95 protein-coding genes (2 of these 95 cut by a window edge) are annotated in these 115,343 nt (G+C 71.3%); 39 read left to right on the top strand and 56 right to left on the bottom strand.

The window, feature by feature from the left end; translation table 11 throughout:
• The 4 genes in view from PZB75_RS19450 to PZB75_RS19435 are tightly spaced (each overlapping or abutting the next) and all read right to left on the bottom strand, a layout consistent with a single transcriptional unit that may run on beyond the window.
• On the bottom strand, nucleotides 1-770 hold the 5' portion of the coding sequence (locus PZB75_RS19450; protein ID WP_275536585.1) for a complex I subunit 1 family protein. Its footprint begins 199 nt before the window's first position; 770 of the gene's 969 nt are visible here — the first part of the coding sequence; it begins with the start codon at nucleotides 768-770; the stop codon falls past the left edge of the window.
• Entirely contained in the window at nucleotides 767-2,233 is a 1,467-nt protein-coding gene (locus PZB75_RS19445; protein ID WP_275536584.1) for an NADH-quinone oxidoreductase subunit C, read from the bottom strand. The genes PZB75_RS19450 and PZB75_RS19445 overlap by 4 nt, the downstream gene beginning before the upstream one ends.
• Nucleotides 2,230-2,973 carry an NADH-quinone oxidoreductase subunit B gene (locus PZB75_RS19440; RefSeq protein WP_275536583.1) on the bottom strand — a complete coding sequence of 248 codons (744 nt, stop codon included), beginning with the start codon at nucleotides 2,971-2,973 and terminating at the stop codon, nucleotides 2,230-2,232. The genes PZB75_RS19445 and PZB75_RS19440 overlap by 4 nt, the downstream gene beginning before the upstream one ends.
• Complete coding sequence (locus tag PZB75_RS19435) at nucleotides 2,964-3,308, bottom strand: NADH-quinone oxidoreductase subunit A (protein ID WP_275538771.1); 345 nt, start codon at nucleotides 3,306-3,308, stop codon at nucleotides 2,964-2,966. Before PZB75_RS19435 ends, PZB75_RS19440 begins: the two co-directional genes overlap by 10 nt.
• A 537-nt stretch (nucleotides 3,309-3,845) precedes the next feature.
• Here PZB75_RS19435 and PZB75_RS19430 point away from each other — a divergent pair.
• The 7 genes from PZB75_RS19430 (at nucleotide 3,846) to PZB75_RS19400 (ending at nucleotide 13,767) form a co-directional block, all read left to right on the top strand.
• Nucleotides 3,846-5,033 carry a sensor histidine kinase gene (locus PZB75_RS19430; RefSeq protein ID WP_275536582.1) on the top strand — a complete coding sequence of 396 codons (1,188 nt, stop codon included), beginning with the start codon at nucleotides 3,846-3,848 and terminating at the stop codon, nucleotides 5,031-5,033.
• Between the two features lie 337 nt (nucleotides 5,034-5,370).
• Nucleotides 5,371-6,726, top strand: coding sequence for a sensor histidine kinase (locus tag PZB75_RS19425; protein ID WP_275536581.1), 1,356 nt, complete (start codon nucleotides 5,371-5,373; stop codon nucleotides 6,724-6,726).
• A 141-nt stretch (nucleotides 6,727-6,867) separates the two neighbouring features.
• The gene (locus PZB75_RS19420; RefSeq protein ID WP_343286281.1) at nucleotides 6,868-7,527 is read left to right on the top strand and encodes a response regulator transcription factor; all 660 of its coding nucleotides are present in this window, start codon (nucleotides 6,868-6,870) and stop codon (nucleotides 7,525-7,527) included.
• Nucleotides 7,528-7,773: 246 nt separating this feature from the next.
• Nucleotides 7,774-9,729 carry a 2-oxoacid:acceptor oxidoreductase subunit alpha gene (locus PZB75_RS19415; protein ID WP_275536579.1) on the top strand — a complete coding sequence of 652 codons (1,956 nt, stop codon included), beginning with the start codon at nucleotides 7,774-7,776 and terminating at the stop codon, nucleotides 9,727-9,729.
• Nucleotides 9,722-10,780: a 2-oxoacid:ferredoxin oxidoreductase subunit beta gene (locus PZB75_RS19410; RefSeq protein ID WP_275536578.1), complete on the top strand. Its 1,059-nt coding sequence runs from the start codon at nucleotides 9,722-9,724 to the stop codon at nucleotides 10,778-10,780. The genes PZB75_RS19415 and PZB75_RS19410 overlap by 8 nt, the downstream gene beginning before the upstream one ends.
• 290 nt (nucleotides 10,781-11,070) lie before the next feature.
• A complete protein-coding gene (gene rarD / locus PZB75_RS19405; RefSeq protein WP_275536577.1) occupies nucleotides 11,071-12,114 on the top strand; it encodes an EamA family transporter RarD in 1,044 nt (347 codons plus the stop codon).
• Between the two features lie 78 nt (nucleotides 12,115-12,192).
• On the top strand, nucleotides 12,193-13,767 hold the full coding sequence (locus PZB75_RS19400; protein ID WP_275536576.1) for an FAD-dependent monooxygenase: 1,575 nt from the start codon (nucleotides 12,193-12,195) through the stop codon (nucleotides 13,765-13,767).
• Nucleotides 13,768-14,046: 279 nt separating this feature from the next.
• On the opposite strand, the gene PZB75_RS19395 is transcribed toward PZB75_RS19400, so the two are convergent.
• The 6 genes from PZB75_RS19395 to PZB75_RS19370 all read right to left on the bottom strand — a co-directional run bounded on the left by PZB75_RS19395 (nucleotide 14,047) and on the right by PZB75_RS19370 (nucleotide 19,929).
• Nucleotides 14,047-14,280, bottom strand: a complete 234-nt coding sequence (locus PZB75_RS19395) for a hypothetical protein (RefSeq protein WP_275536575.1) — start codon at nucleotides 14,278-14,280, stop codon at nucleotides 14,047-14,049.
• 215 nt (nucleotides 14,281-14,495) lie between these two features.
• The gene (locus PZB75_RS19390) at nucleotides 14,496-15,083 is read right to left on the bottom strand and encodes a TetR/AcrR family transcriptional regulator (RefSeq protein ID WP_275536574.1); all 588 of its coding nucleotides are present in this window, start codon (nucleotides 15,081-15,083) and stop codon (nucleotides 14,496-14,498) included.
• Between the two features lie 187 nt (nucleotides 15,084-15,270).
• Entirely contained in the window at nucleotides 15,271-16,155 is an 885-nt protein-coding gene (locus tag PZB75_RS19385; RefSeq protein WP_275536573.1) for an ABC transporter permease, read from the bottom strand.
• On the bottom strand, nucleotides 16,142-17,212 hold the full coding sequence (locus PZB75_RS19380; protein WP_275536572.1) for an ABC transporter ATP-binding protein: 1,071 nt from the start codon (nucleotides 17,210-17,212) through the stop codon (nucleotides 16,142-16,144). The genes PZB75_RS19385 and PZB75_RS19380 overlap by 14 nt, the downstream gene beginning before the upstream one ends.
• Nucleotides 17,213-17,357: 145 nt before the next feature.
• Nucleotides 17,358-18,656, bottom strand: a complete 1,299-nt coding sequence (locus PZB75_RS19375) for a DUF2092 domain-containing protein (RefSeq protein WP_275536571.1) — start codon at nucleotides 18,654-18,656, stop codon at nucleotides 17,358-17,360.
• 262 nt (nucleotides 18,657-18,918) lie between these two features.
• Nucleotides 18,919-19,929 (bottom strand): polyprenyl synthetase family protein, encoded by a 1,011-nt coding sequence (locus PZB75_RS19370; protein ID WP_275536570.1) that lies wholly within the window; start codon nucleotides 19,927-19,929, stop codon nucleotides 18,919-18,921.
• A gap of 156 nt (nucleotides 19,930-20,085) precedes the next feature.
• On the opposite strand from PZB75_RS19370, the gene PZB75_RS19365 reads away from it, so the two are divergent.
• From PZB75_RS19365 to PZB75_RS19320, 10 genes are all read left to right on the top strand, one after another.
• Nucleotides 20,086-21,585 carry a peptide MFS transporter gene (locus PZB75_RS19365; protein WP_275536569.1) on the top strand — a complete coding sequence of 500 codons (1,500 nt, stop codon included), beginning with the start codon at nucleotides 20,086-20,088 and terminating at the stop codon, nucleotides 21,583-21,585.
• Nucleotides 21,586-21,594: 9 nt separating this feature from the next.
• Nucleotides 21,595-23,601, top strand: a complete 2,007-nt coding sequence (locus PZB75_RS19360; RefSeq protein WP_275536568.1) for a CocE/NonD family hydrolase — start codon at nucleotides 21,595-21,597, stop codon at nucleotides 23,599-23,601.
• Between the two features lie 161 nt (nucleotides 23,602-23,762).
• Entirely contained in the window at nucleotides 23,763-24,992 is a 1,230-nt protein-coding gene (gene fahA / locus PZB75_RS19355) for a fumarylacetoacetase (RefSeq protein WP_275536567.1), read from the top strand.
• Nucleotides 24,989-25,294: a hypothetical protein gene (locus PZB75_RS19350; protein WP_275536566.1), complete on the top strand. Its 306-nt coding sequence runs from the start codon at nucleotides 24,989-24,991 to the stop codon at nucleotides 25,292-25,294. The genes fahA and PZB75_RS19350 overlap by 4 nt, the downstream gene beginning before the upstream one ends.
• 195 nt (nucleotides 25,295-25,489) lie before the next feature.
• A complete protein-coding gene (locus PZB75_RS19345) occupies nucleotides 25,490-26,269 on the top strand; it encodes a GntR family transcriptional regulator (RefSeq protein WP_275536565.1) in 780 nt (259 codons plus the stop codon).
• A 110-nt stretch (nucleotides 26,270-26,379) separates the two neighbouring features.
• Nucleotides 26,380-26,607 (top strand): ferredoxin family protein, encoded by a 228-nt coding sequence (locus tag PZB75_RS19340; RefSeq protein WP_275536564.1) that lies wholly within the window; start codon nucleotides 26,380-26,382, stop codon nucleotides 26,605-26,607.
• A 15-nt stretch (nucleotides 26,608-26,622) separates the two neighbouring features.
• Nucleotides 26,623-27,996, top strand: coding sequence for an ABC transporter substrate-binding protein (locus tag PZB75_RS19335; RefSeq protein ID WP_275536563.1), 1,374 nt, complete (start codon nucleotides 26,623-26,625; stop codon nucleotides 27,994-27,996).
• Complete coding sequence (locus PZB75_RS19330) at nucleotides 27,993-28,949, top strand: ABC transporter permease (RefSeq protein ID WP_275536562.1); 957 nt, start codon at nucleotides 27,993-27,995, stop codon at nucleotides 28,947-28,949. The genes PZB75_RS19335 and PZB75_RS19330 overlap by 4 nt, the downstream gene beginning before the upstream one ends.
• A gap of 77 nt (nucleotides 28,950-29,026) precedes the next feature.
• Nucleotides 29,027-30,010, top strand: a complete 984-nt coding sequence (locus tag PZB75_RS19325) for an ABC transporter ATP-binding protein (RefSeq protein ID WP_275538770.1) — start codon at nucleotides 29,027-29,029, stop codon at nucleotides 30,008-30,010.
• Between the two features lie 11 nt (nucleotides 30,011-30,021).
• The gene (locus PZB75_RS19320; protein WP_275538769.1) at nucleotides 30,022-32,799 is read left to right on the top strand and encodes a fumarate reductase/succinate dehydrogenase flavoprotein subunit; all 2,778 of its coding nucleotides are present in this window, start codon (nucleotides 30,022-30,024) and stop codon (nucleotides 32,797-32,799) included.
• Nucleotides 32,800-32,966: 167 nt separating this feature from the next.
• Here PZB75_RS19320 and recQ read toward each other — a convergent pair whose 3' ends face one another.
• The 15 genes from recQ to PZB75_RS19245 all read right to left on the bottom strand — a co-directional run bounded on the left by recQ (nucleotide 32,967) and on the right by PZB75_RS19245 (nucleotide 51,505).
• Nucleotides 32,967-35,120 (bottom strand): DNA helicase RecQ, encoded by a 2,154-nt coding sequence (gene recQ / locus PZB75_RS19315; RefSeq protein ID WP_275536561.1) that lies wholly within the window; start codon nucleotides 35,118-35,120, stop codon nucleotides 32,967-32,969.
• Between the two features lie 268 nt (nucleotides 35,121-35,388).
• Nucleotides 35,389-37,053: an NADH-quinone oxidoreductase subunit NuoN gene (gene nuoN, locus PZB75_RS19310; protein WP_275536560.1), complete on the bottom strand. Its 1,665-nt coding sequence runs from the start codon at nucleotides 37,051-37,053 to the stop codon at nucleotides 35,389-35,391.
• Nucleotides 37,050-38,645 (bottom strand): NADH-quinone oxidoreductase subunit M, encoded by a 1,596-nt coding sequence (locus PZB75_RS19305; RefSeq protein ID WP_275536559.1) that lies wholly within the window; start codon nucleotides 38,643-38,645, stop codon nucleotides 37,050-37,052. Before PZB75_RS19305 ends, nuoN begins: the two co-directional genes overlap by 4 nt.
• A gap of 5 nt (nucleotides 38,646-38,650) precedes the next feature.
• Nucleotides 38,651-40,597, bottom strand: coding sequence for an NADH-quinone oxidoreductase subunit L (gene nuoL / locus PZB75_RS19300; protein ID WP_275536558.1), 1,947 nt, complete (start codon nucleotides 40,595-40,597; stop codon nucleotides 38,651-38,653).
• Between the two features lie 16 nt (nucleotides 40,598-40,613).
• A complete protein-coding gene (nuoK, locus tag PZB75_RS19295) occupies nucleotides 40,614-40,913 on the bottom strand; it encodes an NADH-quinone oxidoreductase subunit NuoK (RefSeq protein WP_275536557.1) in 300 nt (99 codons plus the stop codon).
• Nucleotides 40,910-41,734, bottom strand: a complete 825-nt coding sequence (locus PZB75_RS19290; RefSeq protein WP_275536556.1) for an NADH-quinone oxidoreductase subunit J — start codon at nucleotides 41,732-41,734, stop codon at nucleotides 40,910-40,912. Before PZB75_RS19290 ends, nuoK begins: the two co-directional genes overlap by 4 nt.
• Complete coding sequence (gene nuoI, locus PZB75_RS19285; RefSeq protein WP_275536555.1) at nucleotides 41,731-42,432, bottom strand: NADH-quinone oxidoreductase subunit NuoI; 702 nt, start codon at nucleotides 42,430-42,432, stop codon at nucleotides 41,731-41,733. Before nuoI ends, PZB75_RS19290 begins: the two co-directional genes overlap by 4 nt.
• Nucleotides 42,425-43,828: an NADH-quinone oxidoreductase subunit NuoH gene (gene nuoH / locus PZB75_RS19280; protein WP_275536554.1), complete on the bottom strand. Its 1,404-nt coding sequence runs from the start codon at nucleotides 43,826-43,828 to the stop codon at nucleotides 42,425-42,427. Before nuoH ends, nuoI begins: the two co-directional genes overlap by 8 nt.
• On the bottom strand, nucleotides 43,825-46,332 hold the full coding sequence (locus PZB75_RS19275) for an NADH-quinone oxidoreductase subunit G (RefSeq protein ID WP_275536553.1): 2,508 nt from the start codon (nucleotides 46,330-46,332) through the stop codon (nucleotides 43,825-43,827). The genes nuoH and PZB75_RS19275 overlap by 4 nt, the downstream gene beginning before the upstream one ends.
• Nucleotides 46,329-47,693 carry an NADH-quinone oxidoreductase subunit NuoF gene (gene nuoF, locus PZB75_RS19270; RefSeq protein WP_275536552.1) on the bottom strand — a complete coding sequence of 455 codons (1,365 nt, stop codon included), beginning with the start codon at nucleotides 47,691-47,693 and terminating at the stop codon, nucleotides 46,329-46,331. Before nuoF ends, PZB75_RS19275 begins: the two co-directional genes overlap by 4 nt.
• Entirely contained in the window at nucleotides 47,693-48,514 is an 822-nt protein-coding gene (gene nuoE / locus PZB75_RS19265; protein ID WP_275538768.1) for an NADH-quinone oxidoreductase subunit NuoE, read from the bottom strand. Before nuoE ends, nuoF begins: the two co-directional genes overlap by 1 nt.
• A gap of 29 nt (nucleotides 48,515-48,543) precedes the next feature.
• Nucleotides 48,544-49,866: an NADH-quinone oxidoreductase subunit D gene (locus PZB75_RS19260; RefSeq protein ID WP_275536551.1), complete on the bottom strand. Its 1,323-nt coding sequence runs from the start codon at nucleotides 49,864-49,866 to the stop codon at nucleotides 48,544-48,546.
• Nucleotides 49,866-50,576: an NADH-quinone oxidoreductase subunit C gene (locus PZB75_RS19255; protein WP_275536550.1), complete on the bottom strand. Its 711-nt coding sequence runs from the start codon at nucleotides 50,574-50,576 to the stop codon at nucleotides 49,866-49,868. The genes PZB75_RS19260 and PZB75_RS19255 overlap by 1 nt, the downstream gene beginning before the upstream one ends.
• The gene (locus PZB75_RS19250; protein ID WP_024491742.1) at nucleotides 50,573-51,127 is read right to left on the bottom strand and encodes an NADH-quinone oxidoreductase subunit B; all 555 of its coding nucleotides are present in this window, start codon (nucleotides 51,125-51,127) and stop codon (nucleotides 50,573-50,575) included. The genes PZB75_RS19255 and PZB75_RS19250 overlap by 4 nt, the downstream gene beginning before the upstream one ends.
• Before the next feature lie 18 nt (nucleotides 51,128-51,145).
• Nucleotides 51,146-51,505 carry an NADH-quinone oxidoreductase subunit A gene (locus PZB75_RS19245; RefSeq protein ID WP_275536549.1) on the bottom strand — a complete coding sequence of 120 codons (360 nt, stop codon included), beginning with the start codon at nucleotides 51,503-51,505 and terminating at the stop codon, nucleotides 51,146-51,148.
• A gap of 784 nt (nucleotides 51,506-52,289) precedes the next feature.
• Here PZB75_RS19245 and PZB75_RS19240 point away from each other — a divergent pair.
• The gene (locus tag PZB75_RS19240) at nucleotides 52,290-53,147 is read left to right on the top strand and encodes a C40 family peptidase (protein ID WP_275536548.1); all 858 of its coding nucleotides are present in this window, start codon (nucleotides 52,290-52,292) and stop codon (nucleotides 53,145-53,147) included.
• A gap of 271 nt (nucleotides 53,148-53,418) precedes the next feature.
• On the opposite strand, the gene PZB75_RS19235 is transcribed toward PZB75_RS19240, so the two are convergent.
• Both PZB75_RS19235 and PZB75_RS19230 read right to left on the bottom strand, forming a co-directional pair.
• Entirely contained in the window at nucleotides 53,419-54,612 is a 1,194-nt protein-coding gene (locus PZB75_RS19235; RefSeq protein WP_275536547.1) for an MFS transporter, read from the bottom strand.
• A gap of 182 nt (nucleotides 54,613-54,794) precedes the next feature.
• The gene (locus PZB75_RS19230; RefSeq protein ID WP_275536546.1) at nucleotides 54,795-55,265 is read right to left on the bottom strand and encodes an ATP-binding protein; all 471 of its coding nucleotides are present in this window, start codon (nucleotides 55,263-55,265) and stop codon (nucleotides 54,795-54,797) included.
• A gap of 247 nt (nucleotides 55,266-55,512) precedes the next feature.
• On the opposite strand from PZB75_RS19230, the gene PZB75_RS19225 reads away from it, so the two are divergent.
• From PZB75_RS19225 to PZB75_RS19195, 7 genes are all read left to right on the top strand, one after another.
• The gene (locus tag PZB75_RS19225) at nucleotides 55,513-56,361 is read left to right on the top strand and encodes a helix-turn-helix transcriptional regulator (protein ID WP_275536545.1); all 849 of its coding nucleotides are present in this window, start codon (nucleotides 55,513-55,515) and stop codon (nucleotides 56,359-56,361) included.
• A 9-nt stretch (nucleotides 56,362-56,370) separates the two neighbouring features.
• A complete protein-coding gene (locus PZB75_RS19220) occupies nucleotides 56,371-56,571 on the top strand; it encodes a DUF397 domain-containing protein (protein ID WP_275536544.1) in 201 nt (66 codons plus the stop codon).
• 369 nt (nucleotides 56,572-56,940) lie between these two features.
• A complete protein-coding gene (locus tag PZB75_RS19215) occupies nucleotides 56,941-57,318 on the top strand; it encodes a hypothetical protein (RefSeq protein WP_275536543.1) in 378 nt (125 codons plus the stop codon).
• 236 nt (nucleotides 57,319-57,554) lie between these two features.
• Nucleotides 57,555-57,998 (top strand): NUDIX domain-containing protein, encoded by a 444-nt coding sequence (locus PZB75_RS19210; RefSeq protein ID WP_275536542.1) that lies wholly within the window; start codon nucleotides 57,555-57,557, stop codon nucleotides 57,996-57,998.
• Between the two features lie 341 nt (nucleotides 57,999-58,339).
• Nucleotides 58,340-58,777, top strand: coding sequence for a hypothetical protein (locus tag PZB75_RS19205; protein ID WP_275536541.1), 438 nt, complete (start codon nucleotides 58,340-58,342; stop codon nucleotides 58,775-58,777).
• A 9-nt stretch (nucleotides 58,778-58,786) separates the two neighbouring features.
• Complete coding sequence (locus tag PZB75_RS19200; RefSeq protein WP_275536540.1) at nucleotides 58,787-60,604, top strand: alpha/beta hydrolase; 1,818 nt, start codon at nucleotides 58,787-58,789, stop codon at nucleotides 60,602-60,604.
• Nucleotides 60,605-60,695: 91 nt separating this feature from the next.
• Entirely contained in the window at nucleotides 60,696-61,172 is a 477-nt protein-coding gene (locus PZB75_RS19195; RefSeq protein WP_275536539.1) for a hypothetical protein, read from the top strand.
• Between the two features lie 68 nt (nucleotides 61,173-61,240).
• On the opposite strand, the gene PZB75_RS19190 is transcribed toward PZB75_RS19195, so the two are convergent.
• On the bottom strand, nucleotides 61,241-62,524 hold the full coding sequence (locus tag PZB75_RS19190) for a geranylgeranyl reductase family protein (RefSeq protein WP_275536538.1): 1,284 nt from the start codon (nucleotides 62,522-62,524) through the stop codon (nucleotides 61,241-61,243).
• 98 nt (nucleotides 62,525-62,622) lie between these two features.
• Here PZB75_RS19190 and PZB75_RS19185 point away from each other — a divergent pair, with 98 nt between their 5' ends.
• Nucleotides 62,623-63,147, top strand: coding sequence for a GNAT family N-acetyltransferase (locus tag PZB75_RS19185; protein WP_275536537.1), 525 nt, complete (start codon nucleotides 62,623-62,625; stop codon nucleotides 63,145-63,147).
• A 76-nt stretch (nucleotides 63,148-63,223) separates the two neighbouring features.
• On the opposite strand, the gene PZB75_RS19180 is transcribed toward PZB75_RS19185, so the two are convergent.
• The 6 genes from PZB75_RS19180 to PZB75_RS19155 all read right to left on the bottom strand — a co-directional run bounded on the left by PZB75_RS19180 (nucleotide 63,224) and on the right by PZB75_RS19155 (nucleotide 71,578).
• Nucleotides 63,224-65,320 carry a zinc ribbon domain-containing protein gene (locus PZB75_RS19180; RefSeq protein ID WP_275536536.1) on the bottom strand — a complete coding sequence of 699 codons (2,097 nt, stop codon included), beginning with the start codon at nucleotides 65,318-65,320 and terminating at the stop codon, nucleotides 63,224-63,226.
• Between the two features lie 155 nt (nucleotides 65,321-65,475).
• Complete coding sequence (locus PZB75_RS19175) at nucleotides 65,476-66,168, bottom strand: demethylmenaquinone methyltransferase (RefSeq protein ID WP_275536535.1); 693 nt, start codon at nucleotides 66,166-66,168, stop codon at nucleotides 65,476-65,478.
• Nucleotides 66,169-66,484: 316 nt separating this feature from the next.
• The gene (locus PZB75_RS19170) at nucleotides 66,485-67,132 is read right to left on the bottom strand and encodes a hypothetical protein (protein ID WP_275538767.1); all 648 of its coding nucleotides are present in this window, start codon (nucleotides 67,130-67,132) and stop codon (nucleotides 66,485-66,487) included.
• Nucleotides 67,133-67,142: 10 nt separating this feature from the next.
• The gene (mqnC, locus tag PZB75_RS19165) at nucleotides 67,143-68,342 is read right to left on the bottom strand and encodes a cyclic dehypoxanthinyl futalosine synthase (protein ID WP_275536534.1); all 1,200 of its coding nucleotides are present in this window, start codon (nucleotides 68,340-68,342) and stop codon (nucleotides 67,143-67,145) included.
• Between the two features lie 72 nt (nucleotides 68,343-68,414).
• Nucleotides 68,415-70,259: a serine/threonine-protein kinase gene (locus tag PZB75_RS19160; protein ID WP_275536533.1), complete on the bottom strand. Its 1,845-nt coding sequence runs from the start codon at nucleotides 70,257-70,259 to the stop codon at nucleotides 68,415-68,417.
• Nucleotides 70,260-70,690: 431 nt separating this feature from the next.
• On the bottom strand, nucleotides 70,691-71,578 hold the full coding sequence (locus tag PZB75_RS19155; RefSeq protein ID WP_275536532.1) for a menaquinone biosynthesis protein: 888 nt from the start codon (nucleotides 71,576-71,578) through the stop codon (nucleotides 70,691-70,693).
• A gap of 333 nt (nucleotides 71,579-71,911) precedes the next feature.
• On the opposite strand from PZB75_RS19155, the gene PZB75_RS19150 reads away from it, so the two are divergent.
• The 3 genes from PZB75_RS19150 (at nucleotide 71,912) to PZB75_RS19140 (ending at nucleotide 76,004) form a co-directional block, all read left to right on the top strand.
• Nucleotides 71,912-72,115 (top strand): cold-shock protein, encoded by a 204-nt coding sequence (locus tag PZB75_RS19150; RefSeq protein ID WP_003967102.1) that lies wholly within the window; start codon nucleotides 71,912-71,914, stop codon nucleotides 72,113-72,115.
• Nucleotides 72,116-72,454: 339 nt separating this feature from the next.
• Entirely contained in the window at nucleotides 72,455-75,433 is a 2,979-nt protein-coding gene (locus PZB75_RS19145) for a BTAD domain-containing putative transcriptional regulator (protein WP_275536531.1), read from the top strand.
• 340 nt (nucleotides 75,434-75,773) lie between these two features.
• Nucleotides 75,774-76,004 (top strand): hypothetical protein, encoded by a 231-nt coding sequence (locus PZB75_RS19140; RefSeq protein WP_275536530.1) that lies wholly within the window; start codon nucleotides 75,774-75,776, stop codon nucleotides 76,002-76,004.
• A gap of 201 nt (nucleotides 76,005-76,205) precedes the next feature.
• Here the strand turns inward: PZB75_RS19140 and PZB75_RS19135 are convergent, their stop codons facing one another.
• On the bottom strand, nucleotides 76,206-76,787 hold the full coding sequence (locus PZB75_RS19135) for a hypothetical protein (protein ID WP_275536529.1): 582 nt from the start codon (nucleotides 76,785-76,787) through the stop codon (nucleotides 76,206-76,208).
• A gap of 216 nt (nucleotides 76,788-77,003) precedes the next feature.
• Here PZB75_RS19135 and PZB75_RS19130 point away from each other — a divergent pair, with 216 nt between their 5' ends.
• The gene (locus PZB75_RS19130; protein ID WP_275536528.1) at nucleotides 77,004-77,717 is read left to right on the top strand and encodes a procyclic acidic repetitive family protein; all 714 of its coding nucleotides are present in this window, start codon (nucleotides 77,004-77,006) and stop codon (nucleotides 77,715-77,717) included.
• 83 nt (nucleotides 77,718-77,800) lie between these two features.
• Here PZB75_RS19130 and PZB75_RS19125 read toward each other — a convergent pair whose 3' ends face one another.
• Nucleotides 77,801-80,200 (bottom strand): PQQ-binding-like beta-propeller repeat protein, encoded by a 2,400-nt coding sequence (locus PZB75_RS19125; RefSeq protein WP_275536527.1) that lies wholly within the window; start codon nucleotides 80,198-80,200, stop codon nucleotides 77,801-77,803.
• 311 nt (nucleotides 80,201-80,511) lie between these two features.
• Complete coding sequence (locus PZB75_RS19120; protein WP_275536526.1) at nucleotides 80,512-81,315, bottom strand: VOC family protein; 804 nt, start codon at nucleotides 81,313-81,315, stop codon at nucleotides 80,512-80,514.
• Between the two features lie 473 nt (nucleotides 81,316-81,788).
• On the opposite strand from PZB75_RS19120, the gene PZB75_RS19115 reads away from it, so the two are divergent.
• The 5 genes from PZB75_RS19115 to PZB75_RS19095 all read left to right on the top strand — a co-directional run bounded on the left by PZB75_RS19115 (nucleotide 81,789) and on the right by PZB75_RS19095 (nucleotide 87,239).
• Nucleotides 81,789-82,436 carry a TetR family transcriptional regulator gene (locus PZB75_RS19115; protein ID WP_275536525.1) on the top strand — a complete coding sequence of 216 codons (648 nt, stop codon included), beginning with the start codon at nucleotides 81,789-81,791 and terminating at the stop codon, nucleotides 82,434-82,436.
• Nucleotides 82,437-82,818: 382 nt separating this feature from the next.
• Nucleotides 82,819-83,730 carry a zinc metalloprotease HtpX gene (gene htpX / locus PZB75_RS19110; protein ID WP_275536524.1) on the top strand — a complete coding sequence of 304 codons (912 nt, stop codon included), beginning with the start codon at nucleotides 82,819-82,821 and terminating at the stop codon, nucleotides 83,728-83,730.
• Between the two features lie 62 nt (nucleotides 83,731-83,792).
• Nucleotides 83,793-84,377, top strand: a complete 585-nt coding sequence (locus tag PZB75_RS19105; protein ID WP_275536523.1) for a hypothetical protein — start codon at nucleotides 83,793-83,795, stop codon at nucleotides 84,375-84,377.
• 773 nt (nucleotides 84,378-85,150) lie between these two features.
• On the top strand, nucleotides 85,151-86,323 hold the full coding sequence (locus tag PZB75_RS19100; protein ID WP_275536522.1) for an NAD(P)/FAD-dependent oxidoreductase: 1,173 nt from the start codon (nucleotides 85,151-85,153) through the stop codon (nucleotides 86,321-86,323).
• Between the two features lie 268 nt (nucleotides 86,324-86,591).
• Nucleotides 86,592-87,239: a fasciclin domain-containing protein gene (locus PZB75_RS19095; protein ID WP_275536521.1), complete on the top strand. Its 648-nt coding sequence runs from the start codon at nucleotides 86,592-86,594 to the stop codon at nucleotides 87,237-87,239.
• 72 nt (nucleotides 87,240-87,311) lie between these two features.
• Here the strand turns inward: PZB75_RS19095 and PZB75_RS19090 are convergent, their stop codons facing one another.
• The 3 genes from PZB75_RS19090 to PZB75_RS19080 all read right to left on the bottom strand — a co-directional run bounded on the left by PZB75_RS19090 (nucleotide 87,312) and on the right by PZB75_RS19080 (nucleotide 90,797).
• On the bottom strand, nucleotides 87,312-88,865 hold the full coding sequence (locus PZB75_RS19090; RefSeq protein ID WP_275536520.1) for an MFS transporter: 1,554 nt from the start codon (nucleotides 88,863-88,865) through the stop codon (nucleotides 87,312-87,314).
• Nucleotides 88,866-88,966: 101 nt separating this feature from the next.
• Nucleotides 88,967-89,368 (bottom strand): DUF2809 domain-containing protein, encoded by a 402-nt coding sequence (locus tag PZB75_RS19085; protein ID WP_275536519.1) that lies wholly within the window; start codon nucleotides 89,366-89,368, stop codon nucleotides 88,967-88,969.
• A gap of 211 nt (nucleotides 89,369-89,579) precedes the next feature.
• Nucleotides 89,580-90,797 carry an MFS transporter gene (locus PZB75_RS19080; RefSeq protein ID WP_275538766.1) on the bottom strand — a complete coding sequence of 406 codons (1,218 nt, stop codon included), beginning with the start codon at nucleotides 90,795-90,797 and terminating at the stop codon, nucleotides 89,580-89,582.
• A gap of 279 nt (nucleotides 90,798-91,076) precedes the next feature.
• Here PZB75_RS19080 and PZB75_RS19075 point away from each other — a divergent pair, with 279 nt between their 5' ends.
• Nucleotides 91,077-92,072, top strand: a complete 996-nt coding sequence (locus tag PZB75_RS19075) for a helix-turn-helix domain-containing protein (protein WP_275536518.1) — start codon at nucleotides 91,077-91,079, stop codon at nucleotides 92,070-92,072.
• A 203-nt stretch (nucleotides 92,073-92,275) separates the two neighbouring features.
• On the opposite strand, the gene PZB75_RS19070 is transcribed toward PZB75_RS19075, so the two are convergent.
• On the bottom strand, nucleotides 92,276-92,800 hold the full coding sequence (locus tag PZB75_RS19070; protein ID WP_275536517.1) for an ATP-binding protein: 525 nt from the start codon (nucleotides 92,798-92,800) through the stop codon (nucleotides 92,276-92,278).
• Nucleotides 92,801-93,302: 502 nt separating this feature from the next.
• The gene (locus tag PZB75_RS19065) at nucleotides 93,303-94,034 is read right to left on the bottom strand and encodes a GntR family transcriptional regulator (protein ID WP_275538765.1); all 732 of its coding nucleotides are present in this window, start codon (nucleotides 94,032-94,034) and stop codon (nucleotides 93,303-93,305) included.
• 168 nt (nucleotides 94,035-94,202) lie between these two features.
• Between PZB75_RS19065 and PZB75_RS19060 the strand changes: the two genes are divergently transcribed.
• Nucleotides 94,203-94,628, top strand: a complete 426-nt coding sequence (locus PZB75_RS19060; RefSeq protein ID WP_275536516.1) for an ATP-binding protein — start codon at nucleotides 94,203-94,205, stop codon at nucleotides 94,626-94,628.
• A gap of 282 nt (nucleotides 94,629-94,910) precedes the next feature.
• On the opposite strand, the gene PZB75_RS19055 is transcribed toward PZB75_RS19060, so the two are convergent.
• From PZB75_RS19055 to PZB75_RS18995, 13 genes are all read right to left on the bottom strand, one after another.
• On the bottom strand, nucleotides 94,911-95,432 hold the full coding sequence (locus PZB75_RS19055; protein WP_275536515.1) for an EF-hand domain-containing protein: 522 nt from the start codon (nucleotides 95,430-95,432) through the stop codon (nucleotides 94,911-94,913).
• 261 nt (nucleotides 95,433-95,693) lie between these two features.
• The gene (locus tag PZB75_RS19050) at nucleotides 95,694-96,068 is read right to left on the bottom strand and encodes an STAS domain-containing protein (RefSeq protein WP_275536514.1); all 375 of its coding nucleotides are present in this window, start codon (nucleotides 96,066-96,068) and stop codon (nucleotides 95,694-95,696) included.
• Between the two features lie 256 nt (nucleotides 96,069-96,324).
• A complete protein-coding gene (locus tag PZB75_RS19045; RefSeq protein ID WP_275536513.1) occupies nucleotides 96,325-97,731 on the bottom strand; it encodes an aspartate aminotransferase family protein in 1,407 nt (468 codons plus the stop codon).
• An 11-nt stretch (nucleotides 97,732-97,742) separates the two neighbouring features.
• On the bottom strand, nucleotides 97,743-99,143 hold the full coding sequence (locus PZB75_RS19040) for a methylaspartate mutase (protein WP_275536512.1): 1,401 nt from the start codon (nucleotides 99,141-99,143) through the stop codon (nucleotides 97,743-97,745).
• Nucleotides 99,136-99,579, bottom strand: coding sequence for a cobalamin-dependent protein (locus tag PZB75_RS19035; RefSeq protein WP_275536511.1), 444 nt, complete (start codon nucleotides 99,577-99,579; stop codon nucleotides 99,136-99,138). The genes PZB75_RS19040 and PZB75_RS19035 overlap by 8 nt, the downstream gene beginning before the upstream one ends.
• Before the next feature lie 75 nt (nucleotides 99,580-99,654).
• On the bottom strand, nucleotides 99,655-100,896 hold the full coding sequence (locus tag PZB75_RS19030; RefSeq protein WP_275536510.1) for a fatty acid desaturase: 1,242 nt from the start codon (nucleotides 100,894-100,896) through the stop codon (nucleotides 99,655-99,657).
• Nucleotides 100,897-100,969: 73 nt separating this feature from the next.
• The gene (locus PZB75_RS19025; RefSeq protein WP_275536509.1) at nucleotides 100,970-102,520 is read right to left on the bottom strand and encodes a pyridoxal-dependent decarboxylase; all 1,551 of its coding nucleotides are present in this window, start codon (nucleotides 102,518-102,520) and stop codon (nucleotides 100,970-100,972) included.
• Nucleotides 102,521-102,592: 72 nt separating this feature from the next.
• Nucleotides 102,593-103,900 (bottom strand): MFS transporter, encoded by a 1,308-nt coding sequence (locus tag PZB75_RS19020; protein WP_275536508.1) that lies wholly within the window; start codon nucleotides 103,898-103,900, stop codon nucleotides 102,593-102,595.
• 23 nt (nucleotides 103,901-103,923) lie between these two features.
• Entirely contained in the window at nucleotides 103,924-106,557 is a 2,634-nt protein-coding gene (locus PZB75_RS19015) for an ATP-grasp domain-containing protein (protein ID WP_275536507.1), read from the bottom strand.
• 7 nt (nucleotides 106,558-106,564) lie between these two features.
• Nucleotides 106,565-107,845: a biotin carboxylase gene (locus PZB75_RS19010; RefSeq protein WP_275536506.1), complete on the bottom strand. Its 1,281-nt coding sequence runs from the start codon at nucleotides 107,843-107,845 to the stop codon at nucleotides 106,565-106,567.
• Nucleotides 107,842-110,211, bottom strand: a complete 2,370-nt coding sequence (hypF, locus tag PZB75_RS19005; protein ID WP_275536505.1) for a carbamoyltransferase HypF — start codon at nucleotides 110,209-110,211, stop codon at nucleotides 107,842-107,844. The genes PZB75_RS19010 and hypF overlap by 4 nt, the downstream gene beginning before the upstream one ends.
• Before the next feature lie 13 nt (nucleotides 110,212-110,224).
• Complete coding sequence (hypE, locus tag PZB75_RS19000; RefSeq protein ID WP_275536504.1) at nucleotides 110,225-111,250, bottom strand: hydrogenase expression/formation protein HypE; 1,026 nt, start codon at nucleotides 111,248-111,250, stop codon at nucleotides 110,225-110,227.
• Between the two features lie 56 nt (nucleotides 111,251-111,306).
• Nucleotides 111,307-111,897, bottom strand: a complete 591-nt coding sequence (locus tag PZB75_RS18995; protein ID WP_275536503.1) for a cysteine hydrolase — start codon at nucleotides 111,895-111,897, stop codon at nucleotides 111,307-111,309.
• A gap of 782 nt (nucleotides 111,898-112,679) precedes the next feature.
• Here PZB75_RS18995 and PZB75_RS18990 point away from each other — a divergent pair.
• Both PZB75_RS18990 and PZB75_RS18985 read left to right on the top strand, forming a co-directional pair.
• On the top strand, nucleotides 112,680-113,273 hold the full coding sequence (locus PZB75_RS18990) for a sigma-70 family RNA polymerase sigma factor (RefSeq protein ID WP_275536502.1): 594 nt from the start codon (nucleotides 112,680-112,682) through the stop codon (nucleotides 113,271-113,273).
• Nucleotides 113,274-113,401: 128 nt separating this feature from the next.
• On the top strand, nucleotides 113,402-114,688 hold the full coding sequence (locus PZB75_RS18985) for a zf-HC2 domain-containing protein (protein WP_275538764.1): 1,287 nt from the start codon (nucleotides 113,402-113,404) through the stop codon (nucleotides 114,686-114,688).
• A 197-nt stretch (nucleotides 114,689-114,885) separates the two neighbouring features.
• On the opposite strand, the gene purU is transcribed toward PZB75_RS18985, so the two are convergent.
• Nucleotides 114,886-115,343, bottom strand: the 3' portion of a protein-coding gene (gene purU / locus PZB75_RS18980; RefSeq protein WP_275536501.1) for a formyltetrahydrofolate deformylase. The gene runs 451 nt beyond the window's last position; 458 of the gene's 909 nt are visible here — the last part of the coding sequence; its start codon lies beyond the right edge, outside the window; its stop codon occupies nucleotides 114,886-114,888.

Raw genomic sequence — 115,343 nt, 5'->3', positions numbered from 1 at the left:
CCGTGCCAGCCGCCGAGGAAGAGGACGGTGGTCAGACCGCACAGGACGACGATGCCCGCGTACTCGGCGAGCAGGAACAGGGCGAACCGCAGACCGGTGTACTCGGTGTACGCGCCGAAGATGATCTCGGAGTCGGCCACGGGCATGTCGAAGGGCGGGCGTTGCAACTCGGCGAGACCGGCGACGAAGAACACGAGGGCGCCGATGAGCTGCCACGGCAGCCACCACCACTCGAAGGAGTCGAGGATGCCGGGCAGCGAGACGGTGCCGGCGGCCATCGCCACCGAGGCGGCGGCGAGAAGCATCGGCAGCTCGTACGCGAGCAGTTGGGCAGCGGTACGCAGACCGCCGAGCAGCGAGAACTTATTGGCCGACGCCCAGCCCGCCATCAACGAGCCGAGCACCCCGATGCCCATCACGGCGAGCACGAAGAAGACGCCCGCGTCGATGACCTGCCCGACCGCGCCCTCCTGCGGACCGATCGGGATGACGAGGACGACCAGGAGGTACGGGAGGAGGGCCACGGCGGGCGCGAGCTGGAAGACCTTGCGGTCCGCGTCGGCCGGGACGATGTCCTCCTTCTGCGCGAACTTCACCCCGTCCGCGACGAGCTGGGCCCAGCCGTGGAAGCCGCCCGCGTACATGGGGCCGAGCCGGCCCTGCATGTGCGCCATCACCTTGTGCTCGGCCTGCCCGACGACGAGCGGGAGAACGAGGAACGCGGCGAAGACGATGATGAGCCGGATGGCGACGTCGAGTACGTCGTTCACGCGGGATCGCCTCCGTCAGGACGGTCTACGGACGCCTCGGGTCCGGGGGACGCGGTGGGACCGGACTCCTCGGAGGGCTTGGTGCGGTCGGGCTCGGTGCGGTCGGGCTCGGCGGAGCCGGAGCCGGAGCCGGAGGAATCGGGCTCGGGCTCGGCGGAGCCGGACCCGGTGGAGCCGGGCTCGGACCCGGTGGAGCCTGGCTCGGGCTCGGTGGACTTCGGCCGGGTGGGCCCGGACTCGGTGGACTCGGGCTCTGCGCTGGTGGGCTCGGGCTCGGAGGGCCCCGGCGCGGGAGCACCCGACGTCGCGGTCTCCGGGATCGCCGTCTCCGGTGCGGGAGCACCACCCGACGTCGCCGTCCCCGGTACCGCCGTCCCCGGTGCGGGAGTGTCCTCGAAGGCCGGGCGTGCGTGGTGCCAGGGGGCGTCCGCGCTCCGTGCCTCGGGCGCGGCGTCCTTCCCTGGCGCCGAAGTATCCGCCGCCGGTGTCGTCCCGTCCGCCGCCCGTGCGTCCTTCGGGGCCGCGTCGGACGATGCGCCCTCCGGTGCGGTGCCCGACCGGGGCGTCTCGTCGGCCGGACGGGGCGTCTCGCCGGCCGGACGGGAATCCGGGCGTTGGCTCGCCGAACCCTGGGACGCGCTGCGGGCGCGGCGCGGGGCGGAAGCAGGGGCAGGGGCAGGGGCAGTAGCAGGAGGGGGGTTCGGCACGGAAGCCGGGGTCGTACCTTCCGGAGCGGCCGTGCCGCCGGTTCCCGGCGTGGTGCCCGGGGACTCCGCCGTCGGCCGGCTCGCGTATCCCTCGCTCACGCTGCGGGTCCTGCGCGCCGGGCGGTCGCCCGCCGCGCGCGCGGCGCGGGCCGGACGGGCCGGGGCGGGCGGGAGCTGACCCTTGAGCGGGCCCCATTCGTTCGGGTCGGGGACCCCGGGCGGCAGCATCTGCCGGCGCTTGGGGCCGCCGTGCTCGGACTCGCCCGGCTCCTTGGCTCCCGGCCATGCCTTGGCGACCCGGGCCGCCAGGACGAAGTCCTTGCGCAGCGGGTGGCCCTCGAAGCCCTCGGGCAGCAGCAGCGGCACCAGATGCGGGTGGTCCGTGAAGTCCACGCCGAACATCTCGTGGGTCTCGCGCTCGTGCCAGGCGGCGCCCGCGTACACACCGATCGCGCTGGGCAGGGTCGGCGCCTCGTGCGGGACGGTCGTGCGGACCAGCAGCCGCCGGACCCCGCCTCCGTGCAGGGCCGCGAGATGGGCGCAGACCCTGAAGCCGGTGCCGGGTTCGTCGACGGCGCTCAGCCAGTCGAAGTAACCGCAGTCCAGGGTGGTGCGGGCGGTTTCGAGTGCGGTGATCCAGGCCGACGCGGGCACGTCGACGGTGAGCAGGTCGAAGGCGTGCTCGGCGGTGGCCTCCTCGCCGAAGATCTCGGTGACGGCGTCGGGCAGCCGGTCGTACGTCTCCGCGGCGGTCACTTCCGCTCCTCCCCCGGGGTCTGCGGGGTCTGCGGATTCTCCGGGGTCCGCGAAGTCTCCGCGTTCTCCGGGTTCTCCGGGTTCTCCGGGTTCTCCGGGTTCTCCGGGGCGGCGACCAGGCCGCTGCGGAGCGCGGCGGTGGACGGCCGACCGCCGCCGCCCGTCGCGTACCGCTCGCCCAGCGACTCGCGGGCGATCTTCTCCTGGAGCTTGAGGATGCCCTGGAGCAGGGCCTCCGGGCGGGGCGGGCAGCCCGGTACGTACACATCGACCGGGATGATCTGGTCGACGCCCTTCGTCACGGAGTAGGAGTCCCAGTACGGGCCGCCGCAGTTGGAGCAGGCGCCGAAGGAGATGACGTACTTCGGCTCGGGCATCTGCTCGTACAGCCGCTTCACGGCCGGGGCCATCTTGTCCGTCACCGTGCCGGAGACGATCATCAGGTCCGCCTGCCGGGGGCCCGGCGCGAACGGGATCACGCCGAGCCGGATGAAGTCGTGCCGGGCCATGGACGCGGCGATGAACTCGATGGCACAGCAGGCGAGCCCGAAGTTGAAGACCCAGAGGCTGTAGCGGCGGCCCCAGTTGAGGACCACCTTCATGGGCTCGGGCGCGAGGCGTGACAGCACGCCGAGGCGTTTGGGTTCGGGCAGCGGGACCGGTTCGGGCCGGGTACCGCCCGGGGCCTCGGTCCGCCGGCCGGGCCGTGGCTCGGGGGTCGGTCGACTCGTCACGCCCATTCGAGGACGCCCTTCTTCCATGCGTAGAGCAGTCCTACGGCCAGGAAACCGAGGAAGATGAACATTTCGACCAGTGTCGTCCCGCCGAATCCGGGCGCCGCGAACACGGTCGCCCAGGGGAACAGGAAGATCGAGTCGACGGCGAAGACCACGTACAGGAAGGCGTAGACGTAGTAGCGGACCTGGGTGTGTGCCCAGCCCTCGCCGACGGGGTCCACGCCGCACTCGTACGTCAGAAGCTTCTCCGGTGTGGGCACCACGGGCCGCAGCAGTCGCCCGGCCCCGAAGGCGACGGCGACGAACAGCACGCCGACGACGGCGAGCAGCCCCACCACGGAGTAGCTGTGGAAGTAGTCGGAGGACCCGGAAGCGCCCGCCGCGAGTCCCGGGGACCGGAACGCGCCCGTCGCGAACTCCGGGGCATGGGGTGCGCCTGTCGCGAGGTCCGTGATCCGGAACGCGCCCCCGAGATCGGTCGGCCCCGGCAGGTCCGTCACAGCTGCCATGTCCGCCCCTCGCTCCCTCGAACCCGCTTCGTTCCGGTCACCAGGGTCGATCCGGTGGCCACGGTCGACATGGTCAACATGTTCGACGATCTGTACGCACGGGAGTCTAGGCCCTGTTAAAGAGACGGTAACGACCTCCCCCGTGATGGGGAGTGGGTCAGCGAGCGGTGTCCTGCGGCTTTGATTGCAAGGCCCGGCTTTGATTGCGGGGCGGGAGGAGGGATTCGGCGCGGAGCGTCGTTGACCGACCGCGACGCCGCGGGCCGGGTCGCGGGACGTCGGGCTCTCAGGTGGGGTTATCCCCACTCCGCCCCCACCCACGGCCCCCATGGCGCGCCCCCGTCCCGCCGGGGCAGGCTTGGACCCATGACCATGAGCCCCCAGGTGCCGGACAACGACCGGCCGCCGCCCGCGCGTTTCGCCCTCGACCGGTGGACCTGGAAGGAGATCTCGCATCTCCTGATCGATCTCCCGATGGCGGTCGTCGGTTTTGTTTACACAGTGTTCATGATCGGCGTCGGCGTGGGACTCGCGGTCACGGTGATCGGTCTGCCACTGCTCGCCCTGGGGCTCCAGGGCGCCCGGTGGATCGGCGGGCTGGAGCGGCGGCGGGCGCGGCGTCTGCTGGGGGTGCGGGTCGACGAGCCGAGTCCGATGGCGCTGGGGCGGAAGGAGCCGGGGTTCCTGCCCTGGCTGTGGTCGAGCCTGAAGGACCCGGTGGGGTGGCGATCGGTGCTGTACTCGTTCGTCAGACTGCCCTGGGGCGTGTTGACGTTCGTCGTGACGATGGTGAACCTCTTCGTGCTGTGGCCGGTGCTGCCGTTCACCGCGCGGCTGCTGAGCAACGCCGACCGGGGCATGGTCCGGGGGCTGCTCTCGCCGTCGGACGAGCTGGAGCGGCGGATCGCCGAGCTGGAGTCGGACCGGGGGGTGGTCGTGGACACCGCCGCCGCCGACCTCCGCCGCATCGAACGCGATCTGCACGACGGCGCACAGGCCCGCCTCGTCGCCCTCGCCATGGGGCTCGGGCTGGCGAAGGAGAAGCTGACCGAGGACCCCGAGGCCGCCGCCCGCATGGTCGACGAGGCCCACGGCGAGATCAAGGTCGCCCTCCAGGAACTCCGCGATCTCGCCCGGGGCATCCACCCCGCCGTCCTCACCGACCGCGGACTCGACGCCGCGCTCTCCGCCATCGCCTCCCGCTGCACCGTCCCGGTGACGGTGGCGGTGGACCTGCCGGGGCGGCCCGCCGAGGCGATCGAGGGCATCGCGTACTTCACCGTCTCGGAACTGCTCCAGAACGTCAGCAAACACAGCCGGGCACGGGCGGCGGCCGTCGATGTGTGGCGCTCGGCCGACCGTCTGCTGATCCAGGTGACCGACGACGGAAAGGGCGGCGCGAGCCTGGACGGCGGTACGGGGATGTCGGGCCTCGCGGAGCGGCTGGGCGCCGTCGACGGGGTGTTCGTCGTCGACTCACCGGCCGGGGGGCCGACGACGGTCACCGCGGAGCTGCCCTGGCGCGACCGGCACGCCACCGCACCGGCACGGTGAGGCGCGGGGAGAGGCGACGCGGCGAGAGGTGAGACGGCGCGTCACGACCCTCACGGCGCGCCATGACGCCTCACTACGCGCCACGACGTGACAGCCGCGGAACGAACCCCTCGGGCACCACGGCCGCCCCCGGAGCAGGGCCCGGGGTGGTCCCGACGTGGTCCCGGAGCGGGCCGAACATGGTCCCGGCATGGTCCCGGGGTGGGGAAAACCCCCGGTCGAAGAGGGAGACCGTCCTCATGGTGCGGGTCTCCAGGAAACAGCACTCTTGATGTATCAGTTGCCATCCCGGTCGGGACGGCGGCTTCGGCCCGCTGAGATGAAACGGACGGAACCCATGGTCACGGCATACGGACCGGACACGCGGGATCACCAGGGATCGGGCCTCGGCTCCCGGGAAAACCCCCCGGCGAGGCACTTCCTCCCGCCGGCGCTGCGTGCGCCCTTCGAGGGCAGGACCTGGCGCGCGTTCCTCCATCTGCTGCTGAGCCTGCCGATCAGCATCGCGTCGTTCGGCTTCGCGGTCTCGATGACCTCGCTCGGCATCGGCATGGCGATCACCTTCCTGGGGGTTCCGATCCTCGCGGTGGGTCTGGCCATGTGCCGGGGGCTGGGGGCGCTGGAGCGGGCGCGGGCGCGGGCGCTGCTCGGTCTGGAGGTCGCGGACCCGGCGCCGGTACGGGGGAAGACCGGCGGACTGATGTCATGGGTCGGCGCGATGCTGAAGAGCGGGGTGTCCTGGCGGCACCTGCTCTACGCGCTGCTGCACCTGCCGTGGACGGTCTTCGCGTTCTGCGTCTCGGTGACTCTGTGGGCGTCGGGCTGGGCCGCCTTCACCTATCCGCTGTGGCGGTGGACCTTCCCCGCGTACGCCGGCACGGGCGGCATCCAGCTGTACGGCGACAGGACCCACCAGGTCTTCCTCGACTCGCCCCTGGAAGTGGCGGCGACCAGTGTGACCGGGCTGGTGCTCGTCTTCTTCGGGGCGGGGACGATCCGTGGTCTCGCGGCCGTGGAGGGGCTGATGGTGTACGGGCTGCTGGGCCCGTCCCGGCTGGCGGAGCGCGTCTCCGAGCTGGAGTCGGACCGGGGGGTGGTCGTGGACACCGCCGCCGCCGACCTCCGCCGCATCGAACGCGATCTGCACGACGGCGCACAGGCCCGCCTCGTCGCCCTCGCGATGGATCTGGGGCTGGCGAAGGAGAAGCTGACCGAGGACCCCGAGGCCGCCGCCCGCATGGTCGACGAGGCCCACGGCGAGGTCAAGGTCGCCCTCCAGGAACTCCGTGACCTGGCCCGGGGCATCCACCCCGCCGTCCTGACCGACCGCGGACTCGACGCCGCGCTCTCCGCCGTGGCCTCCCGCTGCACCGTCCCGGTGACCGTCGAGGTGGACCTGCCCGCCCGCCCCGCGCAGGCGATCGAGGGCATCGCGTACTTCACCGTCTCGGAACTGCTCCAGAACGTCAGCAAGCACGCGCACGCCACCCGGGCGACGGTCGACGTCTGGCGGGCCGCGGACCGGCTCATGCTCCAGATCACCGACAACGGCCGGGGTGGCGCGGACGTCTCGGCGGGCAGCGGGCTCGCCGGTCTGACGGAACGGCTCGACGCGGTCGACGGCATCCTCGTCGTCGACTCCCCGGTCGGCGGCCCGACCAGGATCACGGCCGAGCTGCCGTGGCGCGGCTGAGGGCGCACCCTCACATCCTGGGCATCTCTCCGCCTCCCCGGCCCCCTCCCCGCCCTGTGCCCGCCCCCTTGCTGGGATGCTTGTGGGGATCAGGGCGGGACATACATCAACAGTGGGGGGAACAGCGTCGTGGAGGACAGGGTGCGCGTCGTCATCGCCGAGGATTCGGTACTGCTCAGGGAGGGGCTCACCCGGCTGCTGACCGATCTCGGGCACGATGTCGTCGCGGGGGTCGGGGACGCCGAGGCGCTGCTCAGGACCATCGCCGACCTGGCGGCCGAGCGGCAGCTGCCCGATGTGGTGGTGGCCGATGTGCGGATGCCGCCCACGCACACCGACGAGGGGGTGCGGGCCGCCGTGCGACTGCGGCGGGACCACCCCGGGATCGGGGTGCTGGTCCTCTCCCAGTACGTCGAGGAGCAGTACGCGACCGAGCTGCTGGCCGGGAGCACCCGGGGCGTGGGGTATCTGCTGAAGGACCGGGTCGCCGAGGTCCGGGAGTTCGTGGACGCGGTGGTGCGGGTCGCACAGGGCGGCACCGCGCTGGACCCGGAGGTCGTGGCGCAGTTGCTGGGGCGCAGCCGTAAACAGGACGTGCTCGCCAATCTCACCCCCCGGGAGCGGGAGGTCCTGGGTCTGATGGCCGAGGGGCGGACGAACTCCGCGGTGGCCCGGCAGCTGGTGGTCAGCGACGGTGCGGTGGAGAAGCACGTCAGCAACATCTTCCTGAAGCTGGGGCTCTCGCCCAGTGACGGGGATCACCGGCGTGTTCTCGCTGTTCTCACCTATCTGAACTCCTGAACGGCCGACTCTCTGTCAGCATCCAGTGGGACGCGGGACCCAGGACCGGAGAATGAGCGGACGGAGCAGTCGAGAAGAGAACGGCAGGTGGACAAACCACGGCAAACCTGGGTGATCGTTCGTCTCAAAAACACGTCCACCATATGATCGGTCCGGGGAAGGTGACCCTTACCGACGTAGGGTGGGCCGGGGACCGCCGGTGGGCCGGCCGGCCCCGAGCCGCCGCCCCGAGGGAGGTCCAGTTCAGTGACCAGCCAGGTCAGTAGCCCGGCCGAACAGGCCGATGACGCCAGCGAGACTGTGGTCGGAGAGCAGCGTGCGCCCCGTCCGGCGCACACGGGCACGGGCGAGAAGGAGGTCCGTCGTCTGGACCGGGTCATCATCCGCTTCGCGGGTGACTCGGGTGACGGCATGCAGCTCACGGGCGACCGTTTCACGTCGGAGACGGCGTCGTTCGGGAACGACCTGTCGACGCTGCCGAACTTCCCCGCCGAGATCCGCGCCCCCGCCGGCACCCTGCCGGGTGTCTCCAGCTTCCAGCTGCACTTCGCCGACCACGACATCCTCACCCCGGGCGACGCCCCGAACGTCCTGGTGGCGATGAACCCGGCCGCGCTGAAGGCGAACATCGGTGATGTGCCGCGCGGTGCGGACATCATCGTGAACACCGACGAGTTCACCAAGCGTCCGATGGCGAAGGTCGGTTACGCGACCAGTCCGCTGGAGGACGGGTCGCTGGAGGCGTACAACGTCCATCCGGTGCCGCTGACGACCCTCACGATCGAGGCGCTGAAGGAGTTCGGGCTCCCCCGCAAGGAGGCCGAGCGCAGCAAGAACATGTTCGCGCTCGGGCTGCTGTCGTGGATGTACCACCGCCCGACGGAGGGCACCGAGGCGTTCCTGCGGACGAAGTTCGCCAAGAAGCCGCAGATCGCGGAGGCGAACGTCGCCGCTTTCCGGGCGGGCTGGAACTTCGGCGAGACCACCGAGGACTTCGCGGTCTCGTACGAGGTCGCCCCGGCGACGCAGGCGTTCCCCACGGGCACGTACCGCAACATCTCCGGGAACCTGGCGCTGTCCTACGGTCTGATCGCGGCGGGCCGGCTGGCCGATCTGCCGCTCTACCTGGGCTCGTACCCGATCACCCCGGCCTCCGACATCCTGCACGAGCTGTCGCGGCACAAGAACTTCGGTGTGCGGACGTTCCAGGCCGAGGACGAGATCGCCGGGATCGGGGCCGCGCTCGGCGCCGCGTTCGGCGGGTCGCTCGCGGTGACGACGACGTCCGGTCCCGGTGTGGCGCTGAAGTCGGAGACCATCGGTCTCGCGGTGTCGCTGGAGCTGCCGCTGCTGATCGTGGACATCCAGCGCGGCGGCCCCTCGACCGGTCTGCCGACCAAGACCGAGCAGGCGGATCTGCTCCAGGCGATGTACGGGCGCAACGGCGAGGCCCCGGTGCCGATCGTGGCGCCGAGGACCCCGGCGGACTGTTTCGACGCCGCGGTCGACGCGGCCCGGATCGCGCTGACCTACCGCACCCCGGTCTTCCTCCTGTCGGACGGGTACCTCGCCAACGGCTCCGAGCCGTGGCGCATCCCGGAGACCGACTCCCTGCCCGATCTGCGCGTCCGGTTCGCGAGCGGCCCCAACCACGAGCTGGCCGACGGCACCGAGGTCTTCTGGCCCTACAAGCGCGACCCGCGGACCCTCGCCCGCCCCTGGGCCGTGCCCGGCACCCCCGGTCTCGAACACCGCATCGGCGGCATCGAGAAGCAGGACGGCACCGGCAACATCTCGTACGACCCCGCCAACCACGACTTCATGGTCCGCACCCGCCAGGCCAAGATCGACGGCATCGAGGTCCCGGACCTGGAGGTCGACGACACGGGCGGCGCGAACACCCTGGTGCTGGGCTGGGGCTCGACGTACGGGCCGATCACCGCGGCGGTACGGCGGCTGCGGGCGGCCGGGCAGCCGATCGCCCAGGCCCATCTGCGCCACCTCAACCCGTTCCCCGCCAACCTCGGCGCGGTGCTGAAGCGCTACGACAAGGTCGTCGTGCCCGAGATGAACCTCGGCCAGCTCGCCACCCTGATCCGGGCGAGGTACCTGGTCGACGCCCGGAGTTACAACCAGGTCAACGGCATGCCGTTCAAGGCCGAGCAACTGGCCACGGCCCTTCAGGAGGTCATCGATGCCTGACACGAACGAGCTTCTGCAGCTGGTGCCCAAGGCCGAGGGCAAGCAGTCGATGAAGGACTTCAAGTCCGACCAGGAGGTCCGCTGGTGCCCCGGCTGCGGTGACTACGCCGTCCTCGCCGCCGTGCAGGGCTTCATGCCCGAACTGGGGCTCGCGAAGGAGAACATCGTCTTCGTCTCGGGCATCGGCTGCTCCTCCCGGTTCCCGTACTACATGAACACGTACGGGATGCACTCCATCCACGGCCGCGCCCCGGCCATCGCGACCGGGCTCGCCTCCTCCAGGCGGGACCTGTCCGTCTGGGTGGTCACCGGGGACGGCGACGCGCTGTCCATCGGCGGCAACCACCTCATCCACGCGCTGCGCCGCAATGTGAACCTGAAGATCCTGCTCTTCAACAACCGGATCTACGGGCTCACCAAGGGCCAGTACTCCCCGACCTCCGAGGTCGGCAAGATCACCAAGTCGACCCCGATGGGCTCGCTCGACGCCCCCTTCAACCCGGTGTCGCTGGCCATCGGCGCGGAGGCGTCCTTCGTCGCCCGCACGGTCGACTCCGACCGCAAGCACCTCACCGGCGTGCTCCGGCAGGCGGCCGACCACCCCGGCACGGCCCTCGTCGAGATCTACCAGAACTGCAACATCTTCAACGACGGCGCCTTCGAGGTGCTGAAGGACAAGGAGCAGGCGGAGGAGGCGGTGATCCGGCTGGAGCACGGGCAGCCGATCCGCTTCGGCGCCGAGGGCTCCAAGGGCGTCGTACGGAACCCGGCGACCGGGGACCTGGAGGTCGTGGCCGTCACCCCGGAGAACGAGTCCCGGATCGTGGTGCACGACGCGCACGCCACCTCGCCCACCACCGCGTTCGCGCTGTCCCGGCTCGCCGACCCGGACACCCTGCACCACACCCCCATCGGGGTGCTCCGCGATGTCGTCCGGCCGGTCTACGACACGCTGATGTCCGACCAGCTCGACGCCGCCGTCGACCGTGGCGGCAAGGGCGACCTCGCCACGCTCCTCGCGGGCAACGACACCTGGACGGTCGTCGGCTGACGGTCCCCCGACCCGCCCCGACCCGGGCGCCGCACCGCGCACGGCAGCGGGGCGGCGCCCGGTCCGCGCTCGGGGTGCTCGCCTCCGACCGCGTCAGCTCGTCGGCGTACGGCTCGGAGGAGCTGCCTGGGTCCTCGTCCCCGTCGTCGGCCACGCGGCGCTGGAACTCACCACCCCACGTCATGACCGTCCACCGGATACGGCTATGACTGGACGCCCTCCCGGCGTTACCTTTCGTGCAGTCGGCCGCGCGAACCGAGCGGTCGGCGCACGCATGCCGGGAGGGGCCCGTGACAGGGATCAAGGAACAGCGGGCCGGACTGCTGTCCGGTGTCGGGGCGTACGGACTGTGGGGCGTCGTCCCGCTCTTCTGGCCGCTGCTGAAACCGTCGGGCGCGATCGAGATCCTGGCCCACCGGATGGCGTGGTCACTCGCGGTCGTCGGGGTCGCGCTGCTGGCGCTGCGCCGCTGGGCGTGGGTCGGTGAGCTGATACGCAGGCCCCGGAAACTGGGGCTGATCACGGTCGCCGCGCTCACCATCTCGGTCAACTGGGGTCTGTACATCTGGTCGGTCAACAACGGCCATGTGGTCGAGGCGTCGCTCGGCTACTTCATCAATCCGCTGGTCACCATCGCCATGGGTGTTCTGCTGCTCGGCGAGCGGCTGCGCCCCACGCAGTGGGTGGCGGTCGGCGTCGGGGTCGCGGCGGTGCTGGTGCTGGCGATCGGGTACGGGCAGCCGCCCTGGATCTCGCTGACGCTGGCGTTCTCCTTCGCGACGTACGGGCTGGTGAAGAAGAAGGTCGACATGGGCGGCCTGGAGTCACTGACCGCCGAGAGCGCGGTGCTGTTCCTGCCCGCGCTCGGTTATCTGGTGTGGATCGGCGTGCGCGGCGACTCGACGTTCGTGTCCGCGGGCGCGGGGCACGCCGCGCTCCTCGCGGCGACGGGGGTCGTCACCGCCGTACCGCTGGTCCTGTTCGGCGCGGCGGCGATCAGGGTGCCGCTGTCGACTCTGGGGCTGCTCCAGTATCTGGCGCCGGTCTTCCAGTTCCTGCTGGGCATCGTGTACTTCCACGAGGCGATGCCGCTGGAGCGGTGGGCCGGGTTCTCCTTGGTGTGGCTGGCGCTCACGCTGCTGACGTGGGACGCGTTCCGAACGGCGCGGCGGACGAGGGCGGCGGCGGTGGCGGCGCGGCGGGCTCTGGATGTCCCGGCAGCCTCGAACGCGCCGGTCGGTCCGCAGCCGCGGCCTTCTCCCCCGCCTTCTCCTTCCGCCCGGCCGGGTGCGGGTGCCGGTGCGGCGGTCGGTCCGACGACGGACGACACCTAACGATCGTTACTCAGTTGTCTTTTTAACTCGGTTACGTTTCTCTGGTCGACGACGGAACACATCGACCGAGGAGCACACATGACCAGTGTCCTGATCGTGGGCGCGGGACCGACCGGACTGATCCTGGCGCTCGACCTCGCCCGCCGGGACGTCGGCGTACGGATCATCGACAGGTCCGCCGGCTTCCCGCGCGCCTCCCGCGCCAAGGGACCCAACCCGCGCTCGATGGAGGTCCTGGCGGACCTGGGCGTCATCGACGAGGTGCTGGCGGCGGGTTCGGCGCCGCTGCCGATGCGCAAGTACCGGAACCGGACACCGGTCACCGACACCGACCCGTACGAGGGCTCGGCGCCGACCCCGGACGCCCCGTACGACCGGTCGTGGCTCATCGCGCAGTGGCGGCTGGAGGAGATCCTGCGCGACCGTCTCGCGCGGTACGGCGTACGGGTCGAACTGGACGCCGAACTGGTGGCCATCGCGGACCACGGGAACTCGGTGACGGCCGAGCTGGCCGACGGCACGACCATCGGGGCGGGCCACCTCGTCGGCTGCGACGGCGCTCGCAGCTCCGTACGCAAACTGCTCGGCCTCTCCTTCGAGGGGAAGACGTCCGAGGACCAGCTGATGGTCTGCGGGGACGTCGAGCTGACCGGCCCGGACCGGGACCACTGGCACCAGTGGTTCGACGAGGACGGCGCCGTGCTGCTGTGCCCGATCCCCGGCACCGGGTCGGGCTGGTGGTTCCAGTCCGTACCGGAGTACGCGGCGGACGGCGCCCCGCTGCCTGCCTCCCTGGACGGCTTCCGGCGCCTGCTGACCCGGTACACCGGCCTCCCCGGCACGTGCCTGACCGACGCCACGCTGCTCTCGACCGACCGGGGCAACGAACGCATGGTGGACCGCTACCGGGTGGGCCGCGTCCTCCTCGCGGGCGACGCCGCGCACGTGCACTCGATCGCGGGCGGACTGGGCATGAACACCGGAATCCAGGACGCGTTCAACCTGGGCTGGAAACTGGCCCGCGTGGCGACCGGCCGGTCCGGGGCCGCCCTGCTCGACACGTACGAGGAGGAGCGGCTGCCCGTCGCCGCGTGGACGCTGGACCTCGCATCGGACCGACTGCGCGCCACGCTGGACGCGATCAAGGAGCCGGGCGGCGGGCTGGACGCGGCGGTCTCCCGGGAGACGAGCGGGCTGGACCGGGGCTACCGCTGGAGCTCCCTGTCCCCCGGCGGCCCCGGTACGCCGGCCGGAACCAGCGCACTCCGCCCCGGCGACCGCGCCCCCGACGCGCCCTGCCGCGACGCCGCCACGGGCGAACCGACCCGCCTCTTCGAGGCGTTCGCCGGTCCGCACTTCACGCTGCTCGGATTCGGGGCGGAGTCGGCGCGGGCGCTGCGGCACGCGGAGACGGAACACGGCGAGGCGGTGCGGACCTACCTGATCCCCTCCCCGCCCCACCCCGCCGACCGGGTCCCGCCCCACCCGCGCACACTGCTGGACGAGGCGGGCCACGCCCACGCCGCCTACGGTGCGACCGGCGGCCACGTCCCCGCACTGGTCCTGGTCCGCCCGGACAACCATGTGGCCCTGCTCGCCACGGCCACGGACAGCGAGGCGGTACGGACCTACTTCGACGCCCTGGCGCGCTGACTCCCGATCCCGATCCCGGCTCCGGGCTCCGGGCTCCGGGCTCCGGGTCAGCCTTGCGTCATGCCACACCTACGGCAACGCTGCTTACCACTCCACCGCATCCACTCGTGGTCGCACTCGCTGAGCATGTGCCACATGTCGTCTTCCCCTCTACGCTGCGGGTACCTGGCCCGTACAGCGATAGACCGTCCCCCGGTCGGACCGGTTCCGAATCCACCCCAGTTCCAACCGAACCGCCGACAACGGCCGCACCGTGCTGACGGATTCCCGTCCGGTGGGTCACTCCTGGGCGAAGAGCTCCTCGGTGGTGGTGGCGGTGATGGCGCGTTCGAGCCAGTGGTGGAGGGTGTCGGGATCGGTGCAGGTGCGGATGCGGTGGACCGCTTCGTCGGTGAGGGGGAGGCCGCGGCGGTCCAGAATCAGGAGGACGGCTTCGGCCTGGCCTTCCACCCTGCCTTCGGAGCGTAGGCGTTGGGAGGTTTCGGAGCGGAAGAACGAGAGGTCGACAGCCATGAGGTCCCTCCAGACCTGAGCGGCCGGGGTGTTTCCCAGGCCGAGTTCGGTGAGCTCACTGAAGATCGTCGCGGTCTCCTCGTCGACACTCTTCAGCGCGGTGGCCAGTGCGTGAAGTATCGCAGGAGCATTCGGCTTCCTACCATGCGTAATCGCCGAGAACGCCGCCAGCGGAACATCCGTCGACGCGAGACCCGGCGTCCGGGGCGGGGCACTCAGGCGGTGGCGTCCAGGGCGCGCAGCACGTGGTCCACCAGCTTCGCGATCTCCGGCTCGTCCTGTATCGGTTTGCTCAGGACATGGCGGTAGTAGAGCGGGCCGTAGAGCATCTCCACCGCGAGGGGGAGGTCCGCGCCCGGGGGGACCTGGCCCTGTTCCTGGGCGGTGAGCAGGCGGGCGATGGCCGCGTCGACCCGGGGGTCGACCAGCTGTTCGCGCAGCGCTTCGGCGAGTGTCCGGTCGTGCGCGGCCTCGGAGAGGATTCCGGCGTACGCGGGACCGAAGGGCGGCAGCGAGATCAGATTCACCGCGCTCGCCAGATGGGTACGCAGATCGGCCGCGATGTCCCCGGTGTCGACGAACGGGGTGGCCCCGACCAGCGCCTCGGTGAACGCCTCCAGGATCACCGCCCCTTTTGACGGCCACCAGCGGTAGATCGTCTTCTTGCTCACGCCCGCCCTGGCCGCGATGGCCTCGACGGTGAGGCGTCCGTACCCCTTCTCCGCGCACAGTTCGAGGGCGGCGTCGAGGGTCGCCCGCCGTGACCGTTCGCTGCGGCGCAGGGAACTCGGCGATGTGATCATTCGGCGAGCATAGGGCGCCCCGAATCGATCCTTGTTGACAGCGCGTCGCCAATAGTCGAACAATGCTCCTGTGGAGACGGAACGTTGCGTGTCGCTTCGTTCTCGTCCGTACCGTTCGTGCCGTTCGTGCCGCGACGAGCCGATCGGGGGACGGCTCGCCCGGCCGGCGGCGCGAGGGCCGTCCGGATCAGGCCGTGATGTCCTTCGTGGTGAAGCGCGCCCAGGCCGCCGAACCGAACACCGCCGCGTATACCGCTTGCAGGCCGAGGTTCTTCGTCAGCTCGTCCCAGTAGACCGGCTCCCGCAGCAGGTCCGAGAAGGACAGCCAGTAGTGCGGGAAGAGATACGGGTGGACCCCGCCCAGCTGCGGGATCGTGTCCAGGATCTGCACCGTGATCAGCACCCCGACCGTCGCCGCCATCGCCGCGATTCCGCTGTTGGTGAGCGTCGACACGAACAGCCCGAGCGCCGCGAAGCCGCTGAGTGACGCGGCCACCACCACCGCGATCAGCCCCGCCCGCAGCAGCCCGTCCCCGAAACCGATCCGGGTCCCGGAGATCGTCGTGACGTCACCGACCGGGAAGAGCAGCGCGCCCACGACGAGGGCCGACACCGCCACCACCAGGGTCGCGACCAGGCAGAAGGCCAGCGTGGCGGCGTACTTGGTCAGCAGCAGTCTGGTCCGGCCCGCCGGGGCGACCAGCAGATAGCGCAGGGTGCCCGCGCCCGCCTCGCCCGCGATCGTGTCGCCCGCGACGACGCCGACCGCCATCGGCAGGAAGACCGGGAGCGTCGCGGCGAGTGCGGCGAAGACCAGGAAGAGGCCGTTGTTGGTGATCTGGCCGAAGAAGGCCGGGCCGGCGCCACCCGCCCCGGCCGACCCGCCGCCACCGGTCTCGATCCGCACGGCGACGCCGATCAGTACGGGTACGGCCGCGAGCACTCCGAGCAGGGCGAGGGTGCGCCCGCGCCGGAGCGTCGTGCCGAGTTCGGAACGGAGGATGCCGAACGTCCACAGCGGATTGCGCGGCCCGTGCGGGAGGTCCTTGTGTACGAGGTCAGCCCGCGACATCGAATCCCTCTCCGGTGAGCGCGACGAAGGCGTCCTCCAGGGAGGCCCGCTCGACGCCGAAGGAGCGTACGCGGACCCCGTCGCGGACCAGCGCGGCGTTCAGGTCGGCCAGTTCGACGTCGCCTCGCGGGGCCTCACCGGTCACCCGGTCGCCGTCGGCCACGACGTCCGTGACGCCGAGTTCCTTGAGGAGGCGCACGGCGTCCGCCGGATCGGGTGTGGTGACGGCGAGCCGGCTCCGGCCGCCCGCCGCGAGGGCGTCGACCGGTCCCTGGGTGATCAGCCTGCCTCGCGCCATCACCGCCACGTGGGTGCAGAGCTGCTCGATCTCGTCGAGGAGGTGGGAGGAGAGGAAGACGGTGGTGCCGTCCGCCGCGAGTTCCCGGACGAGGGCGCGGATCTCACGCATGCCCTGCGGGTCGAGCCCGTTGGTCGGTTCGTCGAGGACGAGGAGGCGCCGGGGCCGGAGCAGCGCGGCGGCGAGGCCGAGGCGCTGTTTCATGCCGAGCGAGTACGCCCTGGCCCTCTTCCCGGCCGCGGCGCCGAGCCCGACCCGGTCCAGTGCGGTCGCGACGCGCGCGCGTCGGGTGCGGGGGTCGGCGGTGGGATCGGCGGAGTCGTACCGTACGAGGTTGTCGTGGCCGGTGAGGTGCCCGTACAGCGCGGGTCCCTCGATCAGCGCGCCGACCTGCGGCAGTACGGTACGGGCCGCGCCGGGCATGGGCAGGCCCAGCACGTGCGCGGTGCCGGAGGTCGGCTCGATCAGGCCCATCAGCATCCGGATGGTGGTGGTCTTCCCGGAGCCGTTGGGGCCCAGGAACCCGAAGACGCTGCCCGCCGGGACGTCGAGATCGAGACCGTCGACGGCGAGCCGGTCGGCGTCGTAGCGCTTGGTGAGGCCACGGGTACGGATCACGGCCGCCACGGGTGCGGCGGGTCCCCCAGGACCGGACGTTCCGGACGGCTCCCCGGGGCTGGATGTTCGGGAGAGTTCCCCGGGCCCGGACGTTCCGGCGGGTTCGGCGGGTTCGGCGGGTTCGGCGGGTTCGGCGGTCATGCGGTCCCCCATGGATCGGATCGGTCGACGCCCCGCCCCGCCGCGCGGTGCGCACGGCGGGGCGGGGCGGTCACGCGGAACGGGAACGGCGGAGGGGCGGAACGGTCCTGGGCCCGCCCGCGCCCGCCGGGGACGACCGGCGGCCTCAGCGCGCCTCGTCGGCCGCCCTCACCAGCGCGTCCTTGGTCACCGCACCGACGTACACCTTGCCGCCGTCCGTCACCAGCGCGTTCACCAGACGGGTCTTGAAGACCGTGCCGGAGCCGAACGTGCCGTTGACGTGGTCGCCGAGCGCGTCGAGGAACTGGCCCGCCTCGGCCGGTACGTCGTCGGAGGTGGCCCCGGCCAGTCCCTCGACGCCCGGCGCCGTGATCTCGGCGACCGAGGTCCAGCCCTCGCCGACGACCTTCAGCCCCTGGCCGTTCGTCAGGTCGCCGCCGCCCAGCCCGGTCAGGTCCTTGAGCGCCTTGCCGACCGCCTTCTCGTCCGCCTTGTCGTCCTGCCGGCCGGTCTTCGGACCGTCGGCCTCGGTCACCTTGGCGCCCTTGGGCGGGGTGAACGTGAACTGGGAGGCGTCCGGCTTCCCGAAGTCGACCTTGGTGAAGCCGACGTCGACCGCCGCCTTGCCGCCGTCGCTCGCGCTGAGCGTGAACTTCAGCGGGGTACCGGTCTTCGCGTCCACCGCGACCCTGATCGCGCCGATCGTCGAACCGGAGCCCTTGGGCTTGATCACCAGCCGGTACGCGTCCCGCCCGGCGACCCGCGCCGTGCCGTCGACGGTGACCGACGTGGTGTCGTCCGCCGCCTTCAGCGCCTGCTCGGCGAACGCCTTCGGGGTGGTCGGCACGCCGTCCGGAACGGCGTGCTTCCCGCCGTGTCCTGCGCCGCCCGCCCGGTCGGCGGTGGGGGCGGTGGCGTGGTACGCCTCGTTGCTCCCGCTGTCGTACGCCCAGACCTGGCCCGCGTTGTGGATGAGGCTGTACTCGCCGGTCTTCTCCAGGATCGACACCCGCTGCCTGTCGGGTCCGTCGGCGGCGATCCGCAGGGTGTGCGTGCCCGAGGCCAGCTCCGTGAGCTTGGCGTCCGGCGCGGCGCTCGAACCGTCGCCCCCGCTCCCGGCCCCGCCCTGGAGGAGCCCGCCCGCGAGCCCGTCCAGCGACGGGATGCCGAGGTCGGTGCTGACCTTCACCATGCCGGAGAGCCGCTGGGTGTCCGACGCGGCGATCTTCTCGACGAGTTCCTGCGCGCTGATCGTGGGCAGCTCCGGGTCACCGGAATCCGCGAGCGCCGGGACCAGCCCGATCGTCGCCGCCGCCACTCCCGCCACCGCGACCGGCACGACGTACCGCACGGCCTTGCGCCGCGTCCTGACCGGGCCGGTGACCGTGTCGGCGGCCCGGTCCGTGGCCGTACCGGTGGTCTCCACGCTGTCGTTCGGTGCCATTGTGTGCTCTACCTCCGTGGTCGGCGGCTTCCGTCCCCGTTGCACTGGTCCACCCCGCGCCGCCATTCTCACCCGATATGGTCCGGAGTGGTTGTTCTCCATCCGACCAAATCGAGCGGGGAAAAGCGTCAGCCCCCGGGATCAACTCACGTACTGCTCGGGTATGACACCGGACGCCGATCCGTTCCCCGTCCAGTAGGGGACGCCCGCGGTCACACACCGGCGGCGGACCTCGGCGGTCGCGCGTCCTCGCATCGGGCCGTCAGCCCGCGCGGTGCACCACGGCGTCGCACAGCTCTTCGAGCGCGGCCTTGGCATAGCCCTCGGGCAGCGGCGCCAGCGTCGCCCGCGCCTCCTCGGCGTACCGCACGGTGTCCCGCCTGGCCTGCTCCAGCGCCGGATGCGCGCGCAGTCCGCGCAGCGCGTCGGCGTGCCTGGCGTCATCGGTGAGGTCGCCGTCGAGCAGGGCCACCAGCGCCAGGTCGTCGGGCCCGCCGCCCACCGCCGCGTGCGCCCGCAGATGCAGCACGGGCAGGGTGGGGATGCCTTCGCGCAGGTCGGTGCCGGGGGTCTTGCCGGACTCGTGGGAGTCGGACGCGATGTCGAGCACGTCGTCGGCGAGCTGGAAGGCGACGCCCAGCCGCTCCCCGTACTGGGTGAGGATGTCGATCGCCGACTCGTCGGCGCCCGACATCATCGCGCCGAACCGTCCGGCCACCGCGATCAGCGAACCGGTCTTGCCGCTGATCACATCGAGGTAGTGCTCGACCGGGTCGATCCCGTCGCGCGGACCCGCGGTCTCCAGGATCTGGCCCGTCACCAGCCGTTCGAACGCCTCTGCCTGGACCCGGACGGCCTCCGGACCGAGGTCGGCCAGTATGTGTGAGGCGCGCGCGAAGAGGAAGTCGCCGGTCAGCACGGCGACCGAGTTGCCCCAGCGGGCGTTGGCGCTGTCGACGCCGCGGCGGACCTCGGCCTCGTCCATCACGTCGTCGTGGTAGAGCGTCGCCAGGTGCGTCAGTTCGACGACGACGGCCGCGGGCACGACACCCGGTGCGTCGGGGTCGCCGAAGTGGGACGCGAGCATCGCCAGCAGCGGCCGGAACCGTTTCCCGCCCGCGCGGACCAGGTGCTGCGCGGCCTCCGTGATGAACGGGACGTCGCTCTTGGTGGCAGCCAGCAGTCCCGCCTCGACAGCAGCCAAACCGGCCTGGACATCGGCCTCAAGTGCCTGGTCCCGCACGCTCAGCCCGAACGGCCCGACGACGGTCACGAGGGGATCTCCTGTCTGCTGACGATCACACGGAATGTCGATGTGTCGCTGTCATCACTCAAGTCAGCGTATCCGGTCCCCTCTGGATCACCGTGGGCGCCTTCCCGCCACCGCCGGTATGTTCGAGATCAGCTCATACGATCAGGAGTTGCGCTTTTGTCCCCCACCACAGACGACATCGGGACCGCCGGGCCACCGCCCGGCGACGACCACGCTTTCCTCGGCCAGCCACGGGGTCTGCTGACCCTGTCGGGCCTGGAGGTCTGGGAGCGGTTCTCGTTCCTCGGGATGCAGGCGATCCTGGTCCTCTACTTCGCCGACACCGTCGCGCACGGCGGCATGGGCTTCGACCCCGGGACGGCGGCCTCCGTGTCGGCCGCGTACGGCACGCTGGTCTATCTGGTCTCGGTGGCGGGCGGCTGGCTCGCCGACCGCATCCTGGGTTCGTACCGCGCCGTCCTCTGGGGCGGCATCCTCATCGCCTGCGGCCACTACGCGATGGCCGTGCCCACCCCCACCATGACCTGGGTCGGCCTCGGTCTGATCAGCGCCGGGACCGGGCTGCTCAAACCGAACGTCGCCTCCATGGTGGGCAAGCTCTACCGCACGGAGGACGAGCGCCGGGACGCCGGCTTCGCCCTCTACTACATGGGCATCAACATCGGCGCGTTCCTCGGCCCGCTGATCACCGGCTGGCTCGGTGACCACCAGGGCTGGCACTGGGGCTTCTCGGCCGCCGCCGTCGGCATGACGCTGGGCCTGATCCAGTACGTGCTGGGCCGCCGTCACCTGGCCGGACGCAAGCGCGACGCCGAGTACGCCCTCGCCCCCGCCCCGATGCGCCGCGCCGTGCGGCTGATCGTCGTCGGGGCCGTCGTGGTCGCCGCCCTCGCCACCGCGCTCGCGCTGGCCGGATGGCTGACCATGGACCGTTTCGTCGACGCGCTCACCCTCATCTCGGTGATCGCGCCGATCGTGTACTTCGTGGTGATGTTCCGGAGCCCCCGGGTGACCTCGGAGGAGCGCGGCAGGCTGCGGCCGTACGTCGTGCTCTTCCTGGCCTCGGTCGTCTTCAACTTCATCCTCTTCCAGGCGTACTCGACGATGATGCTGCTGGCGTCGACGAACGCCCGTACGGAGATCTTCGGCTTCCACTTCCCGGCCAGCTGGTACGCCTCCGCGCTGGGCGCCTTCGAGGTCGCGCTGGCTCCCGTGGTGGCCGCGGTCTGGGCCCGGATGGGCACCCGCCAGCCGCACGCCTCCAACAAGATCGCGTTCGGGGTGGTGCTCGGCGGGCTCTCGTTCCTGCTGATGGTCCTGCCGACGTCCGGGCACGCCGACGGCACGTACCGGATGGCCGCGTGGTGGATCGTCGGCTCCTACCTGCTGCTGGGGCTCGGCGACATCCTGCTGGAGACCTCGGGCATGTCCGCCACCACCAAGCTCGCCCCCAAGGCGTTCGCCAGCCAGACGATGGCCCTCTGGTTCCTCTCGCTGGCCCTCGCCAACGGCATTCAGGCACAGATCGTGAAGCTGTACGGCGAGGTGTCCAACCCCGCCTACTTCGGTGTCAATGGCGCCGTCGCGGTGGTGGCCGGTGTGGCCGTCATCGCCGCCGCACCCTGGCTCAGGCGCACCATGCACCCCGTCCACTGAGGTACCCCCATGCTCATCCGCACGACGTTCCCGTACGAGACGGTCCGCGAGGACATCCGCATCCCGCTGCCGGACGGAACCCGGCTGTACGCCCGGATCTGGCGTCCGGTCACCGAGGAGCCCGTACCGGCGCTCCTCGAATACCTGCCGTACCGGCTGAGCGACTGGACGGCCCCGCGCGACGCGCAACGCCATCCCTGGTACGCGGGCCACGGCTACGCCTCGGTGCGGGTCGACGTCCGGGGCCACGGCAACAGCGAGGGGCTGCCCGGCGACGAGTACGACTCCACCGAGCTGGCCGACGGGGTGGCCGTCATCCACTGGCTCGCCCGGCAGGAGTGGTGCTCGGGCCGGGTCGGCATGTTCGGCATCTCCTGGGGCGGCTTCAACTCGCTCCAGCTCGCCGCGCTCGCCCCGGAACCGCTGAAGGCGATCGTCACCGTCTGCTCCACCGACGACCGCTACGACAACGACGTCCACTACATGGGCGGCTCGGTCCTCGCCGTCGACATGCACGCCTGGGCCGCCACCATGCTGGCCTTCGTCTGCCGCCCGCCGGACCCGGCGCACGTCGGCGAGGGCTGGCGGGACATGTGGCTGGAGCGGCTGGAGTCCGTCGACCCGTTCATCCACACCTGGCTCGCGCACCAGACCCGTGACGCCTACTGGCGGCACGGCAGCGTCTGCGAGGACTACGGCGCGATCGAGGCGCACGTCCTCGCGGTGGGCGGCTGGCACGACCCGTACCGCGACACCGTGCTGCGGCTCGTCGAACACCTCGACCCGGGGAAGGTGCGCGGGCTGATCGGGCCGTGGTCGCACCAGTACCCGGACCGGGGGCTGCCGCCGGGGCCCGCGATCGGCTTCCTCCAGGAGACCCTGCGCTGGTGGGACCAGCACCTCAAGGGCGAGGAGACCGGGGTGATGGACGAACCGCTGCTGCGCTCCTGGATCAGCGAGTCGCACCGGCCCGCCACGGTGTACGACACGCTCCCCGGCCGGTGGGTGGGCGACACGTCCTGGCCGTCGGAGAACGTCTCGCCGGTCGTGTACGCCCTCCAGGGCGCCCCGCTGACCGTCCGTTCGCCGCAGCACACCGGGGTGGACGCCGGGCGCTTCTTCCCCTTCGGCAACCAGGCCGATCTGCCGCCCGACCAGCGCGAGGAGGACGCCAGGTCGGTGTCGTTCGAGTTCCCCGTCGAGGACCTGCCGATCGAGATCCTGGGCCGGCCGAGGGTCGGGCTCCGCGTCCGGATGGACGTGCCGCGCGGCCAGGCCGTCGCCCGGCTCTGCGACGTGGCGCCGGACGGCTCGTCGACGCTGGTCACCCGGGGCGCGCTGAACCTCTCCGCGCGGCACGGCCGCGACCGGTCCGAGGACTGGCCCGCCGGGGACATCACCGAGGACGTCACCTTCGAGCTGAACGGCATCGGGCACACCTTCCCGCCCGGCCACCGCATCCGGGTCGCGGTCTCCTCCTCGTACTGGCCGTGGATCTGGCCGCAGCCGGGGTCGGCGGGCTTCACCCTCGTACCGGAGGGCAGCTTCGTCGAACTCCCGGTGCGCCGCCCCGACCACGACCACCCGGCGGGCACCCTCTCGTTCGACGAGCCGGAGCAGTCGGAGCCGCTGGGCGTCTCCTACCCGGCCACGCTCGACGAGGAGCGCCCCGAGCGGCTGGTGGTCCGCGATGTCGCCAGGGGCGAGTGGCGACTGGAGGTCGACCCCCGGTACGGCGGCACCCGCGTCTACCCGGACGGTCTCGAATTCACCGAGGACGCGCTGGAGACGTACACGATCCAGGAGGACGACCCGCTGTCGGCCCGCACCCGCTCCGACTGGACGGTCCGGCTGCACCGGCCGGACCTGGCGTGGGACACGGAGGTCCTGACGCGCTCCGAGATCAGCGCGGACGCGGACGATTTCGTCACCACCGATGAGGTGGTGTGCAAGGACGGCGGCGAGATCGTCTTCCACCGCACCTGGGAACGCCGGATTCCGCGTACGGCGGGCTGAGAACGGGGAGAGGGACGGAGGCGGCGGTCGGGGCGCGTGTGACGCCCCCGCCGAGGGGCGCGGAACGCTCCCGGCGCCGACCGCAGTTGGGGCGCCGTCCGCCCGTGGACGCGCCGACGTAACGTGTCCCCCAAGCGACCTGGAAAGCGAGGCAGCAACACATGTCCGAGCAGAGCAGCCCGCTCGATCTGGCCGAGGGCGATCCCTTCGGTCCGCACAACCTTCCGTACGGTGTGTTCTCCACCCCCGACCACCCCGACGACCGCCGGGTCGGCGTCCGCGTCGGCAACCACGTGCTGGACGCCGGGGCCGCCGCCCGCGCACTGGGCTCGCCCTACGCCGGACTGCTCGCGCGGCCCAGCCTGACACCGCTGCTCGCCGCGGGCCGCACCGCCTGGCGTGACGTGCGACGGGCGCTGACCGCCTGGGTGACGGTGCCCGCGCACCGTGCGGACATCGAGCCGCTGCTGTACCCGGTGGAGTCGGTGACGATGCATCTGCCGTACGAGGTCGCGGACTACGTCGACTTCTACGCGAGCGAGCACCACGCCACCAACGTCGGCCGGATCTTCCGCCCGGACGGCGAGCCGCTGACGCCGAACTGGAAGCACCTGCCGATCGGTTACCACGGCCGGGCCGGGACGGTCGTCGTCTCCGGCACGGACGTGGTGCGCCCGTCCGGGCAGCGCAAGTCCCCGGCCGACCCGGCCCCGGTCTTCGGACCGTCCGTCAAGCTGGACATCGAGGCGGAGGTCGGCTTCGTCGTCGGAGTGCCGTCCGAGCGGGGCGCACCGGTCCCGCTGGGCGACTTCGAGGAGCACGTCTTCGGGCTGTCGCTGCTCAACGACTGGTCGGCGCGCGACCTCCAGGCGTGGGAGTACGTCCCGCTGGGCCCCTTCCTCAGCAAGTCGTTCGCCACCTCGGTGTCGGCGTGGGTGACCCCGCTGGAGGCACTGGAGACCGCGAGGGTCGCCCCGCCCGCCAGGGACCTCCCGCTCTTCCCGTACCTGGACGACACGGACGCCGACAAGCCCGGCGGTTTCGACCTGCGCATCTCGGTCGCGATCAACGGACAGGTCGTCACGGAACCGCCGTTCGCCTCCGTGTACTGGACGGCCGCCCAGCAGCTCGCGCACATGACGGTGAACGGCGCCTCGCTGCGCACCGGCGACCTCTACGGCTCCGGCACGGTCAGCGGACCCGAGGCCGGTCAGCGCGGCTCGCTCCTGGAACTCACCTGGAACGGCCGCGACCCGCTGGAACTCCCCGACGGCAAGCGGGCGTTCCTGGAGGACGGCGACACCGTGACCATGACCGCGTGGGCGCCCGGCCCGGACGGCACGAGGGTCGGTCTCGGTGAGGTGACCGGTCGCGTCGTCCCGTCGTCATGACACGCCGCTCGGTACGGAACACCGTGCTCGCCGCGCTGGGAGCCACCGCGCTGACCTTGGTGGTCGGCGCGGTGCTGGCCCAGTACGCGGGTCCTGACGGCTTCCGTACGTACGCCGACGGCTACCGCTACGGCTCCGGTACCCCGCGCATCCACCTCTCGGGCGGCGACGCGGTGAGCCGGGCCGCCGCCGAGGCGGAGTGCGGCGAGCACGCGGAGACGGACGGCGCCCCGCTCGACGAGCTGTCCGACGCCTGGTGGGACGGCTGCACCGACGGCGCGCGGGGACTGCCGAAACGCTGAACCGGCCGGGAGGCGGCCTCTGTGCGGTGGCGGACCTGATGGCTGACCCGGTGGCGGACGCGGTGGCGGACCTGGTGGCGGATCTGCCTCCTCGGCCGGGCACAACCGCAGGTCAGCGCGGTGCTGCGCGGGTCCGTCAGTGGCGCAACACTGTGGCAACACCACCGTCGGGACAGCGTCGGTATGGTCCACCCCATGCCACCCGAACGCATCCGCGAGCACACCGTGCCCGTCGCCGCCGCCCGCCGCCGGCGGCTGCGCGCGGACGGTGCCCGGCTCCTCGCCGACCTGCTGCGCCACCAGGTGCGCACGGGCGGCTTCCCGGGTGGCGTCCTGCCGTACGAGGACATCATCGGCGCCGACTACCGGGTCTCCCGCAACACCGTCCGTCAGGCGCTCGACCTGCTGCGCGCCGAAGGGCTCGTCGACCGGCAGCCGGGGGTCGGCACGGTCGTCGTCTGCGAGAAGTACCCGCACGGCCTGGACCGGCTCCAGGGCCTGGCGGAGACCCTGCGTGAGCACGGCAGGGTCACCAACGAGGTCCGTACGGTCGGGCCGGTACCCGCGCCCGCACCCGTCGCCCGCCGGCTCGGGATCGCCGAGCACACCGACGTGCTCTACATCGAGCGGCGCAGGCTGCTGAACGGCCTGCCGCTCTCGCTCGACCTCACCTACATCCCGATGGACATCGGCGCGGGACTGCTCGGCAGCGACCTGGAGAACACCGATGTGTTCCGGCTGCTGGAATCGCTCACCGGCCGGACCCTCGGCGCCGCCGAGATCACCCTGGAGGCCGTCAACGCCGACGCGCACTCCGCGACCGTCCTGGAGACCCCGCGCGGTTCCGCCGTGCTGATGCTGGAACGCCTCACCCATCTCTCCGACGGACGCCCCGTCGACCTGGAGTTCATCCGCTTCCGGGGTGACCGCATCAGCATGAGCGCCCTCCTCCACCGCGCGGCGGCCCCCGCCTGACGCCACGCGGGAGACCGGACCCCGCCTCCCGTGTCCCGTATCCCGGACCGCTGGGCCCCGCCGCCCCGCCGCTTCCCGAACCCTCCCCGACCCCTTCCCTGGAGACCGCCATGCCTCTGGCACCCCAGCGGGCCGACGTGCCCGTGACCATCGACGAGTCGAAGTGCATCGACGGCTGCACGCTCTGCGTCGACATGTGCCCGCTCGACTCCCTCGCCATCGACCCGGACAGCGGCAAGGCGTACATGCACGTCGACGAGTGCTGGTACTGCGGCCCGTGCGCGGCCCGGTGCCCCACCGACGCGGTCACGGTCAACATGCCCTACCTCCTCAGGTGAAAGGCCCCCACCCCCATGCGACGCACGGCATCCCGCACCGGCGCCCTGCTCACCGCCGCCCTGCTGGTCCCCCTCGCGACGGGCTGCGGCGGCGAGGCGGGCGCGGACGGCGGACACACGGTCACGGTGACCGTCGGCTACCAGTCCAGGACCATCAACACCGTCACGGCCGGCACCCTGCTGCGCTCCCTCGGCTACTTCGAGGAGGAGCTGCGCGCCCGGGGCGCGCGTGACGGACACACGTACCGGGTGAAATGGCAGGACTACGCGACCGGCGCCCCGATCACCGCGCAGATGACCGCCGGGAAGATCGACATCGGTTCGATGGGCGACTTCCCGCTGCTGATCAACGCGGCCCGGGGCGCACAGCTGCACCGCCCCACCAAGCTCGTCTCGGTGACCGGCTACAACCTGCGCGGCGGCCTCAACACCGTGGTCACCGCACCGGATTCGAAGCTCGCCTCGCTGACGGACCTGCGTGGCGCGAAGGTGTCCACCAGCATCGGATCGGCCGCCGACGGCACGCTCGTACGCGCCCTCCGACAGGCCGGGCTCGACCCGGACAAGGACATCCGCAAGCTCAACCAGCAGCCCGCCGTGGGCGCTTCGGCGCTCCAGGCGGGCAGCGCCGACGCACTGTCGCAGTTCGTGGCCTGGCCGGGGCTGCTGGCCTTCCAGGGCCGGGCGAAGGCGCTGTACGACGGCGCGGAGCTGGACCTGCCGACCTTCCACGGGGTCACCGTCCGTGAGGACTTCGCGAAGAGGCGGCCCGCCGTGCTGGAGGACTTCCTGCGGGCGCAGCGCCGCGCGACGGACGAACTGCGCCGGCACCCGGTGGCGTCGGCCGAGTCGGTGGCTAAGGAGACCGGGCTGCCCGCCGAGGTCGTCCACCTCTACAACGGGTCACAGGGCATCGCCACGTTCGACCCGACGCTGAAACCGTCCCTGGTGGCGGCGTTGAAGGCGGACGTACCGGTGCTGCGTTCGGCGGAGCTGGTCGACGAGGTGGACGTGGACGCGTTCGTCGACGACCGGTACGTGAAGAAGGTGTACGGCTCCGCCTACGCCACGGCGCTCGCCGCGGGACCGCCCGCCGCGCGCGGCGAGGTCTGGCTCAAGGGCGCGGACACCACGCGGTCGTTCGCCACACCGGCCGAACTGCTGCGGTACGTCGCCGCGCACCGGGACGAGGTGCGGGCGGCGTACGTCCACGACGCGACGACGGGCACGCTCTGGTTCGCCGACCGGGCGGTCTGGGTCGCGGACGGCTCCGAACTTCGGCCGTACGTCACCGAGTCGGCGGCGCGGGCGTACCTGGCGGGGCGGCCCGGCTCCCGTGTCGTCCCCTACGCCACCGCACTGGCCGTCGCCGGGGCTCCCGCCTCATGAGCGCGCGCAGGCCGCTGGCGGGGCGGCCGTTCGCGGGGCGGCTGTTGGCCAGGCGCTCGTTCGCAGGGCGGTCGTTCGTACGATGGTCGTTCGTACGGCGGGTCCTGTCCGTACTGGCCGCGCTGGGGCTGTGGCAGCTGCTCACCGCCCTGGACGTCAGTCTGTGGTTGCGGTTCGAGCAGTTCCCGACCGTCGTCGACATCGCCCGCGCCTTCGGCGACCGGCTGGGCGACGACACGTACTGGCAGGACGTCACCGACAGTCTGAGCAGGATCGTCACCGGTTTCGCGCTCGCCTCCGTCCTGGGGATCGTGGTCGGCACGGCCATCGCCAGGTCCGCCCTGGCGGCCGATCTGCTCGACCCGGTCCTGGAAGTGGTGCGCCCGGTGCCCGCCATCGCGCTGGTGCCGGTGGCGATCCTGCTCTTCCCCAGCAACGAGCAGGGCATCGTCTTCATCACCTGCGCGGCGGCGTTCTTCCCGGTCATGGTCTCGACGCGGCACGCGGTGCGCGCGCTGACCCCGGTGTGGGAGGAGGCGGTCCTGACGATGGGTGGCGGCCGGTGGCGGGTGCTCGCCTCGGTGGTGCTGCCGGGCGCGCTCCCCGGCATCCTGGGCGGGCTCTCGGTCGGCATCGGGGTGTCCTGGATCTGTGTGATCTCGGCGGAGATGATCTCCGGCGAGTACGGGGTGGGGTACCGCACCTGGCAGGACTACACGGTCGTCGACTATCCGGGGGTCTTCGTCGGCATGGTCACGATCGGTGTGCTGGGCCGGCTGACCTCGACGGCGGTGGAACTGCTGGGCCGCCGGCTGACGCGGTGGCTGCCGCGTACGGAGAGCCGCCCGGCCGCCCCCGTACGGCGCCGGGCCGTACCCCCGGTCCCGGTGCCGGCCCCGGCGGCCGAGGGCCGGCTCCCGGTACGTACCGCACAGGAGCGGGTGCGCCCATGACCAGGACCACCACGAAGAACACGAAGAACACGACAGAGAGCACGACGGGAAGCACGACGGGGAGCATGGCGGACACGATGAACAGCGCGGCGCGTCCGACGGCGGGTTCCCACGCCGAAGCCGGGACCGGGCCCGGAGCCGTATCCGGAAGCAGGTCCGGGCCCGGCACCCCGGACACGGTGAAGGGCACCGGCACCGGCCCCCGCGGCGTCCGCCTCACCCTGCGCGGGGCCGCCGTCGGCCGGGGTTCCGTGCCGGTGCTCGACCGGATCGGCCTCGATGTCGAGCCGGGCGAGATCCTCACCGTCGTCGGCCCGTCCGGCTGCGGGAAGTCGACTTTGCTGCGGACCCTCGCCGGGCTGCTGCCCGCGCTCGACGGCGAGGTCCACCAGGACGGCGAGCCGATCACCGGACCGCACGCCGACCGGGCGCTCGTCTTCCAGGACGACGCGCTGCTGCCATGGCGCACGGTCCGGGCGAACGTCGAACTCCCCCTCGCCATCCGGGGCGTGGCCCGCGCTGAGCGCCGGGAGCGCGCCGAACACTGGCTGACCCGGGTCGGCCTGGACGGTCACGGCGCGAAGCCGCCGCACCGGCTCTCCGGCGGGCAGCGTCAGCGCGTCCAGCTCGCCCGCGCCCTGGTGGCCGAACCCCGGGCCGTGCTGATGGACGAGCCGTTCGGCGCGCTCGACGCGCAGACCAGGGCCGCCACGCAGCAGTTGCTGGTCGACGTGTGGCGGGGCACGGGCGCCACCGTCGTGTTCGTCACGCACGACGTGGACGAGGCGGTGTTCCTGGGCGACCGGGTCGCGCTGCTCTCCACGGGCCGGGTGCTCGACGTACCGCGTCCGCGTGAACGTGCCGCGCACGGCCACCCGGCGACCGTCGCCCTGCGCCGCGAAGTCCTCGCGTCGCTGACCTCGGCGCTCCCCGGAGCCCCGGCGACCGCGGCCTCCGGAACCGCACCTTCCACGGCTCCGGAAGCCCCACCCCCCGTCCCGACCTCGCCGGCGTCTCCTCCCCTTCCCCCTCCGCCGCCCCCGTCCCGGGAGCCCCAGTGAAAGGCCCGACCGTGCGCATCCCCGCCCTCACCGACGCCGAGGAACTGAGCTGTGACGTCCTGGTCATCGGGGGCGGCACGGCCGGCACCATGGCGGCGCTCACCGCCGCCGAGAACGGCTCCTCCGTCCTCCTCCTGGAGAAGGCCCACGTACGCCACTCCGGGGCCCTCGCCATGGGCATGGACGGGGTCAACAACGCCGTGATCCCCGGCCGGGCCGAACCCGACGACTACGTCGCCGAGATCACCCGCGCCAACGACGGCATCGTCGACCAGTCCACCGTCCGGCAGACCGCGACGCGCGGCTTCGACATGGTGCGCCGGCTGGAGTCGTACGGCGTGAAGTTCGAGAAGGACGAACACGGCGAGTACGCCGTGCGCCAGGTGCACCGCTCCGGTTCGTACGTGCTGCCGATGCCGGAGGGCAAGGACGTCAAGAAGGTCCTGTACCGGCAGTTGCGCCGCCGCGAGATGCGCGAACGCATCCGGATCGAGAACCGCGTGATGCCGGTCCGCGTCCTCACCGGCGACGACGGCCGGGCCGTCGGAGCGGCCGGCTTCAACACCCGTACCGGCCGCTTCGTCACCGTGCGCGCCGGAGCCGTCATCCTCGCCACCGGCGCCTGCGGACGCCTCGGGCTGCCCGCCTCGGGATATCTCTACGGTACGTACGAGAACCCCACCAACGCGGGCGACGGCTACGCCATGGCCTATCACGCGGGCGCCGAACTGACCGGCATCGAGTGCTTCCAGATCAACCCGCTGATCAAGGACTACAACGGTCCGGCGTGCGCCTACGTGGCCAACCCGTTCGGTGGTTACCAGGTCAACCGGCACGGCGAACGCTTCGTCGACTCCGACTACTGGTCGGGGCAGATGATGGCCGAGTTCGCCGAGGAACTGGCCTCCGACCGGGGCCCGGTCTATCTGAAGCTGAGCCATCTCCCCGAGGAGTCGGTCGCCGCTCTCGAAACGATCCTGCACACCACCGAACGCCCCACCCGTGCCACCTTCCACGCCAACCGGGGCCACGACTACCGCACCCACGACATCGAGATGCACATCTCGGAGATCGGCCTCTGCGGCGGCCATTCCGCGTCCGGGGTACGGGTCGACGACCACGCCCGCACCACCGTGCCGCGCCTGTACGCGGCCGGTGACCTCGCCTGCGTACCGCACAACTACATGATCGGCGCGTTCGTCTTCGGCGATCTGGCGGGTGCGGACGCCGCGCGGTTCACGGTGTACGAGGGCGAGTTGCCGCCCGACCAGCTGCGGGCGGCCCACGAACTCGTCTACCGTCCGCTGCGCAACCCCGAGGGCCCGCCGCAACCGCAGGTCGAGTACAAGCTGCGCCGCTTCGTGAACGACTACGTCGCCCCGCCGAAGTCCGGCGCCAGGCTCTCCATCGCCGTCGAGTCGTTCGAGCGGATGCGCGGCGAGATCGCGGAGATGGGGGCCACGACCCCGCACGAGCTGATGCGGTGCGCGGAGGTCACCTTCATCCGGGACTGCGCGGAGATGGCGGCCCGTTCCTCGCTCGCCCGCACGGAGTCCCGCTGGGGGCTCTACCACGAACGCACCGACCATCCGGGGCGGGACGACGAGGGCTGGCTCCACCATCTGGACCTGCGCAAGTCACCGGTCGGGACGATGGAGTTCACGGCGCGGCCGGTGGAGCCGTACCTCGTACCGGTGGACGAGTTCAGCCCCGTCGGCGGCGAACCCCGCCACCTGGGCGAGATCGTCCCGGACCGCACGGCGACGGCGGGCACCCGCGACCGCACGGCGTCGGCGGACCTCGGGGACCGCCCGGCCACGGGCGACACCCACGGCACACCGCCTCCGGCGCCCCCGGAAGACCGGCGCGGGCCCGGGACCACCGACCAGGACCTCGACGCCGCCCCCTCCCCGCGCATCCTCGAACTGCTGGCCCTGGCCGAGGAACAGCCGGATCTCGCCGCCCTCGCCCCGTATCTCGCCGACCCCGATCCCTCGGTCCGCCGGGCCGCCGTCGCCGCGCTCACCGAGGCGAACCCGACGGGCACCGGTCCCGCGCTGGCGGCCACGCTCTCGGACCGGTCGCCGTCCGTGCGGGCAGCGGCGGCGGCCTCACTCCGGGAACTGGTCGAGGTACTGCCGGCCGAACCCGCCCTGCGCGCACCGCTGGTCACCGCGCTCACCTCGGACGATCCCGTCGTACGGGCAGCGGCGCTCGACGCGCTGCGGGCGCTGCGCCTGGGCCACGCGGCCCTGTTCGCCCGTACGCTCACCGACCCCGACGCCGAGGTCCGGACGCACACCGTGCGCGCCCTCGTCTCCGTCGACGCCACCGCCGAACTGGCGGGGGCCGCCGCCGACCCGTCCCGCGAGGTGCGGGTGGCGGTCGCGAAGGGTCTGGCGGCGGTCCGCTCCCCCGGCCCCGGCCCGCTCGCGCCGCTCCTGGACGACCACGACCCGCTGGTCCGGGCCGCCGCGCTCGCCGCGCTGGCCGCGACGGGGTGCCCGGCGCCGTACGCCACCGCCGCCGTCACCGCCCTGACCGACCGGGCGTGGCAGGTCCGCGCGGGCGCCGCCACCGCGCTCGCCGCCGCCGACCCGGCGGTGGCCGTACCCGCGCTGGCCGCCGCTCTCGACGACCCGAACGCCGATGTGCGCAAGGCCGCGGTCCTCGCCCTGCTCCGCCACCCGGCCCACGCACCGGCCAGGTCGGCCCTCGCCTCGGCGACCGCCGACCCGGACGCGGACGTACGCGCCTACGCGGCGAGAGGAGCCACCGCGACCGCATGACCGGCCGGGACCGGGGCCGGCCGGCTCCGGGATCATTACGGCATGCGCGGGGCGGCGGGCCCGGAAAGAGTCGGCGTGATCCGCCCCCGGCCATCCCCGCACAGGCGGGGCGTCCGAGCGCCCAGGGCCCCGGTTTCGGCTCGGGCGCCCGGACCGGCCCGGACGACTCACTCGTACTCGGGAGGTTCCTCGTCCCAGCCCAGGTGGTCCGCCCCGTCGTACGCGTCGGCCCCACGACCGGCGGCCCTCCCGACCCGCGCCGGCTTCGCAGCCGGGTCTCCGCCCGCCCGCGCCGGAACCACCACCGGGTCGGCGGCTGCCGGGGCAGCCGCGGCGGGGGCGGGGTCGGCGGCCGGGACGCTCCGCGGAACCGGTCCCCCGGCGGCATCCATCGAGTCCGCGCCCACGCCCGCGTCCGCATCCCCACCCGGCGCCCCGTCGAACGACGCCAGCACCGCGAGCACCCCTTCCCCGTACGTCGCCAGCTTCTTCTCACCGATGCCGCTGATCCCGCCCAGCTCCGCCACCGAGGCGGGCCGCAGGGCGACGATCTCGCGCAGTGTGGCGTCGTGGAAGATCACATACGCCGGGACGCCCTGTTCCTTCGCCTGGGCGCCGCGCCAGGTCCGCAGCGCCTCGAAGACCGGGACGGCCTCCGGGGGCAGGTCGGCGACGACCGCCGCCGACCTGGCCTTGCGCTCGCTCTTCGGGGCCCGGGTCGTGAGCGTCCTGGGCTCCTTGCGCAGCCGCACCTCCCGCTCCCGGCCGAGCACGGACGCGCTGTCGCCGGTCAGCACCAGCGTGCCGTACTCGCCCTCGACCTCCAGCAGGCCCTGGGCGAGCAACTGCCGCACCACGCCCCGCCATTCAGCCTCGGTCAGCTCCTCGCCGATGCCGAAGACGGAGAGCTGGTCGTGGTCGAACTGGATGACCTTGGCGGTCTTGCGCCCCATCAGGATGTCGATGATCTGTCCCGCGCCGAACTTCTGCCCGCGCTCGCGCTTCAGCCGCACGATGGTGGAGAGCACCTTCTGCGCGGCGACCGTGCCGTCCCAGGTCTCGGGCGGGGTGAGGCAGGTGTCGCAGTTGCCGCAGGCCGTGGTCCGCGGCTCCTGCCCGAAGTAGGTGAGGAGCTGGGCGCGGCGGCACTGCGCGGTCTCGCAGAGCGCCAGCATCGAGTCGAGGTGGGCGGCGGCCCTGCGGCGGAACGCCTCGTCGCCCTCCCCTCCCTGAATGATCTTGCGCTGCTGGACCACGTCCTGGAGTCCGTACGCCATCCAGGCCGTGGACGGCAGTCCGTCACGGCCCGCGCGGCCGGTCTCCTGGTAGTAGCCCTCGACCGACTTCGGCAGGTCGAGGTGGGCGACGAACCGGACGTCCGGCTTGTCGATGCCCATGCCGAACGCGATCGTCGCGACGACGACGAGACCGTCCTCACGGAGGAACCGCGCCTGGTGACGCCTGCGGGTCCCGGCGTCCAGACCCGCGTGGTACGGGATGGCCTCGATGCCGTTGCGGCAGAGGTACTCGGCGGTCTTCTCCGTGGAGTTCCGCGAGAGGCAGTAGACGATGCCGACGTCCCCGGCGTGCTCCTCCTTGAGGAAGGTGAGCAGCTGCTTCTTCGGGTCGGCCTTCGGTACGACGCGGTACTGGATGTTGGGCCGGTCGAAGCTCGCCACGAAGTGCTTCGCGTCGGGCATGCCCAGCCGCTGGGTGATCTCCTGGTGCGTGGCGTGCGTGGCGGTCGCGGTGAGCGCGATCCGGGGTACGTCGGGCCACCGCTCGCCGAGCACGGACAGGGCCAGGTAGTCCGGCCGGAAGTCGTGGCCCCACTGGGCGACGCAGTGCGCCTCGTCGATCGCGAAGACGGAGATCTCGCCCCGGGCGAGCAGCCCCAGCGTGGCGTCCAGCCGCAGCCGCTCCGGGGCCAGGTACAGCAGGTCCAGCTCGCCCGCGAGGAACTGCGCCTCCATCGACCTGCGCTCGTCGAAGTCCTGCGAGGAGTTGATGAACCCGGCCCGCACACCGAGCGCGCGCAAGGCGTCCACCTGGTCCTGCATCAGGGCGATCAGCGGCGAGATCACGATCCCGGTGCCGCTTCTGACCAGCGACGGGATCTGGTAGCACAGCGACTTCCCGGCACCGGTCGGCATGAGCACGACCGCGTCGCCGCCGGCCACCACATGGTCGACGACCGCTTCCTGCTCGCCCCGGAACGTCTCGTAACCGAACACCCGGTGCAGCGTCCGCACCGCGTCGCTCTCGGCCACCTCGCCCCCGGCCACCGCGCTTCCGGCCAGCTCGCTCATCGTCCCGTCCATCGTCCTGTCCCTGGAGATCCGTACCGCCTCGGCCCTGCCTGTCCGCCGCCCACGATAGGCGCCGCCTGTGACAACACCTCGCCACCCTTGACATTCCGGCCGCCGCCACCCTGCCCCGGACCTGCCCCGATCCCCTCTTCCCCGGTCCGGAGAACGGTGATCGCCGGGCCGCCCGTTCCAGGGCCGCCCGGCGATCACCGATCCCGTGTCCCGGTACCGCGTACCGGCCGGCGCTCACCGCCGACCGCGTACCGCTACCGCTTACCGCTTACCGCACGAACACCCCGGCCTGGCTCGCCAGGTCCAGGAAGTACTGCGGGGCCACACCCAGCACCACCGTGACCGCCACGCCGACCGCGATCGTCGTCATCGTCAGCGGGGACGGGACGGCGACCGTCGGGCCGTCCGCCTTCGGCTCGCTGAAGAACATCAGCACGATGACCCGGAGGTAGAAGAACGCGGAGATGGCCGACGCGATCACACCGACCACGACGAGACCGCTCGCCCCGCCCTCCGCCGCCGCCTTGAAGACGGCGAACTTTCCGGCGAAGCCCGAGGTCAGCGGGATACCGGCGAAGGCCAGCAGATACACCGCGAAGACCGCGGCGACCAGCGGGGAGCGCCGCCCGAGCCCCGCCCACTTCGACAGGTGCGTGGCCTCGCCGCCCGCGTCGCGCACCAGGGTGACGACGGCGAACGCGCCGACCGTCACGAAGGAGTACGTGGCGAGGTAGAAGAGGACCGACGAGATGCCCGCCGGGGTGGCCGCGATCACGCCCGCGAGGATGAACCCGGCGTGCGCGACGGAGGAGTACGCGAGGAGCCGCTTGATGTCGGTCTGGGTGATGGCGACGACCGCACCGCCCAGCATCGTGGCGATCGCGACGCCCCACATCACCGGACGCCAGTCCCAGGTGAGGCCCGGCAGCACCACGTACAGCAGGCGCAGCAGCGCGCCGAAGGCGGCGACCTTCGTGGCGGCGGCCATGAAACCGCTGACCGGAGTCGGAGCGCCCTGGTAGACGTCCGGGGTCCACATGTGGAACGGCACCGCGCCGACCTTGAACAGCAGTCCGGTCAGGATCATCGCGCCGCCGATGAGCAGCAGCACGTCGTTGCCCATGGTGTCGGCGAGCGCCGGGTCGATGTTCTGCACCGAGCCCTCCACGACGTCGGCGATCGTGGCGTACGAGACGGAGCCCGCGTACCCGTACAGCAGGGCGATCCCGAACAGCAGGAACGCCGAGGAGAAGGCGCCGAGCAGGAAGTACTTGACCGCCGCCTCCTGCGACATCAGCCGCTTGCGGCGGGCGACGGCGCAGAGCAGGTAGAGCGGGAGCGAGAAGACCTCCAGCGCGACGAAGAGCGTCAGCAGGTCGTTGGCCGCCGGGAAGACCAGCATTCCCGCCACGGAGAAGAGGACCAGCGGGAAGACCTCGGTGGTGGTGAACCCGGCCCGGACGGCGGCCTTCTCGCTGTCGCTGCCGGGGATCGACGCGGCCTGCGCGGCGAACGAGTCGACGCGGTTGCCGTGCGACTCCGGGTCGAGCCGGCGTTCGGCGAAGGTGAAGACCGCGACCAGCGAGGTCAGCAGGATGACGCCCTGGAGGAACAGCGCCGGTCCGTCGACGGCCACCGCGCCCATCGCGGCGATGTGCGCCTTCGTCGTGCCGTACCCCCCGACGGCGAGCCCGACCACCGCGGCGAACGCGGCGGCGAGCGCGACGACGGTGAGGAAGACCTGCGTGTGGTAGCGGGCCCTGCGTGGTACGAACGCCTCGACCAGCACCCCGAGAACGGCGACGCCGATCACGATCAGTACCGGTGTCAGCTGGGCGTACTCGATGGTCGGCGCCGTGAACTTCTCGTCCGGGGCGGCCGATGTCACCCCGCCCGCCGTCGTCCACAGACTGTGGACAGCTGTTGCGCTCACTTGGCGGCCTCCACCTCGGGCTGGGGGTCCTTCTTCTGTACGTCCGACATGGTGTGCTTCACCGCTGGGTTGACGATCTCCGTCAGCGGCTTCGGGTAGACGCCCAGGAAGATCAGCAGAGCGATCAGCGGGACGACCACCACCAGCTCACGGACCTTGAGGTCCGCCATGCCGTCGACCCGGGCGGTGACCGGGCCCGTCATCGTCCGCTGGTAGAGGACGAGGACGTAGAGCGCGGCGAGCACGATCCCCACGGTGGCGATGATGCCGACCACCGGGTAGGCCCTGAACGCGCCGACCAGGACCAGGAACTCGCTGACGAACGGGGCGAGTCCGGGCAGTGACAGAGTGGCCAGACCGCCGATGAGGAAGGTGCCCGCGAGCACCGGGGCGACCTTCTGCACTCCGCCGTAGTCACCGATGAGCCGCGAACCGCGCCGGGTGATCAGGAATCCGGCGACCAGCATCAGGGCGGCCGTCGAGATGCCGTGGTTGACCATGTACAGCGTGGCGCCGGACTGGCCCTGACTGGTCATCGCGAAGATGCCCAGGATGATGAAGCCGAAGTGCGAGATCGAGGCGTAGGCGATGAGCCGCTTGATGTCCCGCTGGCCGACGGCGAGCAGCGCCCCGTAGACGATGCTGACCAGGGCCAGCGCCAGCACCACCGGTGTCGCCCACTTGCTGGCCTCCGGGAACAGCTGGAGGCAGTAGCGGAGCATCGCGAAGGTGCCGACCTTGTCGACGACCGCGGTGAGCAGCACGGCGACCGGGGTGGTCGCCTCGCCCATGGCGTTGGGCAGCCAGGTGTGCAGCGGCCAGAGGGGCGCCTTCACCGCGAAGGCGAAGAAGAAGCCGAGGAACAGCCAGCGTTCGGTGCTCGTCGCCATGGACAGCGAGCCGTTGGCCCGTGCCTCGGCGATCTCGGAGAGCGAGAAGCTGCCCGCGACGACGTACAGCCCGATGACCGCGGCGAGCATGAGGAGCCCGCCGGCCAGGTTGTAGAGGAGGAACTTCACCGCGGCGTACGAGCGTTGCGCCGCCGCGTGCTCGTCGGTGCCCGCGTGCGCCCGGTCCCCGAAGCCGCCGATGAGGAAGTACATCGGGATGAGCATGGCTTCGAAGAGGATGTAGAAGAGGAAGACGTCGGTGGCCTCGAAGGAGAGGATCACCATCGCCTCGGTCATCAGGATCAGCGCGAAGAAACCCTGGGTGGGCCGCCAGCGTGACGCCTTGACCGGGGCGGAGCCCGCCGTGGGCTCGGTCCGCGGGTCGGCGTCGTGCCAGCCCGCCAGGATCACGAACGGGATCAGCAGCGCGGTGAGCGCGAGGAGCGCCACCCCGATGCCGTCCACCCCCAGCTCGTACCGCACCCCGAAGTCCTTGATCCAGGCGTGCGATTCGGTGAGCTGGTAGCGGCTGCCGCCGGGTTCGAAGCGGACGAGCACGACGGCCGCCAGGACGAGGGTGGCCAGCGAGAAGAGCAGTGCCAGCCATTTGGCGGCGGTGCGCTGTGCGGCCGGGACGGCGGCGGTGACGACCGCACCGATCGCGGGGAGCGCCGCCGTCGCTGTCAGGAGAGGAAAGGACATGGTGATCAGACCGTCCTCATCAGCAGGGTCGCGGCGATGACGACCGCCGTACCGCCGAACATCGAGACCGCGTAGGAGCGGACGTAGCCGTTCTGCAGTTTGCGCAGCCGGCCGGAGAGTCCGCCGAACGAGGCGGCCGTGCCGTTGACGACACCGTCGACCAGGGTGTGGTCGACGTAGACCAGGGAGCGGGTGAGGTGTTCGCCGCCGCGTACCAGGACCACGTGGTTGAAGTCGTCCTGGAGGAGGTCGCGGCGGGCGGCCCGGGTGAGCAGCGAGCCGCGCGGGGCGACGGCGGGCACCGGGCGCCTGCCGTACATCGCCCAGGCGATGCCGACGCCGATGACCAGCACCACCATGGTGGCGGTGGTGACGGTCGCGGCGCTGACCGGGGCGTCTCCGTGGTCGTGCCCGGTGACGGGTTCCAGCCAGTTCAGGAACCGGTCGCCGATGGAGAAGAACCCTCCGGCGAACACCGATCCGAAGGCGAGGACGATCATGGGGATGGTCATCGACCTCGGGGACTCGTGCGGGTGCGGTTCGGTGTGCTCGCCGCGGGTCTCGGCGGCGGGCTCGACGTCCGGTTCGGCGGGTGAGGGGGTCGCCGCGCGACGCCACCGCTCCTCGCCGAAGAAGGTCAGCAGCATCACGCGCGTCATGTAGAACGCGGTGATCGCGGCGCCCAGCAGGGCGACCCCGCCGAGAATCCAGCCCTCGGTGCCGCCCTTCGCGAAGGCCGCCTCGATGATCTTGTCCTTGGAGAAGAATCCGGACAGACCGGGGAAGCCGATGATCGCCAGGTAGCCGAGGCCGAAGGTGACGAAGGTGACCGGCATGTACTTCCGCAGGCCGCCGTACCTCCGCATGTCGACCTCGTCGTTCATGCCGTGCATGACCGAACCGGCGCCGAGGAAGAGTCCGGCCTTGAAGAAGCCGTGGGTGACCAGGTGCATGATCGCGAAGACGTAGCCGATCGGGCCGAGCCCGGCGGCCATGATCATGTAGCCGATCTGCGACATCGTCGAACCGGCGAGGGCCTTCTTGATGTCGTCCTTCGCGCAACCGACGATCGCCCCGAAGATCAGCGTGACCGCGCCGACGACCACGACGGCCAGTTGGGCGTCGGGGGCGCCGTTGAAGATCGCGCCGGAGCGGGTGATGAGGTAGACGCCCGCGGTCACCATGGTGGCGGCGTGGATGAGGGCCGAGACCGGGGTCGGGCCCTCCATCGCGTCACCGAGCCAGGACTGGAGCGGGACCTGGGCCGACTTGCCGCAGGCGGCGAGCAGCAGCATCAGGCCGATGGCCGTCAGCTTGCCCTCGCTCGCGTCGCCGGTGGCGGCGAACACCGGCCCGAAGGCGAAGGTGCCGAAGGTGGTGAACATCAGCATGATCCCGATCGACAGGCCCATGTCGCCGACCCGGTTGACCAGGAACGCCTTCTTCGCGGCGGTGGCCGCGCTCGGCTTGTGCTGCCAGAAGCCGATGAGCAGGTACGACGCCAGGCCGACGCCCTCCCACCCGGCGTACAGCAGCAGGTAGTTGTCGGCGATGACCAGCAGGAGCATCGCCGCGAGGAACAGGTTCAGGTAGCCGAAGAAGCGACGGCGTCGCTCGTCGTGCTCCATGTAGCCGATCGAGTAGATGTGGATCAGGGTGCCCACACCGGTGATCAGCAGCACGAACGTCATCGACAGCTGGTCGAGTTGGAAGGCCACGTCGGCCTGGAACCCCTCGACCGGTACCCAGCTGAACAGGTGCTGGCGCAGGGTGCGGGCCGTGGCCTCGTCCCCCAGCATCCCGGCGAAGAGCACCACGCCGATGACGAACGAGGCGGCGGCGAACAGGGTGCCGAGCCAGTGTCCTACGCGGTCGAGCCGTCGACCGCCGCAGAGCAGCACGGCCGCTCCGAGCAGAGGCGCCGCGACGAGCAGCGCGATCAGGTTCTCCATGGTGTCCAGCGGCCCCTTACAGCTTCATCAGGCTGGCATCGTCGACCGAGGCCGAGTGGCGGGAACGGAACAGCGACACGATGATCGCGAGCCCGACCACGACCTCGGCTGCGGCGACGACCATCGTGAAGAACGCGATGATCTGCCCGTCGAGGTTGCCGTGCATCCGGGAGAAGGTGACGAACGCGAGGTTGCAGGCGTTGAGCATCAGCTCCACGCACATGAACACCACGAGCGCGTTCCGCCTGATCAGCACCCCGGCCGCGCCGATGGTGAACAGCAGGGCCGCGAGATAGAGGTAGTTGACCGGGTTCACTTGGTGACCTCCTCTTCCTGGTCACGGCCGAGCCGCTCCTCGGAGCGCTGTTCCAGCGCCTTCAGGTCGGCGAGTGCTTCGTGCGACACGTCCCGGATCTGGCCGCGCTCGCGCAGCGTGCTCATGACGGTCAGCTCGGACGGGGTGCCGTCCGGCAGCAGGCCCGCGATGTCCACCGCGTTGTGCCGGGCGTAGACACCGGGGGCGGGCAGCGGCGGGAGGTGCTTGCCGCGGACGCGCTCCTGCGACATCTCCCGCTGCGTCTTGGCCCGTTCGGTGCGTTCCCGGTGCGTGAGCACCATCGCGCCGACGGTCGCCGTGATGAGCAGGGCGCCGGTGATCTCGAAGGCGAAGACGTACCTGGTGAAGATGAGGCTGGCCAGTCCCTCGACGTTCCCGCCGTGCGCGGCGTTGGCGCCGCCGAGGCCGTTGAAACTGTTCAGCGAGGCGTTGCCGATGCCCGCGATCAGCAGCACGCCGAAGCCGATGCCGCATCCGGCGGCCAGCCACCGCTGGCCCTTGATGGTCTCCTTCAGCGAGTCCGCCGCCGTGACGCCGACGAGCATGACCACGAAGAGGAACAGCATCATGATCGCGCCGGTGTAGACGATGATCTGCACGATACCTAGGAAATAGGCGCCGTTGGCGAGGTAGAACACCGCCAGGACGATCATCGTCCCCGCGAGCGAGAGCGCGCTGTGGACGGCCCTCCTCATCAGCACGGTGAACAGGGCGCCGATCAGGGCGACCGTGCCGAGCACCCAGAACTGGACCGCCTCGCCGGTCGAGGTGGTGGAGGCGGCCGCGGCCAGGCCGGTCATGCGCCCACCCCCCCGGTACGGACCGTCTTCTCGTCCTCGGCGCGAACGCCCGGGACCGCGTCCCGCGGCTCGTCGGGCTTCTCGCCCTTGGTCACCGCCGTCTGGCGTTCCGTGCCGTGTGCCGCCTCGGTGACCACGCCCCGGTAGTAGTCCTGCTCGTCCATCCCGGGGAAGATCGCGTGCGGGCTGTCGACCATGCCTTCCTCCAGGCCGGCGAGCAGCTCGTCCTTGGTGTAGATCAGGCTCTCGCGGCTGGTGTTGGCCAGTTCGAACTCGTTGGTCATCGTGAGCGCCCGGGTGGGGCACGCCTCGATGCACAGCCCGCAGAGGATGCAGCGGGCGTAGTTGATCTGGTAGACGCGGCCGTACCGCTCGCCCGGGGAGTAGCGCTCCTCCTCGGTGTTGTCCGCGCCCTCGACGTAGATCGCGTCCGCCGGACACGCCCAGGCGCACAACTCGCAGCCGATGCACTTCTCCAGGCCGTCCGGATGACGGTTGAGCTGGTGCCGGCCGTGGAAGCGCGGCGCCGTGACCTTCTGCTGTTCCGGGTACTGCTCGGTCAGCCGCTTCTTGAACATGGCCTTGAAGGTCACGCCGAAACCGGCCACGGGGTTCAGGAACCTGTCCCCCGAGGACCCCGAGGACCCTGAGGACCCGGTGGGCTCCGGCAATCCGGATGACGCAGCTGACTCAGGCATCGCCGGCCTCCTTTCCGTCACTCGCTTCTCCGTCACTGTGAGTATCCGCCCCACCACTGACAACGAGCTCCCGCTCGCGACGTGGCCTGCGGCGCGGTACCGGCGGAAGGGTCTGTCCGGGCAGTGGCGGCACCGGGAACCCGCCCGCCATCGGGTCGAACGCGGGCTCCGGTTCCTCCTCCGCCGCGGTCGCCTTCGCCCGGCGGTCGCGGAAGACGTCGACGACGGCGGAGATCAGCAGGATCGCGATCACGACACCGGCGACGTACAGCACGATCCGGGTGAAGTCGTATCCCTCGTTCCGCAGCGCCCGCATGGTCGCGACGAGCATCAGCCAGACGACGGAGACCGGGATGAGGACCTTCCAGCCGAGCTTCATCAGCTGGTCGTAACGGACGCGGGGCAGGGTGCCGCGCAGCCAGATGAAGAAGAACAGCAGCAGCTGGACCTTGACGACGAACCAGAGCATCGGCCACCAGCCGTGGTTCGCGCCCTCCCAGAAGGTGCTGATCGGGTACGGGGCCCGCCAGCCGCCCAGGAAGAGCGTCGCGGAGACCGCGGACACGGTGACCATGTTGACGTACTCGGCGAGCATGAACATCGCGAACTTGATCGACGAGTACTCGGTGTTGAAGCCGCCGACCAGGTCGCCCTCGGACTCCGGCATGTCGAACGGGGCGCGATTGGTCTCGCCGACCATCGTGACGATGTAGATGATGAACGAGACGGGCAGCAGCAGGATGTACCAGCGGTCCGCCTGCGCCTCCACGATCTTCGAGGTCGACATCGACCCGGAGTAGAGGAAGACGGAGGCGAACGCGGCGCCCATCGCGATCTCGTACGAGATCATCTGCGCGCACGAGCGGAGCCCGCCGAGCAGCGGATACGTCGATCCGGACGACCAGCCGGCGAGGACGATGCCGTAGATGCCGACCGAGGCGACCGCGAGGACGTAGAGCATCGCGATCGGCAGGTCCGTCAGCTGCATCGCCGTGCGGTGGCCGAAGATCGACACCTCGTTGCCCGAGGGACCGAACGGGATCACCGCGATCGCCATGAACGCGGGCACGGCCGCGACGATCGGCGCCAGGACGTAGACGAACTTGTCCGCCCGCTTGACGACAAGGTCTTCCTTCAGCATCAGCTTGATGCCGTCGGCGAGGGACTGGAGCATGCCCCAGGGCCCGTGCCGGTTGGGCCCGATGCGCAGCTGCATCCAGGCGACGACCTTGCGCTCCCAGACGATGGCGACCAGCACGGTCACCATCAGGAAGGCGAAGCAGAACACCGCCTTGACGACGACGAGCCACCAGGGGTCGGTGCCGAACATCGACAGGTCCTCGGCAGCGAGTACGGCGCTGTCGGGTGCCGTCGCGAGTAGAGCGAGGCCAGTCACCCTCGTACCTCCGATGTGACGACGTGGGTGTCCGGCGCGGCGGGGCCGATCCGGACCAGGCCGCCGGGTCGGGCGCCGGTGTCGGCCGGTACGCCCCGCCCGGCGGAGTTCAGCGGCACCCAGACCACCCGGTCCGGCATGTCGGTGACCCTCAGCGGGAGTTCGACGCCGCCCGTCGGGCCGGTGACGGCCAGCAGGTCGCCGTCCTTCACCCCGGCCTCGGCGGCCGTGGTCGCGGAGAGCCGCGCGACGGCCGCGTGCCGGGTCCCGGCCAGCGCTTCGTCGCCCTCCTGCAACCGGCCCCGGTCGAGCAGCATCCGGTGGCCCGCGAGGACCGCCTCGCCGTCGCCGGGCCTGGGCAGCGGCCTGGCGGACTCGGACGGCCCCTCGGCGTGGGCGCCCGCCCAGCCGCCGAGCCGGTCCAGCTCCCGCCGGGCGGACCGCAGGTCCGGCAGCGCGAGCCGCACGTCGAGCGCCTCGGCCAGCATGTGCAGCACCCGGGCGTCGCTCGGCGCGAGCCTGCGGGTCATCTGTTCCGGCTTCAGCGCGGCCTCGAACATCCGGGCCCTGCCCTCCCAGTTGAGGAAGGTGCCGGGCTTCTCGACGACGGCCGCGACGGGGAACACCACGTCGGCCCGTTCGGTGACCTCGCTGGGCCGCAGCTCCAGCGAGACCAGGAAACCGACCCGGTCCAGCGCCTCCAGGGCGCGTGCCGGGTCCGGCAGGTCCGTGGTCTCGACCCCGGCGACGAGCAGCGCGCCCAGTTCGCCGGTGGCCGCCGCCTCCACGATCTGGCCGGTGTCGCGGCCGAACCGGGCCGGGAGTTCGGCGACCCCCCACACGGAGGCCACCTCGGCCCTGGCCCCCGGGTCGGTCACCGGACGGCCGCCGGGCAGCAGCGAAGGCAGCGCGCCCGCCTCCACCGCGCCCCGCTCCCCGGCCCGGCGCGGAATCCACACCAGCGTGGCGCCGGTCGCGGTCGCCGTCCGTACGGCGGCGGTCAGCGCGCCCGGCACCCCGGCCAGCCGCTCACCCACCACGATCACGGCGCCCCCGGCGCGCAGCGCCTCGCCTGCCTCGGCCCCCTTGCCCTCCAGGCCGACGCCGCCCGCGAGCGCGTCCAGCCACTCGGTCTCGGTGCCGGGGGCGGCGGGGAGCAGGGTGCCGCCCGCCTTCTCCAGACCGCGCGTGGCGTGCGAGGCGAGGGCGAACGTCCGCTGTCCGCGCTTGCGGTGCGCCTTGCGCAGCCGCAGGAAGACGCCCGGGGCCTCCTCCTCGGACTCGAAGCCGACCAGCAGCACCGCCGGGGCCTTCTCCAGCGAGGTGTGGGTGACTCCGGTGCCGTCGAGGTCCCGGCCGCGCCCGGCGACGCTCGCGGCGAGGAAGTCGGCCTCCTCGGCGCTGTGCGTCCGGGCCCGGAAGTCGACGTCGTTCGTGCCGAGGGCGACCCGGGCGAACTTGCTGTACGCGTACGCGTCCTCGACGGTCAGCCGGCCGCCGGTCAGCACACCGGTCCTGCCGTGCGCCGCCGCCAGCCCCCGCGCGGCGGCGGCCAGGGCCTCCGGCCAGCTCGCCGGTTCCAGGACGCCGTCGCCGTTGCGTACGAGCGGGGTGGTCAGCCGGTCCGGCTTCTGCGCGTAACGGAACCCGAAGCGGCCCTTGTCGCAGAGCCATTCCTCGTTGACCTCGGGATCGTCGGCCGCCATCCGCCGCATGACCTTGCCGCGCCGGTGGTCGGTGCGGGTCGCGCAGCCGCCCGCGCAGTGCTCGCACACCGACGGCGACGACACGAGGTCGAACGGGCGGGAGCGGAAGCGGTACGCCGCCGAGGTCAGCGCGCCGACCGGGCAGATCTGAATGGTGTTGCCGGAGAAGTACGACTCGAACGGGTCGCCCTCGCCCGTGCCGACCTGCTGGAGCGCGCCGCGCTCGATCAGTTCGATCATCGGGTCGCCCGCCACCTGGTTGGAGAACCGGGTGCAGCGGGCGCAGAGAACGCAGCGTTCGCGGTCGAGGAGCACCTGGGTGGAGATCGGCACGGGCTTCTCGAAGGTGCGCTTCCTGCCGTCGAACCGGGAGTCGGCGCCGCCGTGCGACATCGCCTGGTTCTGGAGCGGGCACTCGCCGCCCTTGTCGCAGACGGGGCAGTCCAGCGGGTGGTTGATGAGCAGCAGCTCCATCACCCCGCGCTGGGCCTTCTCCGCGACCGGGGAGGTGATCTGCGACTTGACGACCATGCCGTCGGTGCAGGTGATGGTGCAGGACGCCATCGGCTTGCGCTGGCCCTCGACCTCGACGATGCACTGGCGGCAGGCGCCGGCCGGGTCGAGGAGCGGGTGGTCGCAGAAGCGCGGGATCTCGATGCCGAGGAGTTCGGCGGCCCTGATGACCAGGGTGCCCTTGGGCACGCTGATCTCGATGCCGTCGATCGTCAGCGTGACGAGGTCTTCCGGCGGGACGGCCGCCTCGCCGCCCCCGGAGGGCGCACTCGTGGTGACTGTCATGCGTTCACCCCCTGGTGAGCGGTCTTGTCGTCGGCCCAGACGGTCGACTTGGCGGGATCGAAGGGGCAGCCCTTGCCCGTGATGTGCTGCTCGTACTCCTCGCGGAAGTACTTCAGCGAGGAGAAGATCGGCGAGGCCGCGCCGTCGCCGAGGGCGCAGAAGGACTTGCCGTTGATGTTGTCGGCGATGTCGTTGAGCTTGTCGAGGTCGTCCGGCCTGCCCTTGCCCGCCTCGATGTCGCGGAGCAACTGGACGAGCCAGTACGTCCCCTCGCGGCACGGGGTGCACTTGCCGCAGGACTCGTGGGCGTAGAACTCGGTCCACCGGGTCACGGCCCGTACGACGCAGGTCGTCTCGTCGAAGCACTGGAGGGCCTTGGTGCCGAGCATGGAGCCGGCGGCGCCGACGCCCTCGTAGTCGAGCGGGACGTCGAGGTGTTCGTCGGTGAACATCGGGGTGGACGAGCCGCCGGGGGTCCAGAACTTCAGCCGGTGCCCGGCCCGGATGCCGCCGCTCATGTCGAGCAGCTGGCGCAGGGTGATGCCGAGCGGGGCCTCGTACTGGCCGGGGCTGGTGACGTGCCCGCTGAGCGAGTACAGCGTGAATCCGGGGGACTTCTCGCTGCCCATCGACCTGAACCAGTCCTTGCCGCGGTTCAGGATCGCGGGAACCGAGGCGATGGACTCGACGTTGTTCACCACGGTGGGGCAGGCGTACAGACCGGCGACCGCGGGGAAGGGGGGCCGCAGCCGGGGCTGGCCGCGCCGCCCTTCGAGCGAGTCGAGGAGTGCGGTCTCCTCACCGCAGATGTACGCGCCCGCGCCCGCGTGGACGGTGAGTTCGAGGTCGAGCCCTGAGCCGAGGATGTCGGTCCCGAGGTAGCCCGCCTCCCGGGCCTCGCGCACGGCCTCGTGCAGCCGCCGCAGTACGGGCACGACCTCGCCGCGGAGGTAGATGAAGGCGTGGGAGGAGCGGATCGCGTAGCAGGCGATGACGATTCCCTCGATGAGGGAGTGCGGGTTGGCGAAGAGGAGCGGGATGTCCTTGCAGGTCCCGGGCTCCGATTCGTCGGCGTTGACGACCAGGTAGTGCGGTTTGCCGTCGCCCTGCGGGATGAACTGCCACTTCATCCCGGTGGGGAAGCCGGCGCCGCCCCGGCCGCGCAGTCCGGCGTCCTTGACGTACGCGATGAGGTCGTCGGGGGTCATGGCGAGGGCCTTGCGCAGTCCCTGGTACCCCTCGTGGCGCCGGTAGGTGTCCAGGGTCCAGGACTCCGGCTGGTCCCAGAAGGCGGAGAGGACCGGGGACAGGAGCTTTTCGGGGCTGGTCCCGTTCTCGTTGATTTCGGCGGTCAACGTCATCACTCCCCCTCCTCGGCGGTGGGTCCGGCCGGGTTGTCCGGGTCGGACGCCGAGGTCTGCTGCGGTGCGTCGTGCGAGCTGAGGTGTTCGGACGGCGACGGGTCGTGCGGCTGGACCCCGTGGGGGGCGGCGCCGCGCGGGGAGACCACGTGCGGCCTCGCCTCCTCGCCCTTGGCGAGCCGCAGTCCGACGAGCGAGGCGGGTCCGGCGCCGCCGGTCGCCTCGACGGCGCCGGGGCGCTCGTCGGGGAAACCGGCCAGGATGCGGGCGGTCTCCTTGTACGTGCAGAGGGGGGCGCCGCGGGTGGGTTCGACGGTCCGGCCGGCGATCAGGTCGTCGACGAGCCGCTGGGCGCTCTCCGGTGTCTGGTTGTCGAAGAACTCCCAGTTGACCATCACGACGGGCGCGTAGTCGCAGGCGGCGTTGCACTCGATGTGTTCGAGGGAGACCTTGCCGTCCTCGGTCGTCTCGTCGTTGCCGACGCCGAGGTGGTCCTTCAGCCGGTCGAAGATGGCGTCGCCGCCCATCACCGCGCAGAGCGTGTTGGTGCAGACGCCGACCTGGTAGTCGCCGCCGGGCCTGCGGCGGTACATCGTGTAGAAGGTCGCGACGGCGGTGACCTCGGCGGTGGTGAGGCCGAGGAGTTCGGCGCAGAGCGCCATGCCGGTGCGGGAGACGTACCCCTCCTCGGACTGCACGAGGTGCAGCAGCGGCAGCAGCGCGGAGCGGCTGTCGGGGTAGCGGGCGATCACCTCCCGCGCGTCCGCTTCGAGCCTGGCGCGCACCTCGGCCGGGTAGGCGGGGGCGGGGAGCTGCGGCATCCCCAGGCTGACTTCACTGTTCGCTGCGGTCACCGGTCGACGCCTCCCATCACGGGGTCGATGGACGCGACGGCGACGATGACGTCGGCGACCTGGCCGCCCTCGCACATCGCCGCCATGGCCTGGAGGTTGGTGAAGGACGGGTCGCGGAAGTGGACCCGGTAGGGCCGGGTGCCGCCGTCCGAGACGACGTGCACGCCGAGTTCGCCCTTGGGGGACTCGACGCCCGTGTACACCTGTCCGGCCGGGACCCGGAAGCCCTCGGTCACCAGCTTGAAGTGGTGGATCAGGGCCTCCATGGAGGTGCCCATGATCTTCTTGATGTGGTCGAGGGAGTTGCCGAGTCCGTCCGGGCCGAGCGCGAGCTGCGCGGGCCAGGCGATCTTCTTGTCGGCGACCATGACCGGGCCGGGTGCCAGGCGGTCCAGGCACTGCTCGACGATCCGCAGCGACTGGCGCATCTCCTCCAGCCGGATCAGGAAGCGGCCGTAGGCGTCGCAGGTGTCGGCGGTGGGGACGTCGAAGTCGTACGTCTCGTATCCGCAGTACGGGTCGGTCTTGCGCAGGTCGTGCGGGAGCCCGGCGGAGCGCAGGACCGGCCCGGTGGCGCCGAGCGCCATGCAGCCGGTGAGGTCGAGGTAGCCGACGTCCCGCATCCGGGCCTTGAAGATGGGGTTGCCGGTGGCGAGCGCGTCGTACTCCGGCAGGTTCTTCTTCATGGTCCGCACGAACTCGCGCACCTGGTCGACGGCGCCCGGCGGAAGGTCCTGGGCGAGGCCGCCGGGGCGGATGAACGCGTGGTTCATGCGCAGCCCGGTGATCAGCTCGAAGAGGTCGAGCACGAGTTCCCGGTCGCGGAACCCGTAGATCATGATCGTCGTGGCGCCCAGCTCCATGCCCCCGGTGGCGATGCACACCAGGTGCGAGGAGAGCCGGTTGAGTTCCATCAGCAGGACGCGGATGACGGTGGCCCGGTCGGGGATCTGGTCCTCGATGCCGAGCAGCTTCTCGACGCCGAGGCAGTACGCCGCCTCGTTGAAGAAGGGCGTCAGGTAGTCCATGCGCGTGACGAACGTGGTGCCCTGGGTCCAGTTCCGGAATTCGAGGTTCTTCTCGATGCCGGTGTGGAGGTAGCCGATGCCGCAGCGGGCCTCGGTGACGGTCTCGCCGTCGATCTCCAGGATGAGCCGCAGCACGCCGTGCGTGGAGGGGTGCTGCGGGCCCATGTTGACGACGATGCGCTCGTCGTCGGCCTTGGCGGCGGACTGGACGACCTCGTCCCAGTCGCCGCCGGTGACTGTATATACAGTCCCCTCGGTCGTAGCGCGGGGCGTTGCGTGGGGAGTGGTCATCAGGAGTACGACCTCCGCTGGTCCGGAGCCGGAATCTGGGCGCCCTTGTACTCGACGGCGATGCCGCCGAGCGGGTAGTCCTTGCGCTGCGGGAAGCCCTGCCAGTCGTCCGGCATCATGATCCGCGTGAGGGCGGGGTGCCCGTCGAAGACGAGCCCGAAGAAGTCGTAGGTCTCGCGCTCGTGCCAGTCGTTGGTCGGGTAGACCGCGACGAGCGACGGGATGTGCGGGTCGCTGTCGGGGGCGGACACCTCCAGCCGGATCAGCCGGCCGTGGGTGAGGGACCGCAGGTGGTAGACCGCGTGCAGTTCGCGGCCCTTGTCACCGAGGAAGTGGACGCCGCTGACCCCCGTACAGAGTTCGAAGCGCAGCGCCGGGTCGTCGCGGCAGGTCCTGGCGACCTGGACGAGGTGTTCGCGGGCGATGTGGAAGGTGAGCTCGCCACGGTCGACGACGGTCCGCTCGATGGCGTGGGCGGGCAGCAGGTCCTGTTCCTCCAGGGCCCCTTCGAGCTCGTCGGCCACTTCGTCGAACCAGCCGCCGTACGGGCGGGGCGTGGCGCCCGGCAGGGTGACGGTACGGACGAGGCCGCCGTAGCCGGAGGTGTCGCCGCCGTTGTTGGCGCCGAACATGCCCTTGCGTACGCGGATGACCTCACCGGACGCGTCGCGCGGCGCGGGTACGGCGTTGCCGCTCTGTTCGTCGGTCACCGCAGCAGCCCCTTCATCTCGATCAGGGGGAGCGCGTTGAGCGCCGCTTCCTCCGCCTCGCGGGCGGCCTCCTCCGCGTTGACCCCGAGCTTGGAGCCCTGGATCTTCTGGTGGAGCTTGAGGATCGCGTCGATCAGCATCTCGGGACGCGGCGGGCAGCCCGGCAGATAGATGTCCACCGGGACGATGTGGTCGACACCCTGAACAATGGCGTAATTGTTGAACATCCCGCCCGATGACGCGCAAACCCCCATGGAGATGACCCACTTGGGGTTCGGCATCTGGTCGTAGACCTGCCGCAGGACGGGCGCCATCTTCTGGCTGACCCGCCCCGCCACGATCATCAGGTCCGCCTGCCGCGGTGATCCGCGGAAGACCTCCATCCCGAAACGGGCCAGGTCGTAGCGCCCGGCTCCGGTCGTCATCATCTCGATGGCGCAGCAGGCGAGGCCGAAGGTGGCCGGGAAGACGGAGGATTTCCGTACCCAGCCGGCCGCCTGCTCGACAGTGGTCAGCACGAAGCCGCTGGGCAGCTTCTCTTCGAGTCCCATGGTGTGCCCCTCAGCCCCTCAGTCCCATTCCAGGCCGCCGCGACGCCATACGTACGCGTAGGCGACGAAGACGGTGAGCACGAAGAGCAGCATCTCGACGAGCCCGAACATCCCCAGGGAGTCGAAGGTGACGGCCCAGGGATAGAGGAAGACGATCTCGATGTCGAAGACGATGAAGAGCATCGCCGTCAGGTAGTACTTGATCGGAAAGCGGCCGCCTCCGGCCGGGGTGGGTGTGGGTTCGATACCGCACTCGTACGCTTCGAGCTTTGCTCGGTTGTACCGCTTCGGGCCGATAAGCGTGGCCATGACCACGGAGAAGATCGCAAACCCTGCCCCGAGGGCGCCGAGCACGAGGATGGGCGCGTAGGCATTCACGCTCCTCGCTCCTTCCAGTCGTCCTTGACCGTTGGACCGCATCGGGCGACCGGCTCGCCACCTCACCAAGATCGTGTACATGTGAGGCAGTTCACAAGCCCGACTGCCCCGCATCCTATGCCCGCCGTCCTGTGATCTGCGACACGGGGTGCGACAACGTCTTTGTGATCTCCACCACCTGACGAACGATCATGAAGTCGGATGAGCGGTGATCTTCGTACGCGAAGCGGTCGAGTGATCACCAGACGTGACATCCGACCTCGTAGGCGCTGGTCAAAGGGGTGTTGCAGTATCAAGAGATGGTGGCTGCACGCAAATTGGAGCTGGACGCGCTCGGGTGATATTGAACGGCGCCGCAGCCGGGGGCGGTTCACGGGAGAGTCCCGGCGGACCGAACGGGACATGTGCCCGCATTCACGATCCACCGGACATACGGTTCCGTCACCGGTCGGCTCGGGGCCCGCTCCGGCGGCACCCCGGGAGAGCGACGCGATCCGGCCACCCGCTCCCCTCGCGAGCCGCCGATCACCCTGTGACCTGCGTCACTCCATTGAGGCTTCAACAAAAGCGGGCTTGGCCATCGATGTGAACGGATGGTAGGCGGCGGGCAATTCGGACGTATTACCGAAAGACCGTGATCACGGCAGTGATCACCCGCGCCCGATTTGCCCGTTACGGCGTCAATAAGGCCCGTCAGGAAGCGGATTCACCAATTCCGAACGTGACTGTGTCGCAACACACGTTTCTTGAAGGAACCCCGAAAGCCCTGATAGCGGTTGTACCCATGTCCCACACCGCTCTCATACCCAGCCACCGGAAGCCGCGCCGAAACGCCTCGAAGACGGCGCTGCGTGCCGGAGTTGCCGGTGGCGTCCTCAGCACCATCGCAGTGGCCGGCGCCGCGGGCCCGGCCCAGGCCGAGCCGGTGACCCAGACCATCGAGATGCCCACCATCACCTCGGGCCTCTCCACCGTCGTCGCGGAGTCCGCGCAGGCGACCCAGCAGGTCGCGTTCGACCTGGAAGCCCGTGCCCAGGAGGACGCCGCGGCCGACCAGGCCGCGAAGACCGCCAAGAAGGCCAAGGCCGAGGCCGTCCGCAAGGCGGAGGCCAAGGCGAAGGCCGAGGCGGCCGCCAAGGCCAAGGAGAAGGCCGCCCAGCAGCGCGCCTCCCGCTCCACGGCGCGTACGACGCTCAGCGTCTCCTCGCCGTCCACGTCGCGCGGTTCCTCCGCCACGCACGCCACGACGGCCTCGTCGCCCTCCTCGTCGAAGTCGTCCAACGCCACCGGCTCCGCCGCCTCCATCGTCTCCTTCGTCAAGGCGCAGGTCGGCGACGCGTACGTGCCCGGCGGCACCGGCCCCAACTCGTGGGACTGCTCGGGCCTGGTCCAGGCCGCGTTCCGCACGGTCGGCATCGACCTGCCGCGCGTCTCGCAGAACCAGTCGGTGGCGGGCACCCAGGTCTCCCTGAGCAACCTTCAGCCGGGCGACATCCTGTACTGGGGCAGCGCGGGCAACGCGTACCACGTCGCCGTCTACGTGGGCGGCGGCCAGTTCGTCGGCGCGCAGAACTCCTCGACCGGTGTGGTGCTGCGCTCCCTGGACTACGACCGTCCGTCGGGCGCGGTCCGCGTTCTCTGATTCATCCGCGTTCTCTGATTCACAAGCACACACCCGCGTCCCCGCGACCGGCCCCACCCAGGCATGTCCGGTGGTCACGCGGCAGACGAAGGGCCGCCGCTCCCCCGCTCGGGAACGGCGGCCCTTCGCCGTGTCCGCGCCCGTACGGGACACCACGGGCGACGATCGTGAACGGACGCGCGGAGGTCCGGGAGCGACCACGACCGCCGTACTCCCGCACGCCTCACCCGCCGTGTCGTCCTCGGCGCCGTGCTCCGTCCTCGCCCGCGCGTCACTCCTCACCCGGGTGGGCCTTTCCCGCAACATCCCCGGGCAGCAGCCGCTCCCCCAGCAGGACCGCGCAGGCCCCGACGGTCAGCAGACCGCCCATGAGGCAGGTGCCCCGCACGCCGGTGAGCGACAGGACCAGTCCCCCGAGCCCGGCGCCAGCCGCGATACCGGCGTTGTAGGCACCGGAGTTGGCCGCGAGTGCCATGTCCGTACGGCCTGGTGCGCAACGCAGCATCTCGTTCTGGGTGGCCATGAAAACCGGACCGAGTGCGCCGCCCATCAGTACCAGGAACACCACCGCTGCCACCGGACGCCCGCCGGCCGCGTACAGGCCGAGCATCCCCACCGCCTGCGTGGCCACCGCGGCGGTCAGTACGGAGTCCGGGAAGCGGTCCAGCAGCGCCCCGGTGATGCTCACCCCGGCCAGACACGCGACACCGAAAGCCACGAACAGGACACCGACCGCGTTTTGGGAGAAGCCGCCCACCGCGCCCAGAAACTTCACGATGTACGTGTATCCGGCGAACGCCCCGGTGGCGGACAGGGCCCCGGCCGCCAGCACGGTCCCGAACCGGCGGGGGTCGGGGTCGGCTCCGTAGGCCGCGCGCCCTTCTTCCGGACGCGAGGTCGGCAGCAGGACGGCGATCGTCACGAGGGAGATGAGCCCCAGCCCCGCCAGTACCGCGAGAGGCACCGGCCAGCCGCTCCATCGTCCCAGCCAGGTCCCGGCGGGGACGCCGACCACGAGGGCGAGCGAACCGGCGACGGACAGCGCCCCCACCACTCGTCCACGGACCTCGGGAGGGAAGAGGCCCACCGCGACCGGCCCCATCACGGCCCAGAACAGCGCCTGGGCGAGCGCGGTCAGCAACCGCGCCACGAGCAGCAGCCAGTAGGCCGTGGCCAGCGCCGCGACCAGACTGGACACGACGAGCGCGAGAAGCAGTCCCGTGAGTACGTGCCGTCGGGGCACGGCCCGCGTGATGTGGGCCAGCGGCAAGGACGTCACGGCGACCGTCACGCCGTAACCGGTGACCAGGTAGCCGACCGCCGACAGGGATACCCGTAGGTCATCGGAGATGAGTTCCAGGAGACCGATCGGCAGGTTCTCCGCCGTGTTGAAGGTGAGGGCGGCCAGCATCAGGGCGGCCAGTACCGCCGACCTGTGCCACGGAGCAGACCGCCTCATGACCATACGACCATTCCCCCTCGCCCACCACGCCTGCGTCGACCACCCCACGATCCCCGAGGTGCTTGAAGTCGCGCCGCCGCAACAGCCTTATAGGTGCACCAGGTTCACCCCCACCGCACCGCGCACGTCCGGACAGAGGCCGGTCGACGTTCCGAACGGCAGCGGGCGGACCCGGGACCTTCCTCTCAGGCGGGTACGCCCGGGTGTGGTTCGGCCAGCGTGAACCAGACCGTCTTCACCGCGAGTGCGTCCCCGCTGTGGGACGAGACGCCCCACCGGGCGGCGAGGCCGCTCAGGAGGAAGAGTCCCCGGCCGCCCTCGTCCTCCACGGCCCCCACCGCCTCACCCCCGCGCCGCGCCGGAAGCGCACCCGGCTCGTCGTCCGTGACGTACACCGTCACCTGTCGTCGGGTGACCGCGACCCCGACCCGGATCAGCGGCGAACGCGTGTGGCGGTGCGCGTTGGTGACGACCTCGCTCACACAGAGACGAGCGTCGTCCGCCAGCGTCGGGTGTCCGGTGGAACGCAACAGCAAGCCGAGGAAGTCGCGCACGATCCGGGGCGCGACGGAGGTGTTCGGCACGACGAGGCGGTATCGCGCGCCACGCTGCGGAAGGGGCGGAGTCGAACGGGGCTGGGCGGATACGGAGGTCATGTCGTGGTCTCCCTACGCGGATCGGTCTCACGCGCCGCTGCCATCCGTGGCATGGACCGCCCTATACGCACCCAACTGGCGTACGGGCGAGCGCACTTCGGGTATCCCCGACATGCTGTGCAGCGCATTCCGAAGCTAGGGCACAACAGTGGGACGGCGCAACAGTGTGACGACCGTCCCACCCGTACGAGTGGACCAGCGGCCCGGCAACGCGGCACACTCATACCCGCACGAAGGAGAGGTGTCGATGCCACCGAGGAGCTACCCGACCGCCCGCCAGAAGCGCTTGGGCGCGGAGCTTCGCAAGCTGCGGGAACGCGCCGGCCTGTCCGGAAGCGCAGCCGCCGCGTATCTGGGTGGCGAGCGGGCCCAGATCAGCCATATCGAGTCGGGCCGCTACGGCGTCAGCGATCAGCGTGTCCGCAGACTTGCCGCGCATTACTCGGCGAACGACAAGCATCTGGTCGATGCGCTCGCGAGTATGGCCGAGGAGCGCAGCAAGGGATGGTGGGACGAGTATCGCGGCATACTCTCGCCCGGTTTCCTGGATCTGGCCGAGCTGGAGCACCATGCGACTCATATCCGCACCATTCAGATGCTCCACGTGCCAGGGATCTTCCAGACCGAGCGATACGCACGTGACCTCATCCGCAGCGGCGTATCCGACCTCCCAGTCACCGAACTGAACGCTCGCGTCGAACATCGCACGAGGCGCCGCGATATCTTCGATCGCCCCGCGCCGACGCCGTTCGAAGCATTCATTCATGAGGCCGCACTTCGGATGCGGTACTGCGACAGCACGACCATGAGGGAACAGCTCGACTTCCTGCACGAGGTCGCGAGCTGGCCTTCAGTGACGATTCGCATCATTCCCTTCTCGACACAGATCACCAGCTCGGTGCACTCGATGATGTATGCGGGAGCCGTCATTCCGGCGCTCGACACAGTCCAGATCGACAGCGCCTTCAGCGCGGGGTTCCTGGACGCGGAGGCTCAACTCATCAGGTACCGAGAGCTACTTGACTCCGTCGGGTCGATCTCCCTCGACACGGAGGAGTCGGACCGTTTCATCCAACGCATCGCACAGGAAATGTGAGCCAACGCCATGACCGATGCAATCAAATGGCAGAAATCCTCGTTTTCAGGACCGGACGACAATCAGAGCTGCATCGAGCTGGCGCCTGTTGGCGGCGTGATCAAGTTGCGCGAAAGTGACGATCCTGACGTGATCGTCACGACAAGCGCTGCCAAGCTGCGCGCGTTCGTGCTCGGCGTGAAGGCCGGAGAGTTCGACCACCTGGTCTGACCGCTCCCGCGAATGCTCCTTATTCGCCGTCCTCAACCATCGCGCACATCACAGAACTCGGCTGTCCGTTCGTTCAGAGCGGGCAGCCGTTGCCGTTTCGCGCCCCCCGGCACCAATCTCAGGTTGGATCACCCCCGCAGCACGGCGCAACTTTGGGACGGCCCACTGTTGCGACGACATGGGCTGTGACGCTACGGTCACCGTATGTCGTCAGGTCTGCCCGACCACCAACGGACAACAGACTGTACGGCTCAACTTCCGCTGCCTACAGGCACGTTGATGTGCAAATCTCAGCTGCGACCTCCCTGCCGCTCGTCCCGCACGCCAGGGAGCAAGCAGGTACCCGCCGCTGCGATCGGACGGTCGACCATGCTTACACCCCCTCCTCCCCAAGGGCGCTCCTTCTCCCCCACGGAGTCGAACGGCCAGAAGGGCTACCTTCTGGAGGCCCTGCGGATCAGGCCCGCGACCGACGACGACCCGGACCCGGTCGCCCGCCACGTCACGGCCACACCGCACGAAGCCATTCGCACCATCCGCACCCAACTCCACACGGGCGAACCCCTCGGCCTCTCGTCCCACGACCTGGCCCACGCCCGTCGCCAGGCGGAATCAGAGGTCTGGGTACACGCGCTCGCCGCACTGCATCGCGACGAACCCTGCGGATTTCTCCTCGGGTTACGGGACGGAGGCCAGATCGAGTGGCACGTGCGGCCGTTGACGTACGTCACGCTCGGCGGCGCCTGACCTGTTCCGTCGTCCCACGAGCCGCAGCCCACTGCCACGCCTCGCTGTCAGGGGACGAACTCGATCTCGGGCGCGGCGCGGACCCTCACAACCCTGGGCGTACAACAGGTGCTCGTGACCGACTCCGCCGCGGTCACCCCGAAGGACGTAGCGCGCCGAATCGCCGACGCGCTGCCCGGGGACAGGGATAGCGTCCGAAGCGGCCCCGACAGTTCCGACGACCACACGGTGAACCCATGAGCCCCGCGCCCGCAGCCCCCGTCATCGACACTCACGTGATCCTCCGCGACGGCGACATGGTCCTCCTGTCACAACGCGGCGGGCCGTACGGCCACGGACGGTGGCACGCCCCCTCCGGCAAGCTCGACCAGGGCGAGCCACTGACGGTCGGCGCCGCCCGCGAACTGCGCGAGGAGACCGGCGTCGAGGTCGACCCCGAGCACCTGCGGCTCGTCCACACCGTCCACCACAGGCAGAGCGAGGCGGTCCAGCGGATCGGCCTGTTCTTCCTCGCGACCGAGTGGAACGGCGAGCCGGTCAATCGCGAGCCCGAGAAGTGCCTCGCGCTGACGTGGTTCCCGGTCGACGCCCTCCCCGAGGACATCATCGAGTACCCCGCGGCGGGCCTTTACGGCTACCTCAAGGGCGCCGATGAACTCACCGAGCACGGATGGTCGTGACATTCCCACCCGTGCCCCCCTTTCCGCCCGTCCGCGCTCCATGGCCGACGGGCGGAGTCGTGTCCACGGCATCGCTCGCCGGGTGTTCTCCGGCCGGCGGACAGCGGGTGGCCCGACCGAGCAGCACATGAGTACCCGTACTCAGCACTCATGACGGATCACGCGGACGAGACGCGGAACATCACCCACTACCGTGCTCGTCATCGACGACAGCACGGGCCACCGCCGAACCGCCGAACCCCGAAAACCGGTCCACGTCTTCAGGAGAAGTTGCTTCGTGTGCGGTGGACGGCGTCGGTCTCGTCGCGTGCCATGTGATGCGAAACGGGAGGGTCCGAAGGATGACGTTCGCGGAGGAGTGGGCTCAGCTCAAACAGGGTGCCGCCGCTCGCATGAGCCTGGACAGCGCCAATGGCACCGATGGGCAGGGGGGTTCCGCCGATCTGAAGTCCAGCAGGCCGGCATGGACCGCGGCGGGGAACGGGGTCGGCTCGCTTCGGGGAGCCACCGGCAAGGCGCTGGTGAAACTGGAGGAAGGCCAGGCAGGGTTGGGCGAGAGCCTCAGTTGCTCAAGTGCGGCAGCTCAGCGAAGTGTTCACGATTCCTGGCAGCGCTACGTCAGGAGCGTGGACAGAAGGTGCGCCGATCTTCAAGTCGTACTGATGAGAACAGGTAATGATCAGCTGGAGACGGATGCATCGATCGAGGCCGAGATCGGCAAGCTGAAGAGTTCGTACGAGGAAACGCCCGCCCTCGGCGGCCAGGCCAGGGGGCGTTGATACACAGCCATGGACTACCCGACGCTCAAAGCTCTCGTGCCGTCCGCCTTCGAGGACTCCGCCGACGGGTACCGCGCGACGAGTGACATGGCCAGCGCGGCCAAGGATCGCATCGACAACGAGATCGCCGCCGCCATGCGAGAGGCGGTCAGCGGTGAGGCGGCCGGAGCCGCCCTCGTACAGCTTGGGCAGTTGTCCGAGAACTTCCACTACGTCCAGGTGGAGTGCGGCCTCATCAGCGCGGCGCTCAACGGATTCGCCTACGACATGGCGGCGGCGAAGAAGAAGCTCGAATCGGCGGTGGCGGAGGCCCACGCCGCCGACTTCTCCGTGAACTCCGACGGGTCGGTCGGCTATCCGGCGGGAGACACGAAGGTCGACGGTACGTTCCCCGCCGCCGGCAACGCACACGGCGCGACGGACCCGGCCTCCGCCGCGATCTACCGTCAGGCGGCGGGCTTCGACCCGAACCCGTACTACGCCAGGGCGCAGGGGTACGCGGACCGGATCTCGGCCGCGATCAAGGAGGCCGCCGAGGTCGACAGCGCGTGGGCGCCGAAGCTGCGTGCGCTGACGGCCGACGACGACCTGACCGTGTCCGACCGGGACTGGGTGGACGTGCGGAAGGACACCGAAGGCGTCCTCAAGGGTGCCGAGCACTACCTCGGCACCATCGGCACGCCCCCTGAAGGCAATTCACCGGAAGAGAACGCCAAGTGGTGGAATGACCTTTCTGACGAACAACGGGCCGACTACATTTCCACGCATCCCGCTTCCGTGGGAGCCCTGAACGGACTTCCGGCAGAAGTCCGGGACGAAGCCAACCGCATGGTGCTCGCGGAAACCGGAGCCCAGTATCAGTTGGCACTGGACGCCATCCCGCCGGAGCCGACGAAATACACCCGCAACGTCAACGGAAGTTACCCGGCCATTGTCGAGACTGTCGCCTGGGCACGGTGGAACGACAAGTACGGGGAGCAGAAGGCGAGCTTGGAGCAACGCATGAAAGGGATGCGAGCCCTCCAGGAGCGATTCGATCGCACAGGCGAGGAAGGGCTTCCCGAGGCGTACCTCCTGGGATTCGATACCGAAGGGAAGGGGGACGGCACGATCATCCTTGCGAACGGCAATCCCGATACGGCCGATCACACGGCCGCGTACGTGCCCGGCACCCACGCCGGAATCGACACCATCGGCAAGGGCGACGGTCACGGGGATCTCGGGCGAGCCGAGAAGCTGTGGGCGGAGAGCCACAGGATGGCTCCCAGCAAGGAAATCGCCACCATCACCTGGCTGGACTACAACGCGCCGGACAGTGTTCTGCCGGAAGCCACCCGCGGCCAGTACGCGGAGGAAGGCGGCCCGGTGCTGCGTCAATTCCTCGATGGAAGTCGAGTGGCTCATCAACAGGCCACCGGTCAGGCGGCCCACACCACGATCATCGGACACAGCTACGGCAGCACCGTGGTGGGAGTCGCCGCGCAGTCCGGGAGCTGGAAGGACGGCCCCATCGCCGACGACGTCCTCGTCATCGGCAGCCCAGGGGTACAGGCCGACCGTGCCGCAGACCTGGGCGTCGGAGCCAAGCACGTGTGGGCCATGGGCGGCCCCGGGGACGATCAGATCGTCCGGCAAGGGGGGCGGCTCGTGGGGCTCGGTGACAACGGAGTCATTCCGACTGATGAACGGTTCGGTGGGAACGTCATGAAGAACGACTCGGACGGGCACGGCGGCTTCTGGAGTTTCGAAGGCCAAAAAGCGTCCCTCAGCTTGAAGAACCAAGCCCGGGTCGTCACAGGAAGGTACAAGGATGTCATTCTGGATTAGAATCCTGCCACCCGTCCCGAGAGGAGCGACAAAAGTAGGAAAAGTCGCTCTGTCCGCAATTATTTTTATGCTCTGCATGGGATGTTCATCGATGAACGAGGGTAAGAAGTCGCTGGGTTACGAGCCCGACTCACGCAGAACACAGGACGTGAAGGGCGAGATCGCCTCGCTGTCGAGCAAGGTGTTGGACATGATGGGCACCAACGGAAAAGTGACGGAGCCGGGGCCCAACGTCAGTCCATGTGATGACTCAGATTCCGCTGATTACTACAGGGTCCGGCACCCCTGGTCGATGTACGGCGTGAGTAACACCGTTCTGGAGAAAGGCATGGCCAATCTCAGTCGTGAGCTTCCCCGTCAGGGGTGGAAGATCGAGAAGGAAGGAAAAGACAGCAGCGCGAACAGGAACCTGGAGATCCTGGCCGTTCATCCGACGACGCGCAGTCAACTCGAAGTGACCTGGCTCAAAGGGCTGGACGGGCACGAAGCACTGATTGAGGTCAGCCTGTACTCCAGGTGCTTCCGGTCATCCGACAGCCCCAGCAACGTCCCTACCGCAGGCGGATGACCCGTCCGCCCGCCCCGTCACATGCCGGACAGGGGCGGGCTCACCGGCCGGGGCTCTCCCGTCGTCCGTCAGGAGTTCGGGGCCACCTTCGTCAGGCCGTTGATGATGCGGTCCATCGCGTCGCCGCCTGTCGGGTCCGTCAGGTTGGCGAGCATCTTGAGGGTGAACTTCATCAGGATCGGGTGCGTCAGGCCGCGCTGCGTCGCGAGCTTCATCACCTTCGGGTTCCCGATCAGCTTCACGAACGCGCGGCCCAGGGTGTAGTAGCCGCCGTACGTGTCCTTCAGGATCTTCGGGTAGTTGTGGAGGGCCAGTTCGCGCTGGGCCGGGGTGGCTCGGGCGTGGGCCTGGACGATGACGTCCGCCGCGATCTGGCCCGACTCCATGGCGTACGCGATGCCCTCGCCGTTGAACGGGTTGACCAGGCCGCCCGCGTCACCCACGAGCAGCAGGCCCTTGGTGTAGTGCGGCTGGCGGTTGAAGGCCATCGGGAGCGCGGCTCCCCGGATCGGCATCGTCATGTTGTCCGGGGTGTAGCCCCAGTCCTCCGGCATGGACGCGCACCACGCCTTCAGGACCTCGCGCCAGTCCAGCTCCTTGAAGGCGGACGAGGAGTTGAGGATGCCCAGGCCGACGTTGGACGTGCCGTCGCCCATGCCGAAGATCCAGCCGTAGCCGGGGAGCAGCCGGTCCTCGGCGCCTCGGCGGTCCCACAGTTCCAGCCAGGACTCCAGGTAGTCGTCGTCGTGGCGCGGTGACGTGAAGTACGTACGGACCGCGACGCCCATCGGGCGGTCCTCGCGGCGGTGCAGGCCCATCGCCAGGGACAGCCGGGTGGAGTTGCCGTCGGCGGCGACGACGAGCGGGGCGTGGAAGGTGACCGGGGTCTTCTCCTCGCCCATCTTGGCGTTGACACCCGTGATGCGGCCGGTGCGCTCGTCGACGATCGGTGCGCCGACGTTGCACCGCTCGTACAGCCGCGCCCCCGCCTTCTGCGCCTGGCGGGCCAGTTGCTCGTCGAAGTCGTCACGCTTGCGGACCAGCCCGTAGTCCGGGTAGGAGGCCAGATCCGGCCAGTCCAGCTGAAGTCGGACACCGCCCGCGATGATGCGCAGTCCCTTGTTGCGCAGCCAGCCGGCCTCTTCGGAGATGTCGATGCCCATGGAGACGAGCTGCTTGGTGGCGCGCGGGGTGAGTCCGTCGCCGCAGACCTTCTCCCGGGGGAAGGCCGTCTTCTCCAGGAGGAGGACGTCCAGTCCTGCCTTCGCGAGGTAGTACGCCGTCGTGGAGCCGGCTGGGCCCGCTCCGACGACGATCACATCCGCGCTGTGTTCGGAGAGGGGCTCGGTCACGGTCGGATCTCCCGAAGACTCGAATTCGCGTGCCGCGCGGCACATGTCCCGTGCAGTCTATGGGGGTGTGCCGACCAACCATCCGAAGGGCTGCCCCGATGACGATCGCGCCTCCTGCCGTCCCCTCCGTACAACTGCGTGTTCCGACCGACGAGGACGCGCTCGTCTGGCACCGGATCTTCGACGACCCGGAAGTCATGGAGTTCTTCGGCGGCCGGTCGTCGGAGTTCTCCGTGTACGAGGAGCTGACCGCCCGGCAGCGGCGGCACGACGCCGAACGCGGCTACTGCCTGTGGACCGTCCTCGACGACGGCGGAGACGTGCTCGGTTTCACGGGCGCTCAGCCGTGGCCGCACACCTCGTTCGGGCCGGTGGGCGAGATCGAGATCGGCTGGCGGCTGGGCCGGGCGGCCTGGGGCCGGGGGTACGCGACCGCCGCCGCGCGCGCCACGCTGGAGCGGGTACGCGCGGCCGGGGTGCCCGAGGTCGTCGCGATGATCGACTCGAACAACGCGCGGTCGATCGCGGTGGCCCTGCGGCTGGGGATGCGACTGGCCGAGACCTTCACCACCCCGAAGGCGGGGCAGCGGGCGCACTGCTACCGGCTCGCGCTCACCGGGTGAGTTCCGATCCGGGGGCCTTCCGATCCGAGGTGGGGGACTTCCCATCCGGGTGAGGTGAGCGCGAGCCGGGGGGCCTTCAGCCGGTGCCGGCCGAGCTGAAGGCCGCCGCCTCGGCGGTGACGCTCCGCGGTACGACCGGGGCGGCGGCCGGGGCCCGGACCTCGTCCACGCCCGTGTCGTCGCCGACATCCGTGTCCGGGTCGTCGTACGGCGCGTCGTCGTCCTCGTACGCGTCGCCGTCGTCCGGGTCTTCGTACGGGTCGCCCGGGGTGTCGGTGGCGCTGGTGCCGGGCCTGTTGTCCTGCGGCGCTCCGTCGGAACCGTCGTCCTTCAGCAGCATCACCCCGGCCGCCACCCCACCCCCGATGACGAACGCCACCACGAGCGTGACGGTCCAGACCAGGACCGGACGGTTACGGGCTCCGGTGGGCGTGGAGGGCGTCGCGGACGGTGGGTAGAGGCGTACGGGCTGCGTGGGCGGGGCCGGGAACGACGAGGCGTACGCGACCGGCGTGGAAGCGGACGGGTCGGGAGCGGGCGGGCCGGCCGGGGCCGCGGGGAAGGGCGGCGCCGGGTGTCCCGTGGCGGGCGCCGGGTAACCCGTCGGCGGGGCCTGCCTCGTACCGCCCGACAGCACGCGTTGGACGTACGGGCCCACGAGCACCGCGCCGCCCACCCACAGCAGGCCGAACAGCAGCGACTCCGGCACACCGACCCCGACCGAGACCTCGGCCACGGTCCCGCTCGACCGGCCCGTGGCCGAGATCCCGGTGAGCTTCATGGTGGCCCCGCCGATCCCGCACAGCAGCAGAAAGGCCGCGAGGAACAGCCCCCCGGCGAGGGCCTGTTCACGCCGGTCGGCACACCGCCGCGCCGCCGTCGTACCGACGATGAGCGCGCATACCACTCCCGTGGCCACCGCTCCCGTCACCGCCCAGCCGTTCACCGTGTCGCCCAGCTCGGAGAGGCCGAAGGACTCACCGTCCGAACCGAGGCCGATCCAGGCGCCCCACCCGTGCACGGCGTACTCGATCGACGCGCCCCAGCTCACCCCGAGCACCAGCAGCCCGATGTTGGGCAGCACCGCCAGCGCGAACAGCAGTTCCTTGCCCGACACACCGTCGGCGCAGGCGTACGAGACGAACCCGATCAGGGAGCACAGCAGGAGCACCGCCCCGAGTGCCCGGAGCGCGGCGCCCGCGGCACGTGCCAGGAACCGGGCGCCCGGCCGGCGCGCGAACCACCCGGCGAGGTCGTCGCGTTGGAGTACGGCACCGGTGACCACCAGTGAGGTGACGAGCGCGCCGAACATCGCGAGCAGCGGCGACGACGAGACGGACACGTTCTTGATGTCGGGCTGTGCGAACAGGGCAAGGAGCAGCACGGCCAGGGCCGTCAGAAGGCTGATGCGGACCGCCGCCTCCAGCCCGCCACGCTGTCTGCGGGCCGACCTGGCGGCGATCACCAGCGCGGCGAACCACAGCACGGTGACGGTGAGCGGGACCAGTGAGAGCGCGAGACCCGGCTGTGCGGTGCCGTCGAAGGGGCTCGAACCGCCGTAGCCGGAACCGAAGTCCGAGCCGAAGTCCGAGCCGAAGTCGGAACCGGACCCGGAGTCGGAGCCGTACCGTCGGGGCGGTTGCGTGGCCTTCATCGAGAAGCTGCCGCCGACCGCCTGGAGAAGCACCGCCAGCGCCATCCGCATCCGGTCGCTCCAGCCGACGACGTGGTCGTCCTGCCCGTACGACGGGAAGGCGAGCACCACCGCGAGCGCGACGAGAAGTCCGGTCGGCCAGGCCGCCGCCTTCAGCGAGCCCGCCCAGTCACCGCGGAACGCCCGGCCGAGGAACAGCCCGAACGCAGAGGGCTGCGGCGGTCCGGCCGGCGGGGGCGGGGCCTGCGGGGGCGGAGGTATGTGACCGGAGGGCGGGGACGGCGGCGGGGACGGGGACGGCGTATGACTCCCGGCCTGCGCGTCCGAAGGCGGGGCCGACGGAGAGAGCGGCGGAGACGGTGGGAGGGCCGGGGACGCGAGCGCGGGGGGAGCGGGGAGGGCGGGCGGTACGGGCGCCTGCCGCGGCTCGGCCGGTCGCGGGTGTTCGCGTCCGCACTTCATGCAGAAGCGCGCCTCGTCCGGCGCCGAGGTTCCGCAGTAGGGGCAGTACGAGGGCATGAGAACTCCGCGACAGGGCGTGGGCCGGGGCGGTACGGAAGGGGGACGGTACCGGCGGCGCGGGCGAACGGGGAAGACGTGTGTCGTAGCGACGGACACATCATCCCCGTTCGGCGGTTCCCGTCAACGGAGTTCGGCGCGGAAGGGCGCTCCCGTCAGGGTCGTACGCCCCGGTGCAGCGCCACCACGCCGCCCGTGAGGTTGCGCCACGCGACCTTCGACCAGCCCGCCCTCTGGAGGCGGGCCGCCAGTCCGGCCTGGTCGGGCCAGGCCCGGATGGACTCGGCGAGGTACACGTACGCGTCCGGGTTCGACGACACCGACCGGGCGACCGGCGGCAGCGCGCGCATCAGGTACTCGGTGTACACCGTACGGAACGGCGCCCAGGTCGGCTGCGAGAACTCGCAGATCAGCACCCGGCCGCCGGGCTTCGTCACCCGGTACAGCTCGGTCAGCGCCGCGTCCGTGTCCTGGACGTTGCGCAGGCCGAAGGAGATCGTCACCGCGTCGAAGGTCTCGTCGCGGAACGGGAGCTTCGTGGCGTCGCCCGCCGTGAAGGGCAGCCAGGAGTTCCGCTTCTTGCCCTCCCGGAGCATGCCGAGGGAGAAGTCGCACGGTACGACGTACGCGCCGGTCGCGGCGAACGGCAGCGACGAGGTCGCCGTGCCCGAGGCCAGATCGAGGATCTTCTCGGCCGGGCGGGCGTTCACCGCCTTGGCGACCTCCTTGCGCCACACGCGGTCCTGGCCCAGTGAGAGCACGTCGTTGGTGAGGTCGTAGTTCGCCGCCACGTCGTCGAACATCGAGGCGACTTCGTGCGGCTGCTTGTCCAGGGATGCTCGGGTCACCCGTCCATTCAAGCAGCCCGTCCGGTGCCGGCCCGCGGCGGTCGAAGGACCGACTTCGGCCTTTCCGGTCCGGCGGCACTCGGTGACGGTCCGGAGGGGTGCGTGGCCGACGCCTGGCCGTACACCTCCGGCGGTTCGTACCGGAGCGGCCCAGCGGTCCCGTGACCCGGCGCCGGTGCCGGGCCGCCGGTGCCTTCGGCCCGAGCCCGGCCCGGTACTCAACCGCTCCGGCCGGTGTTCCCGGGATCGGCCCGCCGGACCCGTACCCACCCGTCCCGGCCGGTGCTTCGTGTCCGGCCCCCGGCACCCGCCCCGGTCAGGAGCTCCGGTACACCAGCCGCCCGCCGAGCACGGTCGCCACGCATCTGCTGCCCTCACCCGCATCCGCCCCGCCCCGTACCGCGAAGACCGCGAGATCCGCGGCCCCGCCCACGGTCAGCGGCCCGGCGAACGCGTCCCGCCACTCCCGTACGGCGGCGAACGGGTCGAGGTCGGACGCGACGGGCGCCGCGGCGGCCCCGTGCGGAGGCGTACGGGGAGCGTGGACGCGCAGGCCCGCTCGGGCGACCGCCGTCCGCACGGCGGGTCTGGTGAAGGTGGCGGCGACGGCGGTCGTGCCGTGGCTCAGCATCCGCTGCACCCCGCGCCGCGCGCCGGCGCCCCAGCGGGTGTCGTCCATGGTGAGCGCGGCGAGCGCGTCACCGGTCAGCGGGGCGGTGCCGAGGATGTCCGCCTCGCGCGGGTCCGGGTGGTAGGCGGCCTCCAGCAGAGCCCCGGCCCGGACGTTCAGCAGCCCCGGCGTGATCAGGCCGGGCCAGCGCCGCACCCGGGCCGACGGGTGGGCGGCGGCCAGTTCCGCGTACGGGCCGACGGCGACGACCGCGCCGCCGCTCACGGCCACCGCGTCCGAGCCCTCGGGGGCATCAGGAGCGCCGAGCACCGCGTCGGCGGCGTGGATCAGCAACAAGGCGGCCTCAGTTGGCGTTCAGCAGCTTCAGCTCGGGGTGCGCGGTGCCGCCCTCGATCGCCGTGGACGAGATGTGCGAGACGACGCGCTCGTCGACCGGGTCGTTCGCCGGGTCGTCGTGGACGACGATGTGCTCGTACGTCGTGGCGCGCTGCGCGGGGACGCGGCCCGCCTTGCGGATCAGGTCGATGATCTCCAGCCGGTTGGAGCGGTGCTTGGCACCGGCCGAAGAGACGACGTTCTCCTCCAGCATGATCGAGCCGAGGTCGTCCGCGCCGTAGTGCAGCGACAGCTGGCCGACCTCCTTGCCGGTGGTGAGCCAGGAACCCTGGATGTGCGCGACGTTGTCGAGGAACAGCCGGGCGATGGCGATCATCCGCAGGTACTCGAAGAGCGTGGCCTGCGTCTGGCCCTTCAGCTTGTTGTTCTCCGGCTGGTACGTGTACGGGATGAACGCGCGGAAGCCGCCCGTGCGGTCCTGTGTGTCACGGATCATCCGCAGGTGCTCGATGCGTTCGGCGTTGGTCTCGCCGGTGCCCATGAGCATGGTGGAGGTGGATTCGACACCGAGCCGGTGCGCGGTCTCCATGATCTCCAGCCAGCGCTCGCCGGACTCCTTGAGCGGGGCGATCGCCTTGCGCGGCCGGGCGGGCAGCAGTTCGGCGCCCGCGCCCGCGAAGGAGTCGAGGCCCGCCGCGTGGATGCGCTCGATGGCCTCCTCGGCGGAGACACCGGAGATCCGGGCCATGTGCTCGATCTCGGAGGCGCCCAGGGAGTGGATGACCAGCTGCGGGAACGCCTTCTTGATCGCGGAGAAGTGCTCCTCGTAGTACTCCACCCCGAAGTCCGGGTGGTGCCCGCCCTGGAACATGATCTGGGTGCCGCCCAGTTCGACGGTCTCCGCGCAGCGGCGCAGGATGTCGTCGAGGTCGCGGGTCCAGCCCTTGCCGGTGTCCTTGGGGGCGGCGTAGAACGCGCAGAACTTGCAGGCGGTGACGCAGACGTTGGTGTAGTTGATGTTCCGCTCGATGATGTACGTCGCGATGTGCTCCGTACCGGCGTAGCGCAGACGGCGCGCCGCGTCGGCGGCGGCGCCCAGGGCGTGCAGCGGCGCCGAGCGGTAGAGGTCGAGTGCCTCTTCCGGGGTGATCCGTCCACCCCCGGCGGCGCGGTCGAGGATGGGCTGAAGGTCGGCCTTCTCGGTCACCGGGCTGTCACCTTTCGGCGGTTTTTCAACGGATCTGCGGTCCGAGCCAGCGTACGCCAGCTCCGGTCGGGGTCAGTGGGCGGACCGGGTGAGCGTGCCGCGCGGCAGGCCCGCGCCCTCCTCCTCGGACTGGTAGTGGAGGGAGCCCTCGTCGGTGAGGGCGAAGGTGAGGTCGGCGTCGTCGGCGGTGCAGAGGTCCGTGGAGCCCGCGCGGTCCGGGTCGACGCGCTCGCGCACCTTCAGCTTCGTGCGGGTGGCGGAGCTGAGCCTGCCGATGCTGTGGCAGGTGACCTCGGTGCCGAGGGCGGAGACGGACTGGGTCAGCCGGACGACGTCGGTGCCCTTCCTGCCCTCGGTGAAGACCACGGTGAGCATGCCGTGCGGGGCGCCGGTCCGCTCGGTGGTCGGCCCCTTCCAGGTGCCGACGAACCTCTCGGGCAGCTCGGTCACCTGGTCGGCGCCGCCCGCCGGGGCCGACGCCGTCGTGGCGGGGCCGCCGTGCGGGTCGGCGGTGGCGTCGGGCGAGGTGGCGGCGGGGGGCTGGGCGACGCCGCCGTTGCGCTCGCCCGCGTCCTCCCCGGTGCCGGGCAGCAGCCCGGAGAGATAGGCCCCGGCCACGGTCACGGCGGCCAGCGCGCTCGCCACGGCGAGGGTGACGGTGCAGCTCAGCCTGCGTCCGCGGTCCCGGTCGCGGTCGGAGGGGGTCGGGCGGCCGGAACCGTCCGGCCGGGGGCCGGTGTACCACACCCCGCCGGTCAGCGAGTCGTCGTCCGGCCAGGCCGACGGGAGTTCCGACGGCGGCAGCGGGAAGGCGGCCGGGTAGGGGGAGGGCGCGGGGTACGGGTACGGATACGGGGTCCGCGGGTCCCGGCCGGCGGACGGCGGACCGGGAGGCGGCCCGGACTCGCGCGGTCCGAGGTCACCGGGTCCGCCGCCCACCGGATCACCCGGCCGGGCACCGACCGCACCACCCACCGCCGGGCTGCTGAACGACACCGGCCCCGACCCCTCCGGTTCGTCCCGGGGCTCCAGGTCCAGCAGTGCCACCGCCGCCCGGCTGACCTCCCGCACCAGTTGCCCCGGCAGCCATCCGCCCGCCACCAGGGGGCCCGCGCCACCGGGCGCCAGCTGCCGGGCCAGCTCGGCCGGGGACGGCCGGTCCGCCGGGTCCTTCGCCAGGCACCGGGCGATCGCCTCCCGCAGCCCGCCCTCCAGCTCCGCCAGCTCGGGCTCCTCGTGCACCACCTTGTAGAGGAGTACGGCGGACGAGTCGCCGAGGAAGGGCGCCGAACCGGTCGCCGCGTACACGAGCACCGCGCCGAGCGAGAAGACGTCGGCCGCGCCGGAGATGTCCTGGCCGCGGATCTGCTCCGGTGCCATGTAGCCGGGCGAGCCGACCGAGACGCCCGTGGAGGTGAGCGAGGCGGTGGCGTCGGTGGCGCGGGCGATGCCGAAGTCGATCAGCCGGGGACCGTCGAGGGCCAGCAGTACGTTGGACGGCTTCACGTCCCGGTGGATGAGGCCCTGCGCGTGCACGGCGGTCAGCGCCTCCGCGAGCCCGGCGCCCAGGGTCCGTACCGCGTACTCGGGCAGCGGGCCGTGCTCGGTGACCGCCTGGGAGAGCGCGGGACCGGCCACGTAGCCGGTGGCGACCCAGGGCACCGGGGCGTCCGGATCGGCGTCCAGGACCGCCGCCGTCCACTGCGCGCCGACCCGTCTGCCCGCCTCCACCTCGCGGCGGAACCTGGCGCGGAACTCCTCGTCGAGCGCGAAATGCGGATGGACCACCTTGACCGCGACGGTGCGGCCGCCCGCACTGCGTCCGAGATAAACCCGGCCCATGCCGCCCGCACCGAGTCGGCCGAGCAGTCGATAGGCACCGACGGTGCGCGGGTCACCTGCTTCCAGCGGCTGCATATGGGCTCCCCCTCGACCTCCGGACATCCGACCGAAGCCTAGGCGCAAGGCTCACGGGGTCACAGGGAAACCATCCGCCGATTTCACCCCCAAGGGAACGAACGGAGGCTTTCGACACAGTAAAAGGCGCGAATACGTCGTCCAACCGATCGATACCGGGGGCCGGACCGGTGACCGGCGGGGACGCGTTCCGGAGGCCGTGCGCTAATCGACCGCCGACGGGGCGGGCATTCACGGCATTCACCGGAGCGGGCCGGAGGATACCGGCGCCGGATGAATGGGACCGGAAGGCCGATGAACGGCACAGAACATACGTACCGAACACCCGAACCGAACATATGCACCGGCGTCACAACTCGCCTCGGGAAGTACAGGATTCACCTATTGCCCGGCCGGTACGCGGGACCCCGCCCCGACGCGTGGCGCCGCGGTCAGCCGGCGAGCAGTTCCACGTCCGCGTCCGCGGGGAATCCGGTCGTCGGACCGACCCGGCGCGCGAACTCCCGTACGCCCCTGAGCTGATCGGGACCGAACCGGAAGTCCAGCGTGGTGAAGTACCGCTCCAGCACCTCCGCGTCGAAGACCTCCCAGCGCGCCGCCTGCTCCGCCACCTTGGTGACCTCCTCCAGCGACAGGTCACGGGAGGCGAGGAACGCCCGGTGCACTTCCCGCACCATCCCGGGGTGGTCGGCCGCGTACTCCTTGCGGGCCGCCCAGACCGCGAAGACGAACGGCAGTCCGGTCCACTCCTTCCACATCAGCCCCAGGTCGTGGACCTGGAGACCGAGCCGGGGAGCGTCGTGCAGCGAGGCGCGCAGCGCGGCGTCGCCGATCAGCACGGCCGCGTCCGCCTCGCGCATCATCAGTCCGAGATCGGGCGGGCAGCTGTAGTAGTCGGGGGCGACCCCGTACCGCTCGGCGAGCAGCAGCTGGGCCAGCCGTACGGAGGTCCGCGAGGTCGAGCCGAGCGCGACCCGGGCGCCGTCCAGGCGGTCGAGGGGCACCTTGGACACGATGACGCACGACATCACGGGCCCGTCGCAGCCGACGGCGATGTCGGGGAACGCGACGAGCTTGTCGGCGTTGCGCAGGAACTCGACCAGGGTGACGGGGGCGATGTCGAGATCGCCGCGGACGAGCTGCTCGCTGAGCTTTTCCGGGGTGTCCTTCGACAGCTCCAGGTCGAGCAGCGTTCCGGTCCGTGCCAGGCCCCAGTACAGGGGGAGGCAGTTCAGGAACTGGATGTGGCCCACGCGCGGCCGGATGCGGCTGTCGTCGCCCTGGGCGCCTGGTGCGGTAAAGACGGTTGAATTGTCCACATCGCGAGGCTAGACCCGCGCGGGCCGGCCGGCACCATCGGGGCCTTCGGGCCGTCCCGTAATCCCTGGCGGGCGGGCCACCCTCCGGGAGGTCCCCGAAGGCCGTCGTGAGCCCTTCTTCCCCAGGCCATCGGCAGGGCTGTCAAACATTCGGGTGAAGTGATCTTTCCCTCTACCGCTCCCCACATCCTGCGTGCTAGGCTCGCCGCAAGTTGCAGTTTGGTTTCCCTTGCAGTACAGAGCCTGCGGAGCATGTAACCCGCAGGCTTTTGTAGTTTTCAGACTTCTTTGCAGGTTCTGGAGCAGGGCAACCCTTTGGCCCAAGGAGGGCTTATGGCTACCGGAACCGTCAAGTGGTTCAACGCTGAAAAGGGCTTCGGCTTCATCGCCCAGGACGGCGGCGGCCCGGATGTCTTCGTCCACTACTCCGCGATCAACGCGTCCGGGTTCCGCTCCCTTGAGGAGAACCAGGTCGTGAACTTCGACGTCACTCAGGGTCCGAAGGGCCCCCAGGCTGAGAACGTCACCCCGGCCTAGTTGCCCGGGTCGGCCGATCGCGGCCGGCTGCAGTACCCAAGGAGCCCCGCTCCTCCGCCTCGGCGGGGAACGGGGCTCCTGCCTTTTCCGGTGTCCGGAGCCCCCGTTCCTTGTCGAGGGCTTGTGCAGAGAGTCACCCGCTGCTGACGTGTCCACCCGGAACAAGGCAGACTGTTGAGCGCCATACCAAGTGCCGCCGCACCATCCGGGCGTACGCGCGCCCGGCGGCGAGCGGCCGGGGCCGGCACGGAGCAGGGAACACAGCGGTGGGCGTACGACGCCGTGCGGACCGCACGGCCCGTGCGGGAGTGGCGCGCAGGAGCAGGACAGGGGGCAGCAATGGACCGTGACACCGGGCCGAGCACGCGTGTTCCGGGGCAACGGGCCCCGCGACCGACGGCCGGCGCCGGGCTGCGCTTCGCCGTGCTCGGGCCGGTGCGGGCGTGGCGCGGCGACGAGGCCCTGCCGTCCGGTTCGCCGCAGCAGCGGGCGCTGCTGGCCGCGCTGCTGCTGCGGGACGGCCGCACGGCGACCGCCTCCGAACTCATCGACGCCATCTGGGGCGAGGAGCCACCGTCCCAGGCGCTCGCCGCCGTACGGACGTACGCCTCCCGGCTCCGGAAGGTGCTCGATCCGGACACCCTGGTCAGCGAGTCGGGCGGGTACGCGATCCGGGTCGGCCGGGACGCGGCGGCCCTGGACCTCGTACACGCGCAGGAGCTGGCGGCCGAGGCGGAGAAGGCGCGGACGCGCGGGGACCGGGAGCGGGCCCGTGCGCTGATCGACGAATCGCTGGGGCTGTGGGCCGGTGAGCCGCTGGCCTCCGTACCGGGCCCGTACGCGGAGAACCAGCGGACCCGGCTCGCGGAGTGGCGCCTCCAGCTGACCGAGACGCGCCTGGACCTGGACCTGGAGGTCGGCCAGCACGCGGAGGCCGTGTCCGAGCTGACCGCGCTCACCGCCGCGCACCCGCTCCGGGAGCGGCTGCGGGAGCTGCTGATGGTGGCGCTCTACCGCAGCGGACGGCAGGCGGAGGCGCTGGCGGTGTACGCGGACACCCGCAGGCTGCTCGCCGACGAGCTGGGCGTCGATCCGCGCCCCGGGCTCGCCCAGCTCCAGCAGCGCATCCTCCAGGCCGACGAGGGACTGGCCCGCGCGGGCGATCCCGAGGACAGCGCGCCGGCCCCGGTCCGCCCGGCCCAACTGCCCGCCACCGTGCCCGACTTCACCGGGCGCTCGTCCGTCGTGCGCGAGCTGGGCGCCCGGCTCGCCGCCGCCGAGACCTCCGTGATGGCCGTGTCCGCGCTGGCCGGCATAGGCGGGGTCGGCAAGACGACCCTGGCCGTGCACGTCGCCCACCAGGCCCGACCGCACTTCCCCGACGGGCAGTTGTACGTGGACCTCCAGGGCGCGGGGGCGCGGGCCGCCGAACCGGAGACCGTGCTCGGCTCGTTCCTGCGGGCCCTGGGCACCGCGGAGTCGGCGATCCCGGAAACCCTCGACGAACGCGCCGCCCTCTACCGCTCCACCCTGGACGGCCGCCGCATCCTGGTCCTCCTGGACAACGCCCACGACGCGGCCCAGATCCGCCCGCTGCTGCCCGGCACGGCGGGCTGCGCGGCCCTGGTCACCAGCCGGGTCCGGATGGTCGACCTGGCCGGCGCGCACCTCATCGACCTGGACGTCATGTCCCCCGACGAGGCCCTTCAGCTGTTCACCCGGATCGTCGGCACCGAGCGGGTCAACTCCGAACGCGAGGCGGCCCTCGACGTGGTGGCCGCCTGCGGCTTCCTTCCGCTGGCCATCCGGATCGCCGCCTCCCGGCTGGCCGCCCGCCGCACCTGGACGGTGTCGGTGCTGGCCGCGAAGCTCGCCGACGAGCGCCGCAGGCTCGACGAGCTCCAGGCGGGCGACCTCGCGGTCAAGGCCACCTTCGAGCTGGGATACGGCCAGTTGGAGCCCGGGCAGGCCCGCGCCTTCCGTCTGCTGGGCCTGGCGGACGGGCCGGACATCTCTTTGGCCGCCGCCGCGGCCCTGCTGGACCTGGCACCGCAGGAGGCCGAGGACCTGCTCGAAGCGCTCATCGACACGAGCCTGCTGGAATCGGCGGCCCCCGGCCGCTACCGCTACCACGACCTGGTCCGCCTCTACGCCCGTTCCTGCGCGGAACGTGACGAGGACCCGGTCCAGGGACGGGAGTCGGCGCTCTCTCGGCTGCTGGACTTCTACCTCGCCACCGCGGCCGGGGTGTACGCGATCGAGCGGCCGGGCGACCGCACGGTGGACCATCTGGAGCCGACCGCGTACCCGGGCCTTTCGTTCGCCGAGCACGGCCAGGCGCTCGACTGGCTCTACTCGGAGGCCAACTGCCTGCTCGCCTGCGTCCAGCAGTCCCTCACGGCGAGCACCCTCCGACGCGCGGTGGACCTGCTGCTCGCGGCCAAGGACCTGGCGGAATCGGGCGCCAACTCACGGCAGTTCGAGACCGCGGCCACCGCCGTGCGGGACGCGGCGGCCACCGCGGGCGACCCCCGCTCGGAGGCGCGCGCCCGCACGACACTCGCCCAGGTGCACTCCACGGCGGGGCGCTTCGACCAGGCGGACGACGAGGCGCGCCGGGCGATGCTGCTCACCCCGGAGGCCGAGGACCCGTGGACGAGCTGCAACGCGCCGAACGAGCGCGGGATCATCGCCGGTTACCGCAACCAGCTCGACGCCGCCGAGAGCTATCTCCAGCAGACCATCGCCGCGTTCCGCGCCGACGACAACCGGCCGGGCGAGGCCAGCGCCCTCTGCAATCTGTCCCGGGTGCACCTGGCCATCGGCCGGACCACGAGCGCCGTCGGCCTCGCCGAGCGGGGCGTCGCCCTCTACAACCGGATGGGCCTGACCCTGCGTCTGGCCAACGGCCGCTACGCGCTCGGGCTCGCGCTGTCCCGCGCGGGGCGGCAGGACGAGGCCCAGGACCGGCTCTCCGAGGCGCTGACCGTGTTCCGTGAGAGCCGTCAGCGGCTGTGGGAGGGGATGACCCTCTTCCGGCTGGCCGAGATCCACCTCACCGTCCACCAGCCGGCGCTGGCCGCCGCCCACGCGGAGCAGGCCCTGGCCGTGCTGCTGCACATCGGCGGGGAGTGGCGGCGGGCCAACGTGCTCACCGTGCTGGGCAAGGCGCTCCAGGGCATCAGCCAGGGCGACCGGGCCGGCGTGTGCTGGCGGGACGCGCTGGCGATCTTCGAGCGGCTGAAGTCCGCGGAGGCGGAGACCGTGCGCCGGCTGCTCGCGTCGGCGCCGCCGACGGCGATGGCGCCGGGGCGCTGAGCCGAGGCGCTGAGCCGAGGCGCTGGACCGAGGCGCTGGACCGAGGCGCTGGACCGAAGCGCTGGACCGAAGCGCTGGGCGCCGGTCGAAGCGCCGAGCCGGGTGGTGGACCGGGGCGCCGAGCCGGGTGGTGGACCGGGCGCTGAGAGGACGTTCATCGTTCGTTTATCGCGTCGGTGCACTCTTCTGTCAGTCGATGCGTCGCGTCGGGGGGCAGACGAGTCGACCGCGAGGCCGCGCACTAAGGTGAACGGCTCCGAGGGGCCCGTCCGGCGGCCAACGGGGGAGCAGCCGGACGGGCTACGCCGACCAGCACGCACCGAGCAACGGAGTTCCGCATATGAGCAGCGACGAGAAGATACAGGTGCCCGCACCGAAGACGGGGACCGTCGGAGACGTCACGCCCCAGGACAGCCACATGACGGGCCAGCCGGTGGAGCAGCCGCTGCCGGTGGGCACGCCGCTGCCGGGGAAGCCGAAGTTCGACGTGAAGCCGCTGGACAGTCATATGACCGGTGAGCCCGTGCTCAAGACCCAGGACAGCCACATGACCGGTGGCGAAGCTCTGTAGACCTTTCTGACGGGGGGCGGGGAACGGCCACGGCGGCGCGGAGGGGGAGCCGTCGCGGCCGCCGCGCTTCCGGGCCCGCGCACGGACGTCCGTGCGGCCGGGCCACGGGGGCGGAGGCGCGGACCGGCGTACGTCTCCTGACCCGTGTCGGGGGACACGGGTCAGGAGACGTACGCGACCGATCGGTACCGGGGACGCGCCTCAGGAGACGTACGTGGCCGTGACCGCGCACTTCTTCACCCGGGACACCCGCGACGGGCTGTCCATCCGCACCGAGAGGGTTCTGGTGTCGCCGCCGTCCAGCCGCACCTCCGCCTCGCCGCTGTCGACGTAGACGCCGTGGGCGTCGAGGAAGGTGACGTCGACCTCGTACGTGTGCGAGCCCGTCCCGCGGGCGGTGAGCCGGACGGTGGACGTGGTGTCCGCCTTGCGCCTGCCCTTGCCGGGGCTCACACAGTCCACGACGGAGGTCTCGGGCTCCGGGCCGGCCGTCTCCGTGGTGTCGGACATCGTGCCGCTGGTGGTGCCACCGCTCGTACCACCGCCGGTGGAACCGTAGTTGTCGGTGCCGTGGCCGTGGTAGTCGCTGTTGTTCTTCTTCGAGTTGGAGCAGCCACCACCGCTGCTGCCGCTCGACCCCTTGTGCTTGCTGGTGCTCCTGCCGCTGCCGCTGCGGCTCTTGCCACCGCGGCTCTTGCCGCTGTGTGACGAGGTCTGGAATCCGGTGAGCGCGAGCACCACCACGAGCAGAACTCCCGCGAACCTCATACGTCGCCGCATCATTGACGCAGCCCCCCTGCTGTTGACGTCGTTGTCCGATGTCGGCCTTGCTGCCGAACGAACGCGCGACACCGTAGCGCACACTCCGTCCGGCGCCCCCGGCCCGGGTCGGACGGTGTCTGGTGGCGGGGGTCACTCGTCGGGCGTAGCGTCGTTCGGAGAGCCGCGTTGATCCGCTTATATGCCGGTCCGCACTCAGGGGCCGACGCAGGAGGCCTGATGATCCGCAATGTTCTCGGCTCGATCGTCGCTCTGATCGGAGCGGCGGGGGCCGTGGTGAGTCCCTTCCGGTACTGGTACGACGGCCGGCTCGGCCGTGACTACCGGGTGTCCGACCTGTTCACCGGCACCGGCATCACCCACGCGCACTCCGGGGTGATGGTCTCGATCCTGCTGCCGTTCATCGTCGCCGCGGTGGTGACGCTGGCCGGGGTGCTGTTGCGGTCACGCCTGCTGGTGGTGATCGCGGGTGTGATCGTGCTGGCCTTCACGGTGCTGTGGATGGTGCGTCAGGGCCAGGCGGCGGGCAGTCTGTCCGTCGGTCCCGACGATTCGGGGCTCCGGACGGGCGTGGCGAGCGCGGCGGCCGGCGGGGTGCTGCTCCTGCTGGGCGCGGCACTGATGTCGGGGCGCCGGGCGGTACGGGGGCGCGGCGCCGGTCACGGCCGTGGCGGTACGGGGACTGCCGACCGGCAGCCGGAGCCGTATCCCGGTCCTGACGACCCGGACGTGTGGCCGCCGACGCGTGAGCCGGGGCCCTCGATGCAGACGAGCCCGTATCCGGAGCCCGAGACGGACCCCTATCCGTGGACGGAACCGGAGGGCCCGACCGGCGCGGCCGGTGCGGCGGGTACGACCGGGGCGGCGGGTCCGGCGGAACCGGACCGGGGCCCGGACGACCGGCGGGGGCCGGGCGGTCCGGACCGGGTCTGACCGTCTGGGCCGCCGGGGACCGGGCCAAGACCGGACCCAGGGGATGGGGTCGAGGGGATCGGGCCGAGGGGGGAGCGCGGGCCCTACGTGTGGGCCCGGTTCCCCGTGCCCGTCCCCTTCAGCGCGTCCAGCGCGTACACGCAACGGTCCTTGCTGCACGCGTACACGACCCCGGCCCGTGCGACCGGTGATCCGGTGATCTCACCGCCCGTGGCGAGCTTCCAGCGCAGTTGGCCGCCCGCCGCGTCCAGCGTGTACAGCACGTGGTCGGCGGAGCCGAAGTGCACCCGGCCGTCCGCGACGACCGGGGCGCCCACCACCTCGCCGCCCGCCGCGAACCGCCACTTCGGGGTGCCGGTGACCGCGTCCAGGGTGTAGAGCGCGCAGCCGCTGCCGACGTGGACGTTGCCCATGGCGACCAGGACCGGTTCGACGGACTGGCGGGCCTCGGTGGCGATGCGCCAGCGGTCCTTGCCGGTCGCCGCGTCGAGCGCGTACACCGTGCCGAGGTAGTCGGCGAGGTAGACCCCGCCGCCCGTGACGGCGGGACCCGGCGCGAAGGCGGGCGGCGAGAGGAAGACGGCGGGTGCCTCGAAGTGCCAGCGCACCCGGCCGGACGCGGTGTCGACGGCGAGGACACGGGTCCCCGCACAGACGTACACACAGCCGTCCGGGGCGGGGGTGACCCGGACGGGCACTCCCCCGCAGGAGGCCGCGTCGCCGATGGGGTACGACCAGCCCTCGATGCCGGTACGCGCGTCGAGGGCGCGCAGCCGGGCGTCCTGCCACACGTACACCGTGCCCTCGTGGACGGTGGGTCCGGCCTCCGCCGTCTCGAAGTCGGTCTGGGCGCCGGTCGTCTCCCACAGCTTCTCGCCGCTGGACGCCTCCCACGCCTGGACGCCGCCGCCCCGGGTGGCGGTGACGACGGTGCCCCGGTCGGCCCGGAGCGCGTACACCCAGGCGTCGGTCCGGAGCCGCCAGCGTTCGGCGCCGGTGAGCGCGTCGAGGGCGTACAGGGACGGGCCGTCGGAGGCGTGGATGCGACCGCCGTCGACGGCCATCGACCAGGCGACGTCGCGGGTCTTGAACTGACGCCGCCCGTTTCCGACGTCCAGCGCGTGCACCTCGAACGACGTCACGTACAGCAGGTCGCCCACGACGACGGGGGTGCCCCAGACGTCGTTGGACATCCGGAACCGCCACGGGCGCCAGCGGTCCGGGGCGGCCGTCCGCTGGGCAGGAGCCGGGGAGGGGACGGGGGCGGGCGCCGGCATCGGGGTGGTCGCGGCCGGGTGCCGGGTGCCGTCCGCCCCGGCGGGCGGGCGCACCCAGCCGGTGGCGGGACCGGTGTCGGGGGTGGCCGCGGCGCGCATGTCGGCCGCCCGGGGGCCGGGGCCGATGGGCACCTTGGCGCCGGGCAGCCGGACCGGACCGCCGCCGTCGAGCGAGGGTGCCCGGCCCGGCGAGGGCGAGCGGAGGTCGGAGCCGCCGTGCCTGCCGCCCGCGCCTCCGTCCCAGTCGGGGACGACCAGCGGCGGCCGGGAGGGAGGCGGCGGTACGGCCACGGGGGCGGGTACGGCCGCGCGGCCTCCGCCCCGGCGGCGTTCGATCATCGCGGTGGCGCTCAGCGGCAGCCAGGCCGACGCCGTGCCGCTGTCGTCGCTTCCCGATCCGAAGAGGTGCGGGGCGAGCTGGGCCTGGAGATCGGCGGGGGTGGGCCGCTGGGTGGCGTCCATGAGCATGCAGGACTCGATCAGCGGGCGCAGGTCCTCGGGCATGCCCTCCGTGTCGGGGCCCTCGCGCAGCAGCATGAAGACCGTCTCGACCGGGTTGGCGCCGTGGAACGGCGCGTGGCCGGTCGCGGCGAACACCAGCGTCGACGCCAGCGAGAACACATCGCTGGCGCCCGTCACGCTGCGCGAGTCGCGCGCCTGCTCGGGCGACATGTAGGCGGGGGTGCCGACGGCGACGTTCGTCATGGTCAGCCGGGTGTTGGAGACGCCGGACGCGATGCCGAAGTCGATGACGCGCGGACCGTCCTCGACCACCAGGACGTTCGACGGCTTGAGGTCGCGGTGGACCAGCCCGGCGCCGTGGATGGACTGAAGGGCCTCGGCGATACCGGCCGCCAGCCAGCGGACCGCCTGCGTGGGCATCGGGCCGCACTCGTTCACGATCTCTTCGAGCGAGGGGGCGGGCACGTAGGCGGTGGCGAGCCAGGGCACGGCGGCGCGCGGATCGGCGTCGACCACGGCGGCCGTGTAGAAGCCGCTGACCGCGCGGGCGGCCTCCACCTCGCGCGTGAAGCGCACCCGGAACAGCTGGTCCTCGGCGAGTTCCGTACGCACGGTCTTGATCGCCACCCGTCGGCCGGACGCCGAGCGGGCCAGATAGACCAGGCCCATGCCACCGGCTCCGAGTCGTGCCAGCACCTCGAACGGGCCGATCCGCCTCGGGTCGTGCTGCGTCAGCTGCTCCACTTGCCTGCCACCTCCCCGTACGGACCCCAGGAACAGAAGTCCGCCAAATACCGCCATGTGCAGCGTCTCACCACTGGGCACCACCTGGCGGTGCGCACCCCGATTGTTCCTGGCGAAGTCCCTGGTTGCGAACCCGGGGGCGAACCGGGGTGTCTCACACCACTTCCGTCACTATCGGCCTCCCCCACGACAGGGAGCGGGCTCCAGGCGTTCCCCGAATCCGCTCGCTCCCGACAGGGAGCGGGCTCCAGCCGTTCCGCGACTCCGCTCGCTGATCCACTCCCGGTCGCGGAGGAGGCCGCTGCCCGCCCTCAGGACGCCGGGGGCTGGAGTACGGCGAAGAAGGCGCCCTGGTCGTCGTGGAGCACCGCCATCCGGCCGTGCGGGATGTCGAAGGGGCGCGCGGTGACCCGGCCGCCGAGCCGGACCGCGCTCTCGGCAGCGGCGTCGCAGTCGGCGACGGCGAAGTAGGTGAGGAAGTAGCTGGGCATCTCGGCGGGGAAGGCGTCGGTGATGACACCGCGCCCGCCGACCGCGGTGTCCGGGCCGGGTTCGGTGCCCGCCGGGGACCACATGCGGAAGTCGATGCCCACCCCGCCGCCGGGGTCTGCCGTGTCCCGCGCGTCGAGGTCGGTGGAGCGGAAGTCGAAGACCTGCTCGTAGAAGGGGTCCACGCGGTCCTTCTGCCGGGTGTAGACCTCGGTCCAGCAGAAGGAGCCGGGCTCGTTCTGCTTCTCGAAACCCTCGCGCTCCCCGGCCTGCCAGAGTCCGAAGACCGCGCCGCCGGGATCTGCCGCCTGGGCGAGCACCCCGGCCCGCCCGGCGCGCACCGGCTCGGTGATCACCTGGCCGCCCGCCGCCCTGATCCGGCCGACGGAGTCGGCGATGTCGTCGGTGGCGAAGTAGATGCCCCAGGCGGTCGGCAGTCTGCCGTCCCGTTTGGCGGCGAGCGCGGCGACCAGCTTGCCGTCGCCCCGGCCGTGCGCGTCGGCGTAGGGGCCCTCGCCCTGCCGGAAGGTCCACCCGAAGAGGCCACCGTAGAAACGTTTGCCCGCTTCGAGGTCGGGGAGCTGCACATCCGCCCAGCACGGCGCGGACCGCGCGAATGCGGCCATGGAATCCGGGTCCTTCCCTGAGAGCTGCCCCTGGCGGTGACGCCCGTCACACCCAACGTAACCTTGAGGGCCGGGCGGCGCGCCTCGGCGGGCGATATGAAACGTTTGCGACGCTATCGGGACACACGCGGTCACTCTCGGGCACCACGTGGATGCTTCACGGGCGAGGGCGGACAGAAGTTGTCCACGGATCTTGTCCACAGGCTGTTGATAACACTTTCCCTTCCGCCCTGCGGAGGCCTTCCGGTGACAGCATCCGGCCGAGCGCCCGACGCGCCTTTCCCGCCCCTCCCCCACTCCGGAACGAAACCCGGCGAACACCACGAGTGACACCATCCGCAATCCCCCGGTGAATTCCCGGCGCACCCTTCGGAGTACCGGCGGATGCCGTTCCGACCCGTTGAATTCCGGCGGCGTTCCCCATTTGCAGTCGGCCGAATCGCGCTCCGATCACCCCTCGGTAAGCTGACGGCATGACAGGACAAGTACGCACCGTCGATGGCCGCGTGGCCGGTCGACGCGGTCAGGCGACTCGGCAGAAGCTGCTCGACTGCCTCAGCGAGATGCTCAGCTCCTCGCCCTACCGGGACGTCAAAGTCATCGACGTGGCCCGGAAGGCGGGGACTTCACCCGCGACCTTCTACCAGTACTTCCCCGATGTGGAGGGCGCTGTTCTCGAAATCGCCGAGGAAATGGCCAAGGAAGGGACCGGACTGACCGAACTGGTCGCCGGACGCTCCTGGGTCGGCAAGGCGGGCCGCGTCACGGCGGAAGAACTCGTCGACGGATTCCTCGACTTCTGGCGGCGCAACGACGCGATCCTCCGGGTGATCGATCTGGGCGCGGCCGAGGGCGACAAACGGTTCTACAAGATCCGTATGAAGATCCTCAACTCGGTCACCGGCTCCCTCACCGACGCGGTGAAGGACCTCCAGGCCAAGGGCAAGGTGGACAAGGACGTCAGCCCCGCGGCGATGGCGGGTTCCCTGGTCGCGATGCTGGCCGCGGTCGCCTCGCATCAGAAGGGCTTCTCCACCTGGGGCGTAAAGCAGAACGAACTCCGCCCCAATCTCGCCCTGTTGGTGCATCTGGGCATCACCGGCAAGAAGCCGGCGAAGTAGGCCCCACCCCGGACACCCACCGCGCGCCCCGGGGCCGTACGCCCGCCCGGGCCCCCCACCCTCACACCCACGTCCTGTCTCGCCGACGGCGGACCACACCCCTGTGGTCCGCCGTCGGCGTATCTCATGGGCCCGCCCGTCTCATGCCCGCCTGCCCGCCCGGCCCGGCATCCGCGCCCGCCCGGCCCGGCATCCCCGCGCCCCTCGCGCCCCGCCCCTCACCCCCTCCCCCGGCCTCGCACCCGCTTTATCCGGTTCGAACGGGAAAGAGGAGCAAGATGGAGGGAAGGTGGAGAGACGACGGAAGAAGGAGCGGAGGCGGTCGCGAGCGGTGGATCACGGAGCGGGAAGCAGCGACGACCGGGGGTGACTGGAGGAGACCATGGCACGAACCCGTACCCGCTATGCCCAGGACAGAGGTCTCACCACGCGCATGGTGACGACCATGTTCCTGATCGGACTGTTGTACGTGGTGCTGGTGGGCGTACTCCTGGCGGTGCTGCGCGGGTCCTGGCCGATCATTCTCGTCATCACCGGCGGAATCTTCATCGCGCAGTTCTGGTTCAGCGACCGCATCGCCGCCTTCGGGATGGGCGCCCGTGAGGTCACGCCCGAGGAGGCCCCGGAACTGCACGGCGCCATCGACCGGATCTGCGCCCTGGCCGACATGCCGAAGCCACGGGTGGCGATCTCACAGAGCGATGTGCCGAACGCCTTCGCCACCGGCCGCAGCGAACGCACCGCCCTCGTCTGCGCCACCACCGGTCTGCTGCGCAGACTGGAGCCCGAGGAACTGGAGGGCGTCCTCGCCCACGAGATGTCGCACGTCGCCCACCGCGATGTGGCCGTCATGACGATCGCCTCGTTCCTGGGGGTGCTGGCGGGGATCATCACCCGGGTCGCCCTCTGGGGCGGCCTGTCGCGCAGCAACCGCAACAACGACCCCATCGGCATCGCGATCATGCTGATCCCGCTGATCAGCGCGGTGGTGTACGCGCTGAGCTTCCTGCTCACCCGGCTGCTGTCGCGCTACCGCGAGCTCTCCGCCGACCGCACCGCCGCCCTCCTCACCGGGCGTCCGTCCGCGCTCGCCTCCGCGTTGACGAAGGTGAGCGGCCAGATGTCCCGGATACCGACGGAGGACCTGCGGAAGGCGGAGCCGTACAACGCCTTCTACTTCGTGCCCGCCTTCTCCTCCAAGGAGAGCCTGAGCCGACTGCTCTCCTCGCACCCGACCCTCGAACAGCGCCTCGACCAGCTCGCGCGCATCTCCGCCGACCTGTCCCGCCCGTGAGCCCGCCCGGCCCCCGAGCCGCACCGCGCGGGCCGGCCGGTCCCCGCACGTAAGGAGCCCCCGTGGGCCTTCTCGACACCATCCTCGGCCGCAGCAAACCGGTCCGCCCCGACCTCGACCAGCTCTTCGCCGTGCCGTCCGCCGCCCTCACCCTCCAGGCGGGCGCGGGCTTCACCCCGACCGGTCTGGGGTCGGTGTGCTTCGCGGGCGTGGAGGGCGGCGGCTTCGCGCGCGTCCAGCAGGACGTACGGGAACTCCTCGACGCGGACACCGGCCGGGGCGGCGTCCCGGTGGAGTTCAGCCAGGACTCGTACGGCTACACCTGGCTGCTGGCCAGCCAGCCCCCCGAGGACACGGCCGGGCTGGTCAACGACCTGCACGCGGTGAACACCCTGCTCCAGGACGGCGGTTACGGCCCTCACCTGCTCTGCTCGCTGATCGGCTTCCGCGACGCCGAACAGCGGGCACTGGCGCTGGTCTACCTCTACAAGCGCGGCACGTTCTACCCCTTCGCGCCGCTGCCCGGTGACGTCGAGAAACGTGACAACGAGCGCGAACTCCAGGTCAGGGCGGTCCTGGGGGACGACCTGCGGATCGAGAAGGACCTGTCCCGCTGGTTCCCGGTCTGGGGCGCGCCGGGGCTGTGAGAGCGCGCGGGGCGCCGCTCCTCGCAGGGGCGGGACCGGCGGCGCCCGGCGCGACGGCGTGCGGCGGCCCGGTCGTCCCCAGGACATGCCGTCCGGCCAGGCTCCAGGAATTGCGAAGTTCACAGCTCGACGGACCGGTAAGGGAAGCTCGATCAACGCCGAGCTGTACACGTACGACGTATGAGCGGCGGCCTGTGATCCCCCGGCGGCGGATCGCTTTCCGGCGCGGTCCGTTCCGGGACGGAGAGCGGGAACGCACCGAACCGCCTTGCCCATACACATGGTTGCTCCTTCCGGAGAGGAGAGAGCCGGATCACTCTCCGTAGCCCATTCCGTCCGATCGCGTCATGCTCATAAGACGGACGACGACGGGGGGATTCCGATGAAGTGCCGCACGCGCGACCGACTTCGCTGGGGAACGGCGGCGGTATTGATCGTCATGGCGGCCGGTGGAGCGGGAAGAGCCGTCGCCGACGGCATTCCTTTCCCCGGAAAAAGCGAGGCGTCGATCGAGGACCCGGCGAGTCCGGACGGTCCTGCCGCGATCGCGGGGAACGCGATCACGGTGAAAGGGGAATCAGGCGATCCGTACTCCACCGGGTGGCATCGGCCGACCCCGTGGCGGAGCCGATAGGACACGCTCCCGGGAGGGGGCGGTCGCGGGCCGGTTCATGACGCGCCCCGCACCCGCCCCCGTGCCGTGATCAATTCGCAACCGATTTCCCAGCTTGTCCGAGACCCATCAAGTGAGCGCACGACTACGCTCAGGAACCATGCCCGACATAGCCCGCTCCTCCTCCGCCTCCTCGACCGGCATGACCGGGAGTCAGCCCGTCTACGTCGTCGGGGGCGGCCCGGGTGGTCTCGCGACCGCCGCCGCGTTGCGCGAACGGGGCGTACGGGCCATCGTGCTGGAGAAGTCCGGGAGCGTCGGGGCCTCCTGGCGCCGCCACTACGACCGGCTGCACCTCCACACCACCCGCCGCTGGTCCGCGCTGCCGGGGCTCCCGATGCCGCGCTCCTTCGGGCGGTGGGTGTCCCGGGACGACGTGGTGCGCTACCTGGAGAAGTACGCCGACCATCACGAACTGGAGGTCGTGACCGGCGTCGAGGTCTCCCGCATCGACCCCGTCGACGGTCTCTGGCGGCTCAGCGCGTCGGGCGGGCGCGAGCTGACCGGGCGGGCCGTCGTGGTGGCCACCGGCCACAACCACACCCCGCGCGTCCCCGAGTGGCCCGGCCGCGACACCTTCACCGGGGAGCTGGCGCACGCGTCGGCGTACCACGCACCCGCCCCGTACGCGGGCAAGGACGTCCTCGTCGTCGGCGTCGGCAACACCGGGGCCGAGATAGCGGTGGACCTGGTGGAGGGCGGCGCCTCCCGGGTACGGCTCGCGGTCCGCACCGTCCCGCACATCGTGCGCCGCTCCACGGCGGGCTGGCCGGCCCAGGCGACCGGCATCCTCGCCCGCAGGCTGCCGGTCCGCCTCGTCGACGGGGCGGCGGGCCTGATGTGCCGGGTCGCCGTACCGGACCTCGCCGCGCACGGCCTTCCGAGGCCCCGGACGGGCCTGTACTCCCGGGTGACCGAAGGCGCCATCCCGGTCCAGGACGTGGGCCTGATCAAGGCGGTACGGGGCGGCCGGGTGGAGCCGGTGGGCGCGGTCGACTCCTTCGAGGGCGACGCCGTGGTACTGGCGGACGGCAGCCGGATCACACCGGACGTGGTGATCGCGGCGACCGGGTACCACCGGTCCCTGGAGGGGCTGGTCGGTCACCTCGGCGTACTCGACGCCCAGGGGCGCCCGGTGGTGCGCGGCGGCCGGACGCCGAAGCAGGCACCCGGGCTGTACTTCACCGGGTTCACCAACCCGCTGAGCGGCATGCTCCGCGAAATCGCCCTGGACGCCCGGAAGATCGCCAAGCGGCTCGCGGCGACCAGCTGACCCGTCCCGCACACCCGGCCCCGTCCCGCACCTCCCCGGCGGGGCGGCGGACACGGCTACCCGGCCGGCGGCGGACGCGGTTTCGAGATGCCGTGTCGGCGGTATCGCGCTTAACTGGGTGAGTGGCTTGATCGACAACAGGATCACGCGGCGCCCGGCAGGTGAGTACGGCCCTGTCCCCGCCCGGCCGCACCAGGGGAGCCGACGCGGCTGCCCCTCGTTCCGGAGACGAAACCGGACCCCACTCCCGTCAGGAAGAGGATTTGACATGCAGTCTCCCCGCTTCCGCACCACCGCTCTGGCCGTCGCGGCCGCAGTGGCCCTTCCGGTGACCCTGGGCACCCTCGCGCCCACGGCGTTCGCCGACACGGCATCGCCGAGCCCGTCCACCAGCGCGAGCGCCAGCGCCAGTTCGAGTGCCTCCATGGCTCCGGACGACTCGAAGCCGTTCGGCCCGGGGTGCTCGGCCCTGCCGAAGAGCGGTCGGGGCAGCGTCAGCGAGATGGCCAAGGAGCCGGTCGCGACAGCCCTCGCGCACAACCCCGAGCTGTCGACGCTGAACAAGGCGGTGATGAAGGCCGGACTGAGCGACACGCTCGACAAGGCGAAGGACAGCACCCTCTTCGCCCCCACCGACAAGGCGTTCGACAAGCTGGGCAAGGCCCAGGTCGACAAGCTCCTCAAGGACACGGCACGCCTCAAGAAGATCATCTCGTACCACTGGGTGAAGGAGGACGTGAAACCGAGCCAGCTCCACGACGGCAGCTTCAAGACCGACGAGGGCGGTTCCCTGACCACCTCCGGCTCCGGCACCTCGTTCAAGGTCAACGACAAGGCGAAGATCGACTGCGGCAACCTCAAGACGTCGAACGCCAAGGTCTACACCGTCGACGAAGTCCTCATGCCGTCGAGCTGACCGCGTGCCGCGCACCCGCGTCGCTGGTGCCGTGACCGTACCGCTGGTGCCGTGACCGACGACGTCCGCCGGTCACGCCACCGGTGGCACCGGCACGACCGGTCTGCGCCGGATCACCAGCGCCATCAGCGCGGCGGTGGCGCACAGCGCGCCGGACGCGTACCAGACCAGGTCGTACGAACCGAACGCGTCCCGGGCCAGACCGCCGAGCAGGGCCACCACCGCCGCACCCACCTGGTGCGAGGCGAGCACCCAGCCGAAGACGATCGCGGTGTCCGCCCCGAAGTGCGCCCGGCACAGCGCCAGGGTGGGCGGGACCGTGGCGACCCAGTCCAGGCCGTAGAAGACGATGAAGAAGATCATCGGCGGTTCCACGGTCGGGGCCAGCAGCAGCGGCAGGAAGAGCAGCGATATGCCGCGCAGCGCGTAGTAGACGGCGAGCAGCCGGCGGGAATCGAAGCGGTCGGTGAGCCAGCCGGAGAAGATCGTGCCGACGATGTCGAAGACACCGACCACCGCGAGCAGTGAGGCGGCGGCGGTTATCGGCATGCCGTGATCGTGGGCGGACGGCACGAAGTGCGTACGGATCAGTCCGTTGGTCGTGGCACCGCAGATCGCGAAGGAGCCCGCGAGCAGCCAGAACGGTCCCGTGCGGGCGGCGTCGCGGAGCACCCGGAAGGTGCGGGACACAGCTCCCCGGGTGGGCGCGGGCTTCGGCACGTACGTACCGCCGTACGGGGCGATGCCCACATCGGCCGGGTGGTCGCGCATCAGCAGCCAGACGAACGGTACGACGGCGAGCGCCGCGAGAGCGACGGTGACCGACGCCGGTCGCCAGCCGTGCTGATCCACGATCCAGGCGCAGAGCGGCAGGAAGACGAGTTGGCCGGAGGCACCCGCCGCGGTGAGGATGCCGGTCACCAGGCCCCGGCGGGCGACGAACCAGCGGTCGGTGATCGTCGCGGAGAACGCCACCGCCATGGACCCGGTGCCGAGGCCGACGAGTAGCCCCCAGTAGATCATCAGCTGCCAGGCGGCCGTCATCCACACACTGGCCAGGGCGCCCGCCGCGATGGCGCTCAGCGCGCCGACCACGACCCTCCGGATGCCGAACCGGTCCATCAGCGCGGCGGAGAAGGGGGCGGTGAGGCCGTAGAGCGCCATGTCGATGGAGATGGCGAGGCCGATCTCGCCGCGCGACCAGCCGAATTCCGTGTGGAGCGGATCGATCAGCAGACCGGGAAGCGAGCCGAAGGCAGCGGCGCCGACGATCGTCAGGAAGCCGACGGCGGCGACGATCCAGGCCCGGTGGACGCGGAAACGGGGGCGCGGGCCAACCGGAGGGGCGGAGGCCGCGTGCGGAACGGCCGGAGGGGCGGCGGCCCCGCGCCGGCCGTCCGAAGGAGCCGGGGCCGCACACGGTCCGGCCGCATCGGCGCGGGGTCCGGCCGGGGTCGCGCGTGTACCGGCCGAAGCGGCGGCGGCCGCGTGCGGAGCGGCAGTCCCGTGCGGGCCCGCCTGGGGAACGGTGGTCTCAGCTGCCGCGGAGGTCGGTGGGTGGTCCGGGCCGGTGACGACCGGTCGGTCGTCGTCCTGCTCGGCGGTGCTGTTGGTTGACTTGATCACGTCACTCAGCATCCGGCGGCGGCCGGTCCACCACGAGTGGCCGGAGGGACATGCTTCGAAAGTTTCGGGCCACCCGGGTGCACGCGGCGCACGGGACGCGCTCACGGCTCCCGGGCCACCACCCGCGCGCACGCCGTGTGCGCGCACCAGGCGAGAGCCGCGCCCGCCCCGTACCAGGCGAGGTCCGGGGCATTGAACGTCGAGCCGAGAACCAACCGGGCCGCCACGCTCCGCTCGGCCAACCACGCCGGTAGGTCGGTCAGTTGCAGCAGCTCGACCGCCCAGCTGAAGATCAGCGCGACCCCGGCCGCCGTGACCGGCCGCACCCGGGGCACGATCAGCACCACCAAGATGTGGATCAGCACGGTGTAGAGCGCGTCCCCGGCGTACTTGGCGAGGTCACCGCCCGCCACCGCGCGGACACCGAGACCGGCCGCCACGGTCAGGACCGCCGCCCCGGCCGCCGCCGCGCGCACCCGCACAGCTCCCGTACCCCGTGCCACCGCTCCCCCGGCATCACTTCCCCGCCTCCCACCGCGCCCGTCCCCTCCGCGCCGTCCCGACCCGCTCCTGTCGCCCCGCCCCCTCACGCGCCGTCCCGCCCCACTCCGGCCGCCCTCCCCCTCACGCCGCCCGTTCCACTCCGGCCGCCCCGCGCCCTCACGCCACCCGACCCACTCCGGCCACCCGACCCACTCCGGCCGCCCCGCCTCCTCACACCACCCGTTCCAACCGCCGGATCGGGCGGGCCACCAGCAGTACCGTCACCGCCAGCACATTGATCACCGCACCGGCCAGCAGCACCTCCGACGTGCCCACCGCCTCGGCGACCGGTCCCGCCAGCGCCCGGCCGGCCGCCAGCATCAGCAGGGAACCGGCCACGTCGTAGGCGTGCAGCCGGTTCAGGGCCTCCGGCGGGACATGCGTCTGGACCGTCGTGGACCACATCACCAGCCAGAACGCGAACACCGCGCCCGCCACGAACTGCCCCGCGCCCAGCGCGAGCACCGGCAGCCCCAGTCCGAGCACCACCAGGTTCACCCCGACCCCGGACAGGGCCATCGCCCCGGCCGCCAGCGGGCGGCGTGGCCGCAGACGCAGCGCGAGCAGGCCGCCGACCACACTGCCCGCTCCGTTGACCGCCATCATCGCGCCGTACGTCCCCGACCCGTGGGTCTCGGTGACCTGGACGGCGGTGAGCGGGAGCATCGGGCCGAGGACCGTGAACCCGTACACCGTCCAGATCGCGATCACCCCCCACAGCCAGCTCCTGGCCTTGAACTCGCGCCACCCGCCGACCAGTTCGGCGACCATCGTGCCCCGCACGGCGGTGTCGGCCGGGGCGGGCGCGAGCCGCAGCAGAAAGAGGCAGACGCCGGACACGGCGAAGGTCGACGCGTTGGCCGCGTACACCGCACCGGCGCTCGCCAGACCGACGAGCACCCCCGCGAACGCGGGACCCGCCATCGTCATCAGCGCCTCGGAGACCCGCAGCACGGCGTTGGCCCGCTGGACGTCACCCGCCACCCGGGGCACGGTCGAGGCGACCCCCGGCTGGAAGAGCGCGGCGCCGACACCGGCCACCGAGCTGAGCGCGTACACGGACCAGAGCGGCGGATCGCCGGCCGCGAAGGTCACCGCGAGCAGCGAGGCCCCGACCAGCCGCAGCACGTCCGCGATGATCATCATGCGGCGGGGGGTGAACCGGTCCGCGAGTACGCCGCCGAACAGCACGAAGAAGGCGAGCGGCCCCATCCACGCGGCCAGCGCGTAGCCCACGGAGGAGGCCGGGCGCCCGGCGCCCAGCAGGCCCGCGGTGAGTGCCACGGGAATCATGCCGTCGCCGAAGAGCGCGGCGGTACGGGCGATGAAGAAGAGCCGGAAGTTACGGTTCCAGAGCTCGCCGCCGAACCGCCCCGGCTCCGGCGGCAGGAGGGCCGCGCCAGTTCGCTCGACCGCGACACGGCCGGGCGGCACGTTCCGGCCCGGACCGCCGGGCGCCGCGTTCCCATCGGGACCGCCGGGCACGACCACCGGCCCGGCACCGATCGTCACACCGTGTCCCGCGGTCGATACCGCGCTCGATACCGCGCGGGGTTCCCCATCGGGGGCCGGCCCGGGAATGCCGTCGCTCTGTCTCGGTTTATCCCTCACACCGGTGACATGTATCAGCTTAAGGTCTATACCAGCTAGTACCGGAGGGAGTCCGCCATGCCGCATCGAATCGTCGTCCTGGCCCTCGACGGGTTGCTCCTGTTCGAACTGGGCATCCCTCAGAGGATATTCGGCAGATCGTTCGGTGTGGAGTCGCACGACGAGGGTCGAAAACTGTACGAAGTCGTGACCTGTTCCATTCGTCCGCCGGGCCCGGTCCGCACCGACTCGGACTTCACGATCGTGGTGGAGAACGGCCCGGAGGCCCTGGCCACCGCGGACTCGGTGATCATCCCGGCCTCGAACGAACTCGGGCCGGTGCGGACGCACGGCGTGCTCACCGACGAACTGGCCGCGGCGTTCGCGTACATCAGGCCGGGCACCCGCATGGTGTCCATCTGCACGGGCAGCTATGTGCTCGCCGCCGCCGGGCGTCTCGACGGCCGCCCCGCCACCACCCACTGGGCGTTCGCCGACCACTTCCAGGAGCTGTTCCCGAAGGTGAGGGTCGATCCGGACGTCCTGTTCATCGACGACGGTGACGTGCTGACGTCGGCGGGGGTGGCCGCCGGGATCGATCTCTGTCTGCACATCGTGCGCCGCGACCACGGCACCGCCGTGGCCAACGACGTCGCACGCCACACCGTCGTACCGCCGCACCGCGAGGGCGGGCAGGCGCAGTACATCCGGCGCCCCGTCCCGCAACCGCGGTCCGCCACCACGACCACCGCACGGGCCTGGGCGCTGGACCGGCTCGACCGGCCGATACAGCTGCGGGACATGGCGCAGCAGGAGTCGATGAGCATCCGGACGTTCACCCGCAAGTTCCGCGAGGAGGTGGGGATCAGCCCCGGTCAGTGGCTGGTCCTGCAACGGGTGGAGCGGGCGCGGCAACTGCTGGAGTCGACGGACCTCTCCATCGACCGGGTGGCGAGGGACGCGGGCTTCGGTACGCCGACGTCACTGCGCCAGCACATCCAGGCGTCGCTGGGCGTGCCGCCGACGGTGTACCGCCGCACGTTCCGCGCGACGGCGGACCGACAGGCGGGTTGAGGGTCGGGGACGGGCGGGGGCGGAGCGGGCGGAAGCGGCATCGCCAGCGCCCGGCCGGCCCCTGTCGGCCCCCTACCGGTCCGTGGGCCTTCCCGGTCCGCGGCCTCTCCCGGCCCCGGACCATCCGATCGCGACCCGGCCCCGGACATCCGAACGTGACCCGGTCGCGACCCGATCGCCACCCGGCCGCCGCCCGCTCGCCGTCAGACGCTGTGGGTGACGGCGCGCGTCGGCCCGTACGCGACCGGCGGCCCGGCCACCTCGAACGCTCCGCCACCGCCGTGCGCGCCACGGACGTCCGTCCGCTTCCGCGCTTCCGGCGCCTCCCGGTCGACCTCGCACCAGATGCGTTTGCCGACGCCCTCCGGCTGCCAGCCCCAGCGGTCGGCGAGGCCGTCGACCAGCTCCAGGCCCCGCCCATTGGTGTCGTCGCCCTCGGCATGCCGCTGACGTGGCGGGCGGCAGCTGACGTCGGCCACCTCGACCCGTACGGTCTCGGCCGCTCCCGGCGTCCCCGGACAGCCGAACAGCATCCGCAGCACGGCCGGGCAGCCGGTGTGGACGACCGCGTTCGTCACGAGTTCCGAGATCAGCAGGATCAGCGTCTCGGCCAGCGGCTCGTCGTCCCCTATTCCGGAACCGACCAGCCTCGACCGCGCCCATCTACGAGCCCGCCCGACCTCTGCGGGATCGGCCCCGATCTCAAGTTGCACCTGAAGCACCTGCACCGCTCACACCATCCGAACCGGCGGACACATCGCCTCGCGTCTCCTCAGGGTCACGGAACGTGATTCCCTTACGCGACAGCATGGTTGACGTACAGTCACCGCAACAAGCGCTTCGGGCATATTCCAGCGCGAAGGAGTACGCCGGGTGCATACTGTGCGACGCGCGTCGCGGAGAGTCGAACAGGGACGCACCACCGTCACGGAAATCGATCTCCGTACCGGTCCGGCGCTTCTCCCCAAGGCGCGAGCGGGACAGCGTTCCCGGATCGGAGTCGCCGCAGGGGCCACATCCGGATCGCTCGGTTCCAGAACCACTCGCATCCCACGGAGAGTACCCGAAACGGACACCGACTCCGGCCCGTGACGAATCACGCAGAGGACACAACCCGGTCTCGATGCCCACCGACTGCGCTGCGTAACTCCACAGCGTGAGGCTCAGGGCTCTTCTACGTCACCGGGGCGCCGAAATCGACCGCGCGTCCGGAGTCCGGGGTCGGACAGCTCAGGTGGTCCGGTCCCGATCAGGGGCCGCGTCGATGCCGTACTCGTAACCGATGACGAGGCGGTACGGGAGGCACCACTCGCCGTACTCCATGACACCTTCGTCGTCCCAGAGCCGATGCGCCCCGGCCAGGATCGGGGACCCCGGCCGAATCCCGAGGAACGAGGCCTCACGCGCGTCGGCGTCCCTGCCGTGCACGTCGTCGCGCCCGGCCGTGACACGGCGCCCGGTGGCGTCCTGAATGCGCGGGAGCAGACCGGTTCCCTTGCCCGGCGCGGTGGAGAGCAAGTCCGGCACCAGGGCGGCGAATTGGGCCGGGTACCAGGTCACGGCCAGCATCAGGCGCTGCGCGCCCTTGCCGGTGTGCCACTGCCGACGCACCACCTGGTCACCCGGGTCCAGGTCGAAGATGTCGGCGACGTAGACGGGCGGCACGACCAGGTCCGCGTCGGTCACGAGCATCGTTTCACCGTCACCGAGAACCGAACCGCTCCGCAGAACGCGGCTGATCCGGTCGTACGCGCTGGGAGCGACCGACGGCGCGTCGGCCACGAAGGTCCCTCTCCGGGACGTCGTGATGTACCCCTCCACCTGAAGGTGATCAAGGCTGCGCCCGAGAGTGGCGACGGCCACCCCTTCCTGCTTGGCCAGCTCTCGGACCGGCGGCAGCTTCATCCCTTCCGCGAACACCCCGTCGAGAATGCGCCGCCGAATGCGCTCGGCCACTTGCATGTAGGGCGGTTGGGTCTCTGACACGGCTTCCTCTCTGTCCTAGGTCAACACGACTGTACTAGGTCACACCTTGTGCGGATACCCCCGAGAATGCCTGGCACTCTGTCCTAGGTCACGCTACGTTCTGGCCTAGCACAGAGCGTGCAACGGCTCCGAGAGGAACGCACAGTGACAGCGCTTGAAGCTTCGGCATCCCCCTATCCGATCCCCGGCCCACCCCCACAGGCGGTCTTCGCCGGCCATCCGGAATCCGTGGCGCACGCCCGCCGCTACGCTCGCGAAGTCGTGGCCTGGCAGGCGCCCGGAATCCGCCCCGACCGCGTCGACGACGTCGAGCTGGTCGTGTCCGAACTGGTCACGAACAGCGTCAGATACGGCACCGAACCCGGTGACTCGCTGTGTGTCGCCATCGAGGCCGAGCCCGATCGCGTACGGGTCGAGGTCCAGGACCCCGTCCGCCGCCGACCGCGTCTTCGCCCGGAGAGCGATGTCCGTGACCGCGGCAGGGGGCTGCTCATCGTGGAACGCCTTGCCCGCTGGGGAACCGACGATCGCCCGATGGGAAAAGTGGTGTGGGCAGAACTGACGTGGTGACGGGTACCCGTTGTCACACCGGGACCCCACGGAGGTCCCGTGCCGTGCGGCACACTCAGGCCCGACGCCCCACGACCGCGCCGTAGGCGCCCGCGCGGGCTGACGCACTCCGTCGCCGCCGACGTGATGACCGGTGCGCGGAGCCGACATCGACGCCGGGCCGGGCCGGGTGGGCCCGCGGCTCCTTCGCGGGCCCGGGAGGGCGGGAGGGTCGGGTCCGGAACAGGTTCGGGCCCAGGAGACGTCCGGGCCCGGCGGAGAGCCGGGCCCTGTCGGGTCAGGTCACGCGTCCGGCTCGACCACCGTGAAGTAGACCGCGAGCGCCGCGACCACCTCGTCCTCGGTGATCCGGCCGTCCTGGTCGGCGTCGAGTGTCCGGGCGGCGACCCCCGCCATCTCGGGGCTCGCGCCCAGCACCCGCAGCGCCCGCTCCACCGCGGGCACCGACGCCCCGCCCGCGTCGTCCTTGTCGGCGACGGCCAGTGCCGCGCGCAGGAAGGGGCGGGCGATCTCCGCGAAGCGCTCGGGGCTGTCCCGTAGCCGCTTCACGGCGCCGCCCACGAACTCCTCACGGGTGACGCGCTGGTCCCCGTCGACATCGGCGATCCCCGCCATGCCCTGCCAGAACGCCTCCGCCCCGCTGTAGAGGGCCTGGCCCCTGTCGCAACGGGCCGTCGTACCGAATTCCGCGAGCAGACGGGCCGCGGCCGAACTGAAATCCGCACGATCGATACAGCCGTTGCCGTCCTGGTCGAAGGCGGCGAAGCGGAAGGCGATCTTGCGCTCGTACTCTGCGCTGTCCATGCGGGGAGCGTACGACGCCGACAGCTTCCTGTGTCACCGATGAGCCCCCGCTCATTGTTACGAACTGGGCCTCAATCGGTCGTCCGGCTCCCGGTGGTGGCGCCGGCGCTCGGGCACGACGGCCGGTTCCACGCGACAGGGGCGGCGGGCGGCCGTCGGCGGACGCGCTCCACGGACACGGACGGGTACGGACGGGGTGTCGACGGGTACGGTACGGGCGTCCACGGCCCGTCCCCGGCCCTCGCCGCCGGATCGATCACCTCAGGCCGAGAGCGGCTGCGCCCGCTCGTCCATGGCCGCCGTCGTGTCCGGGTAGACGTCGAACAGCCGGCGCACCCCGAGGGCGTTCAGCACGCGATTGACGTGGGAGCCGTCGGCCGCGCCCCGGTCCGGGAGGATCAGCCGCAGCCGTCCGCCGCAGGAGCGCATCAGACGGCGGGCCGCGATCAGCTCGCCGACCCCGCTGGAGTCGCAGAAGAAGACCTCGCCGAGGTCGACCACCACGTCGTGCCGGCCGCTCGCGACCACCTCGTGGACGGACTGCCGTACGGCGGGAGAGGTCGCCAGGTCCAGCTCGCCGCGGATGTGCAGCACGGTCCACGCGCCGTGCTCGGTCTCGTCCACCTTCAGCGTCACGCGACTGGACCTCTCGTCCGCGGATTCCCCGTCCCGGAAGTTTGCACTTCTCCTCGCGGCTGCCCTCACCACACCTCCATGAAACACCCCTTCCCGACCGAACCGCGAGGCCGTAAGGTCACCGGCCGGTCCGGTGACGCGGGTCATGGCGCGGGGCATGGCGCGGGGCATTCACCTCGGGGCGTCCGCCTCGGGTCCGGCGGCTCGCGCGTCGGTGCCGGGGCGTGGCCGCGCCCCGGCACCGACGCGCCTCCCGTCAGCCGACGTACTTGTCGGCGGCGTAGAGCGCTCCGTCGAGGATCGCCAGACCCTCACGCGCCTCGTCGTCGGTGATGTTGCACGGCGGGACGACGTGGATGCGGTTGAAGTTGTAGACGGGCCACAGGCCGCCCTCCTTGCAGGCGGCGACCACCTCGTCCACCGGGCGCGTCAGGGCGCCTCCCGCCGCGTACGGAACGAGCATTTCGCGGGTCTCGCGGTCGCGTACCAGTTCCACCGCCCAGAAGACGCCCAGGCCGCGCACCTCACCGACCGACGGGTGGTTCTCCGCGATCTGCCGCAGGCCGGGGCCGATGACCTCCTCGCCGACGCGTGTGGCGTTCTCGTTGATCCGCTCCTCCTTCATCGCGGTGATGGTGGCGACGGCGGCGGCACAGGCCAGCGGATGCCCGGAGTACGTGAGGCCGCCGGGGTAGACCGTGTCACGGAAGGTCTCGTGGACGGCGTCGGAGAGGAGTACGCCGCCGAGCGGGACGTAGCCGGAGTTGACCCCCTTGGCGAACGTGATGAGGTCGGGGACGACGTCCCAGTGGTCGACGGCGAACCACGCGCCGGTGCGCCCGAAGCCGGACATCACCTCGTCGGCGATGTAGAGGATGCCGTGGCGGTCGCACAGCTCACGGACGCCCTGGAGGTAGCCGGGCGGCGGTACGAGGATGCCCGCCGTGCCGACGACGGTCTCCAGGACGACCGCGGCGATCGTCGAAGGGCCCTCGAAGGCGATGACCTGCTCCAGGTGGGCGAGGGCCCGCGCGCACTCCTCGGCCTCGGTGGCCGCGTGGAAGTGTGAGCGGTAGAGGTACGGGCCGAAGAAGTGCGCGACGTTTCCCGAAGCGCTGCCGGAGTGCTCGTTGGCCCAGCGGCGGGGGTCACCGGTCAGGCTGATGGCCGTCGACGTGCCGCCGTGGTACGAACGGTAGGCCGACAGCACCTTGGGACGGCCGGTGTGCATGCGGGCCATCCGCACCGCGTGCTCGTTGGCCTCCGCCCCGCCGTTGGTGAAGAAGACCCGGTCGAGCCCCTCGGGCGCCAGCTCGGCGATCAGCCGGGCCGCCTCACCGCGCTTGTCGTTGGCGAAGGTCGAGGCGATCATGCAGATCTCGTCGGCCTGGTCCTTGATCGCCGCGACGACCTTGGGGTGCGCGTGCCCGATGTTCAGGTTGATGAACTGGGACGAGAAGTCCAGGTAGCGCTTCCCTGAGTAGTCCCAGAAGTACCGCCCCGAGGCACCCGCCACGGGCACCGGGGCCAGATTGCCCTGGGCGGCCCAGGAGTGGAAGAGATGGGCCCGGTCGTCGGCGACGACCCGGGCCCCCTTCTGCGGGTCCGGCGTGGCAGGACGCGGGCCGGTCGGCTGGGGGACGGTCGGGTTCTCGGTTGTCATCAGTACCTCGATCAGGGCTGTGAACGGTAGGGGGAGCAGCCGGAACGGAAGGCGTTCTCCAGGTCCGGGAAGTAGTGGATGTCGGCGGTGGCCGCTTCGATGCGGGTGCGGGGCCGGGTGCCCTCCGGCTCCCTGAGCAGGTCGGCCTGCCGGCGGAGCACGGCGCCGGAGAACGGCAGGCCCCCGCTGTCGCCGTACCGGACGGCACCGGTGCGGTCGCGTCGGGGGATCACCTGGGAGCGGGCGTGGACACTGGCGCTGAAGGGGATGTCCAGGCGGCCGGCGCGGAACGCCGCGTCGATGCTGTCGAACAGCGCGCCGGTGGCGAGCACCGGCTCGATGATCTCGGCGACCTCCCGTTCGATCCAGTGCTGTTCCTCGGCGACGCGGTCCTCGTCGACGCGGACGAAGTCGAGCAGCTGCGAGGCGCCCAGCGCCGCGATGCGCAGACCGTTCGCGTTGGCGCCGGCGTCGGGGATGCCGTACGCCTCCTGCACGGTCTTGTTGATCACCTTGGTCGCGCCGCCGAGCCGGGCCGTCAGGCCGCCGTGGAGGATCAGCAGCCCGGCGAACTCGGGGGTGGCCGGGAAGACCCCCATGAACTCGTGGAGCACCGGGTACACCTCGACCGCCGTCCCGAGGTAGCGGCGCGAAAGCGTCCGGACGGCGCGCAGGGCCGCGATGTCCTGGTGCGGTTCGCCGCCCTGCGGATAGGAGACCGACAGACAGCGGACGCCCTCCCGGACCGCCGCGATCCCTTCCAGCATCGTCATGGCGAGGCTGACCGACGGGGGGACGAGTACGGCCGTCAGGGTGCCGAACAGCTCGCGGTCGATGATCAGTCCGGACGCGGCGAGGGCGCCGCACAGAGCGTCCACCTGTTGCCAGGCCCGCAGCGACCGGGAGAGCGGCACGTTCTTGGAGTACGGCAGGTTGTAACCGATGCCGCCGCCCTCGAAGGAGGTGATTCCGGCGGCGATCGACACCGCGAACAGGTCACGGCCGTCGGGCGAGCCGTGCCGGACCTCCAGCGGGACGTGGACGGCCTCGCCGAGTTCCCGGCCCCGCCGCCAGCCGTGCGACACCAACGGGTAGCCGTTGAGGTCGGCCGGGCTGTCGAGCATGAGCTCGCGGGCGGTGTCGAACTTCCGCAGGCGGGTGTGCGCGTCGATGGTGACGGAGAGGATGTCGGGCCCGGCGGGTTCGAGTTCACGCAGCAGCGCCAGCATCTCCTCGTGCCCGCCGACGCCGCAGCGCGGCTGGACGGCCGGGCGGCCGGCGGCGTCGGCGGCGCGCAGCACGTCGACGACGAAGGGACGCCGGGCGTCCTGGAGATACGTCAGGATGTCGGACCAGCCGGGCAGGGCGGCGGCGACCTCCGGGGCCAGTTCGAGGCCGTTCAGTTCAGCCATTCCGCGACTCGGCCGCCATCGTCGCGTGGAGCCTGTCGAGCAGCAGCACGAGTTCGCCGGCGTCGGAGAGCAGGTGGTCGACGCCCAGGTCGTACAGTCGCCGTTCGTCGGCGTCGTCCTTGTGGCTGCCGACCGAGAGGTTGCCACCGACCACCACGGGGCAGTTCAGCCGCCCGGCGGCGCGCAGCTCCGGCAGGGCCCTGAGGTCCTGGTGGGCGTGGCCGTTGAGGGTGCCGATCAGGACGGCCTCGGCCTGGGGGTGCCGGTCCAGGGCGTCGGCGAAGTCGCTCAGCGGGGTGCAGACACCGAGGTTGACCACGGTGAAGCCGTGGTCCCGCAACTGCATGGTGATCAGGTGGTTGGCGACGGCGTGCGCATCGCTCTCGGCGACGCCCAGGATGACGAGGCGTCCGCTCTGCCCTGGAATCGTGATCATCGGCTCCATTCCTCCTGGGGACGGGTGCTCACGGGGTGGGACGGTGGCTGGGTCGGATCGGGGCGGGCGCGGCGGTCAGTCGTCGAACGCCATGAACAGCTCACGGTGGTTGACCTCGGTGATCCGGTCGGGGTGGTACTCCTCCGGGTCGGCTTCCCGGAGCGAGTCGAAGACCAGGTCGATCGCCGCGACCAGCCCCCAGACCTCGTGGTAGTCGGGCCAGCCGGGACTGCCACGGCGGTGGTCCTCCTCGCGGGCGAAGATGTAGTTCGCCCAGTCCTTGTTCATCGGATGCCTGTGGTGGAAGTCGTGGACCACGGTGTCGCCGGTGAGGACCAGGTACCGGCTGGGGAAGTGGATCAGCAGCATCCGCGTCCACCAGCGCGCCCAGGCCGCGTACCGGCGCGGCCGTGGCAGTTCCGGCGAGGGGGCCGCCTCGCCGATGAAGATGGCGTTGGTGAGGCCGGCGAAGTACGCCTTGCCCCGGCGCACGGTCCGGTCCGGTGCGGGAAAGGTGTGCTTGACGCACAGCCGCAGGACGTTGCTCATCTGGAAGAGGACCGTCATCGGCAGTACCCAGGCCAGCAGTACGAAGAGCCAGAGGTGGAGCCAGGTGGCCAGCGCCGCGACCGTGACGAGGCCGGCCGCGGACGCCACGCGCCCGCCGGTGCTCGCGAAGGAGTAGTACGAGCGGAACCGGGCGGTGAGGAACCTGGCGTGGAACCAGGGGGAGAAGACCTTCCCCAGCATCCGCCGCCACATCTGGCGGCGGGACATCCCGGGGCGCAGTTCCAGGCTGATCAGGACGGCCTGGACCGTGGGATCGCGGCGCGTCATGTGATGCAGGGCGTGGTGGTCGCCGACGTGCTCCACGCTGTACCGGCCGAAGTCCTGGACCAGGAGCACGGCGGCGAGCAACCGGCCCAGGGCGGCGTCGGCGCCGCGCCGCCGCCACATGTTCTGGTGGGCGCACTGGTGGTAGACCATCATCCGCAGGTTCCGGGCGCCGTGCAGGGTCATCGCCCACCCGGGCAGCAGCAGGACCAGGAGCCAGCCCGCCGCCCACAGCGCGGTCCCGCTGAGGGCCACCCCGCAGGCGATCGACATGACGGCGTTCACCAGATGGCGGGTCGGTGTGAAGTGGACCGCCCGCTGACCGGCGTACGGGCGGCCGGTCAGCAGGGTGAGCGGCACGGCGAAGGGGCGCGGCAGCACCCGCATGGATTCGCGCACGCGGTCCGGCGCGCCGGAGCCATGGCCGGTCCCGTCGCCGGGCACGCGGCCGGGGCGCGTACGCGGGTCGTTCACCTCGGGCATCGCCGCTCTCTCTCCGCTGGTCTTCGAGCTGGACTGGGGACTCGGGGACGTCTCTCCGTGGGACCGGTGCCGCTCAGGAGCCGGCCGGGCCGGCTCCCCGGGCCGGGGTCCGCAGTGCGGCGGCCTCCATCTCGGTGGCGATGGCCAGCACCTCCTCGCACACGGCGTCGAGTTGGCCGGTCGTGGTCTCCGGGTTCAGCAGCATCAGCTTGAGGAAGACCCTGCTGCCGCCCGACCCGTCGGCGATGTGCGTACGCGCGATGAGCGCGCGCCCCTCCTCCATGACCCGGCGGCGCAGGGCGCCGTTGAAGGCGTCGGTGTCCAGGCCGCCATCGGGGAGGTAGCGGAACAGCACGGCGGTGAGCGGCGGTTCGGTGCCGAGTTCCAGGCGCGGCTGGGCGTCGATCCAGGCCGCGGCGTGCCGGGCGAGGTCGTGGCAGGTGTCCACCATGGCGCCCATGGCCTTGCTGCCGAGGGTCCGCATGGTGACCGCGATCTTGAGGGCGTCCGCCCGCCGGGTGGTCTGGAGGGAGGTGTTCTGGAGTCCGATGAACCCGGCGCAGGTGTCGTCGTCGGCACTGAGGCAGGTGGTGGGCTGGAGGCCGAACGAGAGCATGGTCTCGGCGCGGCGGACCAGCAGGACGGCCGAGGAGGCCGGGGCCCAGCCGAACTTGTGCAGGTCGACGGTGACCGAGTCGGCCTCGGCCAGCCCGTCGAGCATGCCGCGCAGCCGGGGGGAGAACAGCGCGCCGGCCCCGTAGGCCGCGTCGGCGTGCAGCCAGACGCCGTGGCGCCGGGCGATCTCGGCGAGCCGGGGAAGGGGGTCGACGATGCCGAGGTCGGTGGAGCCCGCGACCGCCACGAGGGCGACGGCGACCTGGTCGGCGGGCAGCTCCGTGAGAACGCGGTCGGCCTCCTCGGGGATCATCCGGCCGTCCTTGTCCACCGGGACGGTGATGATGTGCTCCTCGCCCAGGCCCAGCAGGCGCACCGCGCGTTCGACGGAGAAGTGCACACCCGCCGGGCACAGCACGACCGGCTGGACGTCGAGCCGGCGCAGCCCCCCGGCGAAGGGGTAGTCGCCGGTCTTCTCCGCCAGGGTGGTGTCCCGGGCCATGGTCATCGCCATGAGGTTGGAGACGCTGCCGCCCGGGGTGAGCGCGCCGCCCGCCTCCGAGGCGTCGTAGCCGACCAGTTCGGCCAGTTGGGCGATGACCCAGCGGTCCAGCTCCAGGGCGAAGGGTCCGCTCTCCCAGGCGTGCAGGGACTGGTTGAGGATGGCGGTGACCAGCTCGGCGGTGACGGCCACGTCGGCGGGCGGTGGCTGCATCCGGGCCAGCGCCGCCGGGTGGGTGATGTCCACCGACCACTGGGCGTAGGGCCGGATCAGCTCCGCCAGCACGGCGGCCGGGTCGCCGCCCTCCTCCGGCAGGAGCGGGCCCGCCAGCGCTCGGCCGGCGGCGGCGCGGGCGCCTTCCGGGCCGCCGGGCGCCACCGGTCCCAGACGCGCGGCGGAGACCTCCTGGAGGATGTCCAGGGCGGTGTTCACCAGGGTCCGTACGCTCTCCAGTCCTGCGGCGGTCCCGGCGGGCTGGTACAGCGGACCAGGCACGTTCGTGGTCACGAGTGATCTCCTACGCGATAGGGCGGACGACGGCATGGGCGGTGGGCAGGGGGAGCGCCGGAAGGGGTGCTCCTAGTCGGTGGCCCCGGTGTCGGACGGAGGCCCGGAGGCCGTGGTGGTGGGCTCCGGCGGTGGTCCCGCTGGGAAGTCCTTCAGCGCCGGGACGGGTGAGAACACCACCCACAGCAGGGCGAAGAGGAATCCGAACGCCGTGATGTACAGGGCGGGGCGCAGCCCCACGGCGTCGCCGAGGTACCCGCCGATCAGCGCGCCCAGCGGCAGCGGCCCCCAGGCGATGAACCGGCAGCCGGCGTTGACCCGGCCGAGCAGATGGTCCGGTGTGATCACCTGGCGCAGGCTCACCACATGGATGGTCGACATGGTCGAGCCGATGCCGCAGCAGGCGAAGGCGGTGACGTACATGGTGTACGACAGCGGGCCGGCGCCGGGCGCCAGCGGCACCAGCACGGGCGCGGCGCAGCAGAGCACCAGTTCGGCGATGACCGCCCGGCCCAGTCCCAGCCGGTCCTTGAGCCGGCTCGCGCAGACCGCGCCCACCAGTGAGCCGACCGCTCCGATCCCGAGGACGAGGCCGATGGTGGCCGGCCCCATGCCGAGTTCCCGCGCGGCGTAGAGCACGAACAGCGTCTGCAGCGACATCCAGCACAGGTTGTACGTCCCGGCCTCCAGGGCGATCGCCCGGATGGGCGCGTTGCGGAACACCATCCGCAGGCCCTCCGCGATTCCGCGCGCGGTGGAGACGCGCTGTACGGGCACGGCCGGGGCGGGCTCGGGGCGGCGGATCGCCAGCAGACCGGCGACGGACACCACGTAGCCGAACGCGTTGGCCAGCAGCGCGACCGGGGCGGTGAGCCAGCCGACCAGCAGACCGGCCAGTCCGGGGCCGCCGATCTGGGCCAGCGAACTGGTGGCCTGGAGCTTGCTGTTGCCCTCCACCAACTGCTCGCGTCTGATCAGCGAGGGGAGATAGGACTGGTAGGAGACGTCGAAGAGCACGGTGAGCACGCCGATGAGCAGCGCCACGACGTACAGGTATCCGATGCTCAGCACGTCCAGCGCCGCGCACAGCGGCACACTGCCCACCAGCAGGGCACGTCCGACGTTGCTCCAGATCATCAACGGCAGACGGCGGCGCCGGTCGACCCAGACCCCGATGAAGAGCGTGGCGCCGAGGAAGGGTGCGAAGCTCGCCGCGTTCAGCAGTCCCAGCTGGGACGACGACGCCTCGAACTGGTAGACGGCGGCGAGCGGCAGCGCCAGTTGAGTGATCTGGGCGCCCATCTGCGAGACGGACTCGCCGGTCCACAGCTTGAGGAACTCCCGGTCGCGCCACAGCCCGCCGAACCGTCCGGACCTCACGCCGGTCCCGTCCGTCGACTCCGTCACTCCTGGACCCCGGCGACCGCCTCGGCGCCCGCGGCGTCGTCCTCGATGTGGTAACAGCAGCCGATCTGGGCGCCGTTGGACATGCTGACGATGCCGACCCGGGGGTCGGGGGTACCGCGCACCAGCATGCCGGCGTACGCGCCGCCGACCATGAGCACGCCGTAGGCGACCACCATCCGCTCGAATCCACGGCCGTCCTCGGCGACGAACCGTTCGGCGACCGGCAGCACGCGTTCCTGGACCACGTACGGGCCGTCCACCGCGCCGCGCACGTGCCTCTCCCACTCCTCCTGGTCCACCGACCAGCCGGGGACGACACCGACACCGCCGTACAGCAGGGTGGGCTTCAGCGCGAGCCGGTCCTTGTGGGCCAGTACATACGGCAGCAGATCGACGTCCGCGTCGTCACGCCGCACGGACTCGTCCCGCAGGAAGCGGGTCCACGGCAGGATGCGGTCGATCAGTCCGTGCTCGGCGGCGGTGAAGGCGTCGCGGTTGCGCTCGTCGCTGAGCATCGCGAGGCTGCCCTTGTTGCCGTACAGCTCGCAGTCGAGTCCGGCGAACAGGAAGGTGTGCCCCTGTCCGACGGCGTCCAGGAGCGGGTCGACCAGGTCGTGGCTGCGCTGCTCGTCGGCCATTTCGCCGGGCAGGAAGATCCGGTAGACCACGTCCACCTTGCGGCCGTGGATGTACGGCACGCCGTCGCGGTAGTCGAACTCCGCGAGGCTGCACACGACGGTGTCGAACCCGTGCCGCAGCCAGTCGGGCACCACGAAGTCCAGCCAGGGCTTGGTGTGGTCGTAGCCGTCGGGCCACTCGGTCAGGGCCAGCACCGGACGGGCCGGGAGTTCGAAGCCCGCGTCGGCCGCCTCGGCGCGCAGGACGTCGGCGATCCGTCCGACGGGGTCCGGGTGGACCAGACCCTCGGAGTCGGTGAAGTCGCGGAACGCCTTGTTGCGGCCGGCCGGCCGGGAGAACTCCCCCATCTGCCAACCACCCAGCGAGCTGCCGGTGTTGAGTTCCATCAGCTTGAACCCGCCCGGCTCGCGGTACATGTCGGCCCGGGACATCGCGGGCATCCGCAGGCCCGCGCCGCGCGTCACCAGGTCGATCTGCGTGGGCGTCATGCCCACGGCTTCGGCGAACGCCCGGCGGTCACCGCCGAAGAGCCGGTCGGGGATGGTCGTCAGCAGCTCGAACAGTCCGTTGAGGTCGGCCTCCAGGCCGAGCCGGTCCGCGGTCGCCAGGAACACCGGCCGGTTCAGGGCCTTTCCGCCCCCCGCTCCGTAGCTGTTCCAGTCGTTGCGCAGCTCGGGAACGACCATGTTCTCCAGGCCGTTCTCCAGCGCCAGGTAGCGGCGGGTGACCGGGTTCTCCAGCAGCGCTCCCAGTCCGTCCAGCGCGGAGCCGCGGAGCACCGGGACCACCTCCGCCTCGGCGCGGTCCAGGGCCGCGGTGCATCCGGCCGCGTCGTCGCCCACGACGATCACCGCGGCGGTACGCGGGGTGAGGGCCTGCGGCGGCAGCAGCAGTTCGTCACCGGGTCCGGCCAGGGTGATGATCTCCGCCACCCCCGGCACCTCGGCCGCTCCGCCCAGCTCCAGCCGCTCCAGGACGCCGTCGTGCGCGGGGTAGAGGAAGCGGACCTCCGCCCAGCGGTCGTGGGCCGCGGCGAGGTCGGGCCGCGCCCCGGACGCCAGCGCGGCACCGGCCGACGGCAGGTCGATCCCGGTGGCCAGTGCGCCCAGGTGCGGGATGAGGTCACCGCCGAGACGGCCGTTGAGCTCGATCAGCCGGCAGCCGGAGGGGGTCAGCCGGATCTCGGTGTGGGTGAGGCCCAGCTCGACGCCGAGCGCCCGGTGTGCCGCCTTGACCAGGTCCTCCACCTCGGCGGCCCACGGCTCGTGGCGCCACGGGCCGACCAGGTGGCCGACCTCCTCGAAGGCGGGATGGAAGCCGAGGCGTTTGCGGGCGACGAAGACCGGTTCGGCCTCGCCGTCGACCACACAGCTGTCGACGCTGATCTCGGGGCCCTGGAGGTACTCCTCGACCAGTACGCCGGCCTCGGTACGGATTCCCGGGAACGTCGTGCGGACGACCGCGGCGTAGGCGTCCCGCAGTTCGGCGGCGTCGCGTGCCACGGTGACGCCCATGCTGCCCGCCAGTGAGCGCGGCTTGAGCACCACGGGGTAGCCGATCGCGGCGGCCGCGGCGGACGCCTCCTCGACGGAGTGCGCCAGGCGGTGCCGCACGCCCGGCAGTCCGGCCCGGTCCAGCAGCCCTCGGGCGGCGTACTTGTCGCGGCAGGCGGTGGCGGCCGACGCGGACAGATGCCGCAGGCCGAGCTGTTCGGCCACCTCGGAGGTGGCGATCAGGGACAGCTCGTCCCAGGTGAACAGTCCGGTTCCGGCGGGTGTCACGGTGAGGAGGTCCTCGACCGCGCCGCGCAGGGCGTGGGCGTCGGTGGTGTCGGCCGTCCGGTAGGCGGAGACGTACGACTTCTCCCAGGTGACCTCCTGCGAGGTCACCAGAGCGATGTCGTACCGCCGGGCCAGGGAGGCCATCGCGTACTCGCGGTACGCCTTCAACCGGCTGCCCACCACTATGAGATGGCTCCTGGGCTCACTCATCGGACGCTCACATTTCCTTCGCTGGTTGTGGTGCTGGGACCGGCAGGGACTCGCAACGGACGGTGAAGGCCCCGGCGGTCTTCTCGATCGCCGCCTCCACCTCGCGGCTGGAGGAGCCGCGGAACCGGAAGCGGGCGGCGACGTGCTCGTAGCCACCGGTCCGCGGGATCACGGTGCCCGGCTCGGGCACCACCCGCGCGTACGGGCCGGACTCCGGGCCGGTGAGGTCCGGCACCCGGGTCACCTCGACCACCCGGCAGGGCGCCGGAACGGGCATGGGCAGCAACAGCCATCCGGCCGTGCCTCCGGGAGCGGAGCCGGTGGCGGGCACGGCCGGCGGGCGGTCCATCTGGATGTCCGCGGCGGCGGCCATCAGGTCCAGGCCGTGGACCTCCCGCCAGACGAAGGGGATCTCGCCGCCTCCCACCCGGGCCCCGGCCTCCAGGAATGTGAGCCGTGGGGCGCCGTCCTCACCGGAGCCCACGAACACCTCCAGATGAAAGACCCAGGGCCGCCCCTCCCCCAGGGCCTCGCCGACGGCCGCGGTGAAGTCCGCGAGCGGGGGCAGCAGTTCGGGTTCGTCGACCTCGACCGAGCCGAGGAAGGCCCCTTCGGTGAAGTCGTGGCAACTGTTGACGTAACGCGACGCGCGCCACGGCCCCAGTGCGGACCCGGTCCACAGCCCGTCGACGTGGAAGACGGGATCGGCGACGAAGGACTGCGCGATGCGGGACTCGGAGGATGCCCCGTCGAACAGCGCGGACGCGTCCAGGTCGGCCGGGCCGCGCAGTACCGCCACACCACGGCTCGCGGTGCCGCGGCGCGGCTTGACCACCACCGGCCAGCCGTTGCTCCGGGCGAACTCCCGTACGGACTCCCGGCTCACCGCGTCGCCGTAGCGGGGGACCGCGATCCCCGCCCGGTCCACCAGGGTGACCATCGTGAGCTTGTCCCGGAACCGCTCCAGCTCCTGGGCGGACTGGCCGGGCAGGGCGAACCCGGCCCGCAGCGCCGCGGCCGTGTCGAGGTCGCCCTCGTTGAGGGCCACCAGGCGCCGTACCGGACCGAGCCGTTCGGCCAGTGCGGCCACCGCGGCCGTGGTCTCGGCCAGCGAGTCGGTGGCGGAGACCTCGGCGACTGCGGCCGCGGCGGCCGGGACGGAGGCCAGGCCGAGCCGGGTCGTCACGTAACTGACCCGGTAGGCGTCGTGGTCCAGGTAGTCGGCGTAGTGGGCGTGCCGGTCGCGCCAGCGGTGCAGGACGACGATGTGCCCGTGCGGTCGTGTCATCGCGCCGGCTCCGCGCTCTCCGCCGTCAGCCGGGCGTTGGCCACCATGATCTGTCCCAGGGCGATACCGCCGTCGTTGGTGGGCACCTGCTGCTGGCAGTAGGCGTCGAACCCCGCGCGGCCCAGCTCCACCATGCAGTTGACCAGCAGGAACTCGTTGAGGAAGACGCCTCCGGAGAGCACCACCTGACCGGTCGCCCGACCGCCCGTGTCCGTCCGTACCGCCCGGCAGCGTTCGACGACCATGTCGACCACTCCCGAGTGGAAGCGCCGGCTGACGGTGGCGGTGTCCGCACCGGCCGCGAGGTCGGCGGCGATGGCCCGCACCACGGGGCGTGGATCGATCTCCGTCGCGCCGGCGGAGGTGCCGCCGCCGAACCGGTAGCGCTCCGCCGGACCGGACATCGTCAGGTCCCGCGCGAGCAGCCCCTCCAGCTCGATCGGCCCCTGTGCCTCGTACTCGGCGTGCGTGGTGACGTCGAGCAGAGCCGCGACGGCGTCGAACAGCCGCCCCATGCTGGACGACGGCGGGGCGTTGACCCCGCGCCGAGCCATGGTCGCGAAGACGTGACGTTGCTGGTCGTCGAGGGTTTCCAGCACCGGGAAGGCGGCACCGGCGGCATCGGTGTCGCCGAAGGCGTCCAGGGCCAGTGCGAAGCCGGTCCTGATCGGCTCCCGCACCGCGCGGTCGCCCCCGAGCAGTGGAACGGTGCGCAGATGGGCGACACGGCGGACCTCGCGGTACGTGCCGAGCAGGAACTCGCCGCCCCAGGTCGTGCCGTCCTCGCCGTAGCCGGCTCCGTCGAAGATCACACCGAGGGTGGTCCCGGTGAGCCGGTTCTCGGCCATGCAGGAGGCCATGTGCGCGTGGTGGTGCTGCACCTGGACCACCTCTCCGAACGATCCGCCCCGCTCCTGGAGCGCCAGCCGGGTGGCGCGGAACTGCGGGTGGAGGTCCACCGCCGCGTGCCGGGGCGTCAGCTCGTGGAGGTGGGCGAGATGCCGGGCGGTCTGCTGGTGCGACTCCCAGGTCTCGTCGTTCTTCAGGTCGCCGATGTGCTGGCTGAGGTGGACGCGCGTGCCGCTCGACAGCGCCACGGTGGTCTTCAGCTCGGCGCCGTAGGCCACCAGCGGCACCAGTTCGACGCCGACCTCCACCGGGTACGGGGCGTAACCACGCGCCCTGCGCAGAAAGCTGACCAGCGGCCGGTCGAGCCCGGCGTGCACCGAGTGCCGCACCAGCGAGTCGTCGACCCTGGTCTCGATGTCCCGGTCGTTGTAGAGCACCAGGTCGGCGATCCGGAAGAGGTGTTCCAGCGCCTCCTCGTTGCGGTAGGCGATCGGGTAACCGGAGATGTTCCCGCTGGTCATCACGAGCGCGCCGAGCCCGGCGCTGTCCACCAGCAGGTGGTGCTGCGGGGCCGAGGGGAGCATGACCCCGAGATTGGGGTTGCGGGGGGCGATGGCCTCGGGCAGGGCGCCCGGCCGTTTGCGCACCAGGACGATCGGGCGGGACGACGAGCTGAGCAGACCGGCTTCGGCCGGACTGAACTCGGCGAACCCGGCGACGGTGTCCAGGTCGCGCGCCATCACCGCGAACGGCTTGGAGTCGCGCCGCTTCCCCGCCCGCAGCCGGTCGATCGCCCCGGCGTCGCGCGCGTCGACGGCCAGGTGGAAGCCGCCGACGCTCTTGACGGCGACGATGCCCCCTCCGACGAGCGCCCGTACGGCGGCGGACAGGGCGTCCTCACCGCGCCGTACGTCACCTGCGGCGTCGGCGAGCAGCAGCTCGGGGCCGCAGTCCCCGCACGCGTTGGGCTGGGCGTGGTAGCGCCGGTCCAGCGGGTCCGCGTACTCCCCGGCGCACGGTGGGCACATGGTGAAGGCCGACATCGTGGTCTGCGCCCGGTCGTACGGCAGCGCCCGCACGATGGAGTAACGCGGACCGCAGTTCGTGCAGTTGATGAACGGATAGCGGTACCGGCGGTCCGTACGGTCGCGCATCTCGGCGAGGCAGTCCGCGCAGACGTGACCGTCGGCGGGGACGATGGTGCTCTTGCTTCCGCTGCGCACGCTCTCCCGGATGACGAAGTTCTCCGGGAGCCTCGCGGGCAGTGGCAGTTCCTCGACACGCACCGAGGTGACGCGGGCCTGCGGGGGTGCCTGCTCGCTCAGCCGCCCGGCGAACTCGTCGAGCACACCGGCCGGTCCGGTGACCTCGATCAGCACGCCTTCCGGATCGTTGAGGACCCATCCGGTCAACTGGAGTGCGTGGGCCGCCTTGTAGACGAACGGCCGGTAGCCGACGCCCTGGACCACGCCGGTGACCCGGATGCTCCGGCGCTTCGTGAGTGGTGTCTCTTCCATGATCCGGGCGGGGTCAGCAGAGCCGGGGCAGCTCGGCGCCCTGAAGCTCCTCGACCACGGTGACGCGACCGTCCGCGTCCCGCAGGAGCACCTGGGCGTCGGCCTGTTCGGTGACCTCGCCGATGGTCACCGCGCCCGAGCCGTAACGGTGGGAGCGCAGCGTGTCCAGCACCGACTGCTCGGCCGACGGGTCGACGAACAGGCAGACGCAGCCCTCGTTGGCGGAGTGGATCGGGTTGATCCCGAGCATGTCCATCGCCATGACGGTCTCGAACTGGATCGGCAGGGCGGCCTGGTCGATGCTGATGGTGCGTCCGACGGCCTCGGAGTATTCCTGCAGCACGGCCGCCAGTCCGCCCCGGGTGACGTCGCGCACCGAGTGCACGTCGTCCTCGCCGACACCGGCGAACAGCTCGTCCAGCATGCCGTTGACCGGCGCGCAGTCGCTGAGTACGCGCTGCTCGAAGCCCAGTCCCTCGCGGATCGACAGCAGGTGGACCGTGTGGTTGCCGATGGGGCCGCTGAGGATGACCCGGTCGCCGGGCCGGACGTTCCGCATGCGCAGCGGCGACCGCTCGAACACGCCGACCCCGGCGGTGTTGAGGTAGATCTGGTCCGCCTCGCCCTTGCGCACCACCTTGGTGTCCCCGCACACGATCTGGACGCCCGCCTCGCGAGCCGTCTCCCTGATGGAGGTGAGGACCTGCACCAGCCGCGAGACCGGCAGCCCGGTCTCCAGGATCATGCCGAGCGTGAGGTACAACGGCCTGGAGCCGACCACGGCGAGGTCGTTGACCGTGCCGCAGACCGCGATCTTCCCGATGTCCCCGTTGCCGAAGAACGGCGGGTCGACGACGAACGAGTCGGTGGTCATGGCCATCTGACCGCCCGGGAAGGGCAGCATGGCGCTGTCCTCCATCTCGCCGATGTAGACGTCGCCGAGGGTTTCCACGATGAGAGAGACCAGCTCATGGCTGAGCTGGGTCCCGCTTCCGTGGTCGAGAACGATTTCGCCGAGGTCGGCTGCCGGGGTGGTCATCCGTGGTCCCTTCAGGGCATGCGGTTCGTGGGGGTGCGAGCTGCGGAACGAAGGGACTACGGAAGGATCTTGACGACCTTGCGGGGCAGCTCGCCCCGGGTGTCGAGGGTGTCCAGGATCTCGGCCGAGTCGGCGACCGTGGCGCAGTACCCGCGCAGCCATTCCAGGGACCGGTCGCGCGCCTCGGGGTCACCGGAGACCACGCAGTCGGACGGAACCCAGATGTTGTAGCCGCGGAAGAAGGCGTCCGCGGCGGTGGTCTGGACGCATATCTGGGTCTGCAGGCCGGTCACCAGCACCGTGTCGACGCCCGCCTTCTGGAGGAGGTCGTGCAGCTCGGTCTCGTAGAAGCCGCTGTCCTTGTTCTTCTCCACGACCACGTCCGTCGGGGCGGTGAAGTCGTGCAGGATGGCCGCGCCGGCGCTGCCGCGCTGAAGGGGAAGGGTGCCGTCGAGGTCGCGCTCCACGTTCGGGTCGTCCGGCAGGTTCACCAACTGCAGGTGATAGACGCCGTGTCCGCGCTGACGCATCGCGTCCAGGAACTTCACGAAGACCGGTTGGGCATCCGCCATCGCCGCGGTGCGCTCAGGGGTCTTGTGGACGACGTCGGCCTGCAGGTCGTTCGTGAGTACGGCGATCTTGCCCATGGTGATTCCTCGGGTCCTCGGAGCTCGGTGGTGTCAGCAGTACGTGGTGGCGCGAGCGGCCAGGCCGAAGTGGCCGGGCAGGGCGGTGCGTTGCGTCGGGTCGGTGCGTTGGTTCTGGTGGTGACGGACCCAGGAGCAGGGGGCACCACGGACACTGCTGAAAAGGGAAAACCGCTAAGGAGCTTGCCGTGGAGTTCGATGTGCGACTTGATGCGGAGTATCGGAAATCCCTCACGGCGCGCCGACTTTCGCACACGTGATCAGAACGCGTCAAGACCTTCACACTCTGCAGATGATGTGCACGACTTTCACACGTAGGTCATCACGAACAGCGGCCGGACCCGCGCTTCTGACGGGACGTCAACAGCACGCCGACCTGGTGCGAAGAATGCGGCATTCGGCCCGGCCCGATCGCAACTTCGCCTCAGACATGTGCGGTTGATCTGCCCGGAAGCGGGCAGGGCACGAGGAACGGCCTACCGGGGCCGTTCCACCGCTGCTCCGCCCCCTGGCCGGCGCGAGAGCCCCGCGGATCAGCACCCCCGCCGACTTCCCCCGGCGCCCCGGAGGGCCCCGGCCCCGTTCCGGAAGCCTCGGCGCCCTTCACACAGAAGTGATCACGTCGGACCCGGTCCCGCCGGACGCGGGACACCGTCCGGTGCGCGCTCCCCTACCATCCCGGGGCTCCGTAGGGACGTACTTGGTGCAAAGGTGCGTGCGGTGTCACAACCGCCGACTACATTCGGGGGGACGAGGGGCTCGGATCTGAGGCAGGGGGGCTTATGCCGATGGACTCACCACCTCGCTGGGACCGCAGGATGCAGCAACGGCTGGCCCGTGGCGAAGCGGCGGCGCTCGGCGAGCTGTACGACCGGTTCGCCTCGCTCGTCCACAGCCAGGCCCACCTGGTCCTCGACGACGAGGCCGCCGCGGACCTGGTGACCCGCGAGGTCTTCGGTCACGTCTGGGAGAACCCGGAGACGTACGACCCGAAGCAGGGCTCGATGCGCGCCTGGGTGGCCCGGCTCACCCACCGCCAGGCCGTCCAGCGGCTGCGCATGGCCGAGGCCGCCGCGCACCGGCAGGTCGGCGGCGAAGCGGACCCGCGGGAGCTGGACGCGCTGGAGGAGAAGGTGCGCAGAGCGACCGCGTCGGCGCGCGCCGACTACATCGTCACCTCGATGCCGTCACCGCTGCGGGCCGCCCTGGAGCTTGCGTACTTCCAGCGCCGGGACTACCGGCAGACCGCCGCCGACCTCGGCATCACCGAGGACGAGGCCCGGCGGCGGCTGCGGCTGGGCCTCCAGCTGCTGTCCACCGCGAACAGCCGCCCGCTGGAGGGTTCGTCGCCGCCCGGATACGGGCGCTCCCTGTGACGGACCACGACGACCCGAGGCCGGACGACCCGCGGTCCGACGACCCGCGGTCCGACGATCGCGAGGACGGCGGCGGCCCGGAGGACGGCGGGCGGGACGGCAGGCTCCACCACGAGTGGTGGCGGGGTCTGCGGATACCCGCTCCACGGACCCCGGCGGACGACCTCGAACCACCCGCGTTCACACCCCGCACCCCTCCCACACCGCCCGCACCCGCACCTCCGACACCGGAACCGAATCCTCCCGTGGCACCACTGGCACCGCCCGTCCCGGCCCTCTCCCATCGTGTACTCAAGTCGCTGCTCGGCGCCTGGGCGCTGGCCGCCTGTTCCGCCGAGGAGACCGAGGCCGTCGAGGAACACCTCACCGAGTGCGCCCCCTGCGCCGACGAGGCCCTGCGGTTGCGGGACGCGGTCGGGCTGCTGCACATCGACCGCAGCCTGGACCTGGACCCGATGCTGCGCAACCGGGTGCTCGAAGGCTGCCTCAGCCGTCGGCCGGCCGGAATCCCGGTGCCCGACTGGGCCGCGCCGTACGACGCCGAGACCGCCAGGCTCGACTCCCTGCTGCGGGACATCGGCGACGGCGAGTGGCACGCCCCGGTCCGGCTGAGGTGGTTCGACGGCCGGGAGGAGGCGACCCGCCGGACGACGGTCGCCGGAGTCATCGGCCATCTGATGACCGTCGACGGACTGATCAGCGCCGCCCTCGGCCTCGACGACCCGCTCATCTCTCTGGCCGGGCCCGCCCGCCCCGGTCACGGCGCCCGGGAGATACCGCTGAGCCCGACCACCCGAACCGAGACGTACTGGTCGGCCGTGCGCCGTCCACCGACCCGCACCGTCCGCGAGCCCTGGCGCGACCAGAGCCACGCGCTCATCCGCACGGTCTCCTTCGCCGCCCGGAACGTCGACGGTCTCTCCGTCCCGTACGGGGACTTCGCCCTCCCGCTCCAGGACGCGTTGCTGGAGCGGGCCTTCGAGTGCTGGGTGCACGCCGGTGACATCGCGGACGCGGTGGCGTATCCGTACGAGGCCCCGTCCGCCGCCCATCTCCACCGGCTGATCGACCTGGCGGCGCGCATGCTCCCCGGCGCCCTCGCCGAGCGCCGCCGGGTCGGGCTCGCGGGCCCCGCCCGTCCACCGGGCACCGCCGACGCGCCGGGCCGCTCGATCCATCTGGAGATCGAGGGCTCGGGCGGCGGCGACTGGTACATCCCCCTGGACTCGCCCACCGCGTCCGCCGGACCCGGCTCACCCGACCACGCGGTCGCCCAGGTCGCGCTCGACGGGGTGGAGTTCTGCCAACTGGTCGCGGGACATGTGTCACCCGTGGAAGCGGCGGCGGGCCAGGAAGGCGACCGCGAGGCGATCAGCGACGTGCTGTTCGCCGCGGCCTCCCTCAGCCGTCTCTGAGGGCCGTCCCTCTCCCGGTACCGGCCCACTCGCCCGCACGCCCGCACGCCCGCGAACCGCCGGGCGGCGGGCGGCCGGACACCGGGGCGCGTCAGGCACCAGGGCGCGTCGGGCACCAGGGCGCGTCAGGGAGTCACGGCGTCAGAGCCTCACGGCGTCACGGCGTCACGGCGTCAGAGCCTCAGGGCGTCAGACCCTCAGGCGAAGATCACCGTGCGGCGGCCGTTGAGCAGGATGCGCCGCTCCGCGTGCCACTTCACCGCACGCGCCAGCGCCTGGCACTCCACGTCGCGCCCGATGGCGACCAGCTGGTCCGGCGTGACGTCATGGCCGACCCGCTCGACCTCCTGCTCGATGATCGGGCCCTCGTCGAGGTCCGCCGTCACATAGTGCGCGGTCGCGCCGATCAGCTTCACCCCGCGCTCGTGCGCCTGGTGGTACGGCTTCGCGCCCTTGAAGCTCGGCAGGAACGAGTGGTGGATGTTGATGATCCGGCCGCTCAGCTGCTTGCACAGGTCGTCCGAGAGCACCTGCATGTAGCGGGCCAGGACGACGAGTTCGACGTCCTCGTCGCGCACCAGGTCCAGCAGCCGTCCCTCCGCCTCCGCCTTGGTGTCCCTGGTCACCGGAAGGTGGCGGAACGGGATGTCGTACG

The organism is Streptomyces sp. AM 4-1-1 (assembly GCF_029167625.1).
Taxonomy (GTDB): Bacteria; Actinomycetota; Actinomycetes; order Streptomycetales; family Streptomycetaceae; genus Streptomyces.
Note: the sequence above shows the minus strand (reverse complement) of the source record. Positions and strands in the feature narration are given on the sequence as shown.

Bases quoted from the DNA above. Each gene is read 5' to 3' on its own strand.
- PZB75_RS19375 (WP_275536571.1), bottom strand. From the start codon at position 18,656: ATGGCACCGAACGACAGCGTGGAGACCACCGGTACGGCCACGGACCGG.
- PZB75_RS19240 (WP_275536548.1), top strand. From the start codon at position 52,290: ATGTCCCACACCGCTCTCATACCCAGCCACCGGAAGCCGCGCCGAAAC.
- PZB75_RS19145 (WP_275536531.1), top strand. From the start codon at position 72,455: ATGGACCGTGACACCGGGCCGAGCACGCGTGTTCCGGGGCAACGGGCC.
- PZB75_RS19290 (WP_275536556.1), bottom strand. From the start codon at position 41,734: ATGACCGGCCTGGCCGCGGCCGCCTCCACCACCTCGACCGGCGAGGCG.
- PZB75_RS19410 (WP_275536578.1), top strand. From the start codon at position 9,722: ATGCCTGACACGAACGAGCTTCTGCAGCTGGTGCCCAAGGCCGAGGGC.
- PZB75_RS19195 (WP_275536539.1), top strand. From the start codon at position 60,696: ATGAACGAGGGTAAGAAGTCGCTGGGTTACGAGCCCGACTCACGCAGA.
- PZB75_RS19220 (WP_275536544.1), top strand. From the start codon at position 56,371: ATGACCGATGCAATCAAATGGCAGAAATCCTCGTTTTCAGGACCGGAC.
- PZB75_RS19260 (WP_275536551.1), bottom strand. From the start codon at position 49,866: ATGACCACTCCCCACGCAACGCCCCGCGCTACGACCGAGGGGACTGTA.
- PZB75_RS19390 (WP_275536574.1), bottom strand. From the start codon at position 15,083: ATGATCACATCGCCGAGTTCCCTGCGCCGCAGCGAACGGTCACGGCGG.
- PZB75_RS19305 (WP_275536559.1), bottom strand. From the start codon at position 38,645: ATGTCCTTTCCTCTCCTGACAGCGACGGCGGCGCTCCCCGCGATCGGT.
- PZB75_RS19010 (WP_275536506.1), bottom strand. From the start codon at position 107,845: ATGACACGACCGCACGGGCACATCGTCGTCCTGCACCGCTGGCGCGAC.
- PZB75_RS19130 (WP_275536528.1), top strand. From the start codon at position 77,004: ATGATCCGCAATGTTCTCGGCTCGATCGTCGCTCTGATCGGAGCGGCG.
- nuoL (WP_275536558.1), bottom strand. From the start codon at position 40,597: ATGGAGAACCTGATCGCGCTGCTCGTCGCGGCGCCTCTGCTCGGAGCG.
- nuoI (WP_275536555.1), bottom strand. From the start codon at position 42,432: ATGCCTGAGTCAGCTGCGTCATCCGGATTGCCGGAGCCCACCGGGTCC.
- PZB75_RS19040 (WP_275536512.1), bottom strand. From the start codon at position 99,143: ATGGCTGAACTGAACGGCCTCGAACTGGCCCCGGAGGTCGCCGCCGCC.
- PZB75_RS19400 (WP_275536576.1), top strand. From the start codon at position 12,193: ATGACCAGTGTCCTGATCGTGGGCGCGGGACCGACCGGACTGATCCTG.
- PZB75_RS18995 (WP_275536503.1), bottom strand. From the start codon at position 111,897: ATGGGCAAGATCGCCGTACTCACGAACGACCTGCAGGCCGACGTCGTC.
- nuoF (WP_275536552.1), bottom strand. From the start codon at position 47,693: ATGACGTTGACCGCCGAAATCAACGAGAACGGGACCAGCCCCGAAAAG.
- PZB75_RS18990 (WP_275536502.1), top strand. From the start codon at position 112,680: ATGCCGATGGACTCACCACCTCGCTGGGACCGCAGGATGCAGCAACGG.
- PZB75_RS19345 (WP_275536565.1), top strand. From the start codon at position 25,490: ATGCCACCCGAACGCATCCGCGAGCACACCGTGCCCGTCGCCGCCGCC.
- PZB75_RS19380 (WP_275536572.1), bottom strand. From the start codon at position 17,212: ATGACCGCCGAACCCGCCGAACCCGCCGAACCCGCCGAACCCGCCGGA.
- PZB75_RS19200 (WP_275536540.1), top strand. From the start codon at position 58,787: ATGGACTACCCGACGCTCAAAGCTCTCGTGCCGTCCGCCTTCGAGGAC.
- PZB75_RS19430 (WP_275536582.1), top strand. From the start codon at position 3,846: ATGACCATGAGCCCCCAGGTGCCGGACAACGACCGGCCGCCGCCCGCG.
- PZB75_RS19135 (WP_275536529.1), bottom strand. From the start codon at position 76,787: ATGATGCGGCGACGTATGAGGTTCGCGGGAGTTCTGCTCGTGGTGGTG.
- PZB75_RS19185 (WP_275536537.1), top strand. From the start codon at position 62,623: ATGACGATCGCGCCTCCTGCCGTCCCCTCCGTACAACTGCGTGTTCCG.
- PZB75_RS19045 (WP_275536513.1), bottom strand. From the start codon at position 97,731: ATGACAACCGAGAACCCGACCGTCCCCCAGCCGACCGGCCCGCGTCCT.
- PZB75_RS19250 (WP_024491742.1), bottom strand. From the start codon at position 51,127: ATGGGACTCGAAGAGAAGCTGCCCAGCGGCTTCGTGCTGACCACTGTC.
- PZB75_RS19340 (WP_275536564.1), top strand. From the start codon at position 26,380: ATGCCTCTGGCACCCCAGCGGGCCGACGTGCCCGTGACCATCGACGAG.
- PZB75_RS19325 (WP_275538770.1), top strand. From the start codon at position 29,027: ATGAACAGCGCGGCGCGTCCGACGGCGGGTTCCCACGCCGAAGCCGGG.
- PZB75_RS19180 (WP_275536536.1), bottom strand. From the start codon at position 65,320: ATGCCCTCGTACTGCCCCTACTGCGGAACCTCGGCGCCGGACGAGGCG.
- PZB75_RS19425 (WP_275536581.1), top strand. From the start codon at position 5,371: ATGGTCACGGCATACGGACCGGACACGCGGGATCACCAGGGATCGGGC.
- PZB75_RS19235 (WP_275536547.1), bottom strand. From the start codon at position 54,612: ATGGTCATGAGGCGGTCTGCTCCGTGGCACAGGTCGGCGGTACTGGCC.
- PZB75_RS19205 (WP_275536541.1), top strand. From the start codon at position 58,340: ATGACGTTCGCGGAGGAGTGGGCTCAGCTCAAACAGGGTGCCGCCGCT.
- PZB75_RS19230 (WP_275536546.1), bottom strand. From the start codon at position 55,265: ATGACCTCCGTATCCGCCCAGCCCCGTTCGACTCCGCCCCTTCCGCAG.
- recQ (WP_275536561.1), bottom strand. From the start codon at position 35,120: ATGGACGGGACGATGAGCGAGCTGGCCGGAAGCGCGGTGGCCGGGGGC.
- htpX (WP_275536524.1), top strand. From the start codon at position 82,819: ATGGCACGAACCCGTACCCGCTATGCCCAGGACAGAGGTCTCACCACG.
- PZB75_RS19150 (WP_003967102.1), top strand. From the start codon at position 71,912: ATGGCTACCGGAACCGTCAAGTGGTTCAACGCTGAAAAGGGCTTCGGC.
- PZB75_RS19100 (WP_275536522.1), top strand. From the start codon at position 85,151: ATGCCCGACATAGCCCGCTCCTCCTCCGCCTCCTCGACCGGCATGACC.
- PZB75_RS19440 (WP_275536583.1), bottom strand. From the start codon at position 2,973: ATGGGCGTGACGAGTCGACCGACCCCCGAGCCACGGCCCGGCCGGCGG.
- nuoE (WP_275538768.1), bottom strand. From the start codon at position 48,514: ATGCCGCAGCTCCCCGCCCCCGCCTACCCGGCCGAGGTGCGCGCCAGG.
- PZB75_RS19120 (WP_275536526.1), bottom strand. From the start codon at position 81,315: ATGGCCGCATTCGCGCGGTCCGCGCCGTGCTGGGCGGATGTGCAGCTC.
- fahA (WP_275536567.1), top strand. From the start codon at position 23,763: ATGTCCGAGCAGAGCAGCCCGCTCGATCTGGCCGAGGGCGATCCCTTC.
- PZB75_RS19015 (WP_275536507.1), bottom strand. From the start codon at position 106,557: ATGAGTGAGCCCAGGAGCCATCTCATAGTGGTGGGCAGCCGGTTGAAG.
- PZB75_RS19055 (WP_275536515.1), bottom strand. From the start codon at position 95,432: ATGGACAGCGCAGAGTACGAGCGCAAGATCGCCTTCCGCTTCGCCGCC.
- PZB75_RS19075 (WP_275536518.1), top strand. From the start codon at position 91,077: ATGCCGCATCGAATCGTCGTCCTGGCCCTCGACGGGTTGCTCCTGTTC.
- PZB75_RS19035 (WP_275536511.1), bottom strand. From the start codon at position 99,579: ATGATCACGATTCCAGGGCAGAGCGGACGCCTCGTCATCCTGGGCGTC.
- PZB75_RS19335 (WP_275536563.1), top strand. From the start codon at position 26,623: ATGCGACGCACGGCATCCCGCACCGGCGCCCTGCTCACCGCCGCCCTG.
- PZB75_RS19350 (WP_275536566.1), top strand. From the start codon at position 24,989: ATGACACGCCGCTCGGTACGGAACACCGTGCTCGCCGCGCTGGGAGCC.
- PZB75_RS19275 (WP_275536553.1), bottom strand. From the start codon at position 46,332: ATGACAGTCACCACGAGTGCGCCCTCCGGGGGCGGCGAGGCGGCCGTC.
- PZB75_RS19065 (WP_275538765.1), bottom strand. From the start codon at position 94,034: ATGCAAGTGGCCGAGCGCATTCGGCGGCGCATTCTCGACGGGGTGTTC.
- PZB75_RS19160 (WP_275536533.1), bottom strand. From the start codon at position 70,259: ATGCAGCCGCTGGAAGCAGGTGACCCGCGCACCGTCGGTGCCTATCGA.
- PZB75_RS19215 (WP_275536543.1), top strand. From the start codon at position 56,941: ATGCTTACACCCCCTCCTCCCCAAGGGCGCTCCTTCTCCCCCACGGAG.
- PZB75_RS19385 (WP_275536573.1), bottom strand. From the start codon at position 16,155: ATGTCGCGGGCTGACCTCGTACACAAGGACCTCCCGCACGGGCCGCGC.
- PZB75_RS19210 (WP_275536542.1), top strand. From the start codon at position 57,555: ATGAGCCCCGCGCCCGCAGCCCCCGTCATCGACACTCACGTGATCCTC.
- PZB75_RS19225 (WP_275536545.1), top strand. From the start codon at position 55,513: ATGCCACCGAGGAGCTACCCGACCGCCCGCCAGAAGCGCTTGGGCGCG.
- hypE (WP_275536504.1), bottom strand. From the start codon at position 111,250: ATGACCACCCCGGCAGCCGACCTCGGCGAAATCGTTCTCGACCACGGA.
- PZB75_RS19395 (WP_275536575.1), bottom strand. From the start codon at position 14,280: ATGGCTGTCGACCTCTCGTTCTTCCGCTCCGAAACCTCCCAACGCCTA.
- PZB75_RS19330 (WP_275536562.1), top strand. From the start codon at position 27,993: ATGAGCGCGCGCAGGCCGCTGGCGGGGCGGCCGTTCGCGGGGCGGCTG.
- PZB75_RS19095 (WP_275536521.1), top strand. From the start codon at position 86,592: ATGCAGTCTCCCCGCTTCCGCACCACCGCTCTGGCCGTCGCGGCCGCA.
- hypF (WP_275536505.1), bottom strand. From the start codon at position 110,211: ATGGAAGAGACACCACTCACGAAGCGCCGGAGCATCCGGGTCACCGGC.
- PZB75_RS19115 (WP_275536525.1), top strand. From the start codon at position 81,789: ATGACAGGACAAGTACGCACCGTCGATGGCCGCGTGGCCGGTCGACGC.
- PZB75_RS19030 (WP_275536510.1), bottom strand. From the start codon at position 100,896: ATGCCCGAGGTGAACGACCCGCGTACGCGCCCCGGCCGCGTGCCCGGC.
- PZB75_RS19140 (WP_275536530.1), top strand. From the start codon at position 75,774: ATGAGCAGCGACGAGAAGATACAGGTGCCCGCACCGAAGACGGGGACC.
- PZB75_RS19360 (WP_275536568.1), top strand. From the start codon at position 21,595: ATGCTCATCCGCACGACGTTCCCGTACGAGACGGTCCGCGAGGACATC.